The 115,343-nt window shown below is 65.0% G+C and carries 100 protein-coding genes, 1 tRNA gene and 4 pseudogenes (2 of these 105 only partly in view); 48 read left to right on the top strand and 57 right to left on the bottom strand.

Features of this window, described 5'->3' with window-relative positions:
- Nucleotides 1-815 (top strand): annotated as a pseudogene (locus tag ABZ942_RS35215) (formylglycine-generating enzyme family protein) (it extends 76 nt beyond the left edge of the window).
- A gap of 73 nt (nucleotides 816-888) precedes the next feature.
- Here ABZ942_RS35215 and ABZ942_RS35210 read toward each other — a convergent pair.
- On the bottom strand, nucleotides 889-1,812 hold the full coding sequence (locus ABZ942_RS35210; protein ID WP_357389790.1) for a CAP domain-containing protein: 924 nt from the start codon (nucleotides 1,810-1,812) through the stop codon (nucleotides 889-891).
- A gap of 279 nt (nucleotides 1,813-2,091) precedes the next feature.
- A complete protein-coding gene (locus tag ABZ942_RS35205; protein WP_357389788.1) occupies nucleotides 2,092-2,706 on the bottom strand; it encodes a TetR/AcrR family transcriptional regulator in 615 nt (204 codons plus the stop codon).
- A 116-nt stretch (nucleotides 2,707-2,822) separates the two neighbouring features.
- Between ABZ942_RS35205 and ABZ942_RS35200 the strand changes: the two genes are divergently transcribed.
- The gene (locus tag ABZ942_RS35200; RefSeq protein ID WP_357389786.1) at nucleotides 2,823-3,476 is read left to right on the top strand and encodes a peroxiredoxin-like family protein; all 654 of its coding nucleotides are present in this window, start codon (nucleotides 2,823-2,825) and stop codon (nucleotides 3,474-3,476) included.
- A gap of 196 nt (nucleotides 3,477-3,672) precedes the next feature.
- Here ABZ942_RS35200 and ABZ942_RS35195 read toward each other — a convergent pair whose 3' ends face one another.
- From ABZ942_RS35195 to ABZ942_RS35160, 8 genes are all read right to left on the bottom strand, one after another.
- The gene (locus ABZ942_RS35195) at nucleotides 3,673-5,418 is read right to left on the bottom strand and encodes a CocE/NonD family hydrolase (protein ID WP_357389784.1); all 1,746 of its coding nucleotides are present in this window, start codon (nucleotides 5,416-5,418) and stop codon (nucleotides 3,673-3,675) included.
- The gene (locus ABZ942_RS35190; RefSeq protein ID WP_357389782.1) at nucleotides 5,415-6,701 is read right to left on the bottom strand and encodes an MFS transporter; all 1,287 of its coding nucleotides are present in this window, start codon (nucleotides 6,699-6,701) and stop codon (nucleotides 5,415-5,417) included. Before ABZ942_RS35190 ends, ABZ942_RS35195 begins: the two co-directional genes overlap by 4 nt.
- A 71-nt stretch (nucleotides 6,702-6,772) precedes the next feature.
- Nucleotides 6,773-7,762, bottom strand: coding sequence for a biotin-dependent carboxyltransferase family protein (locus ABZ942_RS35185; protein WP_357389780.1), 990 nt, complete (start codon nucleotides 7,760-7,762; stop codon nucleotides 6,773-6,775).
- Complete coding sequence (locus ABZ942_RS35180) at nucleotides 7,756-8,655, bottom strand: carboxyltransferase domain-containing protein (RefSeq protein ID WP_357389778.1); 900 nt, start codon at nucleotides 8,653-8,655, stop codon at nucleotides 7,756-7,758. The genes ABZ942_RS35185 and ABZ942_RS35180 overlap by 7 nt, the downstream gene beginning before the upstream one ends.
- Entirely contained in the window at nucleotides 8,652-9,422 is a 771-nt protein-coding gene (locus ABZ942_RS35175; protein WP_357389776.1) for a 5-oxoprolinase subunit PxpA, read from the bottom strand. The genes ABZ942_RS35180 and ABZ942_RS35175 overlap by 4 nt, the downstream gene beginning before the upstream one ends.
- Before the next feature lie 42 nt (nucleotides 9,423-9,464).
- A complete protein-coding gene (locus tag ABZ942_RS35170; RefSeq protein ID WP_357389774.1) occupies nucleotides 9,465-10,823 on the bottom strand; it encodes an aspartate aminotransferase family protein in 1,359 nt (452 codons plus the stop codon).
- Between the two features lie 8 nt (nucleotides 10,824-10,831).
- Nucleotides 10,832-11,953, bottom strand: a complete 1,122-nt coding sequence (locus ABZ942_RS35165; RefSeq protein WP_357389772.1) for a phosphotransferase — start codon at nucleotides 11,951-11,953, stop codon at nucleotides 10,832-10,834.
- Nucleotides 11,954-11,993: 40 nt separating this feature from the next.
- The gene (locus ABZ942_RS35160) at nucleotides 11,994-12,752 is read right to left on the bottom strand and encodes a glucose 1-dehydrogenase (RefSeq protein ID WP_357389771.1); all 759 of its coding nucleotides are present in this window, start codon (nucleotides 12,750-12,752) and stop codon (nucleotides 11,994-11,996) included.
- Nucleotides 12,753-13,006: 254 nt separating this feature from the next.
- On the opposite strand from ABZ942_RS35160, the pseudogene ABZ942_RS35155 reads away from it, so the two are divergent.
- Nucleotides 13,007-13,213 (top strand): annotated as a pseudogene (locus tag ABZ942_RS35155) (acetyl-coenzyme A synthetase N-terminal domain-containing protein); the annotation flags it as partial.
- Between the two features lie 163 nt (nucleotides 13,214-13,376).
- Nucleotides 13,377-13,454: pseudogene (locus ABZ942_RS35150) on the top strand (hypothetical protein); the annotation flags it as partial.
- 150 nt (nucleotides 13,455-13,604) lie between these two features.
- Here ABZ942_RS35150 and ABZ942_RS35145 read toward each other — a convergent pair.
- The gene (locus ABZ942_RS35145; protein ID WP_357389769.1) at nucleotides 13,605-14,198 is read right to left on the bottom strand and encodes a TetR-like C-terminal domain-containing protein; all 594 of its coding nucleotides are present in this window, start codon (nucleotides 14,196-14,198) and stop codon (nucleotides 13,605-13,607) included.
- 457 nt (nucleotides 14,199-14,655) lie between these two features.
- Nucleotides 14,656-14,907 carry a hypothetical protein gene (locus ABZ942_RS35140; RefSeq protein ID WP_357389767.1) on the bottom strand — a complete coding sequence of 84 codons (252 nt, stop codon included), beginning with the start codon at nucleotides 14,905-14,907 and terminating at the stop codon, nucleotides 14,656-14,658.
- 1,387 nt (nucleotides 14,908-16,294) lie between these two features.
- Here ABZ942_RS35140 and ABZ942_RS35135 point away from each other — a divergent pair.
- Entirely contained in the window at nucleotides 16,295-17,482 is a 1,188-nt protein-coding gene (locus ABZ942_RS35135) for a hypothetical protein (protein ID WP_357389765.1), read from the top strand.
- A 498-nt stretch (nucleotides 17,483-17,980) separates the two neighbouring features.
- Here the strand turns inward: ABZ942_RS35135 and ABZ942_RS35130 are convergent, their stop codons facing one another.
- The 5 genes from ABZ942_RS35130 to ABZ942_RS35110 form a co-directional block, all read right to left on the bottom strand.
- Nucleotides 17,981-19,267, bottom strand: coding sequence for a HEPN domain-containing protein (locus tag ABZ942_RS35130; RefSeq protein WP_357389763.1), 1,287 nt, complete (start codon nucleotides 19,265-19,267; stop codon nucleotides 17,981-17,983).
- A 548-nt stretch (nucleotides 19,268-19,815) separates the two neighbouring features.
- Nucleotides 19,816-21,078, bottom strand: coding sequence for a hypothetical protein (locus tag ABZ942_RS35125; RefSeq protein ID WP_357389761.1), 1,263 nt, complete (start codon nucleotides 21,076-21,078; stop codon nucleotides 19,816-19,818).
- The gene (locus ABZ942_RS35120) at nucleotides 21,075-22,403 is read right to left on the bottom strand and encodes a hypothetical protein (protein WP_357389758.1); all 1,329 of its coding nucleotides are present in this window, start codon (nucleotides 22,401-22,403) and stop codon (nucleotides 21,075-21,077) included. The genes ABZ942_RS35125 and ABZ942_RS35120 overlap by 4 nt, the downstream gene beginning before the upstream one ends.
- A 271-nt stretch (nucleotides 22,404-22,674) precedes the next feature.
- Nucleotides 22,675-23,373 carry a M28 family peptidase gene (locus ABZ942_RS35115; RefSeq protein WP_357389756.1) on the bottom strand — a complete coding sequence of 233 codons (699 nt, stop codon included), beginning with the start codon at nucleotides 23,371-23,373 and terminating at the stop codon, nucleotides 22,675-22,677.
- Nucleotides 23,370-23,678, bottom strand: coding sequence for a hypothetical protein (locus tag ABZ942_RS35110; protein ID WP_357389754.1), 309 nt, complete (start codon nucleotides 23,676-23,678; stop codon nucleotides 23,370-23,372). Before ABZ942_RS35110 ends, ABZ942_RS35115 begins: the two co-directional genes overlap by 4 nt.
- A 513-nt stretch (nucleotides 23,679-24,191) precedes the next feature.
- Between ABZ942_RS35110 and mobF the strand changes: the two genes are divergently transcribed.
- Entirely contained in the window at nucleotides 24,192-28,580 is a 4,389-nt protein-coding gene (gene mobF, locus ABZ942_RS35105; RefSeq protein ID WP_357389752.1) for a MobF family relaxase, read from the top strand.
- 278 nt (nucleotides 28,581-28,858) lie between these two features.
- Here the strand turns inward: mobF and ABZ942_RS35100 are convergent, their stop codons facing one another.
- From ABZ942_RS35100 to ABZ942_RS35085, 4 genes are all read right to left on the bottom strand, one after another.
- Nucleotides 28,859-29,167 (bottom strand): hypothetical protein, encoded by a 309-nt coding sequence (locus ABZ942_RS35100; protein WP_357389750.1) that lies wholly within the window; start codon nucleotides 29,165-29,167, stop codon nucleotides 28,859-28,861.
- 111 nt (nucleotides 29,168-29,278) lie between these two features.
- A complete protein-coding gene (locus ABZ942_RS35095) occupies nucleotides 29,279-29,719 on the bottom strand; it encodes an NUDIX domain-containing protein (RefSeq protein ID WP_357389748.1) in 441 nt (146 codons plus the stop codon).
- A 6-nt stretch (nucleotides 29,720-29,725) separates the two neighbouring features.
- A complete protein-coding gene (locus tag ABZ942_RS35090) occupies nucleotides 29,726-30,979 on the bottom strand; it encodes a DegT/DnrJ/EryC1/StrS family aminotransferase (RefSeq protein ID WP_357389746.1) in 1,254 nt (417 codons plus the stop codon).
- Nucleotides 30,976-32,196, bottom strand: a complete 1,221-nt coding sequence (locus tag ABZ942_RS35085) for a Gfo/Idh/MocA family oxidoreductase (protein WP_357389744.1) — start codon at nucleotides 32,194-32,196, stop codon at nucleotides 30,976-30,978. Before ABZ942_RS35085 ends, ABZ942_RS35090 begins: the two co-directional genes overlap by 4 nt.
- Nucleotides 32,197-32,553: 357 nt before the next feature.
- On the opposite strand from ABZ942_RS35085, the gene ABZ942_RS35080 reads away from it, so the two are divergent.
- On the top strand, nucleotides 32,554-33,558 hold the full coding sequence (locus ABZ942_RS35080) for an XRE family transcriptional regulator (RefSeq protein ID WP_357389742.1): 1,005 nt from the start codon (nucleotides 32,554-32,556) through the stop codon (nucleotides 33,556-33,558).
- Nucleotides 33,555-34,448 carry an aminoglycoside phosphotransferase family protein gene (locus tag ABZ942_RS35075; RefSeq protein ID WP_357389740.1) on the top strand — a complete coding sequence of 298 codons (894 nt, stop codon included), beginning with the start codon at nucleotides 33,555-33,557 and terminating at the stop codon, nucleotides 34,446-34,448. Before ABZ942_RS35080 ends, ABZ942_RS35075 begins: the two co-directional genes overlap by 4 nt.
- A 612-nt stretch (nucleotides 34,449-35,060) precedes the next feature.
- Here the strand turns inward: ABZ942_RS35075 and ABZ942_RS35070 are convergent.
- Complete coding sequence (locus ABZ942_RS35070; protein WP_357389738.1) at nucleotides 35,061-35,762, bottom strand: hypothetical protein; 702 nt, start codon at nucleotides 35,760-35,762, stop codon at nucleotides 35,061-35,063.
- A gap of 1,057 nt (nucleotides 35,763-36,819) precedes the next feature.
- Between ABZ942_RS35070 and ABZ942_RS35065 the strand changes: the two genes are divergently transcribed.
- Nucleotides 36,820-37,938 carry a hypothetical protein gene (locus tag ABZ942_RS35065; RefSeq protein WP_357389736.1) on the top strand — a complete coding sequence of 373 codons (1,119 nt, stop codon included), beginning with the start codon at nucleotides 36,820-36,822 and terminating at the stop codon, nucleotides 37,936-37,938.
- 539 nt (nucleotides 37,939-38,477) lie between these two features.
- Here the strand turns inward: ABZ942_RS35065 and ABZ942_RS35060 are convergent.
- Nucleotides 38,478-38,705, bottom strand: coding sequence for a hypothetical protein (locus ABZ942_RS35060; RefSeq protein WP_357389734.1), 228 nt, complete (start codon nucleotides 38,703-38,705; stop codon nucleotides 38,478-38,480).
- A 30-nt stretch (nucleotides 38,706-38,735) separates the two neighbouring features.
- Between ABZ942_RS35060 and ABZ942_RS35055 the strand changes: the two genes are divergently transcribed.
- Both ABZ942_RS35055 and ABZ942_RS35050 read left to right on the top strand, forming a co-directional pair.
- Nucleotides 38,736-40,670 carry a hypothetical protein gene (locus ABZ942_RS35055; RefSeq protein ID WP_357389732.1) on the top strand — a complete coding sequence of 645 codons (1,935 nt, stop codon included), beginning with the start codon at nucleotides 38,736-38,738 and terminating at the stop codon, nucleotides 40,668-40,670.
- A gap of 1,092 nt (nucleotides 40,671-41,762) precedes the next feature.
- Nucleotides 41,763-43,502, top strand: a complete 1,740-nt coding sequence (locus tag ABZ942_RS35050) for a recombinase family protein (RefSeq protein ID WP_357389730.1) — start codon at nucleotides 41,763-41,765, stop codon at nucleotides 43,500-43,502.
- Here the strand turns inward: ABZ942_RS35050 and ABZ942_RS35045 are convergent.
- Nucleotides 43,481-43,568, bottom strand: a tRNA-Leu gene (locus ABZ942_RS35045). The two genes, ABZ942_RS35050 and ABZ942_RS35045, sit on opposite strands and share 22 nt — an antisense overlap.
- 696 nt (nucleotides 43,569-44,264) lie before the next feature.
- Here ABZ942_RS35045 and ABZ942_RS35040 point away from each other — a divergent pair.
- Entirely contained in the window at nucleotides 44,265-46,616 is a 2,352-nt protein-coding gene (locus ABZ942_RS35040; RefSeq protein ID WP_357389728.1) for a heavy metal translocating P-type ATPase, read from the top strand.
- A gap of 103 nt (nucleotides 46,617-46,719) precedes the next feature.
- Here ABZ942_RS35040 and ABZ942_RS35035 read toward each other — a convergent pair whose 3' ends face one another.
- The gene (locus tag ABZ942_RS35035) at nucleotides 46,720-47,472 is read right to left on the bottom strand and encodes a carboxymuconolactone decarboxylase family protein (protein ID WP_357389726.1); all 753 of its coding nucleotides are present in this window, start codon (nucleotides 47,470-47,472) and stop codon (nucleotides 46,720-46,722) included.
- Between the two features lie 118 nt (nucleotides 47,473-47,590).
- On the opposite strand from ABZ942_RS35035, the gene ABZ942_RS35030 reads away from it, so the two are divergent.
- Nucleotides 47,591-48,145 carry a TetR family transcriptional regulator gene (locus tag ABZ942_RS35030; RefSeq protein ID WP_357389724.1) on the top strand — a complete coding sequence of 185 codons (555 nt, stop codon included), beginning with the start codon at nucleotides 47,591-47,593 and terminating at the stop codon, nucleotides 48,143-48,145.
- Here the strand turns inward: ABZ942_RS35030 and ABZ942_RS35025 are convergent, their stop codons facing one another.
- Nucleotides 48,146-48,604 (bottom strand): OsmC family protein, encoded by a 459-nt coding sequence (locus ABZ942_RS35025; RefSeq protein ID WP_357389722.1) that lies wholly within the window; start codon nucleotides 48,602-48,604, stop codon nucleotides 48,146-48,148.
- A 266-nt stretch (nucleotides 48,605-48,870) separates the two neighbouring features.
- Between ABZ942_RS35025 and ABZ942_RS35020 the strand changes: the two genes are divergently transcribed.
- From ABZ942_RS35020 to ABZ942_RS35005, 4 genes are all read left to right on the top strand, one after another.
- Nucleotides 48,871-49,170 carry a metalloregulator ArsR/SmtB family transcription factor gene (locus tag ABZ942_RS35020; protein ID WP_357389892.1) on the top strand — a complete coding sequence of 100 codons (300 nt, stop codon included), beginning with the start codon at nucleotides 48,871-48,873 and terminating at the stop codon, nucleotides 49,168-49,170.
- Between the two features lie 88 nt (nucleotides 49,171-49,258).
- The gene (locus ABZ942_RS35015; RefSeq protein ID WP_357389720.1) at nucleotides 49,259-51,091 is read left to right on the top strand and encodes a phosphoenolpyruvate carboxykinase (GTP); all 1,833 of its coding nucleotides are present in this window, start codon (nucleotides 49,259-49,261) and stop codon (nucleotides 51,089-51,091) included.
- 2 nt (nucleotides 51,092-51,093) lie between these two features.
- The gene (locus ABZ942_RS35010) at nucleotides 51,094-52,749 is read left to right on the top strand and encodes a SulP family inorganic anion transporter (protein ID WP_357389718.1); all 1,656 of its coding nucleotides are present in this window, start codon (nucleotides 51,094-51,096) and stop codon (nucleotides 52,747-52,749) included.
- On the top strand, nucleotides 52,746-53,126 hold the full coding sequence (locus tag ABZ942_RS35005; protein WP_357389716.1) for a DUF5313 family protein: 381 nt from the start codon (nucleotides 52,746-52,748) through the stop codon (nucleotides 53,124-53,126). Before ABZ942_RS35010 ends, ABZ942_RS35005 begins: the two co-directional genes overlap by 4 nt.
- Nucleotides 53,127-53,213: 87 nt before the next feature.
- Here the strand turns inward: ABZ942_RS35005 and ABZ942_RS35000 are convergent, their stop codons facing one another.
- On the bottom strand, nucleotides 53,214-54,083 hold the full coding sequence (locus tag ABZ942_RS35000; RefSeq protein ID WP_357389714.1) for an NAD(P)-binding domain-containing protein: 870 nt from the start codon (nucleotides 54,081-54,083) through the stop codon (nucleotides 53,214-53,216).
- A 146-nt stretch (nucleotides 54,084-54,229) separates the two neighbouring features.
- Between ABZ942_RS35000 and ABZ942_RS34995 the strand changes: the two genes are divergently transcribed.
- From ABZ942_RS34995 to ABZ942_RS34975, 5 genes are all read left to right on the top strand, one after another.
- Complete coding sequence (locus ABZ942_RS34995) at nucleotides 54,230-54,589, top strand: helix-turn-helix domain-containing protein (protein ID WP_357389713.1); 360 nt, start codon at nucleotides 54,230-54,232, stop codon at nucleotides 54,587-54,589.
- Between the two features lie 780 nt (nucleotides 54,590-55,369).
- Entirely contained in the window at nucleotides 55,370-56,647 is a 1,278-nt protein-coding gene (locus ABZ942_RS34990) for an extracellular solute-binding protein (protein WP_357389711.1), read from the top strand.
- A gap of 6 nt (nucleotides 56,648-56,653) precedes the next feature.
- Nucleotides 56,654-57,607 carry a sugar ABC transporter permease gene (locus tag ABZ942_RS34985; protein WP_357389709.1) on the top strand — a complete coding sequence of 318 codons (954 nt, stop codon included), beginning with the start codon at nucleotides 56,654-56,656 and terminating at the stop codon, nucleotides 57,605-57,607.
- Nucleotides 57,598-58,467: a carbohydrate ABC transporter permease gene (locus ABZ942_RS34980; RefSeq protein WP_357389707.1), complete on the top strand. Its 870-nt coding sequence runs from the start codon at nucleotides 57,598-57,600 to the stop codon at nucleotides 58,465-58,467. Before ABZ942_RS34985 ends, ABZ942_RS34980 begins: the two co-directional genes overlap by 10 nt.
- A 40-nt stretch (nucleotides 58,468-58,507) precedes the next feature.
- Nucleotides 58,508-59,884: a beta-N-acetylhexosaminidase gene (locus tag ABZ942_RS34975; protein ID WP_357389705.1), complete on the top strand. Its 1,377-nt coding sequence runs from the start codon at nucleotides 58,508-58,510 to the stop codon at nucleotides 59,882-59,884.
- A 1-nt stretch (nucleotide 59,885) separates the two neighbouring features.
- Here the strand turns inward: ABZ942_RS34975 and ABZ942_RS34970 are convergent, their stop codons facing one another.
- The 4 genes and pseudogenes from ABZ942_RS34970 to ABZ942_RS34955 all read right to left on the bottom strand — a co-directional run bounded on the left by ABZ942_RS34970 (nucleotide 59,886) and on the right by ABZ942_RS34955 (nucleotide 63,222).
- Nucleotides 59,886-60,776 carry an aminoglycoside phosphotransferase family protein gene (locus tag ABZ942_RS34970; protein ID WP_357389703.1) on the bottom strand — a complete coding sequence of 297 codons (891 nt, stop codon included), beginning with the start codon at nucleotides 60,774-60,776 and terminating at the stop codon, nucleotides 59,886-59,888.
- Nucleotides 60,777-60,784: 8 nt separating this feature from the next.
- Nucleotides 60,785-61,264 (bottom strand): annotated as a pseudogene (locus tag ABZ942_RS34965) (GrpB family protein); the annotation flags it as partial.
- Between the two features lie 238 nt (nucleotides 61,265-61,502).
- Nucleotides 61,503-62,159, bottom strand: a complete 657-nt coding sequence (locus tag ABZ942_RS34960; protein ID WP_357389701.1) for a DUF4360 domain-containing protein — start codon at nucleotides 62,157-62,159, stop codon at nucleotides 61,503-61,505.
- Between the two features lie 181 nt (nucleotides 62,160-62,340).
- A complete protein-coding gene (locus ABZ942_RS34955) occupies nucleotides 62,341-63,222 on the bottom strand; it encodes a phosphotransferase (RefSeq protein ID WP_357389699.1) in 882 nt (293 codons plus the stop codon).
- A 107-nt stretch (nucleotides 63,223-63,329) separates the two neighbouring features.
- Between ABZ942_RS34955 and ABZ942_RS34950 the strand changes: the two genes are divergently transcribed.
- The 3 genes from ABZ942_RS34950 (at nucleotide 63,330) to ABZ942_RS34940 (ending at nucleotide 66,259) form a co-directional block, all read left to right on the top strand.
- On the top strand, nucleotides 63,330-63,608 hold the full coding sequence (locus ABZ942_RS34950; protein WP_357389697.1) for a hypothetical protein: 279 nt from the start codon (nucleotides 63,330-63,332) through the stop codon (nucleotides 63,606-63,608).
- Entirely contained in the window at nucleotides 63,608-63,940 is a 333-nt protein-coding gene (locus ABZ942_RS34945) for a hypothetical protein (RefSeq protein ID WP_357389695.1), read from the top strand. Before ABZ942_RS34950 ends, ABZ942_RS34945 begins: the two co-directional genes overlap by 1 nt.
- Before the next feature lie 1,287 nt (nucleotides 63,941-65,227).
- Complete coding sequence (locus tag ABZ942_RS34940) at nucleotides 65,228-66,259, top strand: alpha/beta fold hydrolase (protein ID WP_357389693.1); 1,032 nt, start codon at nucleotides 65,228-65,230, stop codon at nucleotides 66,257-66,259.
- 3 nt (nucleotides 66,260-66,262) lie between these two features.
- On the opposite strand, the gene ABZ942_RS34935 is transcribed toward ABZ942_RS34940, so the two are convergent.
- A complete protein-coding gene (locus ABZ942_RS34935) occupies nucleotides 66,263-67,081 on the bottom strand; it encodes an alpha/beta hydrolase (RefSeq protein ID WP_357389691.1) in 819 nt (272 codons plus the stop codon).
- A gap of 138 nt (nucleotides 67,082-67,219) precedes the next feature.
- On the opposite strand from ABZ942_RS34935, the gene ABZ942_RS34930 reads away from it, so the two are divergent.
- From ABZ942_RS34930 to ABZ942_RS34900, 7 genes are all read left to right on the top strand, one after another.
- A complete protein-coding gene (locus ABZ942_RS34930) occupies nucleotides 67,220-68,149 on the top strand; it encodes a hypothetical protein (protein ID WP_357389689.1) in 930 nt (309 codons plus the stop codon).
- A gap of 302 nt (nucleotides 68,150-68,451) precedes the next feature.
- The gene (locus ABZ942_RS34925) at nucleotides 68,452-70,770 is read left to right on the top strand and encodes a GH92 family glycosyl hydrolase (RefSeq protein ID WP_357389687.1); all 2,319 of its coding nucleotides are present in this window, start codon (nucleotides 68,452-68,454) and stop codon (nucleotides 70,768-70,770) included.
- 133 nt (nucleotides 70,771-70,903) lie between these two features.
- Nucleotides 70,904-72,250, top strand: coding sequence for a M14 family zinc carboxypeptidase (locus tag ABZ942_RS34920; protein WP_357389685.1), 1,347 nt, complete (start codon nucleotides 70,904-70,906; stop codon nucleotides 72,248-72,250).
- Nucleotides 72,251-72,442: 192 nt separating this feature from the next.
- The gene (locus ABZ942_RS34915) at nucleotides 72,443-73,087 is read left to right on the top strand and encodes a class I SAM-dependent methyltransferase (protein WP_357389683.1); all 645 of its coding nucleotides are present in this window, start codon (nucleotides 72,443-72,445) and stop codon (nucleotides 73,085-73,087) included.
- 187 nt (nucleotides 73,088-73,274) lie between these two features.
- The gene (locus tag ABZ942_RS34910) at nucleotides 73,275-73,886 is read left to right on the top strand and encodes an HAD family acid phosphatase (protein ID WP_357389681.1); all 612 of its coding nucleotides are present in this window, start codon (nucleotides 73,275-73,277) and stop codon (nucleotides 73,884-73,886) included.
- A 117-nt stretch (nucleotides 73,887-74,003) separates the two neighbouring features.
- Nucleotides 74,004-74,201: a hypothetical protein gene (locus tag ABZ942_RS34905; protein ID WP_357389679.1), complete on the top strand. Its 198-nt coding sequence runs from the start codon at nucleotides 74,004-74,006 to the stop codon at nucleotides 74,199-74,201.
- 79 nt (nucleotides 74,202-74,280) lie between these two features.
- On the top strand, nucleotides 74,281-74,727 hold the full coding sequence (locus ABZ942_RS34900) for a nuclear transport factor 2 family protein (protein WP_357389677.1): 447 nt from the start codon (nucleotides 74,281-74,283) through the stop codon (nucleotides 74,725-74,727).
- A gap of 5 nt (nucleotides 74,728-74,732) precedes the next feature.
- Here ABZ942_RS34900 and ABZ942_RS34895 read toward each other — a convergent pair whose 3' ends face one another.
- From ABZ942_RS34895 to ABZ942_RS34875, 5 genes are all read right to left on the bottom strand, one after another.
- Nucleotides 74,733-75,608 (bottom strand): lysophospholipid acyltransferase family protein, encoded by an 876-nt coding sequence (locus ABZ942_RS34895; protein WP_357389675.1) that lies wholly within the window; start codon nucleotides 75,606-75,608, stop codon nucleotides 74,733-74,735.
- Between the two features lie 63 nt (nucleotides 75,609-75,671).
- On the bottom strand, nucleotides 75,672-76,484 hold the full coding sequence (locus ABZ942_RS34890) for a hypothetical protein (RefSeq protein WP_357389673.1): 813 nt from the start codon (nucleotides 76,482-76,484) through the stop codon (nucleotides 75,672-75,674).
- On the bottom strand, nucleotides 76,481-77,071 hold the full coding sequence (locus ABZ942_RS34885) for a hypothetical protein (RefSeq protein ID WP_357389671.1): 591 nt from the start codon (nucleotides 77,069-77,071) through the stop codon (nucleotides 76,481-76,483). Before ABZ942_RS34885 ends, ABZ942_RS34890 begins: the two co-directional genes overlap by 4 nt.
- A gap of 1,072 nt (nucleotides 77,072-78,143) precedes the next feature.
- Complete coding sequence (locus tag ABZ942_RS34880) at nucleotides 78,144-78,332, bottom strand: ferredoxin (RefSeq protein WP_357389669.1); 189 nt, start codon at nucleotides 78,330-78,332, stop codon at nucleotides 78,144-78,146.
- Entirely contained in the window at nucleotides 78,329-79,798 is a 1,470-nt protein-coding gene (locus ABZ942_RS34875; protein ID WP_357389667.1) for a cytochrome P450, read from the bottom strand. The genes ABZ942_RS34880 and ABZ942_RS34875 overlap by 4 nt, the downstream gene beginning before the upstream one ends.
- 103 nt (nucleotides 79,799-79,901) lie before the next feature.
- Between ABZ942_RS34875 and ABZ942_RS34870 the strand changes: the two genes are divergently transcribed.
- A complete protein-coding gene (locus ABZ942_RS34870; RefSeq protein ID WP_357389665.1) occupies nucleotides 79,902-80,564 on the top strand; it encodes a TetR family transcriptional regulator in 663 nt (220 codons plus the stop codon).
- Nucleotides 80,565-80,591: 27 nt separating this feature from the next.
- Here the strand turns inward: ABZ942_RS34870 and ABZ942_RS34865 are convergent, their stop codons facing one another.
- A complete protein-coding gene (locus ABZ942_RS34865) occupies nucleotides 80,592-81,236 on the bottom strand; it encodes an alpha/beta hydrolase (protein ID WP_357389890.1) in 645 nt (214 codons plus the stop codon).
- Between the two features lie 267 nt (nucleotides 81,237-81,503).
- On the opposite strand from ABZ942_RS34865, the gene ABZ942_RS34860 reads away from it, so the two are divergent.
- Entirely contained in the window at nucleotides 81,504-82,619 is a 1,116-nt protein-coding gene (locus ABZ942_RS34860) for a hypothetical protein (protein WP_357389664.1), read from the top strand.
- 80 nt (nucleotides 82,620-82,699) lie between these two features.
- Here ABZ942_RS34860 and ABZ942_RS34855 read toward each other — a convergent pair whose 3' ends face one another.
- From ABZ942_RS34855 to ABZ942_RS34845, 3 genes are all read right to left on the bottom strand, one after another.
- A complete protein-coding gene (locus tag ABZ942_RS34855) occupies nucleotides 82,700-84,241 on the bottom strand; it encodes an FAD-dependent monooxygenase (protein ID WP_357389662.1) in 1,542 nt (513 codons plus the stop codon).
- A gap of 100 nt (nucleotides 84,242-84,341) precedes the next feature.
- On the bottom strand, nucleotides 84,342-84,536 hold the full coding sequence (locus ABZ942_RS34850; RefSeq protein ID WP_040735295.1) for a general stress protein: 195 nt from the start codon (nucleotides 84,534-84,536) through the stop codon (nucleotides 84,342-84,344).
- Nucleotides 84,537-84,636: 100 nt separating this feature from the next.
- Complete coding sequence (locus tag ABZ942_RS34845; protein ID WP_357389659.1) at nucleotides 84,637-85,905, bottom strand: glycosyltransferase 87 family protein; 1,269 nt, start codon at nucleotides 85,903-85,905, stop codon at nucleotides 84,637-84,639.
- Nucleotides 85,906-86,053: 148 nt separating this feature from the next.
- Between ABZ942_RS34845 and ABZ942_RS34840 the strand changes: the two genes are divergently transcribed.
- Nucleotides 86,054-86,446, top strand: coding sequence for an ankyrin repeat domain-containing protein (locus ABZ942_RS34840; protein ID WP_357389657.1), 393 nt, complete (start codon nucleotides 86,054-86,056; stop codon nucleotides 86,444-86,446).
- A gap of 100 nt (nucleotides 86,447-86,546) precedes the next feature.
- Here ABZ942_RS34840 and ABZ942_RS34835 read toward each other — a convergent pair whose 3' ends face one another.
- Nucleotides 86,547-87,917, bottom strand: coding sequence for an FAD-dependent oxidoreductase (locus ABZ942_RS34835; protein WP_357389655.1), 1,371 nt, complete (start codon nucleotides 87,915-87,917; stop codon nucleotides 86,547-86,549).
- Between the two features lie 158 nt (nucleotides 87,918-88,075).
- On the opposite strand from ABZ942_RS34835, the gene ABZ942_RS34830 reads away from it, so the two are divergent.
- From ABZ942_RS34830 to ABZ942_RS34820, 3 genes are all read left to right on the top strand, one after another.
- On the top strand, nucleotides 88,076-89,632 hold the full coding sequence (locus ABZ942_RS34830; protein WP_357389653.1) for an amino acid permease: 1,557 nt from the start codon (nucleotides 88,076-88,078) through the stop codon (nucleotides 89,630-89,632).
- Nucleotides 89,633-89,809: 177 nt separating this feature from the next.
- On the top strand, nucleotides 89,810-90,505 hold the full coding sequence (locus ABZ942_RS34825; protein ID WP_357389651.1) for a hypothetical protein: 696 nt from the start codon (nucleotides 89,810-89,812) through the stop codon (nucleotides 90,503-90,505).
- A gap of 58 nt (nucleotides 90,506-90,563) precedes the next feature.
- Entirely contained in the window at nucleotides 90,564-90,935 is a 372-nt protein-coding gene (locus tag ABZ942_RS34820; protein ID WP_357389649.1) for a hypothetical protein, read from the top strand.
- Between the two features lie 7 nt (nucleotides 90,936-90,942).
- Here ABZ942_RS34820 and ABZ942_RS34815 read toward each other — a convergent pair whose 3' ends face one another.
- On the bottom strand, nucleotides 90,943-91,431 hold the full coding sequence (locus tag ABZ942_RS34815; protein ID WP_357389647.1) for a carboxymuconolactone decarboxylase family protein: 489 nt from the start codon (nucleotides 91,429-91,431) through the stop codon (nucleotides 90,943-90,945).
- Complete coding sequence (locus ABZ942_RS34810) at nucleotides 91,428-92,507, bottom strand: dihydrodipicolinate reductase (protein ID WP_357389645.1); 1,080 nt, start codon at nucleotides 92,505-92,507, stop codon at nucleotides 91,428-91,430. Before ABZ942_RS34810 ends, ABZ942_RS34815 begins: the two co-directional genes overlap by 4 nt.
- A 258-nt stretch (nucleotides 92,508-92,765) precedes the next feature.
- On the opposite strand from ABZ942_RS34810, the gene ABZ942_RS34805 reads away from it, so the two are divergent.
- The 5 genes from ABZ942_RS34805 to ABZ942_RS34785 all read left to right on the top strand — a co-directional run bounded on the left by ABZ942_RS34805 (nucleotide 92,766) and on the right by ABZ942_RS34785 (nucleotide 98,287).
- Complete coding sequence (locus ABZ942_RS34805; protein ID WP_357389643.1) at nucleotides 92,766-93,086, top strand: nuclear transport factor 2 family protein; 321 nt, start codon at nucleotides 92,766-92,768, stop codon at nucleotides 93,084-93,086.
- Nucleotides 93,087-93,320: 234 nt separating this feature from the next.
- Nucleotides 93,321-93,650 (top strand): hypothetical protein, encoded by a 330-nt coding sequence (locus tag ABZ942_RS34800; protein ID WP_357389641.1) that lies wholly within the window; start codon nucleotides 93,321-93,323, stop codon nucleotides 93,648-93,650.
- 37 nt (nucleotides 93,651-93,687) lie between these two features.
- Entirely contained in the window at nucleotides 93,688-94,161 is a 474-nt protein-coding gene (locus ABZ942_RS34795) for a DUF2867 domain-containing protein (protein ID WP_357389888.1), read from the top strand.
- Between the two features lie 98 nt (nucleotides 94,162-94,259).
- On the top strand, nucleotides 94,260-96,500 hold the full coding sequence (locus ABZ942_RS34790; protein ID WP_357389639.1) for a serine/threonine-protein kinase: 2,241 nt from the start codon (nucleotides 94,260-94,262) through the stop codon (nucleotides 96,498-96,500).
- A 236-nt stretch (nucleotides 96,501-96,736) separates the two neighbouring features.
- On the top strand, nucleotides 96,737-98,287 hold the full coding sequence (locus ABZ942_RS34785) for a hypothetical protein (protein WP_357389637.1): 1,551 nt from the start codon (nucleotides 96,737-96,739) through the stop codon (nucleotides 98,285-98,287).
- Here ABZ942_RS34785 and ABZ942_RS34780 read toward each other — a convergent pair.
- Entirely contained in the window at nucleotides 98,272-98,838 is a 567-nt protein-coding gene (locus ABZ942_RS34780; RefSeq protein WP_357389635.1) for an NADAR family protein, read from the bottom strand. The genes ABZ942_RS34785 and ABZ942_RS34780 overlap by 16 nt on opposite strands.
- Nucleotides 98,839-98,924: 86 nt before the next feature.
- Here ABZ942_RS34780 and ABZ942_RS34775 point away from each other — a divergent pair, with 86 nt between their 5' ends.
- The 3 genes from ABZ942_RS34775 (at nucleotide 98,925) to ABZ942_RS34765 (ending at nucleotide 101,963) form a co-directional block, all read left to right on the top strand.
- Entirely contained in the window at nucleotides 98,925-99,656 is a 732-nt protein-coding gene (locus ABZ942_RS34775; protein ID WP_357389633.1) for a tyrosine-protein phosphatase, read from the top strand.
- 283 nt (nucleotides 99,657-99,939) lie between these two features.
- Nucleotides 99,940-100,800 (top strand): 23S ribosomal RNA methyltransferase Erm, encoded by an 861-nt coding sequence (gene erm, locus ABZ942_RS34770; RefSeq protein WP_357389631.1) that lies wholly within the window; start codon nucleotides 99,940-99,942, stop codon nucleotides 100,798-100,800.
- Nucleotides 100,797-101,963, top strand: a complete 1,167-nt coding sequence (locus ABZ942_RS34765; RefSeq protein ID WP_357389629.1) for a lactate 2-monooxygenase — start codon at nucleotides 100,797-100,799, stop codon at nucleotides 101,961-101,963. Before erm ends, ABZ942_RS34765 begins: the two co-directional genes overlap by 4 nt.
- A 27-nt stretch (nucleotides 101,964-101,990) precedes the next feature.
- Here the strand turns inward: ABZ942_RS34765 and ABZ942_RS34760 are convergent, their stop codons facing one another.
- The 12 genes from ABZ942_RS34760 to ABZ942_RS34705 all read right to left on the bottom strand — a co-directional run bounded on the left by ABZ942_RS34760 (nucleotide 101,991) and on the right by ABZ942_RS34705 (nucleotide 113,454).
- Nucleotides 101,991-103,973: an AMP-binding protein gene (locus ABZ942_RS34760; protein ID WP_357389627.1), complete on the bottom strand. Its 1,983-nt coding sequence runs from the start codon at nucleotides 103,971-103,973 to the stop codon at nucleotides 101,991-101,993.
- A 623-nt stretch (nucleotides 103,974-104,596) separates the two neighbouring features.
- Nucleotides 104,597-105,502, bottom strand: coding sequence for an ectoine hydroxylase (gene thpD / locus ABZ942_RS34755; protein WP_357389625.1), 906 nt, complete (start codon nucleotides 105,500-105,502; stop codon nucleotides 104,597-104,599).
- Between the two features lie 8 nt (nucleotides 105,503-105,510).
- Nucleotides 105,511-105,909 carry an ectoine synthase gene (locus tag ABZ942_RS34750; RefSeq protein WP_150404705.1) on the bottom strand — a complete coding sequence of 133 codons (399 nt, stop codon included), beginning with the start codon at nucleotides 105,907-105,909 and terminating at the stop codon, nucleotides 105,511-105,513.
- A complete protein-coding gene (gene ectB / locus ABZ942_RS34745; protein ID WP_357389623.1) occupies nucleotides 105,906-107,183 on the bottom strand; it encodes a diaminobutyrate--2-oxoglutarate transaminase in 1,278 nt (425 codons plus the stop codon). Before ectB ends, ABZ942_RS34750 begins: the two co-directional genes overlap by 4 nt.
- On the bottom strand, nucleotides 107,180-107,782 hold the full coding sequence (gene ectA / locus ABZ942_RS34740) for a diaminobutyrate acetyltransferase (protein WP_357389621.1): 603 nt from the start codon (nucleotides 107,780-107,782) through the stop codon (nucleotides 107,180-107,182). Before ectA ends, ectB begins: the two co-directional genes overlap by 4 nt.
- A 79-nt stretch (nucleotides 107,783-107,861) precedes the next feature.
- A complete protein-coding gene (locus ABZ942_RS34735; protein WP_357389619.1) occupies nucleotides 107,862-108,941 on the bottom strand; it encodes a HAMP domain-containing sensor histidine kinase in 1,080 nt (359 codons plus the stop codon).
- Nucleotides 108,928-109,638: a response regulator transcription factor gene (locus ABZ942_RS34730; protein ID WP_357389617.1), complete on the bottom strand. Its 711-nt coding sequence runs from the start codon at nucleotides 109,636-109,638 to the stop codon at nucleotides 108,928-108,930. The genes ABZ942_RS34735 and ABZ942_RS34730 overlap by 14 nt, the downstream gene beginning before the upstream one ends.
- A 355-nt stretch (nucleotides 109,639-109,993) precedes the next feature.
- Nucleotides 109,994-110,323: a hypothetical protein gene (locus ABZ942_RS34725; RefSeq protein ID WP_357389615.1), complete on the bottom strand. Its 330-nt coding sequence runs from the start codon at nucleotides 110,321-110,323 to the stop codon at nucleotides 109,994-109,996.
- 569 nt (nucleotides 110,324-110,892) lie between these two features.
- On the bottom strand, nucleotides 110,893-111,678 hold the full coding sequence (locus tag ABZ942_RS34720; RefSeq protein ID WP_357389613.1) for an RNA polymerase sigma factor SigF: 786 nt from the start codon (nucleotides 111,676-111,678) through the stop codon (nucleotides 110,893-110,895).
- Nucleotides 111,668-112,099: an anti-sigma factor gene (locus ABZ942_RS34715; RefSeq protein ID WP_357389611.1), complete on the bottom strand. Its 432-nt coding sequence runs from the start codon at nucleotides 112,097-112,099 to the stop codon at nucleotides 111,668-111,670. The genes ABZ942_RS34720 and ABZ942_RS34715 overlap by 11 nt, the downstream gene beginning before the upstream one ends.
- A 174-nt stretch (nucleotides 112,100-112,273) precedes the next feature.
- Nucleotides 112,274-112,948, bottom strand: a complete 675-nt coding sequence (locus ABZ942_RS34710) for a PAS and ANTAR domain-containing protein (protein WP_357389886.1) — start codon at nucleotides 112,946-112,948, stop codon at nucleotides 112,274-112,276.
- 98 nt (nucleotides 112,949-113,046) lie between these two features.
- On the bottom strand, nucleotides 113,047-113,454 hold the full coding sequence (locus tag ABZ942_RS34705) for an STAS domain-containing protein (protein WP_357389609.1): 408 nt from the start codon (nucleotides 113,452-113,454) through the stop codon (nucleotides 113,047-113,049).
- A 328-nt stretch (nucleotides 113,455-113,782) separates the two neighbouring features.
- On the opposite strand from ABZ942_RS34705, the gene ABZ942_RS34700 reads away from it, so the two are divergent.
- Nucleotides 113,783-114,028 carry a DUF6480 family protein gene (locus ABZ942_RS34700; protein WP_357389884.1) on the top strand — a complete coding sequence of 82 codons (246 nt, stop codon included), beginning with the start codon at nucleotides 113,783-113,785 and terminating at the stop codon, nucleotides 114,026-114,028.
- A gap of 161 nt (nucleotides 114,029-114,189) precedes the next feature.
- Nucleotides 114,190-115,343, top strand: partial view of a glycosyltransferase gene (locus ABZ942_RS34695; RefSeq protein WP_357389607.1) — the 5' portion only. The gene runs 67 nt beyond the window's last position; only the first 1,154 of its 1,221 coding nucleotides appear in the window; its start codon is at nucleotides 114,190-114,192; the stop codon falls past the right edge of the window.

Below are 115,343 nucleotides of genomic sequence, written 5' to 3'. Positions count from 1 at the left end.
ACGGATTCCACGCCGACGGCGAAACACCGGTGCACGCCGTAGAACTCTCGCCGTTCGCGATCGACACGACCACCGTCACCAATGCCGCCTTCGCGACATTCGTCGAACAGACCGGGTACGAAACCGATGCGGAAAAGTTCGGGCACTCCGCCGTCTTCCACCTCGTGCTGGCAGCCGACGAGGCAGACCTCATCCGCCCCACCACTCGTACGCCGTGGTGGATAACGGTGCAGGGCGCGAACTGGCGGCACCCACAGGGACGGCATTCCAGCATCGAGGACCGCGGCGATCACCCAGTCGTGCAGGTCTCCTGGCACGACGCGATCGCCTACTGCGATTAGGCAGGCCGCCGCCTCCCGACCGAAGCGGAGTGGGAGTTCGCCGCGCGCGGCGGCCTGCCCGGGGCCCGCTATCCGTGGGGTGACGAAGCCCCGGATGCCGACGGCCGGTGGCGCGCGAACATCTGGCCGGGCACCTTCCCAACCACCATGCAGGAGAACCAATTCCGCACCACCGCACCGGTGCGCACCTACCAGCCCAACGGGTACGGACTCTGGCAAACAGCCGGAAACGTCTGGGAATGGTGCGCCGACCACTTCTCCCCCAACACCTACACCCACGACGCCCGAACAGGCCACGTACGCGATCCCCAAGGCCCCGCAACCGGACATTCGCGAGTCCTGCGCGGCGGCTCATACCTCTGCCACGACAGCTACTGCACCAGATACCGCACCGCCGCCCGATCCTCCAACACCCCGGATTCCACCATGGGCAACGCGGGCTTCCGCACCGCCGCCACCTATGCGCCCGGGTAATTCGGCGGAACCGCGAACGCGGCTCGACCTCGTCGGCAACCAGCGTTTCGAAGTGCGGTGCGGTACGCGGTGATCAGCGTGCACCGAACATCTGAGTCCACCACGGTCCCGTGTCGAGCAACGAATTTCCGCGCCCGGTAGTGCCTTTCAGCGCACCGACGCCCACCGATGTCCAGGAGCATTTGAGCAGTTCCTCCCGGTGACCCGAGCTGCTCATCCAGCCCTGCATGGCCTCCCTGGGGTTACTCGCCCCCAGCGCGATGATCTCCGAAACCTCGCCCCGATAGCCTTGCGCCTTCGCCCGGTGCTCCGGGTAGGGGTGGGCAGGGTCGGGGCTGATGTGGTCGAAGTACCTTCGGTCTCGCATTTCCTGGTTGTGCAGGCGCGCGGCCCGGGTCAACCGCTCATCCAGTCGTAGTGGCCGACAACCCTTCTTGCTTCGCTCGGCATTGGTGAGATCGAGGATCTGCTGCTCCCACGCCGTCGCACCCTCGCCCGGTTTCGTCGGCTCCTCGGGTCTCGTCGGATCCTCGGGTCTCGTCGGATCCTCGGGTCTCGTCGGCTCTTCTGGTTTCGCCGGCTCGGGGTCGCCGCCCGAACAGTCGGGCGCCGCCGGTTCGTCGGTTCCGGTATCGACGAAGGCGTCGCTGATCCACCGACCGCTGTCGAGCTTGTCCCACACGTCGGTGGCAGCCCATGCGCCCTTGACGCGGTCGCCACGAGTCGTGCACACGATCGTCACCCGATTGCCGTGCCGAATCCGGCCGACCTTCGGACTCCGCAAGCTCGGACCGGACCGCACATTGACCGGCCAGCGGCCGTTCGGCGACTCGACGGTGCCCGTCACCGGCTCGTCCGGCTCAGCCTCGGCCGGTCCGGCCAGCGCTCCCCCGGTGACGACAGCAACCACGCATACCGCACCGAACGCGGCCCGCGACCGCCGACCAGTGCGCTCCCGCAACGCATTCCACATCTTCAACCCGATATTCATCGACATCGCCGCTCCTGCTGGACATTTGGCGATTCGATGGCGGTGACTACGATTCTCACAACTCTCCGTATTCGCTCTGATCCAGTTCCGATCAACGGTGAAGCCACCTTGATCCACATGCTGATCAGTACCGAAGCGTAGAGGCCGATAACGCGGCTGCCGAGTTACATTAGGTCGCGGTAATTCGAGTCAAGGTCAGCCTGAAACCGACACCGCGATCCAGCAGCCGGACATGCTCGACCGCGTGGATGTTGCTGACAATCAACACAATTCATGGCGGAATGGTCACCGCAGCGGCAGTCTGTTGCTTGCGATGAGAGCTAGAGCGCCGTCGAGAGCGCGACGGAGAGCCTGGGGGTCCCGGCGAGCCTGGGTGAGCATCAGGCCGCCTTGGAGGCTGGCCAGGGTCGAGGCGGCAAGCCAGCCGACATCGGCGTCGGGCCGTAGCTCGCCGGCATCGACCATGGCGGCCAATCCGGCGTGGATGGCGGCCTCCCAACGGTCGAAGCCGGACGCCAGTACCGCACGGATGCTGTCGTCACGTTCGCCGAGCTGACCGACGAGATTCGCGATCGGACAGCCACCTTCGCCACCTCGCTGCTGCTGGAGCTCGACCAGCGCATCGGCCCACCGCACCAATCCCGCCCAGGTTCCGAGCCCGGCGAACAGCTCGTCCTGGGCGCCGAGCACCGCATCGTTGGTGGCTTCGGCGACCGCGCGCAGCAGGTCGGCCTTGTCGTCGAAATAGTGGTAGAGCTGGCTGCGCGAGGCACCCGAGCGCGCGCCCACCTCGTCCAGGCTGGCCCCGAGGGCACCGTGCTCGGCCACCACCTCGCGCGCGGCGGAGACGATGCGTTCCTGGGTCCGGCGTCCCCTTTCGGTGGTCGGCTCTGCTCGCATGGACACAGTATCCCCCGAACTGGACTTGACAGTCCAGTAGTGCGTAGTCGACACTACCGCTGGACTGAGTAGTCCAGTTCGTGCCAGTACTCGACAAGACGTCCAAGGAAGCGCCCATGCCTACCATCAGTCAACAATCCGACGAGCTCAAAGCCGCAGCGGCACAAAGCCTTCCGGCCGAGGTGATCGATGCGTTCGATCGCAGCGTCCAAGGCTTTCGCGAACAAGGCATCCCAGCGGAGACGATCCGGCCCGGAGACAAACTGGAGTCCTTCACCCTCGACGACGCCACCGGCACACCGGTCGACCTCGACCAGATCCTCGCGACCGGTCCGGCGGTGCTCGTCTTCTACCGCGGCGGCTGGTGCCCCTACTGCAACCTGACACTGCGCACTTACCAGCGTGAACTGTTGCCCCGACTCGGCGAATTCGGCGCCCGCTTGGTGGCGATCAGCCCGCAATCCCCCGATCAGTCGCTGTCCACCGCGGAAAAGGCGGAGCTCGATTTCACCGTGCTGTCCGATCCCGGCAGCCGGCTGGCCCACCGGCTCGGCATCGCTTTCCAGCAGACCGACGAAGTGCTCGCCGCGCAGCGCACCCTGGGCCTGCACCTGGACCGAGTCAACGCCGAAGCCTCGGTCCACCTCCCCCGCCCCACCGTTCTGATCGTCGACCAGAACCACATTGTCCGCTTCGTCGACGTCCACCCCGACTACACCACCCGCACTGAAGTCGCCGACATCGTGACCGCCCTGGACAACCTGCGCTGACCGCACCCGCGACCAACGGGCCGCTGCTACCGGGTTTACGAACGATCCGCTTTCGTCCCGCCAAGGATCCGGCGGCAGTGCGAGGGCGATCCGACCAGCCGGGGAGGGCACGAACACGATACGTGCTTGTGCCCCATCGGATTCGGCGCCGGGGAACCGTTCACCACTCCCCCGGTACCGATTCCGCCCCGTCCGACTACGAGCGGGGAATGCAGGGCAGCAGGACATACGGCCGCTGGTCGGCCGCTCCGGTCAGTGTCGTCTGCCCGTCGAAGACCGGCTTGTCGCGGTCACCCGGCAGTTCGTGCCAGTACGCACCGCTGCCGAGCAGTTCGCGACCATAGGCAGACTCTTGTTTGCCGGGCAGGCCGTGGGTGTAGTCCTGACCACGCACCGACACTCCGATCTGGTACCCGGCCGGCGCGACGATCGAGAACGGCCAGATTTCGACATCGGCTTCGTATACGGTCCCTGGATTCACCGGCGCCGCTTCGGTATGCGTGTGCCACGGACGATACGGCAGCGAACGGTCCGCATCGAGGGTCCGCTGCGACAAGCGCAGCCATCCCTGTGCGAGGGGCCCGTGCGGTTCGAATGCCGTGGGGAACAAGACCTCGGTCCCGTCGGGATCGAACAAGTGCATGGTGACGAACAGATCCGCATCGGCTGTCGTCGACGAGACGAACAACTTCAGCGCGGCCGGTCCGGTGAGCTCCAGTTCCTCCTCGAGGACCGGCAGTTTGAACATGGCCCCTGCCGAGCGCGCCTCGAACGTCACGCGCTGATCCGTCGAGGGGACGGTGCGGGTGATCGACCCGGAGTCGATATCGAGGTAGCAACGAGTCCACTCGGTCCTGGCCAGCGGCCACTCGTTCTCCGCGCGGACGAAGAAGTCCTCCGGGGTACGCACCTTGAGCTGGACCGGGGGCTTGGTGTCCCAGCCGTTGTCCTCGCCCTTGAGGAAATGGTCGAAGAACTGCCGCTGCAGGTCGAGTCCGTAATTCGTGTAGAACTCAGTCCAGTGCTCCAACCCGTGCACTTCCAGCCACTTCTGTTCGGAGCCGACTCGGGTGAATGCCTCGAAGTTTCCACGTGAATGCAGCCCCATCCCGCCCCAGTTCGACGCGGACAAGACCGGAACGGTGATCTTCTCCAGTACCGCGGAACGATCCTGGTAATAACTGTTGACCGTCGGGTTGTCCCGAAGGACGTCACCGATGGCGATCGCGTTCTCCGCGAGCTCTGCTTCCGTTCGGATCGGCAGCCCGGAGACGCGGCGTCCGGTGTGCGGGTTGACTTCGGCGTCGGCGCGGCCGTGCTGCACACTCGTGACCTGATACGGCATCCAGCTGGGCAGGAATTCGGACGCGATGCCACCGTGATGGGTGTATTCGCGGTAGTAGTCGGAGGCGCCCTCCCACGGGCAGATCGCGGCCAGATGCGGTGGCGCGAGTTCGGCGACCTGCCACTGATTGCTGGCCAGGTAGGAGATGCCGAGCAGGCCGATCTTCCCGGTGCTCCACGGCTGCGCGGCCGCCCACTCGATGCAGTCGTAGAGGTCCTGCGTTTCCTGCGGCGAGAAGAAGTCGATGGCGCCTTCGCTGGCACCGGCGCCGCGGGTGTCGATTCGCACGCAGGCATAGCCTGCGGGGACCCATCGTTCGGGGTCTGGATATTCCCATACCTGGTAAGCGTTGGTGGAATGCTCGGCGACCTCTGGATGCTCGTCGAGCAGGCTCTTCAGCTGGCTGGTAAAGCCCACCGCGAACGGCAGTCCCTTGCCGTACGGGCTTGCGGCGAGCAGCACGGGGTGCGCTTCGTCGTCGTCCGGACGGAAGATGTCCGCGGCCAGGGTGATGCCGTCGCCCATCGTGATGCGCACGTCCCAATCGACGCGCATGCCGTCGCGCAGCTCACTCTTCGGTGCGTAATGTTCTGTCATGACAAACCTTTCTGTGAATACACAACAGGTGCCCGGCCCATTGCCGCCATAGCGGCCAAGCCGATGACGGGAACTACCGTCAGTTGGATTATTCCGGCGGTCTGCCAGCCGAAACTGGCCCGCATATGGGCGAAGAAGTATCCGGACGCGGCGGCGGGAATGTACATCGCGGCGACGAACAGCCCGCTCACCCGTCCGAGATATTCGACATCCACCGAACGTTGCATCAGCGCACTGGTATTCGTGTAAACGATGCCCGTGAAGAAAATACCGAGGAGCAATGAGAGAACCATTTGCACCGGGAGCGGAGTGACGAAGCCGAAGATGGCGCCGCCCAATATCATGATGCCGAGAAAACCGGCCACATTGAGCAGGCGCTGATCGACGCGGTCCGCGACAGCGCCGCCGACGAGCGCGCCCAGTGCGCCGATGCCGAACATGCTGGCCGCCCAGCCGGCCTGCGCAGCCGTGAACCCGTGCGCCTCACGGAGATACGTCGGGTACAGGCCGAGGTATCCGTAGATGGTGAAACCACCGGCCGCGGCACCGATTGCGGCACACACCACCCGGCGATTCAGGAACCGCACGGCGGCAACGGTTTTCGTCGGCGCGGCACTCGTTGACTGCTTGCGTCCGACCTCGGTAACGGACTGCGGTACCAGCAGCAGAACCAGGACAATGATGACCACGCCGATTCCGCCGAAGACGATCAATGGTGTCCGCCAGTCGCCGGTCGCGGACAGGAGGGCACCGCCGAGCAGTGGCCCGGTGAAGGCGCCCAGGCCGAATGCCGCGTTGATCGAACCGATCGCGAACCCGCGGTGGCGGCTGAAGTAGGCGCCGACCGCGGCGAAGAGCGCGGCATTCTGCATGCCTTCGCCGACACCGGAAAGTACGCGCCACAGGGTCATGTCGGCGATACCGATGGCCGCCGCCTGGAGAGCGCAGCTGACCGAGAAGATGACCAGACTGCCGAGGATGATCCTTTTGCGGCCGAATCGGTCCGCGAGATATCCGGCCGGAATGCCGGCCAGGCCCATGCCGAGGGTGAAGATGGTCGCGATAACGCCGGCCTGACCGCCGGTGAGACCGTAGGTCGCCTTGATGTCCGGGAGCAGGATCGCGAAGACCTGCCGGTCCATCGCGTTGATGAAGTAGGACAGATCCAGGATGAGGAGGAGAAAGAGCACGCGGCCGCTCAGTGTGGCCGGAATCGGTTGGCCGGCCTGTGGTCCGGTAGGCGCCCGCATGGCCGAGGCCTCGGCGCGGTCGAAGGGTGACATAGGAAACTCCTGAAGCAAAGTGATCATGGGTAGTGCTGGTGCTTTTCCGAGTGACCGACCGGTCGTCGGATTCAGAAAAGCGTCAATAATTTGATGCCGAATTCCACTTCCCGTAATCTTTGTTCTCGGAGTTTTCTGGCTGCCATTGCGTCGCTCAGTGAAATCTGCACGAACCGAATGGCGTCGGGGGCCTTCATCTGTGCGATGAGGTCGAGATCGCAAGTGATGACGGTGCCGATGGTGGCATAGCCTCCCCCGGTCACCGTGTCGCGGAGCAGGCAGATCGGTTCTTCTCCGTTGGGAACTTGGATCGATCCCATGGGATATCCGAGATCCACCACGTTGCTCGGATTGTCGCCCGCGCCGAACGGGGGTTCGCGCGCGATGAAGGTCAGCGCCGGACCGCTCAATCGGTAGCCGGTGCGGTCCGATACCGGAGACACGGTGTACGTCGACGAAAAGAATCTGTCGACGCTGTCCTGGTCGAACCGGTAGTGGCACAGACCGGCCACCACGCGAATCCGATAAGTGTCGGCGAGCGGCGGACGTAGGCGTTTCTCGACGGTACTGCCCGGACTCGGACAGTCACGCGACTCCGCAGGACCGATCGGGAGCTCGTCGCCGACCCGGATCGGCGAACCACGCAGGCCGCCGATCGCCGAGCTGACATAGGTCGATCGGCTGCCGAGGAACGGCGGTGTGTCGATTCCGCCCCGGACCGCGATATACGCACGGCACCCGGCGCGAAGGGTCCCCACAGTCAGGGTCCGGCCTGCCGCGATGTGCAGGGTCGTCCAGCTGTCGTGGCGCACGTCGTCGATCCAGATCGGTACGTCACCGCCGGCCACGGCGAGATAGGCAGGCGAATCGAATCGCAGTTTCGGACCGACCATCGTCACTTCGAGCGTGGCCGCCGAAGGGTGGTTGCCGACAAGCAGATTGGCGCAGCGATGGGAGAATTGGTCGAGCGCGCCGGACGGGGGTAGGCCCATGGCGTAATAGCCGTCCCGGCCCAAATCCTGGACCAGGGTATGTGCGCCTGCATACTCGACGGTCACCATCGGAGTGCTCCCGTCAGCTCCTCGACATACCCGACGGGATCATCGAGGAATCGCGACAGTACGAAGGTGACCGGGTGCCGGTTGTATCGGTATGTTCCCTTTTTCGACGAGGCCCGCATATCTCGGTACTCATCGCCGTCGATCGAGCGGAACATGATCAGGCTCGAGGCCGTCGTGAGCACCTTCGAATCCTCGAATCCGGGGATGGTCTGGTCGAGGTCGACGACGGGCACCGGTGACCGGCCCAACAGCTGATACCCGCCTACTCCGCTGGTCGGATAGACAACGGTGAACGCGCCTCCGTGTGCCACTGCGCGCGCGGGAGTCTCCGTTCGTGGGCGCAGATACTTCGGTGCCTGGATCTGCTTGTTCCTCGGCACCAGCTGCATACTCTCGGTATTTCCCGGTTTGAAGCACGGGAACGTGACGATGAACGGCGCCGACGAATGCGCGGCGATGAGTTCGTCGACCGACGACAAGTTGTTCACCCGCGCGGTGTACTGGATATCGGTCTCGGTCGATGATTGATGCCGGTCGCGAAATTTCATACACGTCTCGGCCGTCCACGGGTCGTCGTACCACACGGGTATCTCGACGATGTCGGTGTCGAGGGTCACGGCATATGAGTCGGCGAACTGCCTGTGCAGCCCGTCGAGGATGCGGATCAGGTGGCGCGGGTCGAGAATGTCCGGGTCGAGCCGAATCATGTAGCTGGCGTTCGCCGGTGCGATGTCGAGGATTCCGGCCAGCTCGATCCGGGTGAGCCCGGCGGTGATCGCCTGTATGCGCAATGCTTCCGCGAGATCCATCGCCTCGCCGAATTCGACGAAGACGAACTCGTCGCCGCCGAAACTCACGCGCGACTCGTCACACAGGAACTGGTAGGGCGTCATTGCTGGTGCGCCTTCAGGAACGGCGAGCGGACTCGAACGCCTGCCTCGGTCAACCGGCTGCGAACCGTTGCGGCAATGTCGACCGCGTTCGGCCGATCGCCGTGCACGCAGATCGACTCGACAGGCATGGCGATCGTCGTCCCGGCCGTGGTCCGCACGGAACCGAAGGCCAGCTCGACCGCGCGCGCGGCCACCGTTTCGGGATCTTTCCACTGCGGCCGCGGCTCGACGATGTTGATGCCGTCCGCGTCGAAGTCCAGGTCCGCGGCGTTCTCCGGGATAGCGGGCAACCCCTCGTGCCGGACCGCGGCGAAAGCTGCGGTCGGTGCGAACATCAGCGGAATCCCGGGCCGGATGGTCTGCAACTGCGCCGCGATAGCGACGGCGAGTTCGGGCGAGCGGCAGATCCGGCCCATCAGCGCACCGTGCGGCTTGACATGGGTCAGCTCGACGCCCTCGGTGGCTGCGATGCTGTACAGCGCACCGACCTGGTACGCGATGTAGTCGATGACGTCGGAGTCGGTGTCGGGAAGTGCGCGACGGCCGAATCCGAGCAGGTCTGGATAGCCAGGGTGGGCGCCGACCGCGATACCGGCATCGCGCGCCTGAACGACGGCGGTCCGCATCGTAGCGGGATCACCGGCGTGATACCCGCAGGCGATGTTGGTGGTCGTGACGAACTCGAACAACCTGGCGTCGTCGCCGAGCGACCATCGTCCGAAACTTTCACCGGCGTCGGCGTTGATGTCGATTACTCGCGCACTCATCTGCTTACCTTCTTACTGGACCTGAACCCCGCGTCGCGGATTTCATTGCGGCAGGAGCCGCTGGAATGACCTGGACAATGTTTCGAGCAAGCGGTCCGCGTCCGTCCGGTGGAAAACGAGCGGTGGCCTGATCTTCAGGACGTTGGCCGCCGGCCCCGATGCGGAGATCAGCACGAAATTCCGGCGCATGTCGTCGACGATTGCCTTCGCCAGCACACCGTCGGGTCGTCCGGATTCGGGATCGACGAGGTCGATTCCGAGGAACATCCCGGCGCCGCGCACCTCGAACACCTCGGGCCGGGCCGCGGTGACCCGGCGCAACTCATCGAGCAGGTAGGTACCGACGAGGTGCGCGTTGTCGATCAGGTGCTCGTCTCGAATAACCTCGTAAACGGCGCGAGCGGCGGCTATCGGAACGGTGCTACCGCCGAAGGTGTTGAAATAGCGGACGTTCTCACCGAAGGCTCTGCCGATATCGTTTCTCAGCACAGTGGCCGCGACCGGAATACCGTTTCCCATCGGTTTTCCCATGGTGACGAGGTCAGGGACGACCTGATGCCGCTGGAACCCCCACCAGGCGTCGCCGGTGCGACCGAAACCGGATTGAACCTCGTCCGCGATGTAGACCCCGCCGGCGCGATGGACTTCCTCGGCAAGAGCGCCGAGCACCGTCGTCGGGTGGGCGAACACCCCGTCGGAGGAGAAGATGCTGTCGGCGATGAACGCACAGAGTCCGAAGCCATGCCGGTTCAAGTCGGCGATCGCGGCGCGGATCTGTCCCCGCATGAACTCGGCGAAGTCGGGAGAACCATGGCGGGAACTGTCCGGCGCGGCGATGACTCGAACATGAGGTCCGAGGGGGGAGGTCTTGCCCAGGGACGGGGAGAAGGATGCGACCGCCTCGGTGACACCGTGATACGCGTTCGCGGTCACGATGATTCCCGCATTGCCGGTATGCGCCTGGGCAATTCGAATCGCGAGGTCGTTCGCCTCGGATCCGGTGCAGGTGTAGGTCACCCGGTTCAGCTCGTCGGGAAACGTCGACAGCAGGTCTTCGGAGTAGTCGAGGATCTGGTCCTGTAGGTACCGCGTATTCGTGTTGAGGATGCCGAGTTGTCGCGAGACAGCGTAGGTCACGGCGGGGTGACAGTGTCCGATCGAAGCGACGTTGTTGTAGGCATCGAGGTACTGGTTGCCTTCGTCGTCATACAAATGGACACCCTGGCCGCGGACGACGTCTACCGGGTCGGTGTAGAACAGTTGATACCCGGGTCCGAGCAAGCCTTTTCGGCGTTCGATCCGAGCGCGGTTGTGCGGCGGCTGGCGTTGGAGGTCGTCGTCCGAGAAGCCGTTCACCATCTCTGGCTTCCGCGGCCGGGTCACGGCGGCTGGCAATTCCATGGCGTGCCTTATTCTCTCGATGCGGAATCGTTGATCGAATGGATGCGATCGACCACCGGCGACCATTCGATCCCGATGGCGCGCAACGCAATCCAGTCGTGCGCGGCGTGGGATAGCACGTAGTCGGCGCGGGCCGGGTCGTGCTGCGCGCGCCATTGCGCGATCAATGCGCGTTGCAGGCTTCGGGCCGCGACCGCGATCGGCAGCAACGCGAGTTCATCGCCGTCGACGGCGCGAGCGGTGAGATACCCGGTCAGCAAGTCGAGTCCGCGGCGCCATGGGTCGTCGGCGGCGGCATCGAGTTGATTCGACACCGCGATGGCAATATCGAAGATCTCGGCGGTGCGACCGCTATCGCCGAAATCGATGATCCCGGAGACGTATTCCGGACGACGGCTGTCGACGAGTACGTTGTGCGCGCTGAAGTCTCCGTGCACCACCTGGTGCCGCAGTCGCGGGACCCGATCCTGCAGGAATTCGGCGTAAGCGTCGAAGATCCGCGTGCCCAACCTGCGGTTGTCGGCATCGGCGACATCGTCGAGCAGCGGCCGGAGGGTGGGGAAATACCGTAGATCCCACACCAGAGTCCGGTCTTGCCGAGGATGAGCGAATCCGGCCAGCGCCCTGGTCATTGCCGCTTGCGCACGGCCGACCGCGACGAGTTGTGCTGTGGTCGAGCGGTTTTCGCTCAGCGCGGATCCGGGTAGGAACTTCATCACCCGCAGTACGCGCGCGGCGGGGGCGTCGGCGCGCGCCAGATCGTACTCATATCTTCCGTCGTCTCCGGGCCGGACCGTGGGGATCGGCAAGGCCGGGGCCACCTCGGCGAGATGGCGCAGCACAGCGGTCTGCAGGTTCACCACATCCGGCGCTTCCTGCGCGCCACTGACCTTGACCAGAAGTCGCTCCTGGTTTCCATCCAGGACGAACGTGTCGTCCTTCTCGGTCGGAATCCGGGTGAGCGCGCCGATGAGCCCGAAGTACTCGCGCAGCGCCGTGCGAACGGTCTGTTCATTCAGTGGCGGCGTGCTGACGCTGAGCCCGCTGGCCGCCATGAGGGTGTCGAACGGGGGCAGCGCCGATGTTTCATCAGGTGCCGTCAGAGCGTGAATCCGGTTGGTGTTCAACATGTTCACTCCTGAGGAAGGCTGGATCGGTTCCGCTGGACGGCTAGGACGCGACCCAGCCGCCGTCGATCAGCAGGCTCGAGCCGTGGATGTACGCGGCCGCAGGCGAGGCCAGGAAGGCGACGGCGGGCGCGATATCGCCGACTTCGCCGACGCGACCTGCCGGTGTCGAGTCGAGCATCGTTTTCTCGTACTCCTCGTCGGCGAGGAGATGGGCGTTGATGCTGGTCCGCACATTGCCGGGCGCTACCGCATTCACCCGGACTCCCCTCGGCGCGAACTCCGCGGACAGAGACTTCACCAGAAGTTCGACCGCGCCCTTGGTGGCGCAGTAGGCGGTCGAGTTGGGGAATCCGACGTAGCCGCAGATCGACGAAACGAAAATGACCGCGCTTCCGTCGGGCAGGTGTTCGGCGACGGCCCGGGTGAGGCGGAACGGGGCCCGCACATTGACCGCCCATTGAGTATCGAGTTCGGAATCTGGCGTCTCGACGAAGGGTGTCGGCAGAAAGACGCCGGCCGCATGAACCAAGATGTCGATCGATCCGAAGCGAGCGAGTGCCTTGGCGACGATCTGCTCCGGAGCCTCATCCGCGGTGAGTTCGACGCTCAGTCGGTCTGTTTGCGCGCCGGTGTCCGCGAGTTCGGCACGGACGGCATCCAGGCGCTGTTCGTCGCGGCCGACCAGGAGAACCGAGGCGCCCCACTGGCTGAGTTCGCGCGCGATTTCCGCGCCGATGCCCGAACTGGCGCCGGTGACCACCGCGACCTTGCCCGCGAGTGACGTGTTTGTCGGGGACATTATGAATCCTCTTCTGTGCGCCGGTAGCTACGAAAACCTCTGCAGGCGTTGATGATCCGATCGACTAATGGTGTCGGGACGAGGCGGGAGCAGACCAGCGGCCGAGCGCCGCCTGATGGGCTGTCGCAGACCCGCCTCGGATCCTTAATGTAATGATTACTGCATTAACAGCAGTATGGCCCGCGCCGCTCACTAATGCAAGAATTCTTGCAAAACTCGGCTCGGCGGACGGACACTGTGGTGCGTGGCACGCACCCTTCACCGACGTGCTCGACTGGTCTGACACTCCGGTCGCGAAGTGGTTCGTCAACGGACAGCTCAACATCGCCTACAACTGCGTCGACCGCCACGTCCTGGCCGGCCACGGCGACCGCGTCGCCATCCACTTCGAAGGCGAACCGGGCGACACCCGCGACCTGACCTACCGCGACCTGCTCGCCGAAATCAGCAAGGCCGCCAACACTTTCGCCGGCCTCGGACTCGCCACCGGGTCGCGATCTACCTGCCGATGACCGCGAAACCAACTGGTCCCGCTACGCCGAGCAGGGCTGGTACTTCGCCGGCGACGGAGCCGAGTACGACGAGGACGGGGCCGTGTAGGTGCTCGGCTGGGTCGACGACGTCATGAATGTCTCCGTGCACCGCATCTCCCCCGCCGAGGTCGAATCGGCCCTCGCCGAACATCCCGATGTCGCCGAGGCCGCGGTGGGCGGCGCGGCGGACGAGACCACCGGCAGCGCATCGTCGCGTTCGTCATCCTGCGGCAAAGGCGTCGAACAGACCGTCGACATGTCGACGCTGGTCGACCCGACGCGATCCGGGAAAGTAATTCCCACGGCGAGAAGGGTGTGGTCAGCTGCCCTCGGTGAACGCGCGGTCGACCAAAGCCTCGAGCTCGAGGCCGGCGGGAGCGTACCCGAAGATCGCGCGGAGGTAGATCGGCGCGAGAACGATGTCGAAGATCCGCTCCACAGTGGGCGGGTTTCCGCCTTTCTCGGCTCGGTGATGGTCGATCGCCTGCTGGATCTGCGCCATCCGTCTGCCGAGGTAGGCGGCCGCATCGACCGCGGGATCGGCTTCGCCCTCGATGAACAGGGGGGATCGGGCCATGGCCAAGGCGCGATAGAAAGCGAAACCCTCCCGCGTCTGCACCTGTTTCGCGACCGCATTCGCCCAGTCCAGCAGATCGCGCCGCAGATCTCCCGAGTCGGGAAACGGCGACTCCTCGATGAGTTGCGTGACCGCGACATCCAGTACGAGCGACTCGATCGTGCCCCAACGACGATAGAGGGTGACTTCATGAATGCCGGACCGCTCGGAAACCTCCCGGATGGACAGGGCGTCGCGGCCTTCACTGAACAGTGACCGTACAGCGTCGTGCACCTTCTGGCGGGTCTTCGCGGTGCGTCCCCCGGGACGAGCCCGACCGGTCTGTGGCTGGGTCATATTCGAAGGCTAGACTAGATCTGCAAGTTTAGCTGCATTAAGCTGGGACGTGCGCGGCGCGACCGGAAGTCGTCACGGTTTACGCGAGTCCGGCCATGGCCACATCGGACCAATCAGCTCACCGAAGCGTCCGGCGCGATAAAGCGCCCCTTCCATGCCGATGACGGCGGCCACGTCTTCGGAGTGCGCAACCGGAGACAGAAGGCTGGAATGCAGTTCGATGGATGGAATCATTTGGCGGCGATTACCCTTCTCGTAGAGTCCAAATCGCCTACTGATACGAGAAGAGTCGAAATCCCTTACATTGCAATGGATTTCGACTCTTTCGGTGTCCGGAGGGGGACACATGCGCTAAACACACGAATTGACCTGCGGAAATGAGGATCACTGCCACAGATCGATGTGAGTGGACACCGGTGACCGTGGGGCGACTGCATGTGCAACCGTGTCGGCCCTGTCACCACCTGGTGCCATCCGTAGTTGTTTCCGCTAGACGTGCGCCATCTTGCTGAGTGGTGTCAAGCCTTCGCCGGTTGAAGGTCCAATAGTGCAGGACCGCCCGCGCGTCTTCGCGCCGCTTGCGGTCGGGATGGAACAGGGCGATGAAGGTGGCAAGGCCGGCGTAAAGCGCCCTGAGCATGATGATCGCGGTTAGGCTCCATGCTGCCGGGCGCGCAGCCACATCGGCGATGTTCGACCAGGCGGACACTAGTGCCGCCTTTCGCGCAGTTTTATGGTCGATCTGAGTCGATATCGCGGGGGAGCTCCGTATCGAAGATCCAGTGTCGACGACCGTAGCTTAATTCTCACTCCGCCAACCATTTTCACCGCGCGTGCCCCGTCCACGCCGATTTGCTGGTCGGTCAAACAGGCGATTACGTCCTCTGGATGTGGGTTTCGATTCCAACGGAGATGCCAGTGCGGTCCCGATCCCCAGAGTGACCGATATTCGCGCTGCTGCGTGGCGTGCCCGTGGGGTCTGGGCCGGTCGAGCCTGTCCCAATTCCACATCCCTAGATCCCACGCTCCATCGGGAGAATGGACATCGAGACGACTGACGAGTGCACCGAGGAGAATCTCTATGTCAGGACTCATGGTCGGAACACGACGTAATGCGGCGTTCTCCTCGTCTGACATCGGGATATCGGTAGTTGGCCAGCTACGCGTGTGCAACTGCGCCGCGCCTTGTTGAGATGACACTGGTCCAAAATCGGAGTGCTCCGTCATCACGACTCTCGCACTGGTCGGGAGGTGGCGCAGGTGAAAGGTTCCCCGTGTGCCGGACTCAACTCGGAGCCCTGGCATGCCCAGGTGAAGGTAGTTGCGACTGGCGATCAGCCGGCCGAGAGCATTATCGACGACTCCAGGAAGGATGAATACGATCGTGTCGAATCGCGGCGAAACGGTCATGCTGTACAAGAGGAAGGACGAGGCGTCATATACGTCGTTGGGTGTAGGTCCCGACGATGACGAGTTGAATAGGTTCAGCGCGAGCAGTGCTCTGAATTTCGACTGAGCGTCAGAGCACTGGTCGAGGCCGTGGGTACCGCCGCGGCCGATCCCTGCGCTTGCAGAGGTCTTATCTTCGCCGGTGTGTTTCCGACGAGTGTCACGGGCATGGCGCCGAGGCGACGAAGGCATGCGTGATCCATTCGTGCGTCTCCGGACCGCTTTGGGTCACGCACCTTTGCAGGTGGCTAACTTGTCGATGAGTTGCAAGATGAGTGCCCCACACCCTTGCCGCCATCCGGCACGTCTCCGGGAACCTGCCAGGCGACCTGCAGCCTCTTGCGGTGGCCGCGACTGTCGCAGGCTACCAAAGCGACTCGCTCTTTGTCACCATGAACCGGCACAGACTTGTGACCGGCTGCGGTTTCGGACCACTGCCGATCGGGGTCGTGGCTGGCGGGGTCGTACGCATCCTCTTGCTGACGAGCGTAGGTAGCCCAGCTGAGGGCGGAGACGGGCGTCGTCTACCAGTTCACACACTCTGCTAGCGCGAATTCGATGGGTAACTTTCGGCGGACCCCGCATTCGTACGACTCGAACGCGATCTCTCGGATTCCGCTGAGAGGCTGCAGTGAGACAATAGCTAGGTGAACAAGGCCCAGCTACAAACCGCCAGCTACGGTATCCGGCTACTAACCGGACACTTACGTCAAGATGGAGAATCCCTCGACATGGCCATAGCGAGCCGCGACTTCGAGGCCGCTGTCTCGATGGTCAGTCCGTTGGTCAGTGTTTCGATCATCCTAGTGCGGCAGCTCAAATCAGCTCTGGGGAGCGATGTCTCGGACGCGCTACGAAGCGCACACGCATCTGCAATGCCGAAGGATGATGCTTGTTGGGCCGCTGCAGTTCACTTGATCGAAGAAGCCGTAGCCGGCGATGCGCCATCCGTAGTCGAACAATATCCAATCGGCGTTGGGATCGGGGCTCAAGACATTGCGCGCGGAGCCGCTAGTGCACTCGCCCAGCTGCGCGGAGAGCATCCGAATGCTGTCGTTGCGCAGCTTCGGAAGCAACTCCGCGAGCAAGTAGAGGCAGTTCAACTAGCGGACAAGGAAAGCGTCGAAGCGAAGATGGAGGAATATGCGAGCGATCCTGTGATGCGAGCAAGTCGGATCGAAGCGGCCTCGGCGCTCGTCGTAGCGATCAATGAATCAGCAGTTGCCCTTCATGACCGTGCAATCGATCTGAACGCGCGTGAAAAGACGGACGCGCGTGACAGCTATGAAGGGGTTTGCCGGGTCGCTGTCACGGCTGCAGCCCTCGGGGCTGGTGTTATTCAGCTGATTGAGGCCAACAATCACTATCCTGCGTATGCGTTAGTTCGCCAAATTGTCGAAACGGAGTTCGTTCTCTGGAAGTTTCAGCGCGAGCCAATACTTGCGGCATCTTGGCTGAACTCGGACCGAGATGCTCGCGAACAGAGTTGGAAGCCGTCACGGATCTATCGGGATGGAGACAACGAATACCGGCAAAAGGACTACGCGGGTCATTGCGAGATGGGTGGCCATCCGACGCCAACCGGAACCCTGGTAGCTGCAGGAGAACGAAGTAGCATCGCAGAAGCGAGCGTCTTGGGGGATCTAATACTTCATCTGCGCGAATCGTGGATTCACATCCTGGTCGCAGCAGACGCATTGGACCTCAATGTTTCCGAATCCGCTCCGTCGGTTGGCGGCGAACTTAGGGCTAAAGTAGAAAACGAACTCAATTCCTGGAGCCGAGTGGACAAATATGGATTCAGTACATCATACTTTTCCGACCCTATTGACTGATACCGACCCGCAGGATCACGGTGGTGATGTGGGGCGATGCCAGCTCATTCGGTTATTCCCGACTGCGGTTAAGGTCGACTCCGCGCCCGGTAGACACGAAGTCGTTGCGATCCCGCCAGCGAAGATTCGTTCACGGTGGTCACCGAGAAATCGAGGACGTCTTGGCGTCAATCGCGGGCTGAATCTGATTAGCCGACCTCGAAGGTGTCAAGCACTACCACACCGTAATCGGATCCGTTGTACCTCAGGAACGCGACGACCGGTCCCAGGATAGTTAGGGTCCCTAAAACAGGGCCGCGAGGTGTTGCAAATCCGCGACCATGCTTCTCGGCCTCCAAGGAGATCGACCTGGTTGCGCTTGAGTTCATCACAAGCCCGGGAGCGCCGAGGGGTCGACAGTCGAAACCACGATCCCAACCGTGTCGGCCAGGTTGCCGAACTTTTGTGCGCGCTCAGACTTGGGCCGCCGAGCGTGTTTTAGTTGCGGCCTGTAGAAAGTCAGATGAGATGCGTGGTCCCGATTCGCGCCGCCCGGACTAAGGCCCCTGAAGTCACCGCGTCCACCTGAACTTTGTCAGGCAGGCCGAGTTCGGCCATCAGCACGAGGATCAACACGGCGAGCGTTGGTTGGTGAAGTGCGAACCACACGTCTTCAGGCACTTTGCGGTCTGACGGTTCGAGGCCATGAGCGAGGGCATTACGGGCTTTCGTAACATAGTCGGCCCACTTGGTCACGTCCGGGATAACCCGCTCGACGGCGCGACTTGAAGGGATTCTGGCGAGTGCTTCGCATCGCTTACGATAAGTAAGATGCGCCGGGTAAAGCCCTCGATGCAATGCCTCAAGCGCCCCGCAAACACCGAGCAGTTTCGTTTCGTGAAATATGCTCGTTTCGCGCTGGAGGCCAATGATGGATTGAATGCCATATACCGCGTTTGTGTTGAGGGCGTGCCAGGCCGGCAATAGCGTGGCTAGGTTTACATCGGCCAGATCGAATGTGATGTTCTGTCGCGTCCGAGCATCCAGAGGCTCGTCCGCGGCGACAGGCTGTGCACCCCACCAGTCGTACCAATCGGGCTCAGGGGTTGCGCTGGCGTCGAACGAGATTCGCCGAATCTCTGCGGGTCGATGCATGGCGAGAGTTACCAGATCGGACAGCTGTCGCGCTGCGGTGACGTGCTGCTGTGACGAGATCGGCTGGGCGCTATCAAGGCGTAGGTAGGTCTTGAACGTTGCGCGAATGCGCATTTCCGCGGTCTGGAACTCAGGTGCTGGACTAAATGAAGCCTCGGGCATTGTCGTCACATCGATGCCACCGAACTGGCCTGACCGCCTGTCGTTGAGCGTGACGGTAAACGCGTAGTCTGTGGAGCCGTCGGGCTTCGGGCTCTGTTCGGTAGCCGAGTGGTCAATGTCTCGGGATATGAATGTTAGATAGTCGATCTCAACCACCGATCGAGGAAACTTTGGTTCGTCGTCGTCGTTGATGTGCGAGTCTCCGATGAGTGCACCGAAGTTGACCTCGAATACCTGGCTCGCGTACTGGCTGCCGCCCCGCATAGAGACCTTGGATTCGGTGGGGTAAACGGTAAGTAGCGATATTTTGTGTCCGCCGGACTCTCCGTGGATAGTAAACGGCCCGTCTTCTGTGTGGAAGTCGATGAGCCGCTCATGCAGTTCGAGGCGTGGTTTGGGTGCCTCGCCGAGTATCAGCATTCCCGAGGCGATCTGGTCCGGGGCTGTAGGCAGCCACCACTTGCCGTGTAGGACCTGGCGTGCAGTCATCGTTACTGTTACCTCGCTCTCTCGACGAGAAGTGCATGTCCACTACATCGCTGCGATACGAAGATCGATACAGGACCACAGTGACCGGAAGAGGTGCCCGGCTAACGTTAGGCATCGACTACTTGTACATCTGCAGTTGCTGAGCCGGAGCGTGTGGTGCTTTATTGCAGAGGAAGACCTTCCGGCGCTGACTCAAAGACGGGAACGAGCTCGATGCCGCGCGCAATGCACTGCCCGTCTACGTCTCGCGGTGAACAGGGGCTCATCGCTCGACAGGGCCACCGGGTCGGTGAAAGCGCTCGGTGTTGCACGTAGAGTCGCCGAGCTTTCATCGAAGGTGGGCTGCTTGAACGAACTGCTCCATCGTGCGGCGCACCTTGATCAAATCCTCGTCTGAATCCAATCCAACACGGTCTTGGCGACCGCTTCAACTGCGGTTTCCCCAAGCGGCACGTATCTCCACTTTGTCCTCGATAAGCCGGGCCTCGACCATTCCCATTGATCCAGCACGGCGCTACGCATCACATGACCGGCGCAGGTGCATGGAGTCAACTGGCTTCGGGGCGGTCCCAGAGGTCCGCGATGGCGACTGCTTCGGGCAAGGTCCAAGTCGCCGCTTCATCAGCGAGCAGCTCTTCCCACGATGGTGCTCCGGCTTCCGCGCGGGCCGCGGCGTCGGAGCGGACTTTCAGTGCGAGCATGCCGACCCGCATGAGAACAGGAATGTTGAGGTGTCGCGCGGCGACTGCGGTTTCACCAACAATCGCCGCTGCAGTGGTCTGCGACAAGCTGACCGCTCCGGCTGCGGCGTGCGCGGCGAGCAGCATCTCCGTGCGTTTGGCCGCCGCGGGAGTCGCCAGCGATGGACTGCCCGTGGAACGGTACGCGCCGAGGTGCGTGTGCGTTCGGATGATGACCTCGGTCGCGAGCATCCCTAGGCCCGGCGTCAATATTCCGGAGCGAAGATTCAGCCCGTCGCCGGAGTTCGTCCCGGCGTAGGCGTCGTTGGCAAACTTCCGCAAGTCAGGGTTCGGCATATCGCAGAGAAGTGTCCAACCCGGCAGTGGCAAGTTCATCTTGGTGACAAAATCTGCTGCCCAGTGTTTCAACAGAAGCGCGACTGCGAGATGCCACTCGGGCGCTTGCGCGAACGGCAGACCGGAGCGAGTTGTCGCAACTGTTTCGAACATTCGCTGTCCGTCTTGCCACCAGGTTCCTTCGAAGGTTCCCGTACGGATCTGATCGAGGGCGCTGAAGAACCGGCCGATGTCATGGCCGGCCGACCGAACACGATGTGCCGGACCGCCGAATTTCGGGCCGGTGTAATCGATGGGAAGTCGGGCGGTCTCCTTCTCCCACCGGCGCAGCAGATCGGTCTTTTTCAACAAGGACAGACCGCCGAGTACGGCAGCGTCTACCTGGCTGTCGTAGAGGTTTCCGAGTGCGCCCATGAGTCCTGAGACACCCACGACGACCAGGTCGCCACGTTCCCACACAAACCTTTGAGCCGCCCGCCACTCATCGAGTTGCCGTAGCGCGATCGGGTCGAGGACGTCGGCAATGTCGGACTCGCCCCATCCCTCGACTTCGCGACGCTGTTGGTGGTGGGCCGTAAGGTCGGAATAGGTGAGGCCAGTCGAGGTGCTCACGATGTACTGTGTCGCCGCGTGGTCGATCGGCGTGTCCGAAAGCGCTGATGCGGCAATCATCTCGATGTCTTTGAGATCGCGCGTGAGTGCGTCCAGGTTGCCGACGTAGTCCTCATCCATCGGAGAGATCCTGTCGCTGGAGTTGCCGTCAGTGGTGCTCACGCTGCTTCCTCGAGATCGTCAGCGAGGACAGAGACCCCCTGGGCAAGGGTCTCAACCGTCTTCTTCTCGCCCTCGACTTCCTCGAGTTCGGCTAGCAAGGCCTGGAGTTCAGCATTCTCGGGTCCGGTGACCCGCTCCTTGAGCCGGTCAGCGACGCTCCGGATGCGGGTAACGCGGTCTTCGGCCAGCTGGCGTTGATCCCGCTCTACGTTCAACTCGGCCTGCTTCGTCTCCAATTGTGCGCGAAGGATTTCGATTCGCTCAGCGAGAGTCACGACCGTCTTGCCTAGGTTTGTCACGCGCTCGCGGAGACTGACAATGACGGCCTTTGCTGCCTCTTCGTTGCCGTCGACATCGCGCAGCACGAGCTGGGTCACGACGTGGAGTCGGATGGCGTCGGCTGCGATGCGAGCTGCCGTGAACCCGGCAGCCTTTCCGGCGAGCGTGGCTGCCCCGACCCCCGCGGCACCGCTGAAGCCGGTGATGAGCGCCGCACCACCGGCCATGCCGAGGCCACCAGCAGCGATGGAACCGCCGCCGATCGCGGCCAAGCCCGCCGAAGTAGCCACCGCGCCCGAATAGCCGAGGACAAGCGTTCCGTACGCTCCAGCAATTGCTGGAGCGGCGAGACCGCCGGTCAGGACGCCGAGTCCGAGGCCGGCACCGGCGAGGAGTGCGTATTTGGTCCAGTTGCTTGCCTTCGAAAGCTTCTTGATCGCGTCCTTGTATGCGGTTTCCACAGCAGGGAGGTCTTCAGGATGGAGTTGATCCATCGACCGATGGGCGGCGGTGAGAGCATCGGCACGGACAGCCTTCTCCCACTTGCCCTCCACCCACGGCTCGAACCCATACAGGTCGATCAGCAGAAGTAGAGCCCGTGACCGTCTCGCCACAACCGAAGAGATCTGTGGCCCAGCGGATTCGAGTGCTTCGAGATTCGGAGACTCACCGTCCGCAGCGATCTGGCGAACGACTTCTGCAACAGCGGGCGACCAGTCGTCCTGGTTGCGTTGCACGATGGCCGCAACGGCGTTGTCGCGAAAGGAGTTACGGGTCTCGCGCTTGGACGGAAGGTGCTTGCCTTTCGATGCGGCGATGTCGCGCTGCATCATCTGGTACTGCCACGCCGTGAGGATGAAGTCCTCATCGGGAGAGAGCACGAGCTTCTTCTGTACCTGCACCGCGTCCATCCGCGTGACATTAGCGATATTGCCCGACAACCACTGGCGGATCTGAACGAACCCGGCAACGAAATCAAGCCCGCCGCAGTCGAAGCCATGCTCGCCGGCGCTGGCACCCGACCGCGATACGCAGGACCGGTGCATCGCCCGGCTCCGTGCGATCCGACGCGCTGCTCTTGCCGTCCGCCGTCTGTCACTCCCGCAGCAGAAACCGGATCGAGATCCCCCTCTAGCCCCACTACCACACACTTGCAAGCCACACCAATCATCGACACCCTCAAACCTTCCGCACTTCATGTCCGTTCCGGGTTTGTTGGCGCGTGGGATGGGCACCGAGGTGCGGTGCGCCAATTTGAATTGGATGGTTCCGTCCAGGTTTAGTTGGCGGACAGCCCCGGCCCGGTCGGCCCCACGCTCAGCCCAGGAACGCGTCGCCCGTCGCCCCGAGGCGTGCCGTGGCCGTCGCCACCGTCGCCAGCCGACCGTAGTCCAGCGTCTCCGGCACGTCCGACGCCCGGTGGTAGTGCGCGTTGCGGAAGTTGGCTGTGCCCGTGAGCATCAGCGCCGGGATCCGCCGGTTCCAGTAGGCCGCGTGGTCGCTGCGGCCCAGGTGGCCCAGGGCCGGGACGGCGAGGCCGATCGCCGCGCCCAGCGGTCCGTCCGGGCGGGGGTCGCGCAGCAGGACGGCCGGGAGCGCGGGGGCGGCCCGCGCCGCCGCTGCACGCCAGAGTTCCGCAGCGCGCTGCGAGGAGCGCCGGTGCACCACCAGTGTGAAGGCGCCGCGGTGCCCGGCCTCCCGTACCTGTGCGACCGCCGGGCCGAAGGCCAGCCCCGCGCCCTTCGGCAGCCGCTGAGTCCCCGGCGCGTCGGCGAAGTAGCCGACGGACTCCAGGCAGACCATGCCCGCGACGGGCCGTGAGCGGGTCGGCCTACGGGCCGCCGCGCGGGCCCCGACCAGGCCGACCTCCTCATGGTCGAAGACCATCAGGGTCACCGCAGGCCGCTCGGGGCGGGCCGCGAGCAGCCGGGCCACCTCCAGAACGACCGCAACGCCCGAGGCGTTGTCGTCGGCGCCCGGCGAGCCGTAAACCGTGTCCAGATGGGCACCGATCACCACGGTCGGCCCGGGGGCGGTGCCCGCAGTTCCGCGCGCAGGTTCACGCCGGTCAGACGCGGGTGAACGCGGACCTTCAGGGGCAGGGCCCGGTACCCGTGCCGGTCCGTGCAGCCGACCGCCCAGCGGGCGGCGAACGGCTCGCGCTGCACCTGCCAGCCGGCGCTGGCCAGTTCGCTCGCCACGTACTTTTCTGCCAGAACCATCGCCTCCGGCGCGTGCCGGCGGCTGCGCGGCCCGGCGGCAAGCACCTGGACGTCGTGCCGCAACCGGGCGGGGTCGGCGGGTCCTACGTCCTCAGCCATGTCCGCAGTGTAGGCACGGCGACCGCCGCGCCCGTGTCAGCCCGTGCTGGGCCCGGCCCTACACTCGGTGGCGGCCCAGGCCTCCCCGTACATATCGGCCGGCTCCAGACATATCGGCCAGCTCCAGCGAGTCCCAGCGCGCCGTATACCGAGACCGAGCCACCGACCGGGCGGTTGAAGGCGAACTTCGCTAGCCGTAACGGCGCGTCGCGCTCGGGGCGCGCCAACGCACGCCCGTCAGCGAGCGACGGGACCCACCCGTAACCCCACGTGCCAACTAAAACCAGACAACGCCACCTAGGTGCCAACTAAAACTGGACTGCGCCAACTACATCTGGACACGTCACCACCAAGGCTTCTCACCTCACCCACCCGACTTAACACACTCCAGCAAGCAGACCTCTTGCACCAAGGATAACGATTCGATAACTACCAGGGGTTTTGGTGGATTTGATACTAATGAGATGGGTCCGACGCCTGGACTAATTCGACGCCGAGGTGCTTGCTGGAGGTATGACCGCGACGATTCATAAAGTCGTGGCAGGCAATGGGTATCAATATTATCTCCGCAATGTCGCCGCGAACGATGTCACTTCCCGAGGCCGCTCCAGCCTCGCCGACTACTACTCCGCACAAGGCGAGACACCGGGCCGCTGGCACGGCTCCGGGTTGGCCGGCCTGGACATCCATCCTGGTGAAGAGGTCACCGAGGAACAGATGAAGTCCCTGTTCGGACTGGGCCGCCATCCGAACGCCGAGGCGATCGAAGACCGCGTCTACAACGAGCAGATGGAACTCGGCGCCAAGCACAAGGACGCTACCCGAGCCGCCGACAAAGCGACCCGTTTGGGTCATCCATTCCCGCTCTATGCCGATGTTTCCGAGTTCCGGAAACGGTGCGCCAAGGCGTTAGAGCAACATAATATCGCGCACGATCTACCTCCTGTCGATGCTATTTCCGATGCGGATCGGGCGCAGATCCGCACCGATGTCGCGTCGGAAATGTTCACCGAAACCTACGGCCGGGCACCGGTTGATGCGCGTGAACTGTCGGGGTGGGTGGCCAAGAACTCGCGCCCGCACACCACCGCGGTCGCCGGTTTCGACATCACCTTCTCACCGGTCAAGTCAGTCTCGGCGCTGTGGGCGGTGGCACCACGGGCGGTGTCCGAGCAGATCGAGGCCGCACACCACGCGGCCATCTCCGACGCATTGCGCTGGCTCGAGCAGCATGCGGTCTTCACCCGGTTGGGTCGCCACGGGGTCCGGCAGGTCGACGTCGAAGGGATCGTCGCGGCCGTCTTTTCTCACCGCGACAGCCGCGCAGGTGACCCGGACCTGCACACCCACGTGCTGATCGCCAACCGCGTACGCACCCTGGACGGCAAGTGGCGCACCCTCCACGGAACCCAGATCTACCGCGCGATGGTGACGGTCTCGGAGATCTACAACACTCGCCTCGAACATCACCTCGAACGAACCGTCGGCGTCGAGTTCACCGAACGCCCCGGCCAAGACCCCGCCAAACGCCCGATTCGGGAAATCGTCGGCATCCCAGCACCGTTGATCACCGCCTGGTCGCGTCGCGACACCGCGATCACCAGCCGCCTCGGCGAGCTGACCGCGCAGTTCCAAACTCTCCACGGACGCGAACCAACACCAGGAGAAGTGTTCGATCTCGCCGAGCGTGCCACCCTCGAAACCCGCCCCGCCAAACACCTCCCGCACTCCCTTGCCGAGCAGCGAAATACCTGGCGCGCTGAAGCCGAGCGACTGCTCGGAGGTCGAAAGGCGTTGGCACGCATGGTCCATGCGACGTTGAATCCGCTCCGTGTGTCTCGCCCGCAGATCACCGAGCACTGGATCACCCGCGCCGCCGAGCACGTCATCGACGTCGTATCCGTACACCGCACCACCTGGACGACCACCAATCTGCGCGCCGAAATCGAACGCCAACTCCGCGGTCACGTCGCCGGCGAAGTCTGGGAACACGTCGCCGAAGCGGTACTCGCCGAGACCATCTCCCCCACCCACGCCATCGCCCAACAGGATCCGGATCTGACCGACGAGCCCGAACTCCGCGCTGTACCGATCGTGTTGCAGCGCCGCGACGGCACTAGCGTCTACACCTCACCGGACCGCCAGCTCTACACCTCGACGCGCATCCTGTCGGTCGAGCAGCAGCTGATCGATCTCTCGATCCAGCCCGGCGCCCGCCAACTCCCCGCACAAACCATCGCCGCCGCCGTCGCCAACTACAACGCCACACACCCGGATCAGCCACTCAACGCCGGACAAGTCAGCGTGATCGAAGGCTTCGCCACCTCGAATCTGCGCGTCCGCACCACCAACGCACCCGCCGGTTCCGGCAAGACCACCGCGATGTCAGTACTGGCCAACGCGTGGACGGCCAGCGGCGGCCAAGTCCTCGGCCTCGCCCCGACCGCAGCCGCAGCGGCGGTACTCGGCGAGTCGATCAACCAGCGAGTCGAGACCGTCGACAAGGTCCTCGACGTCCTGCACCGGCACACACCCGCACCGAACAACCCCTATCTCGACCGCGAGTATCCACCGACGTTGCCGCAATGGGTCCTCGATATCAACCCGGACACGTTGGTGATCGTCGACGAGCACACCAAAATCGGGAACCGCAAACGCCTTCGCCTGCTCCGATATCTGGCCGATCGCGGCGCGACAATCCGCTGTATCGGCGACCCGCACCAGCTCGCATCGATCGAAGCCGGCGGCGCCGACATCGACATGAACGCTGCTCCCGACGCCACACTGACCCTGACCCACGTCGTCCGGTTCGCCTCCAGCGCCGAAGCGACCGCGAGTCTGCAGCTGCGCGAAGGAGATCCGACCGCACTGGGCTGGTATCTGGACAACGGCCGCATTCACAGCGGGCACGAAGGCGCGGTCCACGATGACGCGTTCATCGCGTGGACCGCGGATCATCTCGCGGGCCGCGACACAATCATGTTGGCCTCCACTCATGACGTGGTAACCGAACTCAACGCGCGCGCACGCGCCGATCGCCTCGCTCGCATTGGTGCCCCGGTGGGCGCGCAATCGGTGCTCTGCGACGGCTTAGCGGCCTCGGTCGGTGACACCATCCGCACCCGCCGCAACAATCCGCGACTGCGTTTAGGCGCAAACGACTGGGTCCGCAACGGCTACACCTGGACCGTCACCGCCGTCCACAACGACGGCAGCCTCACCGCCACCCACCACACACCCGGCCGAAAACCAGGCCACAGTGTGCGACTGCCCGCCGACTATGTAAGCGAACATGTGCGCCTCGGGTACGCGACAACGATCGATTCCGCGCAAGGAATCACCGCCGAAACCTGCCACGTCGCACTCACCGGAACTGAATCACTGCAACAGCTTTACGTCGCACTCACCCGCGGAATCTACGCCAACCACGTCTACGTCCCGACCGCCTTAAACGGTTCAGAAGGCTCGTTCTGGTCCGAACCCGCAGCGAATCCACGCACCGCCGTCGAGGTCCTGCTGCGAGTCTTCGGCCGCGATGGTGCACAAAAGTCGGCGCACTCGATGCTGCGTGACGCGCTCAATCCGCACCAGCGCATCGGCCGCGCGCTCGATATCTACCTCGATTCGATCGGCATCGCCGCCGAAAACGCCCTCGGTCCCGAAGGTCTCGAGCGCCTCGACGCTGACGCCGAGACGATGCTCGCGCACCTCACCGACTGCCCCGCCTACCCCATCCTGCGCCAACACCTAGCGGTGATCGCGCTCTCAGGACGCGACCCGATCACCGAGTTGCGCGCCGCGATCGACGCACGCGAACTCGACACCGCCGACGATGTTGCCGCCGTCCTGGACTGGCGCCTGGACCCAACCGGCACCCACTCCACCGGCCACGGACCACTCCCCTGGGCCGCCGGAATCCCCGACGGCCTGGACGCCGAACATGACACCACCCAGCTCGCCGCCCGCGCCCGCATCGTCACCGACCTCGCCAACCAGATCCGCGCCGACGCCGCGGCGTGGACACCAGCGACGGCTCCGCCGTGGGCGCGCGCTTTCCCCGGCACGGATCGACAACTCGTACAAGAACTCGCAGTCTGGCGAGCTTCGCTGCACGTAGACGACCGAGATCAACGGCCCACCGGACCACCACGGCACACCGTTCTCGAACGAGAACACCAGCGGCTCCTCGAATCCCACATCAGTGATGTCCTCGGTGACCCACGCCTGCCGGCCAACACGTGGGCACCTGTCGTGCAACAGATCGCACCACGGGTCGTCACCGACCCGTGGTGGCCGAGCATCGCCGCCAAGATCGAGACCGCTCACCTCGCCGGAATCGACATCCAAACCCGACTCGCCAACGCCGCCGACACCCGCCCACTACCCGATGAGATGCCTGCCGCCGCACTGTGGTCCCGGCTTGAGATTGACCACTCAGCCCTGGACATACTCAACGGCGAGCACACCAGTGATTCTCTATCTGAGCCGCACGACACCACGGTCACGCCAGCCGATCGGGTCGCGAAGAATCCGCTGATCGTGCTCCCCGACGCTCAACTCCGACAACAGATTACAGACCTCGAACTGCGTATCGCCTTCGCGGACACCGACGAAATCCTTTACGGCCCAGCTCCCGAACTTCAGGACAACGACGATTCCGTCCACACCAGCGCAGTACGAAGTGGGTTCGCTCCCTCCGCCGGCACCTCAGTGCTCGTCGCCGACTACCAGCGGCAGATCGATGAACTACGCACGGAGCAACAGCGACGCGCCACTCTCTCCGAGGCGCAGCAAGCCATAGAGCAACAGTTGCAGCGTGGTTTGAGCACCGACGAAGACAACGAGTTCGACGTCGACGACGATCTGATCACGCGACAACCCGACATCGACCTAGAACTTTGACGCAACAGGACGGGCACGACCAGCTTCATCGGTGCGGGTTTCTGACCATCGTGACCTGCTCAGGTGGGAATTCAGAGCGATCGTCGACCACCCGAGTACCGATCCAGGGACACCTCCCCGGAATCCACCCATCATGAGCACTGATCTTTCCATCGACCAACCGAACCAAGCCCGAACAGAACCGCGACGGGCAGGCAACCGAAACCAGGGCTTGCGATGCCGGATCGAATGCTCCGACCCCGCAATGCGACAACTTGATCCATGGACCACACGCGCAATCAGACTTCGACATCAGGCACACCCTCTGCTCGTTCGTCGAGAACCATCCGACCGTTGTCGACCAACGTATTGCGGGCACGTCGGCGCACCCGGCATCGGTCCACAGAGCATTCGAGGTGCACCTGCATCGCCTTATGCGCCTGCGCAGTGGTCATCGGACCCGGATCCGCACCGCACGACCACACCGGCGCATGTAGGTAGTCGACGACGGGCAGTTCGCTGGTCGGGCAACCAACGTCACGAGCGAAGCGTCTTTCGCGTTCGAGCCGCTCCCTGATCCGATCAACCGTGAGCTTGCTGTCAGGCATTTCTCTCATCCCTTTCGTGCGGGATCCGGCGACGGCCTCGGCCTGGGCGCGCCCAGCAGGGTTGACGCTCCTGCCGAGACGGGCCGCCGCCGGCGCATCCCGCATTTGCAATCAGACGGCCCGATGCCTATGCAGTACTTCTTTCACTGCGTCGGTGACTGGTGGCTCTTCAGCCAAGCTGGTCCAGGTGTAGGCGTCGTGTTCGGTGAGCTCGACCGGTTCGGGATCAACTACGTCGACGGTGAAGTTGAACTGCCGGCTCTTCTTGCCACTCCCGGATTGATAGTCGAACTCGCCCAGGTACTTTCGGACTCCCGCGATGTCGAGTCCGGTTTCCTCTTTCACCTCACGGACGAGGGCTTGATCGAGCGTTTCGCCTGGATCGACCTTGCCGCTGGGCAGCTCCCAGATACCGCCCATGAAATCGTCGGCTGGTCGTTGCAGCAGCAAGACTTTGCCGTCGTGCGCAACGACCGCGCCGACGACGAGCTGTTGTACCTGGTCGCGTTCGGCATCGCTGGTCAGAGTCTCCAGCAGCGTGGTTTCGATCATCAATCCTTATCCCTTCAACTCGGTGTGGTGTTCGGCGACTTTGCGGATGGCTTCGATGTAGCAGTCCACGATCCACAGATCTTGTTCCTCGTGCCAGACCGGCAGTTTGAGTGTCGCGTGGTGGATCTCCTCCGCCCGCGGGTAGTCGCCCGCCGCGTAGGCCAGTTTCCCTGTGAATGCCGGGAACAGCGGTCCTGGCTCCTGAAACAGCGGTAGCTGGTTCAGCGGACACGTGGAACCTGGACGATCGATCTCGGCACACCCTTCGGCCAGCAGCGCCTCATGGAAACGTTCGACCGGCAAATCATTGAAGGAGTCAGCGTCGTACTGCATTGTCAGCCCATACCAGGACGACTGAACGCCTAGTTCGGCCCGCGGAATCGTCACGCCTGGCAACTCGTCGAGCTCGTCGGCGATGTATGCAGCGATACGCTGACGACCATCGAGGTACTCGCCCAGACGCGAAAGTTGTTCCAGCGCAACCGCAGCGGCCAGCGGATGGATGCGATGCTTGAGGCCCATGCCGGTGACGGCATACCGGTACAGTTCGCTGTCAGAAGGGATCTCGCTACGGCAGCGCTTGTTATATTGCCCGTGGAGCAGGACTCGGTGATACACCTCGTCGTCATCGGTCAGCACGAAGCCACCTTCGCCCGCGGACAAAGGCTTGGGTCCGTTCATGCTGAACGCAGCAGCACGCCCGAACGTACCGACCTTCCTGCCGGCGACGCTCGCCCCATGAGCGTGAGACGCGTCCTCGAACAGTTGCAGACTATAGGTATCGGCGAGCTGTTTCAGGCTCTGGATTTGAGCGGGCATGCCCCACATGTGCGTGACCACAATGGCTTTGGTTCGGTCGGTGATCCGTCGCGGTACGTCGTGCGGATCGAGATTGCCCCTGGCGTCGCAGTCGGCCAACACCGGTGTCGCACCGAGGTGCAGCAGCGGGGTTGCCGTGGCGAAGAAGGTGTAGGCGGGCACGATGACCTCGTCACCCGGCCCGATCCCGCACGCGGCGTACATCGAGTACAGGGCGGCCGTGCCGGAGCTGGTGAGGACGGCATAACGTACGCCGAAGTAGCGCTGTAATGCATCTTCCAGCTCGGCGATCACGCTGGAGCGGTTGTAGATGGAGAAGCCATCCCATAGTTGATAGAGCACCGCGCCAGCGGTGGCCTCCGTCAGCGGCGGCCACAAAAAGTGCGGAGCCGCTTTACTAATGACCGGTGTGCCGCCGAGAAGAGCCAATGAAGATGTCACAGCAACTCCTGTGGGTTGATGGAAGTGCGGGTACGCGCGGCCTCGTAGCAGGCCGCGACGAAAGCCATGTGGGCCAGGTTGTCGGCAGGACTGCTGAGGTTCGGTCGAGTGCCATCGATGACGCGGTGGAAGTAGTCGATCTGGCAGGCCGCGGCCGATGGCCAGGCTTGCTCGCGCCGTAGTGATTCGATGACCTCACCGCCGTTGGTCAGCCGGCGAATGCACCCGCGTTCCAGATGGACGATGCCGTCGGAGCCGATCAGCCGGATCTCCTCGGCTTTGGGACCGACGAAACGCGATAGCAGCAGCGATCCGTATAGGCCTGTGTCGTAGGAGAAGTGAACGAGCGCAGTGTCTTCGGCGTCATAGTTACGATCCGGCCGAGCACTGATCGATAGGTCAGCGGTGATGCTGTCCGGTAGACCGAAATACCAGAGAAGCAGGTCGATCAGGTGGTAGCCCATATCGATCACGCAGCCACCTCCGGCCTTGGCCGTGACGCCACGCCAGCCATCGGAAGGGTCTTCAACGTGCACGGTGTAGCGAGCGTCTACCAGGAACGGTGTACCGATCTGGTCTGCGAGCTGGGTAAAGCTGCTGTAGATCGGGTTGAAGCGGCGCTGCAGCGTGACCATCAGCTGGATGCCGGACTGTTCACACAGGTCGGCAAGTTCGACGGCCTCGACCAAACCCGTAGCGAACGGCTTCTCCTTCAGGACGTGAACCCCATGTTCCGCGGCGGCTTCGATCACACTTCGCCCGACATCGTGCGGAACGCAAACGATGACGAAGTCGAGCCGCTCAGCGTTCAACATCTCCCGGAAATCGGTGTAGCCCGACACCTGGTACCGCTGCTTCTGTTCGACAACGATCCCCGGATTCTCATCACAGACGGCGACAAGCTCAGCGGTACTGGACGCGAGCAACCCTGGCAGATGATCATCCACCGCCTGGTGACCGAGACCAACGACACCAGCTCGAAGCATCGATCGGCCTTGGGTGGCGAGTCTGCTTGTGCGCCAGGATGGTTCGATCGTCGGCGCGCTGACGCAGGGCGCTAGTGAACTGCCGATAGTGCCCCGAAGTGATTCGCACGATCTCATGGGATCCCCCAGATTGGTGAGTCGGTGCTCGTGATGGTCAGCTTCTAGATTCGTCGTCAACGAGGTCCAGCAAGAGGGCAAGTTACGGGGCAGAACACCGTCCGTCCGCTCCATACGAGTGCCGCTGGATAAACTGAGCTGACCGGTTACTCGGCAAGGGGGCACATGCCACCGAACGTGCATCTACAACGGCGACGCGAGGCGACACCGTCAAGGGTTGAGCCTCGGCGAGCGATGTGCCGTGCCGAACTGGCGGAAGCGGTCAACAGCTACCTGTGGCGCACTCACCGGCAGCGCTGCGATCTAGACGCCCGCACTATCGCTCGCTACGAGCGCGGCGTGGTCCGATGGCCGAACGAGCGATACCGCGAGGCATTCCGCGCCGTTCTCAGCGCAACCGATAGCGAACTCGGGTTCATCCCCTCCCGTCAGCGACGGGAAGACACCCAATCTCCTGATGGAACGCTTGCGGTGAATCTGTTCAGCCCGTTCGATCCGGGCGTCATCCCTGCCACCTATCTCGGATCGAGCACAACGGACGACAAGCCGGTCAGCCGTGTGGGCTGGACGGATGTGGACCAAGTGCAGACCGCCACGCGGGAGGCTGCTCAGGCCGAGAATCTGCATGGTGGTGGCTCAGCCAGCCTCACCGCAGGCGCACAGGTCACCCGGTTCGTCCGGCTGCTCGACGGGCATTCCGCACCGGCCACTCGGCGTGCGCTGCTCGAAGCAATCGGGAACCTGAGCAGCGTCGCCGGTTACGCCGCCTTCGACATCGGCGACTACCCGGTGGCCGAGCGCAGGTTCCGACTAGCGCTGTGGTGTGCCGACAACGCCGGCTCCTGGGAATTACGCGCGAGCACGTTGGCGGATATGGCGCGAAAAATGGCCTACATCGGCAACACCGACGGTGCGCTGTCATTGATCGAACTCGCCCAGGTCCGGTCAGACCGACTGTCCGCCACCGCCCGCGCGATGCTCAGCGCACTGCGCGCCCAGTTCCTTGCCGCAACGGGACGAACACAAGAGGCTCTCACCGAAGTCGCCAGGTCTGACGAGCATTTCGCCAACCGCACACCCGCCACCGATGCTCCCTGGCTGTGCTACTACGACACTGCCGAACACCTCGGCAGCACCGGGAAGGCATTGATGCCCGTCGCGAAAGCACGGCAGCGAATCGACCTGGCAGCACCAAGGATCCGTGAAGCCGTCGCGCTCCAAGGAACCCAGTATCCGCGGTCGCGAACCTTCTCGCTTACTCGATTAGCCACGCTGACAATGCAATTGGATGATCCGAGAGAAGCCGCTGTCATCGGCCTGCAAGCTACCCAGCAAGCCACCGCCTTTCGCTCACAGCGCATCCAGAACGAACTCCGCACGCTGGCGGCAGCAGCAGCACCTCGGCGCCGGATGACGGAAGTCGCGGAACTGCGGTACGCCATTGCCAGCAGCGCACCAACAGGTTCGGATCAATGAGTTCGCCACGCTCGCACACCTCGGCAGACGAGGTGTTGGCCAAAGCTGCCGAAGTCAGCGGCGTCGATCTGCGTGGTGCCGAAGTAATTCGAGACGGATCACATGCGATCTACCGGTTGGCCGATAACATCGTCGCCCGGATCGGACAACCAGGCAGCATCGATGACGCCAAACGTGAATTGCGAGTCTCCCAGTGGCTCAACGATTCCGGGATACCGACGGTCGAGGCCGAAACCTCACTGACGCAACCGGTCGTCGTCGACGACCGCCCCGTCACATGGTGGCGTTTGATCCCTGACCACCGTCCGTCGACGCCAGGCGAGCTGGGCGCAATGCTGCGAGCGCTGCACGAGTTGCCACCCCCAACCGAATTCGAACTCCCCGCCTACGACCCCTTCACCGGGCTCGAGGAACGCATCGACACCGCAGACATGCTCGACCGGGACGATCGAACGTGGCTGCTCCAGCACTACGCCCGACTACGCGCCCAGTACTATTCTTTGCCAAACACCCTTTCTCCCTGCGTGATTCACGGCGATGCCTGGCAAGGCAACCTGGTAGTGCCACCCTCGGGCATCCCGACAGTGCTCGACCTCGACAAGATGTCGATCGGCCGGCGCGAATGGGACCTCACCCAACTAGGTGTGGACTATACCGATTTCAGCCGCGTGCCCTACGACGACTATCAGTCTTTCGTCACCGCGTACGGCGGCGATGACGTCACCGAGTGGCCAGGATTCCGAATCCTCGCCGACATCCAAGAGCTGCGGTGGGTCGCGTTCGCCGTTGCCCAATCAGCGGGCAACGGCAATGCAGCTCGACAAGCCAAGCACCGGATCGCGTGCCTACGCGGGCAGGTTCCGCGGCCGTGGCAATGGGAGGCGTTGTAGCGAAGGGCCGCCGCGTGGGCACGCAGGCCGGGAAGTTCACGCCCAGCTTGTGAACGGGGACCGCATGCTGCACAAGCTATTGGACGCCAATCCCTTCGAAGTTTCCGCCTAAATTGTTGACCTGGACGGCGGGATAATCGGGAAAGTCTGCTGGGTGAGGGGTGCGCGTGATCCTAGTCCTCATACCACCCCAAGACCATTTGCAGAAATTGATCCATGATTGAGCGCCTACCGGCCAGATTGCCCGGATGCTGCCGACCAAAGATTGGACCGGGTTCGCTCATCACTGCGGAAAGTTGCCCCGGTCACAACAAGGTTATCGATCGCGCAGTCCAATTCCCCTCTGGTTCGACTGAGGTAGTCGAGCTCCCCGCATCTTCCGCCAAACAATCGCGGCGACAGCGGTGATTCTACCACCCAGCCCTGCAGTGGTGGCTGACGCGGAGGCTAGTTCCAGCGCAGCCATTACGCTCATCAGGACGATCACGACGCAACTGGACAAAGTCAGCATCAAAGCCTTGGCCCGACGCGTGCGATCGTCACATCCCAACACCTTGTCGACCAACTCCGAAAGACCGAGTTCATTCTCTGGCTGGCGACTTTGACGCTTGGTCATGCTTCGACTCGCGTATCCGGCGAACCGTCTGTCCCGGCAGACGTCGTTAGCTTCGCATACCCTCCTAGTCCCCGAAAGACAAGCGCTGGCTGCCCCCAAGAGCGTTCTGAAGTTGGGACGCCAGTGTCTACTACACGGTCGAAGGCCGAATCTGTGTCCGGATCGGGCCGGGTGCCGAGACGGAATCGTTCATCGACCATCCCGAAAATCGGATCCCGGAGCTTTTCAATGATCGCTGGCACCGGCGGACCGTCAAAGACCTCAATATGTAGAAGACTCGCACCGTTTCCCGTCCATGTGTCGAAGCCAAATGCACCAGATATCAATCCAATGCGGCGCAGAAACGCGCTGCCCAGCGACACGGGGCCACACACCCATCGTTGGTGGTCGAGCCCCTCTCGCTCGCCAGCACTCATTTCAGGCGAGTGTCGCAGCAGTGGGTCGATGAAAGCGTATTCGGTGTCGCGGTCACCTTCGATCGTTCCCCAGATCTGGTTCCATCGCTTTATGCCGATTCCCCTAAGCACCGCTACGGCATCGGTCAGCCTGCTGTTGTCGCTGAGAAGGCGAACCACCGTGTGCCGCCTCCCTGGACAGAACCGAATACCCGGCACACCGCTTCCGCTGTCGCTGGGCTCAAGTGGCGGCAGCAGAGCACGGACGAAATTCAGGGCGGCATAGTCGGTCAGGTCGATCATCAGTGCGTCGGATCGAGGACTAACGGACCGGACAGCACGGAAGTCGGGATATGAATCGCCCCATCCTCGAAAGCTTTCTCTCACGGCCAGCAGCAGAGACGTGTCCAAAATCTCTTGGTCGTGTGAGTGAGCCGGCGGGATCATCCGACAGCGTTGAGATGTCTCGCTGCTATGCACATACGGTATTAGACCTCGCACTTCACTCCGGCATTCGCCAGTAAACAAGCGGCGGGTCTGGATTAGTTCGTCAAGGCGGCTACCCACAGCTGCGTCCTCTCAACCACCGCCCGGCTCGGCGATAAGAACGAAAGACTATGGAAGTACATGACATTCATACATGCCGCCTCAGCGACGATTCGCGGGAGCCCAGTCGGCTCAGCAGTGGCATCTGTCGTTCATCTGGCCGGGGAACGACGCCATCGTTGCCTCCGCGAAGGCGCCTCTAATCATAGCACCTGATTTCGTGTCCGCAACTGCGATCTCCAAAACCTTTGAGCCACAGCCATTTCTAACCAAACCAGAACATGCTGGCCAGCGGCGCAGGGAGCCGTCGCTCGCGCCGCCGAAACGCTAGGCGACGAGCGCAATGCCTCTGAACCCCGAGACCAGTCCGGCGGCCTCAGGGGACGGCTGCCCGCCATTTTCCAGCATCCCAAGACGCTGATGCATCTGCCGACCAGTTGGCCGGTCAATCGCCAAAGCGCCAAGAACTGCATCTTCACCATCCGGTGCCACTTACGGTTGTCTGGGACCCAAGCGGGAGATCGCTGAATCGTCTCGACGCGTACAGGGCGACAAGCGCGATACGAATCGGGCTCAAGCCGAAGGCGACACGCCGTCGAGACGATCGTTGCCTTATCGCCCCGGAATCGGCAGTATTGCACTCGGCCGGATGGCGGCCACTCCCGGCAACCGCGCCGCCCTGTAGCGATTGTCATCTTCGGGATAGAGAAGCTATAGCTTCACCACCTCCCCGGTCGGTCAACTCTGCGCCGCGGCGCTACAACCCACACGGTACGGGCATTTCGGGCGGCGATGACCGGGAACGGTTGCTGGGATGGCTGCTGGTGGACGTGTTGCTCACTTGATTCGAACCCGCCGTCTTTACACCGGCGAACCCTATGGTGCACTGAAGGCCGGCACTATATTCGACAACTCCACACCGATCCCCTCCGCGGCTACGTCTGCGCAGGCACTGTTGGAGTCCAAGATCTTCAGCATCTTCGGAGACTACGGTGAGTGGCTGGCGCACCCTCTCGGCATCGCCCGCGTCCGGATAATGGGGATGGAGGGCGGATTGGCTATCTGGCTCGATAGCCATGCTGAACTGCACCCCATATGCCGTGAACCAGGAGTCTGGCGACCCGGCAAGATCTATCGCTTCAGCCAAACGCTGGCCGGGATGCTCCTCCCCCATGCCCATCGCGACGAGGAAATGACCGGCATTCCGCAACTGCGCATCGTCTCCGTTCGCGGGCGCAACTTGACGGTCTCACTGGTCGGCACCAGTAGCCGGTTAACTCTGTGCGGCGTCCCCGGTACCCGATGGGTGGACGACATCGAGGAATTTCGCAGTTCGCAAGGCGACTCGACAGAGACCCCCATCTGGCTGACACCTGCACTGACCTCGGCAGAGAAGGAATTCGAGGATATGTTCCCGCGGGTGACGGCGAACTCTAGACAACTGGCTTGGCTAGGGAGCGGCCTTCTGAGGCGCGTGGCCCTATTTCACACAACGAGCAGCGCGTACCGGACGAGGTTCTGGATCAACCCCGACAGGCGGACCGGGGGCGAGTGGGTCTTCGAGCTGACCACGCGACAAGATGTCGCTGTCGACCACGACGGTTTCCTGGCGCGTTTGCTCGACCCAGTTTGGGGATTGCCGCTCCGCATCCACCGGGAGTTCTGCATGTGTGACGTTGATGCCTCGTGGGGACGGGAATGCACCTACGATCTCATGCACGTCGGAGGCGAACGCGGAGTACTGCAGCTTCGATTCGTACACGCGCGCCGGTACCAGGGCGGCCAGGAACGCCAAGACTTCGCGGCTATCGGTTCCGACGAAGGCTGGCTCGACAGAGTACTTCCCGAGCCACCAGGAATCGACGCCTACGAGACCGACGAGCTGCGCGAACGTAGGCGGAAATCCCTAGTTCGCAAAATACACGCCGACTAAGCGAAAACTGCGGGGAGCGAGACAGAGTCGCCAACAATTGGATCTCATTGCTCCTCGGAGACGGAGCCGGCGGGCCATCCCGGTTAGTGGGCCGCCCTGGCGACCTGCCAGGCACAGCCCACTGGCCGTATATGCGGGCGACCGATCGTGGATCGAGTCATTACCCATAGCAGTTGAAGTACTCGCGATCATGGATGCGGAAATCTTCTAGGGAATCGCTGGTGCGCCGAACAGGTCACGGACCCGAGGGCGCCTCTGTAGAGAAACGGTCGGTTGTTGTCGGTGTTGCATGGTCTCATCTGTGAATGGCTTCCAGAACTCGGCGGCGCACCTTGCGCCAGGAACGTGCTCGTAAGAACGCACGACGGACCGGTGTGCTCGATCACCATACCCACACTCTGCTGGCAGGGATGAGAAACGTAGCCCAGCTGTGGTCTGACCTGGCGCGTTCGGGCGACCCGCGCGAGACCGCCGAGCGGATGCTGACCCAGGCTGTTGACGATCTCGCAGCAGAACTTCGGCAATACCCACTTTTCCAGTTATGCGAGGTGGTCCGCCTGGCGTGCCTGCCGTGGAACATCGCAGGACTGATACAACCGGACACCGACGACAGTGTCGCGCTGGCTGAATTGCTCGTCATGCTGGCCGCCACAACAGATCCTGACCAGACCCCGAATCCTGAGGTCGACCAACGCAATCTGTTCAGCGATGCCAAGCGATGGAAAGACCAGGCCAGGCGGGTCGTCGATCTCGCGTTCCTGGAACATCTCGCGACGTTGATCGACTCCGCCACCTCGGTGCCGCTGGACAAGATCGCCCTCTCGATGCGCGGCAACGAAGTGTGGATCCGTAATTCGTCCTACCCCGACATGCTCGAAGCGACTGTCTCAGCGCTGTTCGATCCACCGCAGATTCGCGAAAGGTTGCGCCGCAGCATCGGATTCACGGCCGCCGAAGCCCTTGCTGTACTCAGCACCTGCCACGAGTTGCAAGTTCAGGGATGGAATGCCCGCTTGGAAGCCAACGCTGCGGTCGCCGAGGAAATCCTCGCGGAGAGGGCCGATCCCACCGAACTCGACGGCGCCGATCCCAAGCTCGAGCGTTTCCGCCGGACCTGGCTGGACGCTTGGCAAGGCCGCGGGCACACGGTGTCTGTGCATCCCACAGCGATCGCGGCCAGTACTGGACTAGACGTCGAGACCATCTTGGCGGTAGCTCAACATTTTCGCCTGAACCTCGACGGCCGTACTCCCCACCAGCTGGTCCTCGCCTTCTCAGGCGGGGACAATCCGCTTCGCACCAACCCGCTGCTGGTGTCCGCCGACGGCGAATTGATGCTGGTCCACAGCTCGTTCATTCAGTCCGCAATACGGGAGAATCTCGAACAGCACCTCAAGTCGGATCCATCGGCGTGGGACGAATACCAGCAACATCGGGGCCGGCTACTTGAACACCTCGCCGCTGATGCCTTCCAGACTCTGTTGCCCGGCGCGCAGGTGTACGCCTCGTTCGAATACTTCGTCCCCGACAACGATGGGCAAGCCGCAGGCGAGCCATCGGACTACACCAAGAAGGTCGAGGGTGACCTGCTGTTCCTTCTCGACGATGTGGCGGTGATCGTCGAAGCCAAAGCCGTAGCGGTCAATCCGCGCTCACGGGCAGGGGATACTCGCAGGCTGCGTCGTGACCTGATAAAGATCATCAAAGATGCGGCCGATCAAGCTTCACGACTGGCCGAGCGGATCGAGTGCGACACCGGAATCCGTCTACACAAAGACGGATGGCTTGATTTGTCCCACATCCGGGAAATCCATATGGTCGCCCTGAGCCTGGAGGATCTGGCCGGTATCAGTACCGCCACCGCAGACCTGCTCAGCGCAGGTCTGCTCGATGCCACCCGGATCCCGTGGACCGTATCGATCCACGACCTGCAGCTGATCAGCGAACTCATCGACACACCTGCCGAGTTTCTGCTCTACCTCCGAAGGAGGACCGATCCCGAGACCACGATGGTCTATATGGCCCCAGACGAACTCGACCTTTTTCTGTACTTCTACGAAAAAGGTCTCTACGTCGAACCCGACCCCCAACAGACGCAACTCGAGCTTCCCTTCATGAAACCCACCACCGGCGCGACGCGCCGCCGTCGGGCGTTGCGGCGCAGCTTCATCACCAGCCGCACCGACCCGCTGGACCGGTGGCACTACTCTCGGCACGACCCTCACAGCCCTGCGGCCCCCAAACCGGTACTCAACAATTCCCCGATCGCGCACTTCGTTGCGAGCCTGCACGACCGCGGCGACTACGGGTGGCTCAGTGTCGGAGCGACGTTGCTGTCAGGATCCACCAAAAGCCAGGACTACCAGTCGCGGATAGCCAAACAGCTGCTCGACCAACCCGATCCGCTCGGGCGTGAACGAAGCATGACTGTTCCGATCGGATCGACCAAGAAGAACGCGTGGGTGATGGTGTGGATGACACGGCCGCGGTCTCGCAGTCTCGAACAGGCCACCAACCATCTGACCAGTTACTTGCGGGTCAAGAAATATCAGTGGGGGTTGAACCGCGGTGTCGGATTCCTCTTCGATCAACACGACCGCGCGCTGTCTGCTGTCGTCTACAACGGGGACCGTCTCTCACCCGATCCGGAGTTGGACGAACAGGTCACACAACTCTATCCCGCCGATTATCTACCGTCGCGACCACCGCCGAAGGCCAAGCGCCGCAGGTGATGTAGGCAAAGAGGGGCGACCAGCCTCACGATCGATGGAGCACCGATCATTCTCGGCTGCGGGAGGTACGTCATATACGGCTCGCGTCGTGCTCACGTTGAACGTTATGGACACAAGCGCGAACCACGCGCCCACCTGCCTTAGCCTGCAGAGACTGGCGGCTGCACGGAACACGGAGCCGCTCTTGGTCCTGTACGGCGGAATCCGCCGGACACGGACGCTAGATCGCCGCCCCGATACAGGCTTCCTCACCCCGACACGATCGGATCTGTTGGACCACGCTTCCAATCAAACCTATCGCTGCCGCGACGGGGTCACGGACATCCGGTGGGGACGCCGTGGGTCTCGACAAATTCGCCTCAGGCCCAAAGGGTCATACCGCAGGGCGTGCCTTCAGCTGTGGCGCGAACGCTGAAGATCAGGTTTCATGGTAAGGGGAGAATCAGGCGGACGGTAAGGAGCTGTCCTCCATGTCTCTGCACGAAAACCGCCGCCTCCAGTCAGCGAACGCTCAGGCGAATCACAATGTCCCCGACAGTCAGTGCGGACCAGACCAGCCCGTTCTCAGCCGGGACTAGGTATGATGCGCCGCGATTGCTCGAGCCGTGACAGTTTCGATCAGGGCAGGCGTCGAAAGATTGACGTGGTCTGTCCAGATGAGCCGCCCGCGCTGAATCCGGCGGCGGCCAAGGCACTCCTACGACTCATCCTGCGCTCCGTGGACGAAGATCATGGCGCCGTAGAAGATACCGAACTCGATGGGTCGAACGCGTCGTCTGAGATCGATAGAACGGGCAATCCGACTTCCACGGACGCTCCCAATCCGGGTGTCCGCCAGCGATCGACGGATTCCCGACGGCCTTCTCGTCCACCAACTCGTGTGATCGAGAACGTCGAGAAATTACCGCAGTCAGGTAGTCGACGATCTCGTCGACGACGGACTACACCGGCCAACCGTGCGGACTCCTAGGGTGCGAACCTGCGTCCCGTCGCGATGCCACATCTGTGCGTCGCGGCGGCCGTCTGTGATCGCGAATGATGTCCGGGAGCATCATGGGATACGCGCGCCAACAGACTGTCAAGGAGGAAGCGATGCCGAGCGAGACCAACGAATGGGCAGTGCTCGATGGGCTCCTTGGCATCGAAGTCACCGACCCGGAATCCGATGGGAGTCAGCGGCTCGCGTTCTACGGTCGTTGCTCGACCGAGGACAACCAGGACCCTGAAACCTCGTACGGATGGCAGTCCGGCAATGCGCAGAAGTTTGCCCCGGGCTCAATCGTCGCTTCGTACTTCGATGTTGGGCAGTCGCGATCGGTGCCGTGGCATCGCCGGACGCAGGCGGCGAAGCTGCTCGCCGACCTCAAGAATCCCAATCGAGGGTGGACTGCGATTGTCGTCGGTGAAGGCACACGCTGCTGGTTCGGCAATCAGTTCAGTCTGGTTGCGCCACGGATCCAAGCTCATGGCGTCGATATCTGGGTACCGGAACTGGGCGGCAAGTACAACGCGAAGAACGCCACCCACAACATGATGATGAGCATGCTCGGTGGGCTCAGCGAGTCGGAACGCCAGCACGTTCAGCAACGCACACGCGCCAGCATGGACGCCCAGGTGCTCAACGAGGGACGCCATCAAGGCGGACGCGCTCCCTACGGATATGTCGTGGTCGACGGGCCGCCGCACCCCAACCCGCACCGCGCAGCAGACGGACTGAAGCTGCGCATCCTCTCCATCGATGTCGCCGCGGCGCCGGTGGTCCAGCGGATCTTCCGCGAATACATCGGTGGACGTGGCGATAAGGCGATCGCGGAAGGACTCAATCGCGACCAGATACCGTGCCCTTCAGCCCATCGCCCCGAGCAGAACCGGCACCGTTCCGGCGACGGCTGGCAGGCTCCAACAGTCGCTGCGATCCTGCAGAACCCGCGATACACCGGCTACGCGGTGTTCGGGCGATGGACCAAGCGAGAAGAACTGATCGACCCCGATGACGTCGCAGCCGGCTACGCGATCCGGTTCGTGCGAGCAACCGCCGACCGCATCATCCGCTCACGACGCCCAGCACATCCGCAAATCATCTCCGTCGAGGGATTCACCGAGGCACACCTGATCCGCCGAGGCCGCGCCGGCATCACCAACCGAGACCGCGCCAAACTCGAGCGGACCAGAACGCTGATCCCGCGCCCGTATCTGCTGCGCGGGCACATCCGCTGCGACGCCTGCAACCGCAAGATGCAAGCCGAACTAATCGGCCAAAACGTCTATTACCGTTGCCGTGCAAGAACTCTCGCGCCCGGCAGCGAGGCACTGACCAATCACCCGAAAACAGTCAACCTACGAGAATCAATACTCGTAGACCCACTGAACGGTTGGCTCGCAACCCTTTTCGATCGCGAGCATCGAAACCAGACCATCGCGACCCTCCTGGAGGCCCAGGAAACCGACGACACAGATGCCGTTCGCGCACTGCTGCGTCGCCGAATTACCGACGCGGACACGAAGTTACAGCGCCACTTGGCTGCCATCGAAGCAGGCGTCGATCCAGCCGCTTTCGTGACTTCGATGAACGCAGCACAGGCCGACAAGGCCGCAGCGCGGGCCGAACTCGATGCGATACCGAAGCCGATTCGACTGACCGAAACCAAGATGAACAAGCTGATCGAATCAGCAGGAGACATCCGAGCCGTACTGACAGCTGGAGCTCCAGAAGATAAGCAACTTCTCTACGAAGCCCTGAACATCCAGGTCCGGTACCAGCACCGACAACAGCTCGCTGTTGTCAGTGCCAGCCTCCCTGGGTTTAGCACTGGTGTCCGGAGGGGGACTTGAACCCCCACGCCCGTTAAAGGGCACTAGCACCTCAAGCTAGCGCGTCTGCCATTCCGCCACCCGGACCGGTGGTGCTCAGCAAGATTATAGGATCTCGCGGCGTGGACCAAATCGCGGGTTGACCACGTGTTTTGCGAAGGGGTTCGGTCTGCGGGCACGGCACGGAGGGCTACGCGGCTGACCTGATTGGTTCGCGCGCTTGGCGAGACCGTCGGCCTCATTCTCGTGATGTACCAAGCGCTGAAGTCTGCCGCCCTTCCTGGAATCACTACCGGCAGCAGTGGAGCCGTTCGTGCTCGAGGTCGACAACGTTTCGACGCGGCGAACCGCTGACGGAATCCGGCGGCTGGGTGATCCGCAACGACGAGAATGCGGGTCTTGCCGCGGCGATCAACCAGGGTTCCGCGGCGACATGCCGAATGGATCTTGGTCGCCAACCCGGATACGAGGCTTGCGCCCGATAGCTGGGCTGGTCGAGACAGCGATGACCGGCGACAGAATCGGCATGATCGGCCCGGCTCGACGGAACCCCCTACCCGACCGATCGCCGGCTCCCCTCACTAGCGGTCGGGATCCACGCGCACCCTGCTCGGTGGGATCTGGCCGGGCAGCCCCGCCACACGAGACCAATCCTGTCCAACGCGACGGTCGCCTAGAAGGGCCAAGGACCTCAGTTCGTGGGACCGCCGTCTCTGGCGCGGTTGTCTTCAGTCGACTGCACTGAGGCTGGGCCGAGAATCGCCCGGGTGGAAGGAGCACGCGATGGGCCAGGACAGCACGGACGCCCGGCGATGGAAGCAGCGGCTGGGTGCCCTGCTACAGCCTTGTCTGGTGGTGATCGCTGGTGCCGGGCTGACGATCGGTGCGCTGTTGTGGGCGTGCGGATTCCGCGATGCCGCTGATGGGTTGTGGATTGCGGTGACGGCGACGGCGATTGTGCCGGCGCTGTGGTGGATGATCGCCACGTTGTTGAAAGGGCGGGCCGGGGTCGATTTGATCGCGGTGCTGTCGTTGGCGGGGACACTGCTGGTCGGCGAGTATCTTGCGGGGGCGTTGATCGCGGTCATGCTGGCCGGTGGCCGGGCCCTCGACGCTGCCGCCGAACGGCGCGCCACACAGGATCTGCGCGCTCTGCTCGAACATGCGCCACGCTCAGCGCGTCGCCGGATCGGCGACGAGGTGGCGGTGGTTCCGGTCGACCAGGTCGCCGTCGGTGACCTGCTCGTGGTCGCCGCGGGCGAAGTCGTACCCGTGGACGGGGAGATCCTGAATACCGTTGCGGTGCTGGATGAGTCAGTTCTGACCGGGGAGCCGCTGCAGGTCGAGCGGGTCGCGGGTGATCCGGTGCGCAGCGGTGTGGTCAACGCCGGCGAGACCTTCGAGATACGTGCGGGTGCGACGGCGGCGGCGAGCACATACGCCGGAATCGTGCGGCTGGCCGAACAAGCCGGTGCCGAGAACGCGCCGGTGGTGCGGCTGGCCGATCGGTATGCGGCGTGGTTCCTGCCACTCGCGCTGACGGTCGCCGGCGCGGCCTACGCGTGGAGCGGATCGGCGACGCGAGCGGTCGCGGTCCTGGTGGTGGCGACGCCGTGTCCATTGCTGTTGGCCGCTCCCGTGGCGATCGTGTCGGGACTGTCGCGGTCCGCCCGCCTCGGTGTTGTGGTGCGTGGCGGCGGTGCGCTGGAAACCCTCGGGCGGGCAACAACATTGGTGATGGACAAGACGGGAACCCTCACTGCGGGTCGTCCTAAAGTCATCGACGTGATCACCGCGCCAGGACTCGACGCGCGCGAGATGCTGCGGCTGGCCGCATCGGTCGACCAGGTTTCACCGCACGTGCTGGCCGAAGCGATCGTCGCCGAGGCGATGGCTCGCGGTCTCGGGCTGACGGCTCCGAGCGAGGTGGTCGAGCAGGCCGGGCGTGGGATCTCCGGGACCGTCGAGGCGCATCGCGTCGACGTCGGCAAGCTCCCCGACGCGATCACCGGCCTCGACTGGGCTCGTGCGGTCGTCAACCGGGCGAGCCCGGACTCGGCTGCCATCGCGTGGGTCAGCGTGGACGGCAACGCTGCGGCGGCGATTTTGCTGCGAGATCCGTTGCGGCGCGACGCCTCTCGCACTATTCGCCGGCTGCGGCAGGCCGGGTTGACGCGGTTGGTCATGCTCACCGGAGACCGGTCCGAACCCGCGCGCGAGGTCGCCACCGCGCTGGGCCTCGACGAGGTGTACGCGGGACAGAGTCCCGCCGACAAGGTGGACGCCGTGCGCCGTGAGCGCGCACACGCGGTGACTGTGATGGTCGGCGACGGAGTCAACGACGCGCCTGCGCTGGCCGCGGCTACGGTCGGCGTCGCGATGGGCGCGCGTGGGTCGGCGGCTTCCGCGGAAGCCGCCGATGTCGTCCTCACCGCGGATCGCCTCGACCGGCTCGCCGATACGATGGACACCGCCCGCTGGTCTCGGCGGATCGCGGTGCAGAGCGCGGTTGCCGGGATGAGCCTGTCGTTGCTGGCAATGATCGTCGCCGCCGTCGGTTGGCTTCCGCCGGCGGGCGGCGCGCTGCTACAAGAGGGCATCGACGTGGCGGTGATCTTGAATGCGTTGCGCGCGTTACGCGGCAATCCCACATCACGCACCGAACTCGCACCCAGCACCGCCGCCCTGCTGCGCCGCTTCGCCGGCGAACACGACACGCTACGCGACACCCTCACCATGCTGCGGGCCGCCGCAGACCGGCTCGCGGACCGCGATGACGAGCAGTCCGCACTGTCGGCGGTCGAAGACGCGTACCGGTTCCTCATCGACAAAGTGCTACCGCATGAGCAAGCGGAGGAATCCGAACTGTATCCCGCACTTGCGATTCCGCTCGGCAGTCCGGATGCCACCGCCACCATGAGCCGCACTCACGCCGAAATCCAGCAGTTGACCTCCCGCATCGGTATCCACCTTCGTTTGGCGCGGACTGCTGGTCGCGTCGGCTCAGACCAGATCGACGATCTGCTGGCCTGCCTGTACGGGCTCCACGCACTGTTGCAACTACACTTCTTGCAGGAAGAGGAGAACTACTTCACCCTCACCGACGCCCCCGAACACGCCACGACGCCAACCTGATTCGACACCCCGGCGCGCGCCCGGCCACCGCACAGTCGTCGCCGACCTGCTGCGGCCGCCGAGCGCGAACAGCCGGATCGGCGCGACCCACGCCGCGCGGATCTCAGGATTCCGGGTAGGTAACCAGCGCAACCGCGGGTGCGGAGACGATCTGTATCTCGTCGCTCCCCGGCACCTTGACGTGGAGGAATCCCCCTTCGATCGTCACCGAGACGTCGTCGATCGTACGAACCGGCCGACCGTCTCTCGCGAGCAGCGAATAGCCTTCGACCAGGACGACTTTGCTTGCCTGGCGCCATCGTGTGGTCATCGCACCGCCTTTCGCGGGTGGTACCGGCGGGAAGTCGAGTTCCGGCTCGGCGACATGGTTGAAGTAGTTCGACAAGGTGTTGAGCGCGACGTGGCCGACGATCTCGGTCAACTCGGCGTCGCTGACGCCGTGCCGGCGGGCCGAGTCGATCGCGGCATCGGCGACGCGACCATGCGACCGGATGACCTCGCGCGCGAAGTGCAACACGGCGTTCGCGTGCGGATCGTCCGCCCTTGCGTCGCGGGTGGCTGCGATGGCTTCGTCGGTGAAACCCATGCGGCTCGCCCGCATGGTGTGTGCGGAAACGCAGTAGTTGCAACTGTTTTCGCTGGCCACGAGCAGCGCCAGCTGTTCGCGAACCCGGGCGGTGAGTTTTCCTCGGGTCAGTGCGTCGCGCATGGTGAGGTAGCCGCGCAGGGTCGCGGCGCTGTTCGCCATTCCGGCATAGAGGTTCGGGACCCGACCGAGCTGACGCTGTACCTCGGTGAGTAGTTCCGCCTGCTCGGTGTCGGCGGTTTCGGTGGACACAAGTGGTAGCCGGGACATCATGACTCCATACTCTTCCGCGATGGTACCGATCGGTGCCGAAATCAAACAGTACCGATCGGTGCCGAAATGTCAACCCAAACGGCACCGATCAGTTCCGAAATGATAGGGTGGCCAGATGGCAACACGCGCTAAACAGCGCCTTCTCGCGACTGCGGAGGAGCTCTTCTACGCCGAGGGCATCCGGGCCGTCGGGGTCGATCGACTACTCCAGGAATCCGGCGTAGGGCGCGCGTCGTTCTATCGCCACTTCACCGGCAAGGACGAACTGGTCGTCGCAGTGCTCGAGGATCGCGATCGCCGCTGGCTGGAATGGCTGAAAGAATCCGTCGAGGCGAAAGCGGACACGGCCGCCGACCGGCCGCTCGCCGTCTTCGACGCACTGGCGGAACGATTCTCCAGCAAGGACTTTCGTGGTTGCGCGTTCATCAACACGATGGTCGAGGTGGCCGATCCGACCTCCGCGGCGCACCGGGTCGCGGATCAGCACAAGCGTCACGTCATCGACTACCTGACCGAAATCCTCACCACCGCAGGACGATCCGATGCGCGGGAACTGGCTTCAGCCTTTGCCCTACTGGTAGACGGCGCCATCGTGACGTCCGTGCGCGAGGCGACTCCGGCCGCAGCGGAGCGGGCCCGGGAGATCGCGCGGCAGCTGCTCGACCGGTAATCACGGCGCGGCGACCTCGCCCTCCACGGTGCCATGAACGTTGCAGACCGCGGCCAGCGTGTTGTAGACGGTGCCATAGTTGCGCAGGTTGCGATGGAGTAAGTCGATGCGCCGTTGCGGTTCGTCGGTCTCGAGCCGAACCGAATAGCTGATCTCGGTGAACATGGGCGGGGTGTCCTGGCGATGAGCCGTCACTTCGACGTCCGCCCGCCGGTAGCGGAACATCAGAAGCTCTTCCGACCGCGCCAAGTTCTTCAACAAGCAGGCCGCGAACGCCGCGGCCAGCAATTCGGCGGGGCCCGGCAGCCCTGACGGGGTGGCGCCCCACGCGGCGTCGATCGGAATCGAATGCGCGCCCACCTGGATGCAGGCGTCCCCGGCGGAAGTGCGTTGTGCCTGAACGGAATAGACGGTCGGCGCGCCGGACTGGGCGTTGTTGTGCGAGATGTCGGTGCTCATTCTCGAATCCTTCGCTGCGGTCGCTGTCTCCGCGAGGGCCGCAAGTCCTGTGGAGGGTGACCATTCGTCCCGACGAGGAGATGGCGATGCGTACGACGTCCAACCTCCGCTGCCGTACTTGCACGAAATTGCAATGACGACGGCAGTCCGCGGGATGTCCGGGTCGGGCTGTTCATGCTGCTTGCTAAACTAAGCAATCAAGGGACCGGTCGGGTGCCGACGGAGAGGTGTAGCAGGTGCCAGGGTTGAGTAGGCCGCTGTACCAGATGAAGGCCGATTTCTTCAAGACGCTCGGGCACCCCGTACGGATACGGGTGCTGGAGCTGCTGAGTGAGCGCGAGCACGCCGTGTCGGAGATGCTCGGCGAGATCGGCGTGGAGTCGGCGAACTTGTCGCAGCAGCTCGCGATCCTGCGCCGCGCCGGTCTGGTGCGCGCCCGCCGCGAGGGCTTGTCGGTGACCTATGAGCTGACCTCTCCGGAGGTGGCCCAGTTGCTGGCTACTGCTCGAGCCATTCTCACCGGTGTCGTCGCCGGGCAGGTGGAAGCGCTGGAACAGCCCGCCTGAGTCCGAGCGCTCAGCAGGGGTGTATGACTGTCATCTATATGCAGTTTTTCTAAAATAGACATCTAGTAGTTCACGAAGGAGAATTGACGTGACCGACCAATCCATCGCCATCCAGACTCCCTCGGCGCCGACGGACCACGAGGGCGTGCTGGCCTGGGTGGCCGAGGTCGCCGAGTTGACGGCACCGGATCGGATAGTGTTCTGCGACGGATCCCGGGCGGAGTGGGACCGATTGACTACCGCGTTGGTGCGCAAGGGCGCGTTGGTGCGATTGGCCGGCAAGCCGAACTCGTTCTGGTGCGTGTCGGACCCCGACGACGTCGCGCGGGTGGAAGACCGTACCTTCATCTGCTCCGAGGATCGCAACGATGCCGGGCCGACGAACAACTGGGTCGATCCGGTCGATATGCGCACCGTGATGACCGAGCACTACCGCGGGGCAATGGTCGGTCGCACCATGTTCGTCATCGCATACTGCATGGGGCCGCTGGATGCCGATGACCCGAAATACGGTGTGCAGATTACCGATTCGGCCTACGTCGCGGTGTCGATGCAGATCATGACCCGGTCCGGCACCCAGGTGTGGAAGAAGTTCTCCGAAGGCATCGAATTCGTGAAATGTCTGCATTCGGTCGGCGCCCCGCTCGGCGAGGGACAACTCGACGTGGCTTGGCCGTGCGACAAGACCAAGTACATCGCTCACTTCCCGGACACCCGCACCATCTGGAGCTACGGCTCCGGCTATGGCGGCAACGCGCTACTGGGCAAGAAGTGCTTCGCCCTGCGGATCGCCTCGGTTCTCGGTCGCGACGAGGGCTGGCTCGCCGAGCACATGCTGATCCTGAAATTGACCTCCCCCCAAGGCAAGACGCACTACATCGCGGCGGCCTTCCCATCCTCCTGCGGCAAAACCAATCTGGCCATGCTCGAACCGGCATTGCCGGGCTGGAAAGCCGAGACGATCGGTGACGACATCGCCTGGCTGCGCTTCGGCGCGGACGGTCGCTTGTATGCGGTGAACCCGGAGGCCGGGTTCTTCGGGGTCGCGCCCGGCACGGGCACCGAGACCAATCCGAACGCGATCGCCGCGATCGATCTCGGCAATTCGATCTTCACCAACACCGCGCTGACCGATGACGGCGACGTGTGGTGGGAGGGACTGACCGAGGAGAAGCCGGATCATCTGATCGATTGGCACGGTATGGACTGGACGCCGAAGTCGGAAATCCCTGCGGCGCACCCGAACTCGCGATACTGCACGCCGATCGAGCAGTGCCCGTCGGTCGCCCCGGAATGGAACGACCCCACCGGGGTGCCGATCTCCGCGATCTTCTTCGGGGGTCGCCGCGCCACGACCATCCCGTTGGTGGCGGAGTCGTTCGGTTGGGAACACGGAGTGTTCACCGCGTCGGTGTTGTCGTCGGAGACCACCGCCGCCGCGGCCGGGCGGGTCGGGGTGGTGCGTCGCGACCCGATGGCGATGCTGCCGTTCCTCGGCTACCACGTCGGCGACTATTTCGCGCACTGGCTGAAGCTCGGCGCGGCCGCCGATCCGGCAAAGTTGCCGAAGATCTTCCAGGTCAACTGGTTCCGCCGCAGCGCCGACGGCAAGTTCCTGTGGCCGGGCTTCGGTGACAACGTGCGCGTGCTGAAGTGGGCGCTGGAACGTCTGGATCGCACCGCCGACGCGGTCGAGACACCGATCGGGTACGTGCCGACCATCGACGCCCTGGACCGGTCCGGCCTGTCCGGCGGATACCGCGAGTTGGTTGCCGACGCGTTGGCCGTGAACAACGCGGAATGGGTGACCGAGACCGCCGCAATCGACGAGTGGTACGCCACAATCGGCGGCAACCGCTTGCCCGAGGCGCTCCGGGTACAGCTCGCCGCGCTCAAGACCCGGCTCGCAGTGGCAGGCTGATTGTGCGCGCGCTGCTGCCGAGTTGGTCGGACTGGGCGCACGGGGTCCGCGCCCCGGGCGCGGACCTGCTGTCGGGCTTGATGGTCGCCTTGGTGGCGCTACCGTTGGCGTTGGGTTTCGGCATCTCCTCCGGCCTGGGCGCGGCGGCCGGATTGGCCACCGCCGTCGTCGCGGGCGCGGTCGCCGCGGTCTTCGGTGGCTCTCGCTTCCAGGTCTCGGGGCCGACGGGGGCGATGACCGTGGTGCTCGCCCCGATCTTTCACCAGCATGGCGCGAGTGCGGTGCTGACTGTGGGGCTGCTGGCCGGCCTGGTGCTGGTGGCACTCGCGGTCGCCAGGGTCGGGCGAGCAGTGCGCTTCATGCCCGCGCCGGTGATCGAGGGGTTCACTGCGGGTATCGCGGTTGTTATTGCGCTGCAACAGTTTCCGTCAGCCCTCGGCATCGCGCATGCCGAGGGGGAGAAAGTGTGGCAGTCAGCCTTCGACGCTGTGCGCCAATACATTTCGGCGGCCAGTCCGGTGCCCCTGGTGACCGCATCGGTGGTTGCCGCGATCGTCCTGGCCGGTGGCCGATTACTGCCGAAGTTGCCGTTCGCGCTGATCGCCGTGGCCGGGGCGACCGTGGCAGCACGGCTGTTCCATCTCGACCTCATCCCGATTGGCGCCATTCCCTCCGGATTGCAGGTTCCCACACTGGGATTCGTGCGGTTCGGGCAGTTGGGCTCGTTGATCGCGCCGGCGCTTGCGGTGGCCGCGCTGGCTGCCCTGGAATCACTGCTGTCGGCAACGGCCGCCGACGCGATGGCCGTCGGCACCCGCCACGATCCCGACCGGGAACTGCTCGGGCAAGGCCTGGCCAATATCGCCGCTCCCCTGTTCGGTGGCGTACCCGCCACCGGTGCGATCGCTCGCACTGCGGTCAACGTGCGCTCCGGTGCGCGGTCCCGGCTCGCGGCCCTCACCCACGCGGTGGTGCTGGCGGCCATTGTCTGCCTGGCCGCGCCGCTGGTTGCCGACATCCCCTTGGCGGCATTGGCGGGCGTTTTGCTGGCCACTACGGCACGTATGGTCGAGACGGCTTCGCTGGCCGCGATCGCGCGGGCGTCGAAGGGCGATGCCGCCATCATGGCCGTCACTTTCGGCGTGACCGTCGCGCTGGATCTGGTGACCGCAGTGGCGGTCGGCGTCGGGTTCGCCGTACTACTCGCACTACGTTCAGTGGCGAAAGAGGCTCGGCTGCGGCAAATTCCGCTCGAGCTCCCGGTCGATGACTCCGACCATCTTGACGAAGAACATGAACTACTGCACGACCACATCGTCGCCTACCGCATCGAAGGGCCGTTGTTCTTCGCCGCAGCGCACCGGTTCCTGCTGGAGCTGGCCGAGGTATCGGACGTGCACGTGGTGATCCTGCGCATGTCCCGCATCACCGCACTGGACACCACCGGCGCGCTGGTGCTCGCGGACGCTATCGGCAAACTCGAACATCGGCATATCACGGTGCTGATGTCCGGGTTGCGCGAGCATCATCGCCGTCGGCTGGCCGCGATCGGCGCATTGCCGACGGGTGGCGACGAGCGAATCTTCGAGCACACACCGGAGGCGATCGCCTATGCCCGGGGGTATTTGCCGAGCACTGCCGGACGGGCACACGAATGAGCAATCGGACGAAACCGACTCCGGCGCAACGAATTCGCTACATCTGCGGCGGAACATTGCCGCCGTCCATGGCGCAGTGGGTGATCGACGACTTGACCGGTCCCGGATCGGCTCGCCGGTACCTGCTGCGGATTCTCGTACCGGTGATCGCGCCGTTGTGCCTGTTCCTACTCATTCCCGGGCCATCGTGGATCGGGCCGGCGATGATGGCCCTGCTGTATTTGCCGCTGATCTACTTCACTGCGGCACTGATGCACGTCTACCGGCGCCATCGCCTGACCGCACACGGACTCGATGCGACGCTGGCCGATGCCCGTAATCGGGCGCGGTCGGCCGCTGAACGTGCAGCATATGAACGCCGCCATGGCCGGGGCTGAACGCCTGGTTGTGCGCCCGGCCAGGCGGGGTCGGCACTCGCTCGCGCCGGAAACCGTTGTGCGGCACCGGCGCGAGCCGGTGGTAGGTCAGACCAATTCCTCGACGGTTCGAGCGAACTCCTGGGCACCGTGACCATCGGCGACCTGGCGGTCGATAAGGTTCTTGATCGGGGCGACGAAGTCGACGGTGACCCCGGCGTCGCGGGTGGCGCGGTTGATGGCGTCGAGGGCGGCTTTGTGGAAGGCGAGGGATTGGATGGGTTGGCTGTAGTCGCCGCTATCGATGATCTGGCCGTAGGCGGGGAGCATCTGCGCCATGGCGGTGACCCACGGCGTGGCACGCTCGGCGAAGGCGCCGGCCGAGACGCCTACCGAGCGCATCATGGCCGCGCCGTGCATGAAGCCACTGAACATGGCGTACATGTTGGCGAGCAGCGCGAAGTCGTAGGTTGCGGCGAGTCCGGCGTCGTCGCCGAAATACTCTGCTGCCGCGAGCAATTCGAGGGTGGCGCGGTGTGCTTCGAACACCGCGCCCGAACCGCTGTACAGGATGGACGCGCCGGGCTGCCCGATCATCGACGGAACCGCCATGATGCCGCCGTCGAGGTAGTCGATGCCGTGCCGGGCCGCCCAGGTGGCGAGTTCGCGGGCCTCATCGGGGGCGGTGCTGGTCAGGTTGATGACCTGTCTGCCGGATAGTTCGCCGGCGACCGGGTCGAGGATGGCGTGCACGGAGGTGTGGTCGAACAGGACGACGATGATCGGTCCGCCCGCCTGGACGGCGTCGACGACCGACAAAGCACCGACGGCTCCGGCGACGACGAGGTCCGCGTCCTTGCCTGGCGTGCGGTTCCATACTGTCGTGGGGTGGCCACCCTTCAACAGGGTCGCGGCCAGTGCCTGGCCCATCGCGCCGAGTCCGAGGACAGTCACGGGGGTGTTCGTTGTTTCCGCCATTGCGGGGTCAACTCCTTGGAAAGTTCGTGAACGGGGTGGTCAGCGCGCTGAAACCAAGGTTGCTCGTTGCTCCCGAAAGCGACAAGTACCTACTATTTGGTCCGGTACTTACTAATTAGTGTGTGAGCAGGTAGCGAGGTCGGGCGATGGGCGAAAAGAGATCCGGACCATATTTCTGCGGCATCGACGCGGCGATGGATGTGGTCGGCGGAAAGTGGAAGGCGCTGATTCTGTGGGAGCTGGAGGCGCATGGCATCCGCCGGTTCGGGGAGCTCCGCCGCGGCCTGCCGGGCGTCTCGGAGAAGATGCTGATCCAGCAGCTACGTGAGCTGGAGGAGGACGGGATCGTGGCGCGCGAGGTCTATCGCGAGGTGCCGCCGCGTGTCGAATACCAGCTCACCGAATTGGGCGCCGCGCTCAATCGCGCGCTGGAGCCGCTCGGCGCTTGGGGTCGGGACCGGATCGATCGGATCGGCGCGGACCGCGTCCACCCGATTACCGCCTGACGCTTATTCGCGACCTGGCGCGGGCTGATCGATTGGCGCAGAAGGCCTTCCGCCGACGGTAGTGGTGGGCGGCGTCGAGATGAAGGGCAACGTCCGCACCTGCTGATTGGTCGCGGGCATCGGGGGCTCGTTCGTGGGCATCAGGAACAGAGCGAGGACCACGAGCAGTAAGGCTGCCAACCCGCCGAGGATCGGTCGGCAGTAAACGCGCACATGGAATGATCGGCGCCCGTGTTCGATTCGTTACCTCGAACGGCAGCACACCTGCCAACCAGTGCATCGGCGACGTCGGTCGGACCTGGATCAACTCAGGTTTCGGATCGCCACTCCCCTTCTGACACAAGCGGATTCGAATGTCGCGCTGATGTCGGGGTGGGCTTTCCGATGTTCGGCTCCAGAAACAACTCGTCGTCGGCCACGGGTACCCGCCGCGGCTCAGCGAGGGGGAACTAGTGCTGTTGGCCCTCGCGATATCCCAGCACCAGTTCCCCGTGATCATTCGCCCAGATCCGGAACTGTCGCGCGGCCCGACCAGCTGTGGCGCGCGGCCCCCAGCCGCCGTTGCCGCGGCAGACTGCACGTCCAATCCGCCCGAGAAGTCCGCCCATGACCTCACACACCCTCCTGCGACCCGCATCACATTTGCCTATTGAATGTGACCCCCGCTTGATGCTAAACATTGTGGCACGCAACGCAATACACGTTGCATTATATGCAACGAGCAATGAATGGGAACCGAAAATCTTGATGCTGCACCGTGAATTCCGGCCAGGCGGGGCCGTGCGACGCGCACTGACACTCGGAGCCGCACTGTTCCTGCTCGCCGGGTGCGCGCCGGTGCAGTCCGGTCCGGCCGGATCGGGTGCCGATGAGAAGACCGGCACCGTCCGGGTCTGGCTTTTCGACGAGGCGACGCGCGCACCGAAGGAAGCAGTGATCAACGAGGCGATCGCGGAGTTCGAGGCGACCCGGCCGAATGTCGACGTCGACGTGCAGTGGGTGCCGGTCGCCGGACGAGCGGAGAAGTTCGCAGGCGCTTTCAACGATCCGGCCAGCGCCCCTGATCTCGCCGAGTTCGGCAATACCGACCTCGCCGGCTACGCCGTCACCGGCGCGTTCGCCGACCTGGGCGCCGATCTCGCGTCCTGGCCGGAGGGTAAGGACATCGATCCGTCGGTCCTGGAAACCGCGAAGTCCGGCGGCAAGATCTACGGGCTGCCCTGGTACACGGGCATCCGCGCGCTGTACTACCGCACCGACGTCTTCACCGAACTCGGTCTCCGGCCGCCGGCCACCCTGGCCGAACTCACCGACACCGCCCGCCGCATTCGCGCGAAAAAGCCTGACCTGTACGGGATTTCGGTCGGCGGCAAATACACCTACGCGATGCTGCCGTACCTCTGGGCGCACGGCGGCGAGATAGCCGAGAACGACGGCACGATGTGGAACGCCACGGTCAACTCCGACCGGGCCAAGGCGGGGATCACCCGCTACGCCGAGCTGATCCACGACGACATCTGCCCACCCGCGCAGTGCGCCGACTTCACTGGAACCCAGAGCGTGCAGGCCTTCGCGGGTGGCAAGGCCGCGATGACCATCGGTGGCGACTTCAGCCGCAAGGCCATGGATCAGGGTGCGTCCAAGGACAAATACGCGGTGATCCCGCTGCCCGGCACCGAAACAGGCTCGGTCGCACCGGCCTTCGCCGGCGGCAATCTGCTCGGCGTCTTCCGCGCCGGCCAGCATCGCGGCCTCGCCGTCGACTTCGTCGAATTGCTCGGCAGCGCAAAGTATCAGGAGAAGATGTACCAGGCGATGGGGAACCTGCCGACGCTGACCAGTGTGCAGCACAAGCTCGCCGCGAACGACCCGTTCCTCGCCCCGTTCGTCCAATCGCTCAAAGCCGGTACGAGGTTCGTGCCGAGCACACCGGCCTGGTCGAAGATCGACAGCCAGAACCTGCTGCCGACCGCGGTGCAGCAGATCGCCACCGGAGCCAAGGATCCCTCGGCGGCGTTGAACGCGGCGGCCGCCGCGATGAACAAGGCATTCAGGTAGGCGCACATGGCAATTCAAGAACTGTCGAGAACAACTCCGCGCGTCTCGCCGAAACCTCGTCGCCTGAGCCGGGACACGGTCACCGCGTGGTGCTACCTCGCTCCGGCGGGCATCCTGCTCGCCGCCGTGCTGATCTATCCGATCTATCAGATCGTAGTGATCTCGTTCTATGACTACGGCCAGGCGCAAGCCACCGGTGCCGCGCCGTTGGAGTTCATCGGCCTCGGCAACTACCGAGAGCTCTTGTCGGACAGCCAGTTCTGGATCGTGCTCGCCAACACCTTCGTGTTCGGCGCGGTCTGTGTGATCGGCGGTCTGGTGGTCGGCACAGCGCTGGCGGTTCTCGCGACACGGGTTCGCGCGGTACCGCGAATGCTGCTGTTCCTCGCCGCGCTCGGTGCGTGGGCGACTCCCGCGATGGCCGGGTCGTATGTCTGGCTGTTCCTGTTCGACGCCGATTTCGGCATCGCCAACGAGGCGCTGTCCGGCCTCGGACTCCGTTCGATGGACGGGCACTCGTGGACCTTCGGCACGCTCAGCGCGTTCGGAGTGGTTGCCGCCGAGGTGATCTGGTGCTCGTTCCCGTTCGTCATGGTGACCATGTACGCGGGCATCAAGGCGATCCCCGAGGAGGTGCTGGAGGCCGCGGCACTGGACGGGGCATCGACGTGGCGCTCGGCCCGCTCGGTGATCCTGCCGATGCTCCGGCCGCTGCTGCTGATCGCGACGATCCAGTCGATCATCTGGGATTTCAAGATATTCACCCAGATCTACGTGATGACCAATGGCGGCGGTGTCGCCGGGCGCAACCTGGTGCTCAATGTCTACGCCTACCAAAAGGCCTTCGCCGGGCAGGAATACGGGCTCGGCTCCGCGATCGGAGTCCTGATGACGCTGTTGCTGTTGTCGATCACCGGGCTCTACGTCCGGTCCCAGCGCAGGAGCACGCCATGGCAGTGAAACCCCTGCTGCGCACGCCGCGTAAGCCCGGACGCCTTGTCGCCGAAGCGGTTACCGTGGTGATCGCCGGATTCGTCGCCTTCCCGTTGTACTGGATGGTGCTCTCGGCGCTCAAGCCGCCGGGCGAGATCCAGTCGGCCGATCCGAAACCGTGGACCTTGGCGCCCAGCCTGGACAGTTTCACCCGGGTGCTCTCGATGGACGGTTTCGGCCGGTTCTTCCTCAACAGCTTGCTCATCGCCGTTGTGGTCGTGGTCTTTTCGCTGCTGTTGTCGTTCCTGTCCGCGGTGGCGCTCACCCGCTTCCGGTTCCGTGGCCGAACCGTGCTGCTGGTGATGATCCTGGTGGCGCAGATGGTTCCCGTTGAGGCGCTGACGATTCCGCTGTTCTTCCTGATGCGCTCGATCGGCGGCACCGTGCCGGCGTTGGGGCTCAACGAGCTCGGCTCGATCATGCTGGTGGATCTGGTGTTCAGCCTGCCGCTGGCCATCTGGCTGCTGCGCGGGTTCGTCGCGGCGGTGCCGGTCGAGTTGGAGGAGGCGGCGAAACTCGATGGGGCGAGCCGTCTTCGGTTCGCGTGGCAGATCCTGCTGCCGCTGGTGGCGCCCGGGCTGGTGTCGGTCAGCGTGCTGTCGTTCATCCACGCATGGAACGACTTCCTGTTCGCGAAGACGTTCATCATCTCCAAGACCGAGAATCAGACGCTGCCGCAGGCGATCCTGGTGTTCTTCAAACCGGAGGACACCGACTGGGGCGCGGTGATGGCGGCCTCGACCTTGATGACCATTCCGGCGCTCGTGCTGTTCGTGCTCGTGCAGCGCAAGCTCGTCTCCGGCCTCGGCGGCGCGGTGAAAGGCTGACATGCCAGGTTTCGAAACACTCCTCCCCCGACCTGTCTCGGTGACCCCACGGTCCGGAGTTTGCGCATGGCCCACGGAAGTCGACACACATATCGACTCGGACCTGCCACCCGAGGGATACCGGCTGGAGATCACCCCCGCAGGTATCACGCTCACTGCCGCGGATCAGGCCGGGCGGACCCACGCCCAGCAGACGCTGCGCCAGCTCGCCGGACCGGATGCGTTCCGCGCCGCGGCGATCGGCACACGGGAACTCACCATCCCGTGCGGTGTCATCGAAGACCATCCGCGATTCCGTTGGCGCGGTTGCCTACTCGACGTGGCACGCAACTTCCGCACCAAAGCGGAGGTACTGCGGTTCATCGATCTCCTGTCAGCGCACAAACTCAACGTGCTGCACCTGCACCTGACCGACGACCAGGGCTGGCGCATCGAGGTCCCCGCCTTCCCGAAGCTGACCGAAATCTCCTCGTGGCGAACGGGATCGATGGTCGGTCGCCATGACGGCCCAGAACGCGACGGCCGCCCACACGGCGGCTTCTACACCACCGACGACCTCCGCGAGATCGTCGCGTACGCGGCCGAGCGATCTATCACCGTGGTGCCGGAGATCGATGTACCCGGCCATGCCCGCGCCGCAATCGCCGCCTACCCCGAGCTCGGCCCCGAACCCGAAAGCCCTTGGGAGGTATGGACGTCCTGGGGCGTCAGCACCTCACTACTCAAACCCACACCGGACACGCTCGACTTCCTCCGCCAAGTCTTCGACCACGTGCTGACCATATTCCCGTCACCGGTCATCGGCGTCGGCGGCGACGAGGTTCCCGGCGCGACACCAGCGCACGGCCGCCTGGTCGCCGACCTGGCAACATATCTGGCCACCCAGGGCCGCCGAGCCTTCGGGTGGGACGAGGTCCTCGACACCGATGCCCTACCGCCCATGGTGATCGGCGCATGGCGCGATCAGGCCGCCGCCACCCGTGCGGCAACGGCAGGTCACGACGTCGTGCTGTGCCCAGAGGATCACTTCTACTTGGACCACCGTCAATCCGACCACCCCGACGAACCGATCCCGGTCGGCTACCTACGCACCCTCGAAGACGTGTACCGCTACCAGCCCACCCTCGACGACCCACACGTCATCGGCATCCAAGCCCAATTGTGGAGCGAACACTTCGATTCCGTGCGCCGAGTCGACTACGCCGCCTTCCCCCGCCTATGCGCGGTCGCCGAACTCGCCTGGAGCCCACCAACTCACGACTACACCGAGTTCCTCCCCCGCCTACGCGACCACCATCTCCCCCGCCTGGACGCACTGGGCGTCGAATACCGCCCCCTCGACGGCCCGCACCCCTGGCAAACCCGCCCCGATGTCCCCGCAACCGCCCATCGCCCGAACCAACTGCCGGTGGGCTGATCTAGCAGTCCGCCAGCACACGCTCGAGCGCCACCCGGCCCGCACGTCCCCAGGTCGGCTGGCCACCGGGCAGCCCCCGGTCCCACGCCTGGCCGATACTGATGAGCGAAGCCGCGTGCAATACGGCCCACCCTCGCGCTCGCCGGACCATTGCCGTGTCCCCGATCGCGTAGGTGTCGAAGAACCGCGCGGCACCGCCGGAGGGCAACAATAGCCACGCGGCCGCAAGATCGTTTGCCGGATCGCCGGCACAGAGTTCGCCGAAGTCGATAACGCCCGCGAGCGTCCCGCCCGAGACGACGACGTTCGCCGGATGCAGGTCACCATGCAACCACACCGGCGGCCCGGCCCACGCGGGAGCGGAAATGGCTGCCTCCCATACACGTTGGACGTCGGCGACGATGCCGCCCGGAACAAAAGCTTGCAACTTCGAACCGGCATCGTGCGCGAATGTCTCGAGCGCAACGCCGCGGCCCGGATTGGCCGGGGCCTCGTCGGGCGCCTCCTGATGGAGCGCTCTGAGGAAGCCCGCCAAAGCATCAGCAGCGTGCTCGACGCGGCTGATCGCCACGCGGTCGGCCGGCTCGCCGGGAACCCAGCGCGCAATCGTCCATGGCCGCGGGAAACTTGGCGACGCTTCGCCGAACCGAAGGGGCGTCGGGACCGGCAGCGGAAGGCGCTCGGCCAGCGTGGGCAGCCACCGCCGCTCCTTGGCCAACAACCCAGGGGCGCGGGGCGTGCGTGGCATCCGGACCCCCAATTCCGCACCGAGACGCCACATTTGGTTGTCCCAACCGGCAGCAACGCGCTGCAGGCCCAGTCCGGAAAGGTCGGGGTGCTGCTCACTCAGGAGCGATCGCACCAGGGCTTCATCGATCTCGACATCGTCCACGTTCGCCCTCAATCCCCTGGCATCCGGCCGATGGACTGTGCCCACGCCTCCGCCCGCGCGGTGATCTCGATGATCAACGGCCCCTTGGCATCTGCGTAGGCGTTCATATCGGACCAGTCGCGCTGCGCAAGTCGCTGTTTCAACTGCCCGTAGGCCGCGCGGTCTCGCGCGTCGTGCCGAAGCCAATCGCGAAACAGTAGATGGCGGCGTTCCCACTCGCTGCCGACAGTGCAGATGTGTAGGTGCACATCACGTTCCGGGGTTCGCACCATCCGATGCCCCGGCTCACGCACCCGAAGTCGATAACCGGCAGCGAGCAGCGGTTCGAGGAACGCGTCCTCATCCTCGACATCGGGCACACTGAGGTCGATATCGATGATCGGCTTGGCCGCAAGCCCCGGCACCGAAGTCGAGCCGATGTGGTCGATCCGGCGCGCGGCGGCGCCGAGCGCGGCGGCGATCCTGCCGCGCTCCTCGGCGAAGCGGTTCGGCCAGCGGGGCGGTAGTCGACGAGGCGGATCTCCGGCTTCTCGATGCCGCCGATCAGCTCCATCCGATCATGCATACCGCCATCCTCGCGCGTCGACCGTGCACCATGCCACTCGAACAGACTGCGACGACCGCTATCCGAAGGTACTGCGGATAGCGGTCGAATTCGCGTCGGTGTGGTGACCGCCTACCGATCACCGTGCCGATTCGGGAAATGTCGCTGTCAGGCGTATTTCACTAAGGGCACTGCTTCCAGGCGAAGTGGTAGGTGGTGGTGATGCTTCCGTCGGTGGAATCCATCGTGATGAAGCTGGTGGTCGTCTTCGGATCCGATGTGCCGGCGTCGACGCGCAGCTGGGTATTGATATTGAAATTGCGGAATTCGCCGCACGGCTGGTAGACGATCGCGCCGACCTCGGTGGAGTCGGTATTCTGCCAATCATCACCGAAAGGCCCCTTGAGGGTATGGTCGACATAGTCGGTCGGCGAATTGCCCTGGAAGTAGTACCTGGCCCTTTCCAAGGAGGTCGCACCCTTCGCCAACGATGCGAAGCCACGGTAATCCGCCGAGGCGATGCCGTAGGTGAAGCCCTGCGGGACATGCACTTTCAGGTTGATCTGGCAGTTCATCCGGAAATCGGTCGGACCGGCTCCGACACCCACCTTGGCGGTGTACTGACTGTAGGTGACCGTGAAGGCCTCGTTGTCGGGCGAGACGGCTACGGCCGCGGTTCCGGCCGGACAACCGGTGCCATTGACGCTCGCGACGTCGATGACAATCTTGTCCGGCGGTATGGGGCCGTTCCAATCGGGCAGCGCGGACGCCTGCGAACCGGCCATCGGAATAGCAAGCGCGAATACGGCAGCGCCGAGAGTGACTGATTTCTTGTACATGGGATGCCTCACAACGGGCGGGGATCGGACAGGTCTCACTGTAAGACGTCTATACCCACCCGAAGCTCCCCAACAGAAGTGGGGAAAACCCGGAAATTACTCGGCCCCTACATAATTGGCGGTCGGTTTCCCGGACGTCCGCTTAACCGTTGAATGTTGGAGTTTTATAGTGTCTGCCGATTCAGGGCCGGAGGAGGCGGAACGTGTCCATCCGCTGTCGATGGTACTCGAGATCGTCCTCGTCGTGCTGGACGCCGCGGCCGACGGCGATGCCGAAATACACTGCCTCCCTGCGCAATCGATGGCGCATCAGCTGGGCGAGCGCAACATCGTCGAGCTGCCCCGCCGTGCCGCCCGCAGCATGGTAGTCGTCGACGAATCGGCGCGCGACGGCCAGATCACTCCCCAGTACATCGGCGAATTCCAATGCGGCGGAAGCTAGTTCGAGTTCCGGCGGTCCGATCAACGCCTCGTCCCAGTCGAGCACGGCGATGACATGCCCATCGCGGGCCAAAAGGTTGCCCTCGTAATAGTCACCGTGTAACGGCTGCGCACGAGCAGTCCTGCCGAACTCGGCAAGCCAACGATCCAACTCGGGATCGGGTAACTCAGCGGACGGCGCACCGTCGAGCCCGATCTCCAGGAACGACCGCTTGGGCCGCGCCGCCGGCCGATAGTCGGCCAGGGCTCGGTGCACCCGCGCCAGCAGCCCGGCCGCCTCGGTCACCTGCACCGGATCCTCGCCGCTGGCCCACTGCCCCTCGATCAGCGGCCACACGGTAATCGGACGGCCCGCCACCACCTCGACCGTCGACCCATTCGCCCGCGGCAACGGTGCCACCGCCTCGCGCACACCGCGAGCAGCCGCAACCGCAATACCGTTGCACCACTCGACCTCGACGGGGTCGCGATCCACCGCCCCGATCCGCACCACGACCTCGCCGACGCGGTACGCAGCGGACTCCTCACCGCCGTACAACCGCTCACCGTCACCCTTGTATCCCCACTCGGCCGCCACAGCAGCGCGAATATCCTCGGTCAGCGGGACGTCGACATAGATCACGCATCCACTTCTACCAGCGCGGCCTACTCGGCCGCCGCCGCCCCGAGCTGGACGCGCGCTGACCCACCTCTAGCCACCAGGCGTAATACGCGCGTATTATGGCTGGTGTGGGTTTCGAGTGGCCTGATTGGGCGTTGGACATGCTCATCGGGATCTCTCCGAACGAGGTGATGCAGGTGCTGACCAAGCAGCGACGATGGCCACGGCGTGGCCGGGGCACTGCGGGCATGGAGATGCTGACGATCTGGGGCCGGACGGCCGCGGGTCGGCCGTTGATCGTCGGCCTGCGCCAGGCCGAACCCTGGCAATGGCAGATCGTCGCCGCCCGACCGATGAGCCCGGAGCAGGTAACCGAGTTCGAAAAGTGGGAACAGGAGAACCAGTGATGGGCGACAACAACTTCCCCGCCACCCCCCAGGGGGTGGACGAGTTGATGGACAGCCTCGTCTTCGACGACGCACCGGTGCGCGAGGCCGACGTGCCGCCGCCGATGGCGCCCGGCGAGGACATCATGGTGGTGCGATCCCTGCGCATACCCCTCGACATGGACCAATCCATCAAGGCCGAAGCCCAGGCCCGCGGCATCACCATGAGCGAACTCATCCGCGACTGGCTCGCCGTCGAGCTCGCGGCCCTAGCCGACGACCAACCCATCTCCCGCGCCGATGCCTTGCGGGCGCTCGCCGGGGTACGCCCGATTCACCACCGCGCCAGCTGAATTCTCTACCCGACGGCATACCCTTGCCCCCGCGCTAGCGGCAGAATCTACACTCCCACTCAAGACTTGCCTTGGAATAGGGCCCGAGTGCCAGTGCAGATCCCGAGTGCCAGTGCAGATCCCCACCGACCGCAGACATCAAACGCCGCCCAGCGCCCACCTCCGCCAAGCTCAACGAGACGCCGCCGCCCCCGCCGCGCACGAATTGCCCGCCGCGTTCGAGATTGCCTGCTGCGCTCAAAATTGCCCGCCGCGCCCAATTTCGCTCCCCGCGAACGAGATTGCTAGCAATACCGCACGCGGCTGCACAATTCACGCGCGGCGCCCCCCGTCCGACCACTCGAAGGCACGCCCACTGACAACGTCGCTCTTGTCCAAAGCGCCTGGGACGCAAGCACGGCCAGACAACCACGCTGAAACCGCCTTGCCCTATGCCCAAAGCGCTTGGAACGCAACCACAGCCAGATGACCACCTCCGGAACGCGACATCGCGCGCCTGACCGTTAACTAAAGCCGGGTACGGCAGGCGACGCGCCCAGCACTGCTTCACAGGAAAACGTGGACAGGTCTTCAGCTCACTGGACTGTCCACCTCTGGAGTCCTAAGCAGCACTTGCCCGGATAGGTCCACCTTCACAGGGTCTCTGGGTGTACTGGTTCGAGGTGGTGTGCTGAGAGATTCTCCGGTGGTGCGCTGTTCCAGGGGTTTTCGACTGGTTCATCGGATGACCGGAGTAGTGCTGGGCGCGCCAGGTGGGGTCCCCGACCTTAGTTATCGGTCAGGTGCGCGATGTCACGTTCCGGAGGTGGTCACCTGGCTGTGGTGCTGTTCTCGAGCGCTTTCGAAGCAGCGAGTCTGTCGCGCGGACATTTTCGGGACCGCAGAGTGTCCGATGTGCACCCTTTGTTCTGGCCGAGCATCCTTTCGGTAAACCGCTCACCCGGTGTAGCGGGTGAGCGGGTCACAGAAACGGTGCTCAGTTTCCGCAGAGGGGGCTGGACAGAGGGCGGGGTCGCAGTTCTGGGCAATGGTTTGCGTTCGACAGTGCTGAACTGGTGAAACGTTGTGTGAACTGTGGGTGAGGACCGAGTCGACGGCGGGTGGTGATTCGCACGTCGACCGGCTGTGCGTTCTCCGGGGTCGGCAGCGATGACCTCGGCGTGAAAGTGGTCACGGCTAATTCCTAGCGAATTGCCTCTACTCTTCCCTCAACTGGTCGTACGACCAGTTTCTATTCCAGCTCCACACGTCTGTGCTCGAAGCACACCTCTTCCTAGGAATCAGCAAATGAGAAGCATCCTCCGTTCGTCGCGCACGATCGCGGCGATCATGGCAGCCGCGATTGTCGGATTAGGGCTCAATGCCGCGGTGGCCGTTGGGGATCCGGGTCCGGTCTCGGAAACGCACTCCGCCGACACCGTCGGGTACGGCCCGGTGCTGACCGACGAGGCCGCGGCCTTCGCCTATGGACTCGTCAATCCGGACGTCGCACCGCAGGGGTCGAACAACTGGGCGTGTAAGCCCGATGACGCCCACCCGCGACCGGTCGTCCTGGTGCACGGGACCTGGGCCAGCGCCTTCGGCGCCTACTCCTACATGTCCCCGCAACTCGCCAAGGCGGGCTACTGCGTCTTCACCTTCAACTACGGCCGCGCCAACGTCGCGGGCGCCGGGCTCAACCTGCCCACGATCGGCGCCACCGGCTACATCGAGGATTCCGCGAAGCAACTCGCCGTCTTCGTCGATCGGGTGCTCGCCGCCACCGGCACGGGACAGGTCGACATGATCGGGCACTCGCAGGGCGGCGTAGTGGCACGCCAGTACCTGAAGTTCGAGGGCGGCGCGAACGCCGACGATCCGGCGGCGAACAAGGTGAAAAAGCTCATCACCTACGGCGCGACCAACCACGGCACCACGCTCAGCGGCCTGGGCAGCCTGCTCGGTGTCTTCAAAGACACGATGGGACTTGACCTTTCGACCCCGACCGAGGCCCTCATCGGCCACGCGGGCATCCAGCAACTCATCGGATCGCCGGTGCTCACCAAGCTCAACGAGGGCGGCGACACGATGTCCGGCGTCGAGTACACCATCGTCGCCGACCGCTACGACGAGGTGTCCAGCCCGTTCACCCGCACCTACCTCACCGCGGGCCCGGGCGCGACGGTCGACGACGTGCTCCTGCAGGACGGCTGCGTGCAAGACATCTCCGACCACAACTCGATGCTCTACTCGCCCCGCGCGGTCTCCCTCGCGCTGCGCGCGCTCAACCCGGCCACCCACCCCGCGCCGGTCTGCTCGATGAATCCGTGGCTGCTCTGAGCCTCAGGCAACCCGGCCGAGCCAGTTTCTGATCTCGTCGGTCAACGGAATCGGGGCGTCGTAATGCATCAGATGTCCCGATTCCGCGACCAACCGGAGCGTCGCGCCCGGGATGAGATCGGTCAGTTTGTGTCCTAGGGCGGCGGGGATCCACGTGTCCTCGCTGCCCCACAGCACTCGGACCGGGAGGGCGATCTCGCCGAGTCGCCGCTCGTTCTCCTGTAGAAAACGTTCGTCGTAGTCGGCGATCTGGTGATAGAAAGCCAGCTGCCCGTCCTCCCCTGTCCACGGGGCAACCAACGCTTCGAGGTCGTCCGCGCGCAGACCGCGATGACTCGCGCCCTGGACGTAGGCCCGCACGATCGCGGCGTGGATGTAGGCGGGAAGTTGTCCGAGCAGATCAGGATTCTCCTGTACGAACCGGAAGAACGGTGACCCGCTCGGCGGGATCGCCACCACGTCGATGAGCATCAGTGACCGATACGGCACGCCCTCGACCAGATGCGTACGCAACGACACCGCGCCACCGAAGTCGTGCGCGATGACGTGCGGGCGGTCGAGCTGCCAGTGGTCGAGCAACGCGGCGAATGCCGAGGCCTGGCTGCCGAAATCGACCGCATCCTCAGGCCGCTTCGATGATCGGCCGTATCCGGGCATGTCCCATACATAAACGGTGAAGTCGCCGCTCAAAGCCTCGGCAAAGGGGTACCACAGCACCGATGAGAACGGGGTGCCGTGGCAGAGCACTACGGCAGGTCCGTGCCCGACGCTCCCCCACGCGATCCGCCGACCCTGCCATTCGAAACGTTCCGAGAGGTCCATACGTCAGCGCTACCCGGATCATCGCCACGAAAAACGGCAGTAGCAGCCCCCATTTCTGGCGGGATCTTCACTAGGGTTGGGTGGCGCACCTGGGTCGTGGACGTCCTTACGGTGCAACGATATCCGGAGGGGGTCCCGATGAATGTGCTGGTTTTGGGAGGGTACGGGGCGGTCGGCGGGCATGCGGTGCGACTGCTGCGGGCGGACGGGCTGTCGGCGCTGGCCGCTGGGCGGGACCCGGCGCGGGCGGATGTGGTGCTCGATCTGTCCGATGTCGACAGTTTCGCGGCCGCGTTGGATGGTGTTGCCGCCGTGGTCAATTGCGCGGGTACCGAGGATATCCGGCTGGCCGAGGTGTGTGCCGGGCGCGGGATTCCGTTCCTCGATATCTCCGCGACCAGTGAATACGTGCACAGCCTGGAGAGTGTCACCGGGCCGGTGGTGCTCGGAGTGGGGTTGGCACCGGGTCTGACGACGCTGCTCGCCGCAGACGCTTTGTCCAGCCATCGAAGCCCGGTCGATATCGTGATCGGACTCGGATCCGGCGAGCACCACGGCGCCGCCGCGACCGCGTGGACCTACGGCCTGCTCGGCAAACACTTTCTCGATCCCGACGGCACTCCCATCCGCAACTTCACCAGGCCGCAGCGTTTCGACGTGCCGAGGGAGTCCGGATACAAACCGGCCGCGGCCCTGCGCGCCGATTTCGCCGACCAGCACCGGCTCACTCGCGAATTCGGTGTCCCGGTCCGCAGTTATCTGCGTTTGGACACGCGTCTCGCCACGCTCGGACTCGGCATGCTCACCAGAGTTCCCGCGCTTCAGTCGCTGGCACCGAAACGGATGCCGGGCAGTGATAAGTGGGTGGTCCTCGCGCGCTCGTCGAACGAGTCGTCGCTCTGGGCGGCCGGTCGCGGTCAGTCGCTGGCGACCGCCGTCGTGGCCGCCGCGGCCGTGCGGGCGGCGGTGCTGCGCCAGCCCACCGCGCCCACGTGGATCCACGAAATCCTCAGAATCGAGGACCTGCGGGACACCTTGCGCGACAACGAGATCACTCTCGGCGGCTGATTTGGATGCGGTACTGACCGCAAACAGCAAGAGCCCCGCATCCGCAACCGCCCTCCTCGTCACCGAGCGACCGGCCGCGGCGACGGCAATGCACGTTCAGCGTGCAGAACCAGCCTCGCGATCTCGAAACCCCGGAGCTCGGTTGACGGCCCACGCGGGCCAAGCGACCGGCACGCACCTCTGTCGATGCGAAACCACAAATGCGCTGATCAGCGGCGTGTCGGAGGCTCGACGCACCCGGCGTACTGCCAGGATGGGGCACGCACCGGAGCAACGTTGTCTGACGCTCGTCGAGGAGAGGTATGTCGCGTCGCCGGCTTGTCGGCATCGTTGTTCCATTGTTGCTTCCCTTGATTCCCGTTGTGGCGCACGCTGAGACCGTGGCCGATTCCAGTAGGTATGTGAATCCGTTCGTCGGGACGCAGGACGGTGGGCCCGATTTCGGGCACGGCGGCGGGGCGGGGATGACGTTCCCCGGCGCGGTGACGCCGTTCGGGATGATGCAGTGGAGCCCGGATACGGTGCGCACCGCGGGCGGTGGTTACAAGTACGAGGACAACCGGCTGTACGGGTTCTCGATGACGCACATCTCCGGCCCTGGTTGCACTGGCGCACAAGACTTTCCGGTGCTGCCGGTGTCCGGGATCATCGGCCGGTCACCGGCCGTCGACGGCGCGGGATACCTGCAGACCTTCGATCACGCGAACGAGCAGGCCAACCCGGGCTACTACCGCGTCACCACCGACTCCGGCGTGCAGACCGAGCTGACCGCGTCGACCAGGGCGGGCGTCGCCCGCTTCACCTTCCCGCAGGACAAGCCGGGCACGCTGCTGCTCGACGTCACCGGCTCGGTGAACGGGGTCGACGACGCCGAGATCACCATCGACGGCAACACCGTGTCCGGTTGGGCGCTGACCGGCGGGTTCTGTGGCGCGCGCACCCGATATCGCGTCTACTTCCACGCGAGTTTCGACCGTCCGATCACGGCGTCGGGCACCTGGAAGGACAACGTCATCAAGCCGGGCTCGACCACCGCCCGCGGCGCGGCACCGACGCGCCGCACGAATTCCGGCGACATCGCGAGCAACGGCCTCGGCACCGGCGCCTTCCTGCAATTCGACTCGGCGCAGCCGGTGCAGATGCGCACCGGCCTGTCCTACGTCAGCCTCGACGGCGCGCGCCGCAACCTCGCCGCCGAGATCGGCACGAAGGACTTCGACACCGTCCGGGTGGACGCACGGGATGCGTGGCGGCGCAGGTTCGATCAGGTGCAGGTGACCGGCGGCGATCAGGATCGGTTGCGCACCTTCTATTCCGCGCTCTACCACGTGTTCCTGCAGCCGTACATCTTCGACGATGTCGACGGCAATTACACCGGCTTCGACGGCAAGACCCACCAGGTGCGGCCCGCAGCCCCCGGACAACCCGCACACCACTATTACGCAACCTTCTCCGGCTGGGATATCTACCGCAGCGAGGCCCAGCTGCTCGCGTGGCTGGCACCCGATGTGGCCTCCGACATCGCCCAGTCGATGTTCGACAACGCGCACGTGCTCGGCGACGTGTGGGATCGCTGGTCGCATCAGAACACCATCACCGGGGTGATGAACGGCGACCCGTACCACTCGGTCGTCGCCACCGCGTACGCGTTCGGGGCCGACGACTTCGACGCCGAGGGCGCGCTCGATTCGATGGTCGCGGGCGCCGAACGCGTTGGGGAGAAGGCCGGTTACACCGAGCGGCCGAACAACGACGAATACCAGCGGCTCGGCTGGGTGCCCGGCCAGGTGTCCGACACGCTCGAGTACAACATCGCCGATTTCGGCATCTCCCAGCTGGCCGACCGGCTCGGCAACCGCACGGTCAGCGACAAGTTCCTGCGCAGCGCACACGGCTGGCAGCACCTGTACAACCCACTCACCGGCTGGCTGCAACCCCGCTCCGCCGAGGGCTTCTTCGGGCCGCTGTTCGACCCGGCGGGCACCGACGGATACGTGGAAGGCAATGGCGCGCAATACCATTGGATGACCTTCCAGGATGTCCGCGGCCTCTTCGACCTGATGGGCGGCCGGGCCAAGGCGGCCGGGCGGCTGGACACCTTCTTCACCCAGTTGAACGCGGGCCCGCACGCGCCGTTCGCCTATCTCGGCAACGAGCCGACGCTGCAGACTCCCTGGCTGTACGCGTGGGCGGGGCTGCCCTACCGCACGCAGGACGTAGTCCGCCGCGCCCGCACCGAACTATTCGGCCCGACACCGAACGGGCTGGTCGGCAACGACGATCTCGGCACCATGTCGGCCTGGTACGTCTGGGCCTCGCTCGGGCTCTATCCCGTAATCCCCGGCCGCGCTGAACTTTTCGTGCACACTCCGGCGTTCTCGACAGTGGAGATCCGGCGCTCGTCCGGCGAACAGTTCACCATCAGTGCGCCCGAGGTCGACGATGCCGCCCCCTACATTCGCACCTTGCAGGTGAACGGTGAGAACACCACCAAGGCGTGGTTGCCCGAATCCTTCGCCCTGTCCGGCGGTCGCCTCGACTTCACCCTGGGCACCGAACCCGGTCCGGAGTTCGGCACCGCCGAAGCCGACGCGCCACCTTCCTTCGGTGTCCCCCGCTAACCGGTGATTGGTTCGATCATCGGATGTTAGGAGGCATACCGATCCGGCGTAATGCGTTCTGCTGAACGAAAACTGGCCCGTAGGCTACGCGACGCGTCCACTATGGAAGAGGGCGCGGAGGATGAAGGTTTCGGTGGTTGACGATGTGAGCAAGATCGTCGGTGTCGTCGAGCGGATCGACTCGTTTCCCACGGTGGATGAATTGAGCGAGTTCGTCGACAAATTGGCCGACGCGGTGCCGGATAGGCTGACGGTCGCCGAAATCGGCAAGTCACGCGGGGGTGATCCGATTCGCGAGGTGCGGGTCGGGTCGGGGACACGGCAGGTGGTCGTGATCGGGAATCCGCATCCGAACGAGCCCATCGGGATGGCGACGATCCGGCACCTGCTCGGCAGGCTGACCGCAGACGACGCGCAAACCTTGGGCGCCACCTGGCATTTCGTGCTGTGCCTCGATCCCGACGGCACGCGGCTCAACGAAGGCTGGTTCGCCGAGGCGCGCACCAGAACCGGCGTCGCGCGCGGTTTCTACCGTCCGCCCGCGGCCGAGCAGCCGGAGTGGTGTTTCCCGACTCGTTGGCGCGGAAACGATGTCGGCACGCCGCTGCCGGAAACGCGGGCGCTGATGGGTTTGATCGATCGGACCCGTCCCGCGCTGATCGTGTCGTTGCACAACGCCGATTTCGGCGGCGGATTCTTCTACACCACCGGCGGCGATCGCGGCTACTGGACCGGACTCACCGACCAGCTGACCGCCTCGGACGTGCCGATCTATGACGGCGAACCCGACGTCCCGGGCGCCAGAACCTGGGCGCCAGGGGTTTTCGAGCTTCCGACGTTCCAACACATCGCCGAAACGCTGGCCGCCGAAGGTGTCGAACCGCTGGCGATGATGTCCGGCGCCGGCATCCGCGACTACGCGGCCGCCTACGGAACTGCCCTGCTGGTTTGTGAATTGCCGTTATGGGTCGATACACGCGTCACCGACGACACCCCAAGCGATCACTCCCTCGCGAGCGTCCTGTGTTCTACCGCAACCGCTTACGAGGAAATCGCCGACATCGTCCTCGGCGTTCTCGACCGGCTGTCCGAACGACTGACCGGCCGAAGCCCCTTCGAACGCGCACTCACCGACACCGTCCGAGCCCTCCGCGGAAACGCCACCGCCAAACGCTCCGCCACCGAATCCCGCATCGCGACGCTCGGCGAAATCTTCATCGAAAACTACGTCTGGGTCGGCGTAGCCCGCCTCCGCGCCGGCGGCATGCTCCTGCGCCTACTGGACGAGGCGGGCCGGCACGACCCCACCACCGAAATAGCCACCGAGCGAACTCATTTCGCCGCCATTTTCGAAAAATGGTGCACCGACATAGAAACCAACGCCCCCGGCCACCCCATCCCGATCCACCGCCTGGTAACCATCCAATCCTCGGCAATCGTCACCGCCGCCACCCGCCTCCACACCAACCTCCCTCTCTGAACCTGACAGCAAACCCCTTGACGGAATGGGAATCTCGTCTCGACGATGAGACCACTGAGGCTTTGGAGGCAATCGCTGGGTAGCTGGAACCAATGCGACGGATTCCATCATCTGATCGAATCTGATGACGGAATCGGCCAGAAGCAGCTTGCTGACTCGTGACGACGTATCTGGTCGAGTGAAGCTCGGATCATGATTCTCGACTTCGATGACTTCTATACGACCACTGCGGTGCCCTGGGATATCGGCGAGCCGCAGCCTGCTGTTGTCGCGCTGGAGCGGGCGGGGCGGATGTTCGGCGCGGTGCTGGATGTTGGCTGCGGCCTTGGAGATAACGCGATCTACCTGGCTCAGCGGGGCTATCGGGTGACCGCGATCGATGCCGCTGCGCCCGCTGTTGAGGTGGCGCGGCGGCGGGCAGTGGCGCGCGTGGTGGACGTTGACTTCACTGTTGCCGATGCCACCAGGCTCGATGGGTTCGGTGGGCGGTTCGACTCCGTGTTGGACAGCGCGCTCTATCACTGTCTGACCGACGAGCAGCGTACGCAGTATGTCGCCGCCCTGCATCGGGCCACGAAACCGGACGCATTGTTGAGCATGTTGTGCTTCTCCGACAAGACAATTGGCGGACTACCCGCCCCACTTCCCGTGTCGCAGCAGAATATTCGCGACACGCTGACCGCCGGCGGGTGGGCCGTCACCGACCTGACCGCAGGTGAGCAGCTCGCGGCGGCCGAGCCCTGCCGCGAGTTCTTGGCGCAGTACCCGAATGCGGTGGCCGATGCCCAAGGGCGAATCCCCATGCCGGTCTGGGTCGTTCGGGCACGTCGGGTGTAAACGCCCAGCATGCGCGCCCCGGCCGAACAGCCGGGGCGCGCAATCACCATCTGGGGAGCACCGGTAGCCGAGCCCCCTGCCAGCGCATTCACGACTCGTTCACCTGCGCACCGCGCGCGGGCAAGGGCGCGGCCATAGTCTGCCGTCGTCCATGACAACGATCGACAAGCAGGGAAAGGTTTTCCGAGTGCAGTCGAGAATCGCACGACTCGTCCTGACCGCTGTCGCCATGCTGATGGCGGTGAGCGTCCTTGGCGCCGGCACCGCCGCCGCCGCGCGCACCGACGGTATGCGGAGCTACCAAGGCATCGATCCGGAACAGTGGCTCCGGGATGTCGACACCGCGCTGGCCACCGCCGCCGCCGATTTGCGCGGCCGAGTCGCCGCAGGCGGCAAGCTGGCCATCGTCTTCGACATCGACGACACCACCCTCGCCACCGATTTCGCGATCGATCGCGACAACATTCCAGCGGTCGACGGTACGTTGAAACTGGCCGCGCAGGCCGATCAGAGTGGCGTCGAGGTTTTCTACATCACCAACCGCAACTACGCGTCGACCAACTCCCCGTCCAAAACGCGAATCGCGTTGGAGCGGGCTGGATTACCCGTGCATACCATCTACCATCGCACGCCCGGCGACTCCCGCGGCAAGCAGGAGCTGAAGACGGCCTACCGCGCCCAGATCGAGGACGACGGGTACACGATCATCCAGAACGTCGGCAACAACTGGACCGACCTCAACGGTGGGCACGCCGAACGCACCTACAAGCTCCCCGACTACGACGGCAAGCTTCAGTAGTCGACGACCTGCGTGGGACATCGCGCGCAGCGAGGTCCCACGCATCGAACGACCCGCTGACGTGGCAATTCAACAGTCACGGTTTCGTAACGGTGCCGATTGGGTATTGAGAGAGGTATGACATCGACGGAACACCGACCCGCCCGGATCGCCGGCGTGGAGCCGGGGACCGCGGTGCTGGCATTCGCTACGTGCCTTGCCTTTTCGATCGGCATTGCCGCTCTGACGCAGTCTGCTACCACCACGGTCCTCGCGTTCGCCAGCATCGCGGCCGGACTCGCACTTGTACTGACCATCTTGCCGCACAAGGCATAAACCCCTTCTCGTCTCCGCTGCCGCTGCGACACTGAGGTCCGGATTTTGATTCTCGGACCGGCGCATTTCGGAGGCAAGCATGCTGTCCCTACAGGAGATCTCGGACCGCCTGGAGATCCAGGACCTGATGGTCCGGTATTCCCACGCGGTCGACACCGGCCAGTGGGACCAGTTGGACGACATCTTCACCGATGACGCGCACATCGACTACACCGCGATGGGCGGGTCGGCCGGCGACGTGGCGGCGACGAAGAAATTCCTCGCCGCCATGTTGCCGAACTTCCCGGCGTTCCAACACTTGATCAGCAATTCCTCGATCACGGTCGACGGCGACACCGCCACCGGACGGACCATGTGTCACAACCCGATGATGCTGTCGGGCGGCGACGGGCCGTCGAGTCTCATGCTGTGCGGGCTTTGGTACTTGGATACGTTTGCCCGCGTCGACGGCCAGTGGCGCATCGCGCGGCGGGTCGAGGAGAAGAGTTACATGTTCGTCGCGCAGGCCCTGCCCGGCACGAGCTGAATCGGTCAGCCGACGATCGGCAGCCCACGCTCGTCCGCGAGGCCGCTCAGCGCCTGCTGCATGACGTCGGTGACGTGCTCGTAAGCCGCTTCCAGAGCCAGCTCCGGCCCGAGTTCGGCCCGTAGATCGATCGGTTCGAGGAACTCGACGGTGACCTTGCTCGGCAACGGAATGTGCCCGGCGAGATCGCCGACATTGAGGCCCCATGGCAGGGCGATCGAGATGGGAAAAACCTTCAGCCGCAACATCTGATCCAGCCGCAGCAGCCGGGCCAGCCGGTCGCCGCGCGACAGCATCAGCGCGGTCTGCTGGGCGCCCATGTTCACCATCGGCACGATGGGAACGTTTTCGTCCCAGGCCAATCGGAGAAAACCGGTCCGGCCCGCGAAGTCGATCTCGTCTTCCTTCCAGGTCGGCCGATGCACCTCCCAGTCACCGCCGGGATACACGAGCACCACCGCTCCGTCGCGGAGCACCCGCCGCGCGCTGTCCGGGTCCGCACCGACCGTGCCGAAGCGGCGCAACAACATACCGATGACCGGATAGGCCATCACCATGTCGTGCGCCAGCTGATAGAACGGGCGGTGTGGACCGAACCGGCGCACGAAGGCCAGCGTCGCGACCATCACCTCCGGTGAGACGTTGCCCCCGGAATGATTGCCGACCAACAGGACCGGGCCCTCGGCCGGGATCCGGTCGAGACCACGAACCTCCGCGCGGAAATACAGCCGCGCGAACAACCAGCCGGGCCCCACTGTGTCGATGATGAATTCGGGATCCCGCTCGGCCGGATCGGCCGCGGGGACCCGCGCGTTCACCTGCTTGGACACCCAGTCGGCCGCCCGGTCGATCCGGTCGGTCGGCAATCGAAACCAGTTCATGGACAACGCCTTTCGCTCGGCAATCGAAACCAGTTCATGGACAACGCCTTTCGCTGAAACCGCTTACGACTCGATCGACAACAGCCGCCGGAAGAAGCCCCGATAACCGCGCAGCGCCTGACGCAGTTCCTCAGTGTCCCCGTCCTGGGCGCCGGAGGTGCGTTCCTCGAGTACCCGCTTGCGCTCCGCGATGGCGGTGGTCAGTTTGTAGACGACGTCGGTGACGATCTGATCTGCCTGGGTGACCGCGTCCCGAGGGTTGTCGACGAAGGTGCCCTGTACCTCACGCCACTGGGTGCGGAGTTGGTCGAGGTCGGTGTCGGCGAACAGTGGTGCGCCGACGTCGTCGAGCGAAGTTTGTTGCCGCTCAGCGCCATTGCCCGAGGTGGTCGATTGGTCCGGTGTCGCTGCCGGAGTGACCTGATCCGCTTCGGGCTCGGTGGTCACGTGATCTGCTTCGGGCTCAGCGGTCGCGGTCGGTTGCGCGTCGTAGTCGTAGTCAGCGGTCGCTGTTTCCGCGGGCTGCGCTTCGTAGTCCGCCGTGGTCGCCGATCCGTCGCCCGCGTTCGCCGTCGTCGCCCGCTCCTGCGCACCGTACTCCGTCGCGGTCGCGTCCTCCGCGCCGTATTCCGTCGTGCTCACATTTTCCGGTTCAACATCCAAATCCGCGCTGGCACGGGCGGATTCGCCGTCGTCCACTGTCGTGTAGTCATCGGCATGATCAGCGTGTCCGGCTTCTGATTCGCTTGCGACGCGCGCATTTTCGGCTTCGTCGCGATTCCCCTGCCAAGACGTAGAACTCGCATCCTGTTCGCTCAGCGGAACATCCTCGGTGGACTTGTCGGAATGCACGGTGCGCTCGTATTCGGTACTCATGACAGTGCTTTCTTGTCGTGCTCGGACTTCTTGTCGGCTGTCTTCTTGTCGTCGCCCGCACCATTGAGCAAGTCCTGGAACAGGTCCCGGTAGTGCACGATGGCGGTGCGCCGGTCCTCGGTGGACACCTCGGTGCCGGTCGCCCTGGTCGCGATCTCGTGGGCGGCGCGATAGTGGCCGAGTGGCGCCGCATGCTCCACGGACAGGTCGGCGACCTGCTGGTCGAAATTCTCGGTGGGATAACCGCGTTGGCCCATCACCGTCGTCAGCAACCGGTCGGCGGCCTGCAGTGCCTCGGCCGGATCGTCGATGAACCGCTCCTGCACCTCGACCCACTCCGCGGTGTAGAGCTGCTTCTGCTCCGGTGTCAGCGCGCGCAGTTCCAGTTCGGCGTGCCGCTTCTCCCGTTCGGCCAGTTCACGTTCGGCCGCCCGGCGGTCGTCGTGTTCCTCGACCGTCCGGTCGTATTCCGGCCCGAACTTGCTGCGCAACCGCTGCCTGCACACCATGGGCCATACCAATAAGGCCGCGACCAACGCCGCGACGACGACCAGAACGATCACAATGATCAACACTCCAGACGACACCTGTACCTCCTTGCCGAGCCTGTCGTATTCGGACAGGGAATGCCTCGCCGCCAAGGTTCCAAACTCTTGATCTCGCCCGGATATCACCGACTGGGATTCCGCCCCGCCCAGACCTTTCCGCGATCCACCGGCAACACACCCACCCCCACCGACCACCCCGAATCAAACCCGACCGCGCGGTACCCCAGCGGCAACTGAATCGCCGCAAACGACCAACAGTACGGACACACCGCGGCGCACCCCCTCGCTCGGCGCGCACGAAATTGCCAGCACCCTCACACGCAGCGGCACAATTCATACGCGGCAGCACAACTCACCGGCCGCACACCTCCCCGCCCGCCGCACACCTCCCCGCCCGCCGCACACCTCCCCGCCCGCCGCACACCTCCCCGCCCGCCGCACACCTCCCCGCCCGCCGCGCACCTCCCCGTCCGCTGCGCGCGAAATTGCTAGCATTTTCGCGCGCAGCAGCACAACCCGCGCGCAGCAGCAGCTCGTGCGCCGCGGCATCGGCCGCCCGCTCAGGGTGCGCGCCCCCTCGCCCGCCCGCCGCGCACGAAATTGCCAGCAATTTCACCGGCGGCGGCCTAACTCACGCGCGGGGGGCATCGGCCGCCCGCTCGGGGTGCGTGCTACCTGGCCCCGTGCCCGCTCGCCGCGCACCATCTCGCCCGCAGCGCACGAAACTGCCAGCAATTTCGTGCGCAGCAGCACAACCCGCGCGCAACAGCAGCTCGCGCGCTGCGGCATCGGCCGCCCACTCAGGGTGCGCGCTACCTGGCCCCGTGCCCGCTCGCCGCGCACCATCTCGCGCGCAGCGCACGAAATTGCTAGCAATTTCGTGCGCGACAGCACAACCCGCGCGCGACAGCACAACTCGCGCGCAGCAGCAGCTCGTGCGCTGCGGTATCGGCCGCCCGCCCGGGGTGCGTGCCTACCTGGCCCCGTGCCCGCTCGCCGCGCACCATCTCGCGCGCAGCGCACGAAATTGCTAGCAATTTCGTACGCAGCAGCACAACCCGCGCGCGACAGCACAACTCGCGCGCAGCGTTGTTGGCCGAGCGTTCGGGGCTCAGGTCAGGCGCAGGGCCTCGACTGGGCAGCTGTCTACGGTGAGTTGGAGGAGGTCGCGTTCGCTTTCGTCGATGGTGTCGGCGAGGGGCTCGACGATTCCGTCGTCGGCGACGCGGAACAGGTTGGGGGCCAGGGCTTCACACATGCCGTGGCCTTCGCAGCGGGTGCGGTCGGCGGTGATCTTCATGAGGGGAGGCGTTCCAGGCGCAGGGGTAGGCCGTCGGCGGGCATGGGGCCGGTGCCCGCGACTAGTGGGACCTCGTAGTTCGGGCGCACGGACCACCTGTATTGCAACAACATCTGGTGCAGTACGGCTTTGACGGTCATGCCGCCGAAGTACAGGCCGATGCATTTGTGGGCGCCGCCGCCGAAAGGGGCCCAGGCGTGCCGGTGGGATTTGTCTTCGCGGCGGTCGGCGGCGAATCGCTCGGGGTCGAAGACGTCGGGATTGTGCCAGTAGTCCTCGGTGCGCATCATCGGGTATGCGCCGACCATGACGAGCGTGCCCTGCGGCAGGTAGTAGCCGAGAATGTCGGTGTCGCGGGTGGTTTCGCGAATCTGCTGGGCCACCGGCGAATACATGCGCAGCACCTCTTTGAACGCCAGGTCCAGGCTGGGCAGCCGGTCGAGGTCGCCGTAGTCGAGGGCGGGCTTGCCGAGTGCGCGGGATTCCGCGCGCAGGCGGTCCTGCCAGTCGGGGTGGCGGGCGAGTTCGTAGGCGAGCATCGATGCGGCGATGGTGCTGGTGTCGTGCGCGGCCATCATCACGAAGATCATGTGCTCGATCACCTCCTCGTCCGAGAAGGCGTGTCCCTCATCGGTTTCGGCGTGGCAGAGCACACTGAACAGGTCGGTGCCGTCGCCCGCGCGCTTGGCTGGCAGTTCGCGGCGGAAGTAGTCGCCGAGGACGCGTCGCCCGCGGATGCCGCGCGACCACGCACCACCGGGCACATTGCTGCGGATGAGCGCGGTCGCGCCGTGCACGGCGTCCTCGAAAGCCCGTGCCAGCAACACACTTTCGGGCCCCAGCTCGGCACCGGCGAACACCTCGGTGGCCTGCGCGAGCAGGATCTGCTTGATCGCGTCGAAGACCGGGAAATGCTCGCTCGGCTGCCATCCGGCGACACCCCTGGTGATCCGCGGGGTGGTCAGATCCAAGTAGCCGACCAGGCGAGGTCGAGTGAAGGCCTGCTGCATGATCCGACGATGGAACATGTGCTCGTCGAAATCCCGGAGCAGCAACCCACCGCGAAAGAACGGGCCGATCACGAACTCCCAGCCGCGTTGCGCGGAGAAGACCTTGTCGCGATCCATCAGCACGGCCTCGATGGCAGCGGGACTACCCACGCCGACCGTCCGGCGACCGAGCACGCCCATCCAGTTCACCGGGCCATAGCGTTGAAAGCGCTTGCGCGCCAGTTCGATCGGGTCACTCAGCGCGTGCAGCGTGTAGCCGATGCCCGGCGCGCCGAAATCGCCGGGTACCGGCCGCAATCCGCTGCCCGGCGGCGGATCCGCCAGCGGCCGCGCCGCGGACGGGTACTGATCGGCGACGCGAGCACCCAGCGTTTGCGCGCTTTTCGCGACTCGCGCACGTAAGCGACGGACATCCCCGTGGACATCGGTGACTTTCGGGGGAACCAGAAGACTCATGACGGCCGTCCCTTCGCGACGCTGCGATCCCCTCGACCATAGCGGAAACAAACGTTTCCGTAAACGTTTGTTTCCCAACTTCTCCTATGGAAGGCTTGCTCGGGTGACCCGAGCATTCAGCGGCACCTACCGCGGCACATCGACCGCCGAGCGCAAAGAGGATCGGCGCAGGCGGCTACTGGACACCGCCCTCGATATCGTCGGTACCCAGGGCCTGTCCGCGTTGACCGTGCGCGGCCTCTGCGAACAGGCCAAGGTCGGACCCCGCTTCTTCTACGAGGCGTTCCCCGATCTGGACGCGCTCGCCTCGGAGCTACTGCTGGAGATCCAGGACTCCGCCCTCGACACCGCGCGCGCGGCCGTCGCGGGCACCGACGGCGCACCCTCGGACAAGATCCGCGCCGGTGTCGCCGCCCTCATCATCGAACTCACCGACGACCCACGCCGGGCCCAAGTCGTCTTCGCCCAGGCGTACGGCAGCGAGGTCCTGATGCGCAGCCGCTTCGACGGCATGCGCCGGGTCGCCGACGTCATCATCGAACAAACCCGCCTGGTACTCGACCTCCCCGCCGGCCAGGACACCGCCGTCGCGGCGACCTCGCAATTGATTACCGGTGGCGCCGCGGAATTGGTCCTGGTCTGGCTCGACGGCGGCCTGGACGTCGACCGCGACGGCCTCATCGATCTACTCGCCGAGTTCACCATCTCGATGGTCGGCCGCCTCCCCGATGTCGCCCAGCGCTTGTCGGCGGGTCCAGGGCGCTGACCTGGAATCTGTTGCGTCACTGCAAAACTAGGAGCAGACCACCGCGCTCGGCGCGAAGAATGCCGCCAGCTCACGCAACATCTGCTCCGGCTGCTCCTCGGGAATGTAATGACCACTCCCCTTGATCTCGACAACCCGGATATCGGTGCCCTTGTCCGACGACATCTGTTCGCGCAGAGCCGGATACGCCTCCTCGCCCGCCAACGTCAGAATCGGCAGGGTCACCGGCTCATAGGTGGCGAGGTCCGCGATGTCCTGGCGCATCGTCTGATACCAGCCATTGCCCGCGCGGATCGCATCCGGGGAATCGTAGGCCTGCGCGTAAATGGCCCGAGCCGCCTCGTCGCCGGAAGACTGATCGATCAGCATGTGCCCGTACAGCCAATCGATCACCAGCCGAAAGCGATCGGCCAGTAGCAGTTCCGGCAACTCACGCAGTTGATTCAGAGCGAACCACCAGGGATAGCCGCCGCGCCCGTGCGCGAGCGCGGCCACCTGCTCATCACTGCCGGGCAACATCGGAATCGCCTGCCAGGCCGCGTCGGGAACGCCCATATCGATGGTGACGAGCCGCCGTACCGATTCGGGGAAGTTGGCGGCGAGGTGATAGCCCAGCGATGCGCCGATGTCGTGCCCGACGACGAACGCCGACCGGCACCCGAGGTGCTGGATCTATTCGTGGATGTCGCGCGCCATCGTCTTCTTGTCGTAGCCGGACTCGGGTTTGGCCGAGCCGCCATGCCGCGCAGGTCGACGTCTGCTGGCCGAACAGGCCGACGATCCCTTACGCTTGGCTCATGAACACGCGCACGCGATTTCTGCGCCCCGGGCCGTCAGTCGGCCGCGGGGTCTGCTGCGTGCGTCCGATCACGTAGTTCCTGTGGCCGTCGCCGGTTCGGGGGTTTCACCGAATCCGACCGGCTACCAAAGGAATTACTCATGCCTACCTATCTCACTCCGCTGGACCTGGCACGCGCGCTGACCGTGCGCGACCTGAGCGACCCCACGCAGGGTTCGCACTCCATGCAGACAATGCTCGACCGAACAGTCGACGCACTAGTTCGTGCCTGGGCGTCAAAGGTGCGCGTAGTGCGCAACTCGCCTCTCGTCGCCGTCGTCGACAACTACGACAAGCTCGGCTACGACCCGGCCGACGTCACCCGCGACGCGCGCTACACCCGATACGTCAGCCCGACCACCATGTTGCGCAGCCACACCAGCGCCGACATCCCCGAAACCCTGCGGCATTACGCCGAAGTGACCACCGACGTCGACGACCTCATCGTGGCGCCGGGCCTGGTCTACCGCAGGGACGTCGTCGATCGAATCCACGTGGGCGAACCACATCAGGTCGATCTCTGGCGGCTGCGGTCGCGCCCGGACACCGGCGACGATGACGTGCGGGACATGGTCGCCCACCTTGTCGAGGCCGTGCTTCCCGGCGCCGAATGGCGCACGACGCCGGCCCGGCACCCCTACACCGCCCTCGGCCGGCAAGTCGACGTGCGGCTCGGCGGCGACTGGCTCGAACTCGCCGAATGCGGTCTCATCGCCGAGCACGTCCTCGCAGGCGCCGGGCTCGATCCTGCCCGCTGGTCCGGCACCGCACTCGGTATGGGACTGGACCGGGCTCTGATGCTACGCAAGGGAATTCCCGATATCCGCTACCTCCGATCCGAGCACCCGCGCATCGCCGACCAGCTGCTGGATCTGTCACCGTGGCGGCCGGTCTCCATGCTGCCGCCGATCCGCCGCGACCTGTCGGTGGTGATCGCCGACGACACCGATGACGAAACCCTCGGCGACACTGTGCGAAAGGTGCTGCGCGATCGGGTCGATGACATCGAGTCGGTGCTCGTCACGGCACGGACGCCTTGGGCCGAACTCTCCGAAAAGGCCAGGGACCGACTCGGTATCGTGCCGGGACAAACGAATGCCGTTGTGCGACTGATCCTGCGGCCGCTGACGCGCACCCTCACCGATGCGGAAGCCAACGCACTCCGCAACCAGGTGTATCTCGCAATCCACCTCGGCCCCCGGTTGGAGCTGGCATGAACGGCCACTGCCCGCCAGCTTGACACGTACTGGACGGAGACCGGAAGCCTTCTGAGACAACGGGATTCCGGTCTCCGACACTATGCCGCGGAGCCGAACCAACGGGTCAACGCCGCTTCCAGTCCGTCCCGACCACCCGAGTCGGCGGCCCACGCCACGAACCCGTCGGGACGAACCAGCATCGCCGTCAGTTCACCATGGTGCACCGTCTTGGCCGTGACCACCCGCACCCGGGACGACCACGGTGCCGCCACCGCACGCAGTTCGGCCGAATCGGCCAGATCGAAAAGCACTGCCCCGCCGTCGATGAAGTGCGTACCGAGCCGCGTTCCGTCCGACAGCTCGAGGTCCGGCACGGGCGCGCCGACCCGTTCATGCCCGCCGCCGAGGTCGTAGCGGTGCAGCACGCCGGAGATCTTCCGGAACATGTAGGTCGCGGCCTCGCGGGTGGCCAGCAATTCGGTCATCACCGCGCGAAGTTCCCTGCTGCGCTTGTCGGTTCGCATCAGCGCGACCTGTGCCCGGGTCCAGTCCAGCACCCACGCGCCGATCGGATGCCGTTCGCTGGTGTAGGTGTCGAGCAGGTCCTGCTGTGCCCGGCCGTGCACCACTTCGGCGAGCTTCCAGCCGAGATTCACCGCGTCGCTGACGCCGAGGTTGAGTCCCTGCCCGCCGAACGGCGAATGCACATGTGCCGCATCGCCCGCCAGTAGTACTCGGCCCCTGCGGTATTCGGTGACCTGCCGGGTGTTGTCGGTGAACCGGGTGGCCGAGTGCACAGCGGTGATCTCCACGGGGACACCGGATACGGCGCGCAGGCTCGCCTGCAGGTCCGTGGCGGTGATCGGCGCATTGCGGTCGGTGGGCGGTCCGTCCAGCTCCACGGTGAGAATGCGGCCCATCGTCGGGTTGTAGACGTACATGCCGGTGTCGGTCGATGTCCAACCGGGCGTGAGTCCTTCGGCCCCGGTCATCTCGACGATGGCTTGATGGCCGGTCAGTTCCGGGTCGAGGCCGGGAAAGTCGAAACCGGACAACTTGCGCACGATGCTGCGCCCGCCGTCGCAACCGACCAGCCAGCCTGCGCGAACGGTGTTGTCGCCCAGCCGGATTGTGACGCCGTCGCCGTCCTCGATGAAGTCGGTGAGCTCGATGCCACGCCACACGGTGACGCCCAACTCGCCCGCGCGTCGCCCGAGGATGGCCTCGATGTCCTGCTGCGGCACGAAGAACACCTCGGCAGCCGGACCCATGTCGGCGAAGGCGGGATCGTCGAAGTCGACCACGCCGATGTCGAGCATGAGGCCCGCGAAGTGCCCGGCGAACGGCGGCTTCGGCCGCTCGGCAGCGGTCGGCTCGGTAGCGGTCGACGCGGTGTGCACCATCGGCAATCCCATCCGCTCCCGCGCCCGCACCTGACCGGCGAGCAAGTCCGGCAGCAACCCCCGCCGGTAAAGAGCTTGCGCCGTCGGCACATTGATCCCGGCGGCCTTGAGCGTCGGATCGATCTCGTCGAGCCGCTCGACCACCAACACGTCCACCCCGGCGAGCCGCAATTCGCAGGCCAACATCAGCCCGACTGGTCCGGCCCCGGCCACCACCACATCGCATGTCGCGTTCATGAATCCGATTGTGTCGCCCGCCGATTGCGGCACTCTTGCACCGCGCTTGCACGCAGCGACGCTGGGCGAGACCGCGGCTTCGCCCAGCGTCGGTTTCGATTTATCGGTTCAGGTGGCTGCGTTCGCCGCCGAGGCGCTTGGCCGCGGTCGGCTGTGCCGCCGCGCCCTTCTTGCCTGCCTCGCTGGCGCGCTTGGGGTCGTTGTCGAAGCTACCGCTACTCGCCTTGCCACCCAGGCTGGCGATCTTGCGCTGCTGCTCCGCGTCCATGGCGGCAAAGCCACGTCGGGCGGCCATGAATCCCTCCTTGCCTCGAGTATTTCTGTCGGCGACGGCAGGTGCCGTCACTGACGGCCCTACCCGGGGATCCCGGCAGCAAACACCAAGGGGGTCAGGATCAGTGCTGCGGCACCAGTGCGGGGGCTGGTTCCGACGCTCGCGTGGACCGGCGACCGGAGAAGAAGTACAACGCGACTAGCAGCACGCTGAACCACACATAGGTGTTGCCGACGATGTGTTGCCATGGCGTCCACTGGGTTTCGCGGTGCTCGCCGTCGGGCAGCCAGTTCTGCGGGCCGTACACGAAAACCGCCGTGATGACGGCGATGGTGATCCACCAGCCGATGGCCTGACGGCGCGGCAGCCGGGTCGCATAGCCGATCGCGCCCGCCAGCGCCGGGGCGATCCACACCCAGTGGTGTGACCAGGAAATCGGCGAAAGCAGCAGCGTGAAGACCGCGTTGATGGCCAGCGCGAGCGGCGGGAAGTCGACCGCCCGCCGCATGGCCGCGACCACGAGGACCAGCAGCGCGGCGCCGAGGATCAGCCACAGGATGGTGGACGCCGGCTTGGGCACCTGCAACCGGGACAGCACCGCCTGGATCGACTGGTTCGTGTGGAACGCCGACCCGCTCAAACCGGAGACATTGCCCATGCCGCCGAACCAGTACTTCGTGGACTCATGCGGCAGCACGGCGAAACCGAGCAGCGTCGCCGCCGCACCGGTCGCCGCGGCCGTCGCCGCCGACTTGTAGTCGCGGCGCACCAGGAAATACAGCACGAACGCCGCCGGAGTCAGCTTGATGGCCGCGGCGACTCCGATCAGCATGCCGCGCCGCCAGCGCGGTTTGATCGCGAGGCAGTCGGCCACCACCAACGCCATCAGCAGCAGATTCACCTGACCGAAGTCGAGCGTCGAGTGCACCGGCTCCAGCAGCAGGGCCAGCGGCGTCGCACACGCGGTGGCCACCAGGACCAGCCTGCGCTGATCCTCGCCGGGCCACACCCGCCGGGCGACCAGGTACATGGTGAGCGCGAGCGCGGCCACCGAGGACACGAAGAAGGTGAACGCGGCCGCGTGCCAGGGCAGCAGCGCGAACGGGCTCAGCGCCAGCGCGGCGAACGGCGGATAGATGAACGGCAGCCCCGCGCCGATGGTGGTCTGCGGCAACTGTCCGTACATGTCGTGGCCGTGCCGTAGCGCGTCCACACCGAGGCGATATACCTGTAGGTCGATGAACCCACCGGTGATCTTGTGGAACGGCCAGGTCGGCAGCAGCAGACAGAACGCGGCGAACGCGATACAGAGGACCGGTGCCAGCCACCCAACGACGCCGAGTCGACGGTTCTTGGCTTCCGGCTCAACGCGGGTGGTCACACTACTCATCCGCGGCGACTATACCGACCTATGTCGTCCGGTACACCAGGTGGGAGGGACATTCGGTGGCCTGCCGGGTGATCCTTCGCAAAACGGATGGCACGGCCGACCGCCTGGCCGTCGCAAACCCAGGCAACATGGTGGTAGGAATGGGCGAATGAGCGCTGACCTGGATCCGGAACTCATCGAGCTCGCCACCAAAGTCTTCGACTTCGCGCGACAAGGGGATGCCGCCTCGCTGGCCACCTATGTCGATGCCGGAGTGCCCGCCGATCTGACCAACGATTCGGGCGACACCCTACTCATGCTGGCCGCCTACCACGGCCACGCTGACGCCGTAGCAGCACTACTGGATCGCGACGCGGACCCGAACCGAGCCAACGACAAGGGGCAAACCCCATTGGCCGGTGCGGTTTTCAAGGGCGAGAACGAGATCGCGCGACTGCTCATCGAGTCAGGCGCCGACCCGGACGGTGGCACCCCGTCCGCCCGCGAGGCCGCGGTGATGTTCGGCAAGGCCGACCTGCTGGAGCTGATGGCCGACTACTGAAGTCGCGCAGGAATTTCGCCGCGCGTCCGCCTGGTTTCGCGGAGTACGAGGCCGAGACCTCGCGGGTGATCGCGGTGCACCGCGCCGCCGCCTGAGCGCGCTACCCGCGTTCGCGCACCGCGGTGACGGCTTTGCGGGCGGCCACCAGGATGGGGTCCCAGACCGGAGAGAACGGTGGCGCGTAGCCGAGGTCGAGGGCGGTCATCTGTTCGACCGTCATCCGCGCGGTGAGTGCGACGGCCGCGATATCGACGCGCTTGCCCGCGCCCTCGCGGCCCACGATCTGCACGCCGAGCAGGCGGCCGGTGCGACGCTCGGCGAGCATCTTCACCGTCATCGCCGCGGCATCGGGGTAATAGCCTGCGCGGCTGGTGGATTCGATGGTGACGGCGACGAATTGCAGGCCCACCGCGCGAGCGTCCTTCTCTCGCAAGCCGGTTCGCGCAACCTCGAGGTCGCAGACCTTGCTGACCGCGGTGCCGACGACGCCGGGGAAGGTCGCGTAGCCACCACCGACACCGGCGCCGATGATCTGGCCGTGCTTGTTGGCGTGCGTGCCGAGGGCGATGTGGCGTTCCCGTTCGGACACCAGATCCAGCACCTCGACGCAATCGCCACCCGCCCAGATGTTTTCGTGGCCGCGCACCCGCATGGCCAGGTCGGTGAGCAGCCCGCCGTACTCCCCCAGCGGCAGACCGGCCGCGCGGGCCAGTTCGGTGTTCGGGCGCACGCCGATGCCGAGCACCACCACGTCCGCCGGATATTCGACGCCGTCGGCGACCACCGCACGGACGAGCCCCTGGTCGTCGATACGGATCTCGGTCACCTCGGCATTGCCGACCACCTTGATACCCAAGCCGCACATGGCATCTCGCACCAGCGCGCCCATGTCCGGATCCATCGTCGACATCGGCTCGGGACCGCGGTGCACCATCGTCACGTCGTAGCCGCGCTGAATCAGCGCCTCCGCCATCTCGACACCGATGTAACCGGCGCCGACCACCACCGCGCGCTTGCCCTCGGTGCGCTCGAGGGTCTCGATCAGCGCCTGCCCGTCGTCGAGGGTCTGCACGCCGTGCACGCCCGGCGCGTCGATGCCCGGCAACGGCGGACGGATCGGGCGCGCGCCCGTGGCGATGACGAGTTTGTCGTAGTCCGTCCATGATTCGGCACCGGACTCGAGGTCACGGGCACGCACCCGGCCGCCCGCGACATCGATCTCGGTCACCTCGGTGCGCATGCGCAGGTCGATGTCGCGGGAGCGATGCTCCTCGGGCGTCCGGGCGATCAGCGCGTCCCGCTCGAGCACATCACCGCCCACCCAGTACGGGATGCCACACGCGGAGAACGACGTGAACCGGCCCCGCTCGAAGACCACGATCTCCAGCTCGCTCGCGCTCTTCAGCCTGCGTGCCTGCGAGGCCGCCGACATTCCGGCCGCGTCACCACCGATGACCACCAGTCGCTCCATACCGCCCACGCTACGGCGGACCGGCCATAGCCGGACGGAGGGGGTCGCCGCGATTTGCTGCGGTATTCCTGGTTGCCGTGCGGTTGACCCGGGTTTACTTCAGACTGATCTTCTGGCAAACGCTGTGTGAGGGCAGCGTTTACACCCGGGAGCTGTATATGAGTGACAACCCGTCCCCGTCCGACGACGAACGTCGGCTCGCCGAACTCGGCTACAAACAAGAATTGGCCCGATCCTGGTCCGGATTCTCGAACTTCGCCATCAGTTTCACCATCGTCTCCATCCTGACCGGCGGATTGGCCAGTTACGGAATCGGTTTGGCCAATGGCGGCCCGATCACCATGGCCTGGGGCTGGCCGCTCGTCTCGATCATGGTGTTGTTCATCGGCATGGCGATGGCGGAATTGGCGTCGGCCTACCCCACCTCCGGCGGCCTGTACTGGTGGGCCGCGCAGCTCGGCGGGCCGGTCTGGGGTTGGTTCACCGGATGGTTCAACCTGATCGGCCAGATCGCGGTGACCGCGGCCATCGATTACGGGGCCGCGATCTTCACGACCGTGGTCTTGAATGTGATCGGCATCGATATCGGCACCGACCGGACCGCGATCTTCCTGGTTTTCGTGGTGATCCTGGTGCTGCACGCGGTGCTGAACGCGATCGGGCCGCATCTGTCCGCGGTGATCAACAATATTTCCGCGTGGTGGCACGTCGGTGGTGTGGCGATCTTCGTGCTGGTGCTCGCGTTCGGCGCGAACCATCATCAGAGCGTCGAGTTCGTGTTCACCAAAACCGTCGACAACGCCGGGGTCGGGTTCGGTGGCGTGGCCTTCAGCTTCCTGCTCGGCCTGCTGCACGCGCAGTACACGTTCACCGGGTACGACGCGTCCGCGCACATGTCCGAGGAAACCCACGACGCCTCGCGGATGGCGGCCAAGGGCATCATCAACACCATCGTGGTGTCGGCGATCGCCGGATATCTGCTCATCATGGCGGTGACCTTCGCGATCCCGAATCTCGATGACGCGCTGGATCCGGCGAAGAACAGCGGCTATCCGGTGATCTACATCCTGGAGAATTCGCTCAATTCGTTCTGGTCCGGGCTGCTGCTGATCATCGCCGCGATCGCGCAGCTGTTCTGCGGGTACGCCTCGGTCACCTCGGCCTCGCGCATGCTGTTCGCGTTCGCGCGGGACGGCGCGGTGCCGGGATCGGCGCTCTGGTCGAAACTTTCGGCCAAGCGGGTGCCGGTCAACGCGGTGCTGTTCATCTCGGTGTTCGCATTCGTGCTGTTGATTCCGTCGATGCTGGTGCCCGCCGAGAACGCGCCGACCGCCTACGCGGCCGCCACGTCGGTGGCGACCATCGGTCTCTACATCGCCTACGGGATACCGATTCTGCTGCGGCAGCTGCACGGGAGCCGATTCCGTACCGGCCCTTGGCAACTCGGCCGTTGGTATCGGCCGATCGGGGTGGTCGCGCTGATCTGGATCGTGTTGATCAGCTTCCTGTTCATCCTGCCCACCGACGACCGCGGGTATCCGTGGAACGACGAGTTCACCTGGAACACGGTCAATTACGCGCCGATCGCGTTGGTCGGGGTGGTCGGGGCGATCGGCATCTGGTGGCTGGTTTCGGCTCGCACCTGGTTCACCGGGCCGAAGCGCACGGTCGAGGAGGCGCCGGACGCCGGTGACGAGACGGCGGTCAACGCCTGAGCGACTCAGCTTTATCACGCCGGTGATCCCCGGCGCGGTCGCGGCCCGGTATCGCTGGGACGATGCGGCGCGCCCACCTCGACTGCTATGCCGCACTGACCCGCGCCACGGTGTGACCTGTCCGAGAATTGGCAACTGGTTCGCGGTTTGTCGGTGCCGGTCGCTAGGTTCGTCATCATGGAAAGGATCGACCTGGAAGACAATCCGGCCATCGGCCGGATTATGTTTCCGGGAAACCCGTGGCCGTCCGGACATGCGATCGAGGAGTTCGCGTGGACCGGCCGGATCGACGAGAACGGCAATTTATGGTTCGACCTGCACCTGCGGTCGGCGAAGTATGTTGCCGGCGGAGCACCGGAAAGTGCCGTGGCGGCCGAGGATTGGTCGTCGCCGGAGGTGTGGCAGAACTACGGGAGTTGCACGTTGTCGTCCACCTACTGGGGCGAGGACGACGGCACCGGATTTCTCGCCGCCACGCCCGGTAATCCATTTCATCTGAAAACGTTGACGCCACAACGATTGACGGCCGATCCGCTCCCGCTCATCGAACTCGATCAACTCGAATATCTCGCCTTCAACATCTACCTGCTCGGCCACGATTCGGTGGCCGACCAGGAGGTGGTTTTCACCCGCCGCCCGGACGGCAGGCACGACATCGCCTGGCGCGGACGCATCGCGCTGACCTATGTCGATGAGAATGACTTTCGGCATCGATTCGAGGCCCGAATCGCCGCGGCCCTCGAATACATCCGCTACCCGGCCAGCCTTTCGCTCGAAGAAGCACACGACCATCTCCAGGCCGTGGTCGACGCGCCCGAGTTATTCGAGACCGGACTGGTCGACGGCCAACCCGCCTGGGTGCCGAAACAGTAATGCACGGAAAGTGGTTGTCCCAACCTATATTTCGGGCGACCGCGCTACCGTTGGATAGATGAATTACGAGTTCGTGGTGCTGCCGATGGGGGCCGTCGACTCACCCGCCGAGGTCCTGGCCTACGTCCGGACCCAGGACGGACAACCCGTTGACGAGCAGTTGCGCCGCTTCGTCGTGGCCGGGCTGCAGCTGTGGAACAGCCGGGTGCCCGCGGCCTACCGGCATGCGCTCCTCCATGTCGAGGCCGCGGGCAGTTCGGTCCGGGTAACGGCGGCCGATCGCGCGGATCGACGCAGGCATCGCGGGTCCGCGGTCGATAATGCGGCGACAGCGGTTCGCGGACTGATCGAGGGATTGATATCCGGTTCGGAATATCAGCTCTACGACGCCGCGAACAACACGCTGTGGCCGCCCAGGCGAATCGAATAATCGTTTGTTATGCGGCCGAATGCCCCGGCAGCACACAGGCGGTGTCGAGGCCGAGGACGCGATTGAGCCGGCCGAAGGCCAGCCAGGAACCGATGCTCATGCTGAGTTCCACGACTTCGACCTGCGAGTACTCGGCGAGCATGCGGGTCAAGAACTCGTCATCGATGCCGTGATGGTCCAGGGCGTAGCGCTCGGCGTATTCGGCCGCGAGCCTGGTGCGTTCGTCGAACGCCTCGGTCAGCCGCCAGTCGGTGACGGCATCGGCGAACTCCGGCTCCACCTTTTTGCCGTCGCGTTCGGTGCGCCAGTCCTGGCAGAAGATGCAGCCGTTGATTTGCGCGATGCGCAGCCGGGCGGCCTCGAATTCGCGCAGACCGAGGGTGCTGTGCGAATACACCGACATCGAGAACTGGGCGGCCGCAACGCCGATGCCGGGCACCATTTCGCCCCAGACGTAACCGATCGGGTCCTTGCCCTCGGGGATATCGATGATCATGAGTGTTTCCTTCCGAGTTTGCCGACTGCCGGACGCAGTGGAATATCGAGTGCGTCATAGAGTCCGGGTTCGGCGTCGGCGAGCCAATCGATGGCGCTCACCAAACGTCCTACGGCAGTGGCGTTTCCACCCGCGGCGCGGTTGCCGTTCTCGTCCGACGCCTCGATGGTGACCTCGATGCGCGGGCGGCCCTCGATGATCACCCGGTGCGCCCCGTCGCCATCGGCGGGTGCGGGCCAGTCCGGCGCGCAGGACGCGTGAATGCGGGTGACGTGTTCGATGATGATGCGCGGCTCGCCCTCGACGATGCCCTGCACCTCGAACCGCACCGCGCCCTGCGTGCCCGCCGCGAACTCCCCCATCGATGGGGTGATGATCGTGGTTTCGAGTTGCCTGCGTTCGAGGGTCTCGCGGATCTCGTCGAGTTCGACGCCGAGCGCTCGCGCCATCAGTCGAATCTGGCCGCCCCACACCATCGTCGGCACGGTCGGCGCGAGCATGGGTGGTTGGTAGTCCATCGGCTGGCCCATGCCGACGAGGTAGCGGACCGAGTCAGGCTGGTCGTAGGTGGCGTAGTCGAAGATCTCCTGGCAGCGGATCACATCGACGGTGCCGCCGAGGCCGCTGAGCAAGAGCGGCAGCACGTCGTTGCCCCAGCCCGGGTCGACGCCGGAGACGAACAGGGAACCGCCGCCCTCCGCGATCGCGGCCAGCACCGGATCGCGAATCTCCGCGGGTGCGTTGCGTGGGTCGTAGAGCGCGTACAGCGCGGGCGTGACGACGATCGCGCCCGCGCGCAGGGCACGAACGATATCGGCGAGTGCGTCGTCAGGGCGGATATCGCCGGAGGCCGCGTAGACGATCGCGCGCGGATGCGTCGCGAGCACCGCGTCGATGTCGTCGGTGGCCGCGACGCCGACCTGGTAGTCGAGACCGCTCAACTCTCCCGCGTCGCGCCCGACCTTGTCCGGATTGTGCACGAGCACACTCGTGAGCTGCAGCGCCGGATGTGCCTCGACGGCTCGCATGGCCGCCCGGCCGACATTGCCGGTGCCCCACACCGTCGTGGAGATCATGCGGGGAGCGTAGCAAGCGCTTGGTCGGTTTCACGGGGTTATCGCAAAGCCGGGGTTCAGTGGCGCCCATCGGAGGCAGCGGGTACGCTAACTACATCTCGGGCCCGCGTGATTGATCCGCGACCGAAATTCTCCCCAGAATCCTCCCGAAGTTATCTGTAACCGTCGGTTACACATAAATCCCGCAGTCGCGATCGGTAGCCAGACGGTTACCAGTTTCGGCGACCGTGCCGCAGCTACCAGTGGGAGACTGGGTTCATGATTCCCACGGATCAGCTGACCGACCCTGCCGTGCGCGCCTTCGTGACCGCCGTCAACAGCAACGACCCCAGCGCATTCCGCGGCACCCTCACCCCGGACGCCACGATGTCCGACGACGGCAGCGACGAGGACCTAGACCAGTGGGCCGAGAAGGAAATCTTTTCCGCCAACGGCCACATGGAAATCGAGAGCGAAGCCGACGACGGACATTCGCTGATCGCCAACTTCCACAACGACACCTGGGGCGATATGCGCACCAAGTGGCGCTTCACCGTGGACGGCGGCCAGGTCGCACGCTTCGACACCGGACAGGCTTGACCAGACCGCTCGTCACCGAAATCAACTGTTCCGCAACACATCACAGCCGCCAGCCGGATGCCCGACTCGCCCGTACATCACCCTTCCCGCATGAGGGTTCCCCAGTCGAGGGTTCCAGTACCCGAAACCGGTGCTCTCCGTGGCGAGAGCGAGTTAGGTTTAGGAGGCTCGGGATGAGCTACAGGGTGGTGACATGCGCAACAGGTCGACTTTCAACTGCGAGGAGGGGTGGTGATGACAGATAATCCGACTGCACTCGGATATCTGCGGCGCGATATCTCGGGCCCGCAGCAAACGTGGGACGAAACCCAGATCCGAAGCCTCGCAAAGCGACTCGGCTACGATCTGACCAAAACCATAATCTTCGACGCGGACACCGAATACCGGCTGGAGCAACTGGAGACCGCCGTCCAGCTCAACCAGGCCGAAGCAGTGATAACTCCGACGCTCGAGCACCTCGAGGGCACCGCGGATCCGCTCGTCAAAGCGTGCGACATCATTACCGTGCGGCCCGAAAACACTTACGCCCGTTGGGCCTTTCCCAAAGCTCAGGCCGACGGATAAATCACCGAGCGCTGTCCTGCGGGTTCCCGAGTAGGAGATCCGCTGCGCGGAAGGCAGCTTCCGTTGTGCGTCAGGTTGTTGTGACGAACTCATCCCCGCTGCCTACCGGATACTTTTCGCAATCCGCTGGAAGCTCGGGGCGCTGTTCGGCTGGGACAAGCCGGGCACCGGCATCAACACCCGCGTGCAATCGCTGCGCGACCGGCTACCCGCGGATCTTCGCGACGCACCACCCGGCCCGGACTTCCAGTCCGTGCCTTTCCATTCCGTCTTCCTGACCGGCAACGAATGGGCCGCCGAGATCGCCAACAGGACCGTGCACGCCGTGATGCACATCGGCTGGGTTCCCGACGAAACCGGCGGCTACCGCGGCCAAATGGCCGTGTTGGTCAAGCCGAACGGCCTGTTCGGCAAGCTCTACCTGGCCGCCATCCTGCCGTTGCGCTACCTCCTGGTCTACCCGGCCCTGCTGCGCACGATGGCACACGCCTGGCAGGCCCAGCCCGCCTAGCCTCGGCGAACGGGACGCCTGCTCGGCCCTCGGCGCAGCCGGGATATTTCCCGGGCGAACGTCCGGTTTCCGGATGGCGGCGGGGCTACGATGCGCAGATGGCGCACCCTGCCCCGGCGGTTTCGGGGGCGACGGTCGCATCGGATCGTTCGCCCGAGGGGGCGCGCGGGGGTGGCGTCGCCGAGGTGGTCGAGCGGTTCGCCGAGGCGTGGCGGGTTGGTGACGAGCCGCCGGAGCTGCTGGCTTTTCTGCCGGACTCCCCCGCTATTCGGCGGGTGTCGTTGATCGAGTTGATCAAGGTCGATTTGGCTCATCGGTGGGGACGCGGCGCTGCGCCGAAGCGGCTCGCGGAGTATGTGGCGGAGCTGCCGGAGTTGCGGACCTGGCCGTTGCCGCCGGATCTCATCTACGAAGAATTCCACGTTCGGCGGCGGGCGGGTAGCTCGGTGCAGGTCACGGAGTACACCGCGGCGTATCCCGAACAGGCCGAGCAACTTTCGGAGATGCTGGCGACCGACGACTATCACAGCACGATGATGTCGGCCGCCGAGCCGGTGCACCTCGACGACATCGACGTCGGGCAGAAGATCGATGACTTCGATCTGATGACCGGACTCGGGCGCGGTGCGTTCGCGCGAGTGTTCCTGGCCCGGCAACGATCGATGCAGCGGCTGGTCGCGGTGAAGATCTCCCGCGACAAGGGCTCCGAGCCGCAGACGTTGGCGCAACTGGACCACGACTACATCGTTCGGGTCTTCGACCAGCGGGTGCTGGCGAGTCGCAAGTTGCGGCTGCTGTACATGCAGTACGTGCCGGGCGGGACGCTGTTCACCGTGCTCGAACGGGTCCGGGTGACACCACCGGAAGCAAGCGACGGCGCATTGCTGCTGGACGTCATCGACACGGTGCTGACCGACAAGGGCGAGATCAGGCCGAGCGAATCACCGCTGCGCGCGGAACTGGCCGACCTCTCGTGGCCGGAAACCATTGCCTGGCTCGGCCGGCGGCTGGCCGAAGCGCTGGACTACGCGGGCAATGTCGGTGTGCTGCACCGCGATATCAAACCGGCGAACGTCTTGCTCACCGCGGACGGCATTCCCAAGCTCGCCGATTTCAACATCAGCTTCAGCGGCAATGTTTCGGGCGACAGCCCGGTCGCCTACTTCGGCGGCTCGCTGGCCTACATGTCACCCGAGCAGCTGGCCGCGGTGCATCCGGATCGACCGGGCACGGCCGCGGATCTCGACACCCGCAGCGACCTCTACGCAATCGCGGTGGTGCTGTGGGAATTGCTCACCGGCCGAAAGCCTTTCGACGACGACTCGGTGACCGGCGGTGACCGCACGGCACTGGACGGCATGCTAGAGCGCCGCTCCGGCAGTCCGAAAGCCCTGCCGTACCAGGACCTTCCGGCCGACTGCCCGGCGGCGCTGGAGCGCGCGCTCGACCCGGAACCCGACAACCGCTGGCCGCGCGGCGCGGACATGGCCCAGCAGCTGGAGGTCTGCCTCGACGCCAGGGCCCGCGACCTGGTCGACCCGCCGCCGACCAGTTGGCGGCTGCGGGCGCGGCAACTCATGCATCCGATCATGGCGCTGGCCATCGCGGTGCCGAACGCGCTGGCGATCTGGTACAGCTACAACCACAATCGGACCCTGATCATCAGCAAGCTCGACGCACAAGCCCAGCACCGGTTCGACCAGATCGCCGTGACCACCTACGGGCTGTGCTTCCTGATCGGCTTCATCGTCACCAACATCCTGCTCGCGAATCTATGGTCGATTTCCCGAGGACTGCGCCACGGAAAGTCTTACGACGCGCCCACTCTCGCCCGCGCGCGCAGCGACACCCTGCAGCTCGGGAAGCGAAATGTGCTGACCTGCTTCGCGCTGTGGGTCATCGCGGGCGTGGTGGTGCCGGTGTCGGTGCACGTCTCCGGCAACCACCTCACGTCGGCGTCGTACGTGCACTTCTTCATCACGCAGATCGTGTGCGGTGCCATCGCCATGGCGTATCCGTACTTCCTGGTCAACTTCTACGCGGTCCGCTCGCTGTACCCGATGTTCCTCCGGCACAGCGGACTCGGTGCGCCGGACGCGCGCCGATTGCAGCAGCTCGATCGCCGCAGCACCTATTTCCTGGCCATCGCCGCCGCCGTCCCGCTGCTCGGTGTCGCGGGCGCGACGTTCATTCCGCCCGCGGATATTCCGGCGGTTATCGTGGCGCTGCGGGTGCTGTGCGCGGGTAGCGCGCTCGCGTTCGTCGGCGTGTATTGGCTGTTCCGCATGTTGGAGAAGGATCTGGCCGCGCTGGAACGCATAGTCGCCCGTTCGGTTTGATCAGCCACCTGCTTTGTCTGGCACCGACGCGCCAACCCGTCAATTCGGACAAAACAGCGATATCGCCACTGGCCGAACAATTTGTGGGCCGCGCACCGGGCACCGGGGAAGAACACCGCCCACACGTTAAGAGGGCCGTCGGATTGGTGCGCCTTTCCCGGCTTCGGCAGGTACGGTATATCCCGCCGCAACAGCGCAAGGACGGCACGACGCATTCGGCGGAAAGGCGGGCAGCGATGAACGAGCCCTATTCGTCATGGGCCGCTCGGAATTCGCCCGACGACCGGCCGCTTTCCGCCCGCTATCAGAGCGCGGAACCGATCGTTTTGCGTGGCAGCAAGGTCTATCCGATGTACACCGAGCAGGTCGGGCCCGAGCCGACCACGATCACGGTGACGCTGCTGTCCGCCGCGCCCCCGGCCGGGCTGCGCGGACTCGGCATGGGTTTGTCGGTGGTCGACGGGTATCTCGGCCTGAACGGCCGCCGGCTGAACGGCGTCGACGTGTGGTCCGATGCCCTCGTCGGCGGTATCAGCTTCGATATCATCGGCACCGGCCCCGGCACCCTGGTGACGCTGACACCGGTCTGGGTCGACGGTTTCGGCGAGCAGAAGTCCTGGGTCGGCAATTACGGCATCGTCGTCGAGGGCACACCGGACGGCCGAACCGTGCTGTGGTGCAGCATCGGCGAGGGGCCGGCCAATTTCGCCAACCTCGTCGTCGAAGTGCATTCCGCCCCGGCGAACCTACCGGCCGAACCGCACCCCGCCCCGGACGCCCAGCACACCCATCCGCTGCGCTCGATGCCCAACCTGCCGACGAATCCGAGCGGCGCCTACCCGTCGACCGCGCCGAACAACGTGCACCACCCGACCATGCAGTCGGCGCAGACCAATCCCGGCGGGCCGGGCCCGAGTGCCGCGTATTCCGGTGCACCGCAGCCCGCGCCCACCCCACTGCCCGCGCCGAACCCACCGCCGGTGCCGAACCCGCAGTCCGCGGCCAACTCACCGTCCGCGCCGAATCCGCCTGCAGCGCCGAACCCGCGGTCCGCGCCGAACCCGCCGTCCGCAGCGAACCCACAGTCGGCACTGAACCCACAGTCCGCATCACCTCCCCAGTCCGCACCGAACCCACGGTCGGCAGCGAACCCACAGTCCGGACCGAATCCACAAGCAGCGCCGACCCCCCAGTCCACGCCGAACTCGCCCTCGGCACCGAACTCACAGTCCGCACCGAATCCACAGTCCGCACCACATCCAATGGCCACGCCAAGCCCACAGCCCACGCCGAACACACGGCCCGCGCCGAATCCACAGTCCGCGACGACCCCAGATGACGGATCGCAACCCACTCGGACACCGCACCTCGGCTCCGACGCCAAATACGGCCCCGGCGTTCAGTCCGCACCCACCCGTCCCCTGCAGGCGAGGCCACGGGCCGAGGAAGAGCCCGCACAAGACACCAGCTATCGGACCGCCCTCTACGACCTCGGCGTCGCCATGTACGGCCGCGGCGAGGAAGACCAGGCCTGCGGACTGTGGGCGCAGGCCGCTGACGCGGGCCACCCCGGCGCCGCCTACGACCTCGGCGTCGTCCGCTTCCGCCGCGGCGACCTGGCCGACGCCGAACGCTGGTGGCGCACCGCGGCCGACCGCCGCGAGCCGCGCGCGATGGCCGGGCTCGCCGAACTCCTGGACCGCCAAGGCAATTACGCCGAGGCCCGCGTCTGGCGCGCGTGCGCCGACGAGGAGCGCGTCACGAACGCCGATCAGTCGGTCGGCTGACCGCCGCGTAGTTCCGCGCGAGCGTCCATCAACGCGAAACCCAATAGGTTCAGTCCAGGCCACTGCGCGGGATCCTCGGCCGCCGGACTGTCCGCCGCCAGCCCGATCCCCCAGATCCGGTCCACCGGACTGGCTTCCACCAGCACCCGATCGCCGGTACCGAGCAGATACTCCATCAACTCGGCGTGCTGCCCGAACTTCGCGACATTACCGCGCACCACGACGTCGTACCGGTGCTCACTCCACAGCTTGCCGTCGAAGCCATGCACTTCCCGCCCGAGCCGCTTCGCGTCCTTCGGCGTCCGCGCCGCCAGCACCCGCTCGGCATTCTCCGCATCCCCGAACAGCCGCGCCTTACCCCACATCATGTAGTGCTCGGCCGACGCGAACTCCACCCCGTCGACCACGAACGAAGCAGGCCACCACTGACTCAAGCAGCTGGCCCCGATCCGCCCACTCCGCTCCGGCTGATGCCCCCAGAACAGCAGATAGTCCACTTTCTCGCCCGCAGTTGTCACCCTGACCAGGTCGCCTACCGAACGCAGGTTCATGATCAAAGTGTGCCCTATGGTCCGCAGACTCTGCCGCCGAAATATCCGTGAGCGCCGTTGTGGGCGGCGGACATAGGGTTCGTGTGGTGAACAGACACGTCTACTTCGAGCGACTACACAACTTCCGCGATCTGGGCGGCTACCCGACCGAGGACGGACGCACAGTGCGATGGGGGCGGCTGTTTCGCTCCGACTCGCTCGGCAAACTGCGCGGCGAGGATGTGGCGCGCTTCCAGGACTTGGGCATCACGACCGTCATCGACCTGCGCTATCCCTGGGAGATCGAGGCGAGAGGCCGAGTCCCCCAGCATGACTCGCTCACATACCACAACCTCAGCATCGAACATCGCCCGTACGACCAGGCGGCGCTCGGTCCGGAAATCGAGATCGGGCCCTACCTCGCTGAGCGATTCGCGGAGGTCGCCACTGACGGCGTCGAGGAGATCCGCCGGGCCCTCGAGGTAATCGCCGAAGCCGACGGCCCCACGGTCTTCCACTGTGCGGCAGGCAAGGACCGTACCGGTCTGCTCGCCGCACTCGTGCTGACCTTGCTCGGCGTCTCGGAGGAGCAGATCATCGAGGACTTCGCGCTGACCGAGCTCGCCACCGAGCGTTTTGTCGCGGACTGGCATGCCGCGTATCCCGACAAGGTGCTGACCTGGCCCGGATACGGCCGGGCGCCCGCCGAGGTGATGCGGTTGTTCCTCGCCGCCCTGGCCGCCGAACACGGCTCGGTGCGCGGATATACGACCGAACTGCTTGGCGTCGACGACGACTTGATCGCCACGCTGCGCCGGAATCTGCTCGAATCCGCGTAGCCGGTCGGCCGGTTGAAAAACCGGTCGCGGGGTGTCGGGGCGGTGGGATATCTTGCGGGGCATGGGCAGTGTGGAGATGAACGGAGCGTGCGCGGCCGGCGTGTACTTCATCCGGCTGCGCGCGGAGGCCTGGGCTCTGCCAGTGCACCGCTGCGCTCCGGTGTCCCGACTGTTCTGATCGGGAGCTGCGCCGACGGTCGATGACCGTCGGGTTTGCTGTGCCTTGGCATGGGTCCGGGCGAATCACTTTCTCTGATTCGACCACTCCGTTCGGAGGACACCCATGTCCGACAATCGTTCGCTGCCGCGTGCCCGTGATACGCGTAAGCGTTTGTCCCAGAACTTTCTCACCGACGCCGGTGCCGCCCGGTTGATCGTGCGCTCGTCGGGCGTCACGGCCGAGGATCTCGTGCTCGAGATCGGGCCCGGCGACGGCATGCTGACCAGGCAGCTACTCGGCTCGGCGGGCCGGATACGCGCCTACGAGAAAGACGCCCATTACGCCGACCGCCTGCACCGGCGGTATCTCGGCGACGACCGAATACGGCTGTACCACAAGGATTTCCGAGCGGTGCGCGAACCACAGGAGCCGTTCGCAGTGGTGGCGAACGTACCGTTCGCCGTCACGACCGACCTGGTGCGCTGGTGCCTGGCAGCCCGGCACCTCACCTCGGCCACCCTGCTCACCCAATACGAGTTCGCGCGTAAGCATTCCGGCGACTACGGCCGGTGGACCAAGCTCACCGTTACCCATTGGCCCACTGTCACAATGGAATTGGGTGCGCGCATCGGACGGCACAGCTTTCACCCCGTGCCGAGCGTCGACACCGCGATCCTGCACCTGCGCCGCCGACCTCGCCCGCTGCTGTCCGGTTCAGCGCTGGCCGACTACCCGAGAGTGGTCGAACTCGGCTTCCTGGGCGTCGGCGGGTCATTGGCGAGTTCGTTGCGCCGGCAGTTCCCGGCACGCACCGTGCGAGCGGCCTGCGTCGCTGCGGAAATCGCATCGGACGAACCAGTCGGACTGGTCGACCCGGACCGGTGGCTGACCCTCTACGAGGCCTTGCGTACCGACGCCAACTCACCACGCTACACAAATGTATCGGATACATTCATGTATCAAACGAGGAAGGGAGCGCCGTGACCGGCAACTTCGGTGACTACCAGTACGAGATCTACTTCCAGGGCCTCAGCGGCGTCCAGCCGAACCTGCCGATGACCTTCGCCGACCTGGAGGCGAGGGCGCAGGCCGCGCTGCCACCGGGCATCTGGTCCTACGTGGCGGGCGGCGCGGGCGACGAACTCACCCAGCGCACCAACGCCACGGCCTTCGAGAAACTCGGCCTCGTCCCCCGCATGCTGCGCGCCACCAAGGAGCGCGACCTCACGGTCGATCTGTTCGGCATGCGACTGCCGTCGCCGATCTTCATGGCCCCGGTCGGCGTGATCGGACTCTGCGCGCAGGACGGTCACGGCGACCTCGCGACCGCGAAGGCCGCGGCGCGCACCGGCGTCCCGATGGTGGCGTCCACCCTGACGGTCGACCCGCTCGAGGACGTGGCCGCCGAATTCGGCGACACCCCGGGCATGTTCCAGCTCTACACGCCGACCGACCGCGATCTGGCGCAGAGTCTGGTCAGCCGCGCCGAGACCGCCGGGTTCAAAGCCATTGTGGTGACACTGGATACGTGGGTTCCCGGCTGGCGCCCGCGCGACCTGAGCACCTCGAACTTCCCGCAGCTGCGCGGCCATTGCCTGGCGAACTACTTCAGTGACCCGGTATTCCGCGCGATGCTCGCCAAGAGTCCCGAGGAAGACCCGAAAACCGCCATCCTGACCTGGATTTCGCAGTTCGGTAACCCGGTCACCTGGGACGACCTGTCCTGGCTTCGGTCGCTGACCGATCTTCCGTTGGTGCTCAAGGGAATCTGCCATCCCGACGACGCCCGCCGCGCCAAAGACGCCGGCGCGGACGGCATCTACTGTTCCAATCACGGCGGCAGGCAGGCCAACGGCGGCATCCCCGCGATCGAGCACCTGCCCGACGTCGTCGCGGCCGCCGACGGTCTGCCGGTGCTGTTCGACTCCGGAATCCGTTCCGGCGCAGACATTGTCAAGGCATTGGCCCTCGGCGCGACGGCCGTCGGCATCGGCCGCCCGTACTGCTATGGCCTGGCACTGGGTGGCGCCGACGGCATCGTGCACGTGTTGCGCACGCTGCTCGCCGAGGCGGACCTGCTGATGGCGGTCGACGGCTATCCGACGATCGCCGAGCTGACCCCGGAGACGATCCGCCGGTCGAACTGAGCCGGTCGGCCGAGCTGAGCCCCTGGCTCAGCTCGGCTGAATCAGCGTGCGCTTCAGGATCTTTCCGGTTGCGTTGCGCGGCAGTGCCTCCAGGAACGTCACGTCGCGCGGCACCGAGAACCGGCTGAGCCGATGGCGGATGTAGTTGCAGACCATGTCCCGATCGAGCCCGAATCCCTCCCGCGTCACCACGAACGCGGCCAGCCGCTGGCCGTACTCCTTGTCCGGCACACCCACCACCGCGACCTCGCTCACCTGCGGCAGGTGCGACAACGCCTCCTCCACCGGGCGCGGGAAGACGTTCTCGCCACCGGAGATGATCATCTCGTCGTCCCGGCCCGCCACGAACAACAACCCGTCGGCGTCGAGGTAGCCGAGATCGCCGGTGTCGAGCATGCCGCCCGACTCGGTGGGTGGTTTGGCGTCGGTGTAGCCGTCGAACAGCATGTGGTTCAGCACGAAGATACGGCCGGTGACACCGCGCGGCACCGGACGCAGATCCTTGTCCAGCACAGCGAGTTTCGTGCCGAGCGGCGGTCGGCCCGCCGTGGTCGGCGCCGCGCGCAGATCGGCCGGATCGGCGATGGTGGCCCAGGACACCTCGGTCGAGCCGTAGACGTTGTAGAGCACGTCGCCGAAGGTGTCCATGAACTTGAGCACCGTCGGACCGGCAAGGGGCGCACCGCAACTCGCCACCACCCGCAGGCTGGAGGTGTCGTAGCGATCCCGAATGTGCGCGGGCAGATCCAGGATTCGGTTCACCATCACCGGCACCACGATCAGCGAGGTGACGCGGTGCTCCTCGATCAGCCGCAGACAGTCCTCGGCGTCGAACCGTTCCGGCAGTACGACACTCGCGCGGATCGGCGTGCTGATCTGCAACGCCGCCAAGCCCCAGGTGTGGAACAGCGGCGCGGGGATGAGCATGGTCTCGTCCATCCGCAACGGAATACGCGACAGCAGTGCGGCGACGGTACCAAATCCCTTGGGCTGCGGGCGTTGTGCGCTCTTGGGCGTGCCGCTGGTGCCGGAGGTGAGCACGATCAGCCGTCCGGGATGCGCGGGCCGGGAGAACGTCGGCGCGTCGAGGGCGATCAGATCGTCGACGGTGTTGCGCTCGAAAACCGACTCGCGTCCCGTCGCGAAGCGCGGCACCCCGGACCCCACGTACTTGGTCAGCGCGTCGTACTCGTCGTCGAGGAAGACCGCGGATAGCCCGTGCCGGTCGGCGACGTCCTCGATCTGCCGAGCCGACAGCCCGGTGTTCATCAGCACGGTGTCCACGCCGAGTTTGCCGGTGGCGACCATGCATTCGACCATCGCCACCCGATTGCGCGAAAGTAGCCCTACTTTGTCGCGCGCGCCGATACCCAACAGCGTCAGCGCCGACGCGAGTTTGTGGGTGCGATCGTGCATTTGGCCGAATGTGTAAGCAGACACGTCGTCCACCACGGCCAAGCGATTCGGCGAATGCCCGGCGGCGGCCGCGTAACCACCGGCCAGGGTGAATCCCCACTTGGCCAGTCCACCCATCTGCTTGAGCGCGCGGTCGGGCCGGAAGGTGCGCACGACACCGGTCGAAACCATCTGTTTCAGCGTATCGACCTGCTGTTTCGTGCCCGACTCCTCGCCGTTGATCAGCACCGAGGTCGGCGCGCCGGTGATGGCGTCGACGATCCGGTCCAGCCCGGCCATGGTCCAGTCGATCACGTCGGCGTTGTCCTGCTCGGCGATCCACGGATGGATCCGCGCCGCGCCGAAGTAGGTGACGGTGACCCGGGTCTGTTCCTGCTCGCCACGTAGTCGGATCGCGGCGAAACTGCCCAGTCCAGGGCACTGTAGCTCGAAGGTCTCCAGCTCCTTGCCGACGACGAGCCGGAGTGCGGGCACGGTCAGCTCGATGCCGTTGTGCCGCGCCCGAATCAGGAGAACGGGGTGCGTGTCCGAGGTTTCCGCGCGATCACAATCTCCGATTCCGAGGAACATCCGGGTGTAGGTCTGTGGGTCCATGAAAAAGTCCCACAATGCTTTGCGTGCGGCTGCGAACTCCGCATCGATCGTGATGACGTCCGTTACCAACTGCGTGCATTTCTTCATGGGCCGACCGAGCGGTATGCGTCGGCATGGTTACGTAGTTGTACCCACCGGTAACAACTAGGTCAAGGGCTGCGCCCGTAGCCGATGATTTGCCACTCAATTGGTCAAACGCCCATTTTTGTGCGTGATGCGGGCAGCCGACAGCACTGTGCACAATTCGCGCGAAAACGCCGCCGGGCCAGCCCCGATCGGGTAATGGATCGAGAAGACCACGCGCACAGCGTCGGTCAGTAGCCGGATCGGCCCGCCGCCGCGATCAGGCGACTCCAGGCCGACGAGTGATCTTGTGGCGAACTACAACACCCTCGCGTTGTCCAGAATATTGCGCACGCCAGAAGAACTTTTGGCGGAAGAGCCGGAATTGAGGACCGATCGGGCCGTGTGGGGCGGCAACAGCGGATGGCCGACAGGATCGTACCGCCGATGCGCGCGCGCCGCGCGGCGAGCGGCCGCCGCCGATATCGGGCTTTCGCCGAGCAACCGAAAGCGCCCGCCGGTCCGGTAGGCAGACCAGGGGCGCGTTCGGTGCAGTGGGCTCAGGCCGACAGCGGCGTGAAGTCGCGACTGCCGATGTAGCCCGGCCGCGGCGCGGGCGCCGCGAACGGTTCCACCAGGGTGTTTTCCACGCTGTTGAACACCAGGAAGATGTTCGAGCGGGGGAACGGGGTGATGTTGTTCGACGAGCCGTGCATCAGGTTCGAGTCGAACAGCAGCGCCGATCCGGCCCGGCCGGTGAACTGGCTGATGCCGTAGGTATTCGCCAGCGTGGTGATGTCCTCCTGGGTCGGCACCCCGATTTCCTGCTCCTGCAACGACTCCCGATAGTGCTCGGCGGGCGTGCTGCCCAGACACGGCACGAACGTCCGGTGCGAGCCGGGCATCACCATCAGGCTGCCGTTGATCGGATAGTTGTCGGTCAGCGCGATGGACAGGCTGACCGCCCGCGGCGCGGGCATGCCGTCCTCGGCGTGCCAGGTCTCGAAATCCGAGTGCCAGTAGAAGCCGGTGCCGCGGAACCCGGGCATGTAGTTCACCCGGCTCTGATGCAGATAAACGTCGGAACCGAGGATCTGCCTGGCCAATCCGGCGACCCGGGCTTCCCGGGTCAGGTCGGCGATGGCCGCGCTGAGCCGGTGTACCTCGAAGACCGACCGCACCCGCTTGGACGACTTCTCCACGATCACCCGCTCGTCGTCGCGCAGCGACGGATCGCCTGCGAGACGGCCGATCTCGGCGCTGAAGTCGGCCACCTCGGTCGGCGTGAGCAGGTCGTCGACGCCGGCGAAACCGTCGGTGTCGAAGCTCGCCAGCGCCGGGGTCTCGACCCGGCCCCACACCGTCGGATCCTTGCGATCCAGATGTGTTCCGGGAGTACTGAGCCGGGTCGGGTAACGATCGACCGGGCCGGTCTCGGGTCGAGTTTCAGTGTGCAGCAAAACCATTACTACCTCTATCCGCCGATCGTCGCGGCGACCAATGGGTAAGCGCCGCTGCTGTCGTGGACCTCCTGCCCGGTGACCGGCGGATTGAACACGCACATCATCCGCATCTTGGTGCGGGCCTCCAGGCGGTGCCGTTCGTGTTCGTCCAACAAATACATCGAACCCGGCTCGAGCACGTAGGTGACGTTGTTGTCGAGATCGGTGAGGCTGCCCGTTCCCTCGATCAGCCAGACCGCCTCCACATGATAACGATAGTGGAATTCGTGCGTGGTGCCCGCGTCGATGGTCGTCTCGTGGAAGGAGAAGCCGACGCCGTCGCCGCCGAGGATGATGCGCTTGCTGCGCCAACCCTCCCCTGCCACATCGCGTTCGGTGCCGGTGATCTCTTCGGTGCTACGCACGATCATGCGATCGCCCCCATTCCACTGCAGACGGTGTCGATGGCGCCGGTGAGGATGCCGAGGCCGTGGTCGAGTTCTTGGTCGGTAATCGTCAACGGCGGCAACAACTTCACCACCTCGTCGGTGGAACCGGAGGTCTCCACCAGCAGGCCGCGTTCGAAGGCGACCTGGCAGACCTTGCTGGCCTGCGAGGCATCCTCGAACACGATGCCCTGCACCAGGCCGCGACCGCGGGTCGAGAGGCCGGGGATGTGCTCGGCGAGCCCGCCGAGCGTCTGCGCGACCCGGTCACCCTTGGCCAGCGTCGAGGCCTGCAGCGAACCGTCGGACCAGTAGTGCCGCAACGCGACATCCGCGGTGACGAACGCCGGGTTGTTGCCGCGGAAGGTGCCGTTGTGCTCACCGGGCGACCACTGGTCGAGTTCGGACTTGAACAGCACCAACGCCATCGGCAGGCCGTAGCCGCCGATCGACTTGGACAGCGTGACGATGTCCGGGGTGATGCCGGCCAGCTCGAACGAGAAGAACGGGCCGGTGCGGCCGCAGCCCATCTGCACATCGTCGACGATCAGCAGGATCTCGCGGGCCTCACACAGCCCGGCCAGATGCCGAAGCCATTCGGCGCGAGCGACATTCACGCCACCCTCACCCTGCACCGTCTCGACGATCACCGCGGCGGGCCGGTCGAAGCCCGACGACGTGTCGTCCAAAACCTTTTCCATCCACTGGAAGTCGGCGGTGGTGCCGTCGAAGTAGCCGTCGTAGGGCATGTGCGCCGCATGCACCAGCGGCACACCCGCGCCGGCCCGCTTGGCGGCGTTGCCGGTGACCGACAGCGCGCCGAGCGTCATGCCGTGGAAGGCGTTGGTGAAGCTGACGACGGTCTCGCGCCCGGTGATCTTGCGGGCCAGCTTGAGCGCGGCCTCGACGGCGTTGGCACCGGTCGGGCCGGGGAACTGGACCTTGTAGTCCAGGTTGCGCGGGGCAAAGATGGTGTCGCGCAACGTGACCAGCAGATTGCGCTTGGCCGAGGTCGACATGTCGAGCCCGTGCGTGATGCCGTCGCCCGCGATGTAGTCCAGCAGCGGCTGCTTGAGCACGTCGTTGTTGTGGCCGTAGTTCAGCGCGCCCGCGCCTGCGAAGAAATCGAGATAATCGTTGCCGTCCTCGTCCCGTAGCCAGCTGCCCTTGGCTTTGGTGAACACGGTCGGCCAATTGCGGCAGTAGCCGCGGACATTGGATTCCAGACTTTCGAAAATGCTCGTATCGGCGGTGATCATCGGTGGTCCTCCTGCGTTGTGCGAGCGGTCGGTGCGATGAGATAGAGGTCTTCTGGCGCGTGGCTGTCCGGGAAGACGCCGGCGTCGAACAAGGGGCGCTTGCTGATTCGGGCGCCGCGGCGCCGCGCCACCGAGCTGAACAGGGCGATCGAGGCGGCGTTGTCCGGCGAAATCGTGGTCTCCAGCGTGGAAACGCCTTGGGCGGCAACATTGTTCAGCAATGCGTGCAGCAACTGCGCGCCGATTCCCTTGCCCTTCTGGGCCCGGTCGACGGCTACCTGCCAGACGAAGACGGTGTCCGGCGCCTGCGGCCGGATGAAGCCGATCACGTAGCCGACCACGCGGCCCTGCACCTCGGCGACGACCGAGGTGGCCGCGAAGTCGCGACACCACAGCACGTAGGCGTAGCTCGAATTGGTGTCGAGCACGGCAGAGTCTTTCGCGATCTGCCACAGCCGGGCGCCGTCGCCGACGCGTGGCGCGCGCAGCACCACGGCGGGTCCGGCCGGGGTGCGGGTCGGGGTGGAGCCAAGTGCGGCTGCGGCCTGTTCGACGCGGGATCGTTCGATCTCCGCGGTGTTCAACGTTGGCAGTGGCATACAACTCCCTCGTCGGTAGTACTTATCCAGGCTTACGAACCAACTTTGAGGTGACCTGGTCGACTTCATTACGGTCGTGTTACGACTCGATTGCTTCGAGTCCGGGCAGGGTGACCACGAACCGGGCGCCGCCGCCCGGGCGATCGGTGCATTCGACCTGGCCACCGTGCTTCGCGACGGTCTCGGAGACCAGCGCGAGGCCGATGCCGGTACCCGTCGCGGAACGCCGTCCGCTGCGTGCTGTCGCGAAACGTTCGAAGATACGAACCCGGTCCAGCGCGGGCACGCCGGGGCCCGCGTCGTCCACCACGATCACCGCTTCGGCGCCCCGGCGGTCGGCGGTCACCGCGACGACACCGCCGCCGTGCAGATCGGCGTTGCGCAGCAGGTTGCCCACCGCGCGTTCCAGCTCGAGCTTGCGGCCGCGCACCACCACGTCGTCGGCGATGGTCAGCAGCTCCGGCGCATACCGTCGCTCGGCGAGGGTGTGGGTCAGCAGATCGCGCACCGACAGCGGTTCCATATCGCCGCGATGCATGCCCGCCTCGACCCGCGCCAAGGCCAGCAGGTCGTCGAGCAGCCGCCGCAGATGGTCCACCTCGACGGTGACCAGGCCGAGCGCGCGCTGGGACCGTTCCGGCAGATCCGCGCTGTGCCGGTTGAGCACATCGACGCTGGCCATCAAAGTGGTGAGCGGCGTACGCAATTCGTGACTGACGTCGCCGAACAGCCGATGCTCCCGCTCGATCCGGCGCTGCAGCGAGTCGACCATGCTGTTGAACGACTCCACCGTGGTCGTCAGATCCTGGTCCTCGGTGGCGGACAGGCGCAAATCCAGGTCACCCGAGGCGATCTCGGCCGCGGCGCCGGCCAGCTGATGCAGCGGCTTCAGCACGCGCCTGCTCGCCCACCAGCCGACCGCGGCACCGATCAGCGTCACCACCACGGCGCAGCCGATCAGTACATTGCGCAACAGATTCAGATTCGACTGCAGGTCGGTGCCGCCGGCCTGCGCGTGTTCCAGATAGCTGCGGCTGATGGTGAACACCGACACGACGAGCACCAGCGACATGAGCGCGGCGATCGCCGCGAACATGGCGGTCACCCGGCCGCGCAGACTCCAGCGTTTCGGATCGAACCAGCGCTCAGCGCTGGACATCGAGGCGATAGCCGAGCCCGCGCACGGTTACCACGATGCGTGGATCGGACGGATCCCGTTCGATCTTGGTGCGCAGCCTGCGCATGTGCACGTCGACGATCCGCTCGTCACCGAAAAACCCTTGGTCCCAAACGCGTTCGAGCAACACGGTGCGGCTGAGCACCCGGCCCGGCGCCTCGGCCAGCTCACACAGCAGCCGGAACTCGGTGAGCGTCAAGCGGATCTCCTCGTCACCGCGCCGGACCACACCGCCGTCCTGCGCGAGCACCAGCGGGGTGTCCGGGTGGGCGTCGAGCACCATCTCCTGCGGTGCGTCACGCTCGACGGCCGACCGGGCGCGGCGGCGCACCGCCCGCATCCGCGCGGTGATCTCCTTGATCTCGAACGGCTTCGTGACGAAGTCGTCGGCACCGGCTTCCAGCGCGGCCACCACGTCGTGGGTGTCGTCGCGGGCGCTGACCACAATGATCGGCACGTCGTGCTCGCGGCGGATCTCGCGGATGCAGTCGAAACCATCCATGCCACCGAGCATGAGATCGACGATCATCACATCGGGCACACCGTTGCTGCGCAGATGGGTGAGCGCGTCCTCGGCCTCTTCCGCCTCCTCGACGTCATAGCCTTCGTCCTCCATGGCGAGCCGCAGCGCACCACGGACCCTATCGTCGTCTTCAACGATCATCAGGTTCGCGCTCACGCCTCCACCTCGCTGGCGCTCGGTTCCGCCGTGACCGCGAAGGCGGCTGTGCCCTTTGTTCGCTCGCTACGCTCGCTCAAATACCTATCCTTCGCAGACGCGCAGAACACGTCGCCGGTACGGAACTTCGCATCCCCATACCGACGCGACATTCCGCTGTTCGAGCCACCTTGTTGCCGACCTTCCAAATACCCGGACAAACCGTTGGGTAAACGTCAACTGGACGCTCGATCAAGAGTCTGGCTCGTCACAACCACCCTCCACCTACCCACACCGTTACGCAACCGTTACGTGACTCCTGACACAGTGGAGCTACTTGCTGTTCATGCGTGTTGCCGCGAGCGTGTAGCGCGACTTAACGATCTTCGCGAGTCGGGCGTTCCAGCCGGTTGAAATTGCTCGGTGTCCCGTCCGCGCGCCGATCCTGGTAGCGAAAATGCAGGTGCCGCTCGTCGAAGGTGGCGAACCATTCGTCCCAATCCACCGGCCGCAGCACCGCGCCCCCGTAACCCGGAAAATCGAAGCGCAGCACCCGGAGTTGCCCGTCGTCCTCGATGCCCGGCATAGTCGCGGGGCGGGCACCACGCCGCTCCGCCCACTGCCGGATGATGTCGTGATTCTGGGTGACGCGCGTGCGCTCCACATTCGTGGCGCGGGTGCGCGCCATCCGTTCTGGTAACTGCATTTCTTGCGGGTATTTCGGCGACCTCGCGCTCCCCGATCCGGCGTACGGATTCCGGGTGCCTAGTCGGTGATCGTTCATAAACGAGCTCCTGAGCCATCGGCATCGTATGTCCGGCTCTCTTTCACGTACCCGACGTGAACTTCGCGCAAACCGGCTGCCGTCACTCGACCGCCGAATCAGACAAAAGCGGGCCGAAAAGTGCTGACCGCCAGTGCGTCTGTGAGGCGAGTCACCCGCAACGAGATAGCGAACGCGGCCGATTCAGTCGGGCGCTTGTGGGTAACTACCCCCCGAGGAGGAACACCAGATGACCAGTCCGATCTCTCCCGAACCGAGCCCGATCCCACCGCCGTATCCCAGCCCCGATCCGGTCCCGCCGGTGCCTGGTCCCGACCCGGCACCCGCTCCCCCGGATCCGGTTCCGCCGATTCCCGGCCCCGATCCGGCGCCGGCCCCGCCGAACCCCGGCGGGCCGAGCCCACTCCCGCCCGTCCCGGAACCGGGCGGGCCGTTCCCACCGGCACAACCAGTCCCACCCAATCCCCTGTGAATTCCGGCAATTCGGGAACTCAATCCCGTAAGGCCTGCTCGCGCAGCTGATTCAGGGTTCTCGACAGTATCCGCGAGACGTGCATCTGGGAGACCCCCAGCACGTCCGCGATCTGGGTCTGCGTCTTGTTCTCGAAGAACCGCATGATCAGCACCTGACGCTCGCGCTCGGGCAGCTCTTCGATCAGTGGACGAACGGCGAGGTAGTCCTCCACCAGATGGTAGGAGGGCTCCTCTGCCCCAAGGCTTTCCAGCAGCGGCAGTGGCGCGTTCTCCATGTCGTCGCCGGCCACCGCGTCGATGGACGAGGACTGGTAGGCATTGCCCGCGATCAGCGCCTGGGTGACCTCGACCAGGTCGACGTCCAATTCCGCGGCGATCTCCCGAGCGCGCGGCATCCGGCCGAGCCGCTGCGACAGCGCCTCCACCGTCGCGCCGATGCTGAGCTGAATCTCCTTGGTGCGCCGCGGTACTCGCACCGACCAGGTGTTGTCCCGGAAGTGCCTGCGCACCTCGCCCATGATGGTCGGCACCGCGAACGCCAGAAACGACGAGCCGCGGGTGACGTCGAATCGGTCCGTGGCCTGCACCAGACCGAGCCGGGCGACCTGCAGCAGATCGTCGAAATTCTCACCGCGCCCGGCGAATTTACGCGCGATGTGCTCGGCCAGCGGCAGACAGCGCCCGATCAGCTCCTCGCGCATCGGCTCGCGCCGCGGGTCGTCCGTGGGCAGCGCGGCGATCTTCTCGAAGAGTGGCTCGATATTGTCGTAGCTGTCGCCACGCGATCTCGATTCACCCGCCATCCGGAGCCCCTCGTATCCAACTGAAGTCGACGACAGTCGGATACCCGGAAACGACCCCGTCGAACGGGGCCTGCGCGGCGGCGATCGAATGGGTCAGCGTGCGCACGATATGCCAGCCGAATCCGGCCTGCCCCACCACCGATTCCGAGGTGGCCACCGAGGCGACATGGACGAACATCTGGCTGCTGTCGTAGGTGAATTCGCAATCGAGGCTGGAGCCGGGCACCGCGTCCAGGATCAGCGAGGTGGCGACCTCGTCCAGCGCGAGCCGAATGTCGGTGACCTCATCGAGCGCGAAATCGGCGATGAGGGCGACAGTCTCGGCGAGCGCGCGCAGCATCGTCAGCTGTTCCAGCTGCGCGGGGATTCGGACGCCGATTGTTGTTGTTTCCGTTGAGGATCGGGAAGTCCATTCCCCCATGCCCATCACCACCTTGCTCTCGCAGCCACACCCGGAGACGGTGTTACTCGTCGATCCGAGTTCTTCCGGGCCGCCCGCTGCCCGACACCGCGACAGGCCAGAACTCCGAGGCCGCAGCGCTCCTCATCCCTACCGTCGTACCCGCCGCGCTACACCCGAAACGTGCGCGCGAGTTCAGCCCGCGTCGATGCGCTGGTGCGCGGTCAGCAACAGGTGGTCGAACTGGGTGCGTAATCCCACGGTCGAGCCGGTCAGCGAGCCGAGGTCGGCGACGAGGCGCGAGGCCAGCGTGCGCAGCTTGATGTTGGTCTCCTGCGAGCGCCAGCTGAGCACCCGGAACGCCTGTTCCGAGCTCACGCCGTAGACCAGCATCACCGCCCCCTTGGCCTGCTCGATCACCGCGCGGGAGGCCCAGAGCTCGGGCAGCGCGTCGTCCAGGGCTTCCTGCCGGTGGTGCTCGAGGGTGTCGGTCACGTCGATGTAGTAGCCGGCGGTGCCCGCGACCTGCCCGTCGTGGTCGAACAGGTGGTCGGCGACGACGATGACGTGGTGGATGCCGCCCACGGTGTCGACGATCCGGTGCCTGCTGGAGAACGGCTCGCCCTCGTCGATGGACTTGGCCAATGCGTTCGCCACCTGGGCGCGATCGTCGGGGTGCTTGTGGGTCAGCAGCAGATCGGTAGTCGGCGTGACGGAGCCCGGTGCATAGCCGTGCATCGTGGCGACCTCGTCCGACCATTCCCAACGCTGATCGGCGAACCAGAAACGAAAGCTACCGACACTCTGCGGTGTCCCTAATCCGATCACCCGATCCAGCGCGAGAGAATCCTCGGGCTGGACCGGCCCCATTTCAGTCACAGCGCTAGTATCCGTCGTTGACCAGCGCCACGCAGCCAGATCGGAGCTCGCCACGCCGGAATCGGCGAGACGGATGAATCAGGTGCTCCTTACGCGTCCAGTGCCGCTTGCATCGACGGATAGTGGCTGAACAGCGGGCGCACGCCGGAGACCTCGAGCGACCGCTCGATCGCCTGCCGACCGGCCACGATGCGCACATCGGTGCCATCGCCCGCGGCTCGTTGTTTGACCGTGCCGAGCGCGTTGGCGGTGCGGAGACTCAGGAATCTCACCGCCCGCAGATCGATCACCACGGCGTGGCAGTTCGAGCGGACCGCCCGTTCCACCGTGGCAAAGAATTGCGGACTCGCGGCCGCATCCAATTCACCTTCGACGCGGACCACCACGCATTGCTGGCGATGGTCTACGCGTTGGGCCGAGGAGTGGCCGGCGTGCGGCCCCGAGCCGTTCCGGTGCACACCTTCGGCGTGCTCGAACACAGCGGAACTAGCGGACATACTGACCTCCCGTATAAGGGGGGAATTCCAGTCCAACGCGACAGATTCGGCCGATGAGTTGAGAACAAGGTGCGAACAACTGTGCGCAATGCGCGAATAGGTTGTCGCTACAGTCCCATCAACCGGATTTCGGCGGGTGTGGTGCGCCCTGCGTCGAACCGGGGTCGGCTGGGGTCTCAACCTCTCTACAGTGTTGCACGGTCCGCCGCCGATGTCACAAAGTCACCAACGACCCGCAGGTCTCCGCGCGTAACGCGGCCGGCCGAACCGCCGCCGGATTGCCGATCTCGCGATCGGGTACGCCTTGTCAATGCAGCCCGACTTGTCAATGCAGCCCGACCCGATCACGGCCATGGACCCCGACCCGCTGACCACCCCCGACCTGGAGCCGGGCGGCGGCGTACCGCCCGACTCGACGCCGCCAGAAACCGCGCAGACCTCCGGCCTGTCCGCACCGGAGCCGTCGACCAGTCACCATTTTCCCGGCACCGGCGTTGGCGCGATGATCGCAACGATGCTGCTCGTGGTCGTCTGCACCGCGGTCGCGGTCGGCATCATCGTGTCGATGATCTGAGGCCACGCTCGTATCCCGAAGCGGCGTCGGGGGTTTCGTTCTCGTGCGCACGGGAATAACTGGGACATATCCGCCTTCAACACATGTCACGCGATGCCTGGTCGCGGGCACCGTGCAGCGCCGCAGTGTGCCCGCCACCCGTGGTGAGAACGGAGCACATCGTGAAGATTGCCATGGTTTCCGAGCATGCCAGCCCGCTGACCGGGCTCGGCGCAACCACCGCGACCGGCCAGCACATCCATGTCGCGGAATTGGCCGCCGCCTATGTGCGGCGCGGACACGACGTCACCGTGTACACCCGTCGTGATGATCCGAAGCTGCCTGCCGAGATCGTCACCGACGCGGGCTACCGCGTGGTGCACGTGACCGCGGGTCCGGCCGAACCGCTGCCGCGCGACCAAAGTCTGCCGCACCTAGGCGATTTCGGCACTTTCCTGCAACGCCAGTGGGGCCTCGATACCCCCGACATCGTGCACGCGCACTTCTGGATGTCCGGCCTCGCCGCGGAATTGGCCGCACGCGCACACGGGATTCCGGTAGTGGTCACCTTCCACGCGCTCGGCACCGTGCGGCGCCGCCATCAGGGTCTGGCCGACACCAGTCCGCGCTCGCGCATCCGCTTCGAGCGGCTGATCGCCGGGCGCGCAGCACATGTCGTGGCGACCAGCTCGGATGAGCTGATGGAGCTGACCAGGATGGGCGTGCCCCGGTTCCGCATCTCGATCGTGCCGAGCGGGGTCGACCTGTCCGCCTTCACGCCGGAGGGCCCGGCCGCCGAGCGCAATCAGCGACACCGCATGCACCGCGTGCTCTCGGTCGGAAGACTGGTGCCGCGCAAGGGATTCGATGTCGCGATCAAGGCGCTGCAGGAGTTGCCCGATACCGAGCTGGTGATCGCGGGCGGGCCGGTCGGCGACGATGTCGAGGACGACAGCGAAGGCAGGCGGCTGCGCAGGCTGGCGATGGAATACGGTGTGCAGGACCGGCTTCGGATGCTCGGCCACGTCCGCCGCGCCGAATTGCCGCGCTGGTACCGCTCGGCCGATGTGGTGCTGTGCACCCCGTGGTACGAGCCGTTCGGCATGGTGCCGCTGGAGGCGATGGCGTGCCGGAAACCGGTGGTGGCCACCGCGGTCGGCGGCATGCTCGACACCATCGTCGACGGGGTCACCGGCAGGCTCGTCGCGCCGCCGGATCCGCTCGCCGTGGCCAGGGCGGTCCGCCAGTTGCTCGAGGACAAGACCCTGCGCGATACCTGGGGCGCGGCCGGATATCAACGCGCCGCGAGCCGCTACGCCTGGGATCAGGTCGCTCT

The sequence above is a fragment of the Nocardia sp. NPDC046473 genome, assembly GCF_040645995.1.
GTDB lineage: Bacteria > Actinomycetota > Actinomycetes > Mycobacteriales > Mycobacteriaceae > Nocardia.
The sequence above is the reverse complement of the archived record's forward strand: the minus strand, read 5'-3'. Positions and strand labels throughout refer to the sequence as shown.

What these genes read in the sequence shown, in the direction of transcription:
- ABZ942_RS34840 (WP_357389657.1), top strand. Translation starts at nt 86,054, where the DNA reads ATGAGCGCTGACCTGGATCCGGAACTCATCGAGCTCGCCACCAAAGTC.
- ABZ942_RS35065 (WP_357389736.1), top strand. Translation starts at nt 36,820, where the DNA reads ATGGCTGCTGGTGGACGTGTTGCTCACTTGATTCGAACCCGCCGTCTT.
- ABZ942_RS34845 (WP_357389659.1), bottom strand. Translation starts at nt 85,905, where the DNA reads ATGAGTAGTGTGACCACCCGCGTTGAGCCGGAAGCCAAGAACCGTCGA.
- ABZ942_RS34830 (WP_357389653.1), top strand. Translation starts at nt 88,076, where the DNA reads ATGAGTGACAACCCGTCCCCGTCCGACGACGAACGTCGGCTCGCCGAA.
- ABZ942_RS34710 (WP_357389886.1), bottom strand. Translation starts at nt 112,948, where the DNA reads ATGGGGCCGGTCCAGCCCGAGGATTCTCTCGCGCTGGATCGGGTGATC.
- thpD (WP_357389625.1), bottom strand. Translation starts at nt 105,502, where the DNA reads ATGGTTTTGCTGCACACTGAAACTCGACCCGAGACCGGCCCGGTCGAT.
- ABZ942_RS34875 (WP_357389667.1), bottom strand. Translation starts at nt 79,798, where the DNA reads ATGAGTCTTCTGGTTCCCCCGAAAGTCACCGATGTCCACGGGGATGTC.
- mobF (WP_357389752.1), top strand. Translation starts at nt 24,192, where the DNA reads ATGACCGCGACGATTCATAAAGTCGTGGCAGGCAATGGGTATCAATAT.
- ABZ942_RS35175 (WP_357389776.1), bottom strand. Translation starts at nt 9,422, where the DNA reads ATGAGTGCGCGAGTAATCGACATCAACGCCGACGCCGGTGAAAGTTTC.
- ABZ942_RS34785 (WP_357389637.1), top strand. Translation starts at nt 96,737, where the DNA reads ATGAACGAGCCCTATTCGTCATGGGCCGCTCGGAATTCGCCCGACGAC.
- ABZ942_RS35050 (WP_357389730.1), top strand. Translation starts at nt 41,763, where the DNA reads ATGCCGAGCGAGACCAACGAATGGGCAGTGCTCGATGGGCTCCTTGGC.
- ABZ942_RS34945 (WP_357389695.1), top strand. Translation starts at nt 63,608, where the DNA reads ATGGGCGACAACAACTTCCCCGCCACCCCCCAGGGGGTGGACGAGTTG.
- ABZ942_RS35040 (WP_357389728.1), top strand. Translation starts at nt 44,265, where the DNA reads ATGGGCCAGGACAGCACGGACGCCCGGCGATGGAAGCAGCGGCTGGGT.
- ABZ942_RS34725 (WP_357389615.1), bottom strand. Translation starts at nt 110,323, where the DNA reads ATGCAGTTACCAGAACGGATGGCGCGCACCCGCGCCACGAATGTGGAG.
- ABZ942_RS34905 (WP_357389679.1), top strand. Translation starts at nt 74,004, where the DNA reads ATGACATCGACGGAACACCGACCCGCCCGGATCGCCGGCGTGGAGCCG.
- ABZ942_RS35000 (WP_357389714.1), bottom strand. Translation starts at nt 54,083, where the DNA reads ATGGCGGAAACAACGAACACCCCCGTGACTGTCCTCGGACTCGGCGCG.
- ABZ942_RS34805 (WP_357389643.1), top strand. Translation starts at nt 92,766, where the DNA reads ATGATTCCCACGGATCAGCTGACCGACCCTGCCGTGCGCGCCTTCGTG.
- ABZ942_RS34925 (WP_357389687.1), top strand. Translation starts at nt 68,452, where the DNA reads ATGTCGCGTCGCCGGCTTGTCGGCATCGTTGTTCCATTGTTGCTTCCC.
- ABZ942_RS34995 (WP_357389713.1), top strand. Translation starts at nt 54,230, where the DNA reads ATGGGCGAAAAGAGATCCGGACCATATTTCTGCGGCATCGACGCGGCG.
- ABZ942_RS35180 (WP_357389778.1), bottom strand. Translation starts at nt 8,655, where the DNA reads ATGACGCCCTACCAGTTCCTGTGTGACGAGTCGCGCGTGAGTTTCGGC.
- ABZ942_RS35070 (WP_357389738.1), bottom strand. Translation starts at nt 35,762, where the DNA reads ATGATCGACCTGACCGACTATGCCGCCCTGAATTTCGTCCGTGCTCTG.
- ABZ942_RS34715 (WP_357389611.1), bottom strand. Translation starts at nt 112,099, where the DNA reads ATGGGGGAATGGACTTCCCGATCCTCAACGGAAACAACAACAATCGGC.
- ABZ942_RS35170 (WP_357389774.1), bottom strand. Translation starts at nt 10,823, where the DNA reads ATGGAATTGCCAGCCGCCGTGACCCGGCCGCGGAAGCCAGAGATGGTG.
- ABZ942_RS34985 (WP_357389709.1), top strand. Translation starts at nt 56,654, where the DNA reads ATGGCAATTCAAGAACTGTCGAGAACAACTCCGCGCGTCTCGCCGAAA.
- ABZ942_RS34835 (WP_357389655.1), bottom strand. Translation starts at nt 87,917, where the DNA reads ATGGAGCGACTGGTGGTCATCGGTGGTGACGCGGCCGGAATGTCGGCG.
- ABZ942_RS34980 (WP_357389707.1), top strand. Translation starts at nt 57,598, where the DNA reads ATGGCAGTGAAACCCCTGCTGCGCACGCCGCGTAAGCCCGGACGCCTT.
- ABZ942_RS35160 (WP_357389771.1), bottom strand. Translation starts at nt 12,752, where the DNA reads ATGTCCCCGACAAACACGTCACTCGCGGGCAAGGTCGCGGTGGTCACC.
- ABZ942_RS34860 (WP_357389664.1), top strand. Translation starts at nt 81,504, where the DNA reads ATGCCTACCTATCTCACTCCGCTGGACCTGGCACGCGCGCTGACCGTG.
- ABZ942_RS35200 (WP_357389786.1), top strand. Translation starts at nt 2,823, where the DNA reads ATGCCTACCATCAGTCAACAATCCGACGAGCTCAAAGCCGCAGCGGCA.
- ABZ942_RS35190 (WP_357389782.1), bottom strand. Translation starts at nt 6,701, where the DNA reads ATGTCACCCTTCGACCGCGCCGAGGCCTCGGCCATGCGGGCGCCTACC.
- ABZ942_RS35145 (WP_357389769.1), bottom strand. Translation starts at nt 14,198, where the DNA reads ATGACCCAGCCACAGACCGGTCGGGCTCGTCCCGGGGGACGCACCGCG.
- ABZ942_RS34780 (WP_357389635.1), bottom strand. Translation starts at nt 98,838, where the DNA reads ATGAACCTGCGTTCGGTAGGCGACCTGGTCAGGGTGACAACTGCGGGC.
- ABZ942_RS35210 (WP_357389790.1), bottom strand. Translation starts at nt 1,812, where the DNA reads ATGTCGATGAATATCGGGTTGAAGATGTGGAATGCGTTGCGGGAGCGC.
- ABZ942_RS34850 (WP_040735295.1), bottom strand. Translation starts at nt 84,536, where the DNA reads ATGGCCGCCCGACGTGGCTTTGCCGCCATGGACGCGGAGCAGCAGCGC.
- ABZ942_RS35025 (WP_357389722.1), bottom strand. Translation starts at nt 48,604, where the DNA reads ATGAGCACCGACATCTCGCACAACAACGCCCAGTCCGGCGCGCCGACC.
- ABZ942_RS34815 (WP_357389647.1), bottom strand. Translation starts at nt 91,431, where the DNA reads ATGATCATCGATATCCCCGAGGGCAAGGACCCGATCGGTTACGTCTGG.
- ABZ942_RS35110 (WP_357389754.1), bottom strand. Translation starts at nt 23,678, where the DNA reads ATGGCTGAGGACGTAGGACCCGCCGACCCCGCCCGGTTGCGGCACGAC.
- ABZ942_RS34890 (WP_357389673.1), bottom strand. Translation starts at nt 76,484, where the DNA reads ATGAGTACCGAATACGAGCGCACCGTGCATTCCGACAAGTCCACCGAG.
- ABZ942_RS35120 (WP_357389758.1), bottom strand. Translation starts at nt 22,403, where the DNA reads ATGCACCGGTCCTGCGTATCGCGGTCGGGTGCCAGCGCCGGCGAGCAT.
- ABZ942_RS34825 (WP_357389651.1), top strand. Translation starts at nt 89,810, where the DNA reads ATGGAAAGGATCGACCTGGAAGACAATCCGGCCATCGGCCGGATTATG.
- erm (WP_357389631.1), top strand. Translation starts at nt 99,940, where the DNA reads ATGTCCGACAATCGTTCGCTGCCGCGTGCCCGTGATACGCGTAAGCGT.
- ABZ942_RS35205 (WP_357389788.1), bottom strand. Translation starts at nt 2,706, where the DNA reads ATGCGAGCAGAGCCGACCACCGAAAGGGGACGCCGGACCCAGGAACGC.
- ABZ942_RS35035 (WP_357389726.1), bottom strand. Translation starts at nt 47,472, where the DNA reads ATGTCCCGGCTACCACTTGTGTCCACCGAAACCGCCGACACCGAGCAG.
- ABZ942_RS34855 (WP_357389662.1), bottom strand. Translation starts at nt 84,241, where the DNA reads ATGAACGCGACATGCGATGTGGTGGTGGCCGGGGCCGGACCAGTCGGG.
- ABZ942_RS34735 (WP_357389619.1), bottom strand. Translation starts at nt 108,941, where the DNA reads ATGTCCAGCGCTGAGCGCTGGTTCGATCCGAAACGCTGGAGTCTGCGC.
- ABZ942_RS35085 (WP_357389744.1), bottom strand. Translation starts at nt 32,196, where the DNA reads ATGGAGCGGACGGACGGTGTTCTGCCCCGTAACTTGCCCTCTTGCTGG.
- ABZ942_RS34820 (WP_357389649.1), top strand. Translation starts at nt 90,564, where the DNA reads ATGAATTACGAGTTCGTGGTGCTGCCGATGGGGGCCGTCGACTCACCC.
- ABZ942_RS35100 (WP_357389750.1), bottom strand. Translation starts at nt 29,167, where the DNA reads ATGCCTGACAGCAAGCTCACGGTTGATCGGATCAGGGAGCGGCTCGAA.
- ABZ942_RS35185 (WP_357389780.1), bottom strand. Translation starts at nt 7,762, where the DNA reads ATGGTGACCGTCGAGTATGCAGGCGCACATACCCTGGTCCAGGATTTG.
- ABZ942_RS34940 (WP_357389693.1), top strand. Translation starts at nt 65,228, where the DNA reads ATGAGAAGCATCCTCCGTTCGTCGCGCACGATCGCGGCGATCATGGCA.
- ABZ942_RS35165 (WP_357389772.1), bottom strand. Translation starts at nt 11,953, where the DNA reads ATGTTGAACACCAACCGGATTCACGCTCTGACGGCACCTGATGAAACA.
- ectA (WP_357389621.1), bottom strand. Translation starts at nt 107,782, where the DNA reads ATGCCACTGCCAACGTTGAACACCGCGGAGATCGAACGATCCCGCGTC.
- ABZ942_RS34705 (WP_357389609.1), bottom strand. Translation starts at nt 113,454, where the DNA reads ATGTCCGCTAGTTCCGCTGTGTTCGAGCACGCCGAAGGTGTGCACCGG.
- ABZ942_RS35195 (WP_357389784.1), bottom strand. Translation starts at nt 5,418, where the DNA reads ATGACAGAACATTACGCACCGAAGAGTGAGCTGCGCGACGGCATGCGC.
- ABZ942_RS35060 (WP_357389734.1), bottom strand. Translation starts at nt 38,705, where the DNA reads ATGTTCCAGGAACGCGAGATCGACGACCCGCCTGGCCTGGTCTTTCCA.
- ectB (WP_357389623.1), bottom strand. Translation starts at nt 107,183, where the DNA reads ATGATCACCGCCGATACGAGCATTTTCGAAAGTCTGGAATCCAATGTC.
- ABZ942_RS34960 (WP_357389701.1), bottom strand. Translation starts at nt 62,159, where the DNA reads ATGTACAAGAAATCAGTCACTCTCGGCGCTGCCGTATTCGCGCTTGCT.
- ABZ942_RS34720 (WP_357389613.1), bottom strand. Translation starts at nt 111,678, where the DNA reads ATGGCGGGTGAATCGAGATCGCGTGGCGACAGCTACGACAATATCGAG.
- ABZ942_RS35030 (WP_357389724.1), top strand. Translation starts at nt 47,591, where the DNA reads ATGGCAACACGCGCTAAACAGCGCCTTCTCGCGACTGCGGAGGAGCTC.
- ABZ942_RS34930 (WP_357389689.1), top strand. Translation starts at nt 67,220, where the DNA reads ATGAATGTGCTGGTTTTGGGAGGGTACGGGGCGGTCGGCGGGCATGCG.
- ABZ942_RS34900 (WP_357389677.1), top strand. Translation starts at nt 74,281, where the DNA reads ATGCTGTCCCTACAGGAGATCTCGGACCGCCTGGAGATCCAGGACCTG.
- ABZ942_RS34750 (WP_150404705.1), bottom strand. Translation starts at nt 105,909, where the DNA reads ATGATCGTGCGTAGCACCGAAGAGATCACCGGCACCGAACGCGATGTG.
- ABZ942_RS35005 (WP_357389716.1), top strand. Translation starts at nt 52,746, where the DNA reads ATGAGCAATCGGACGAAACCGACTCCGGCGCAACGAATTCGCTACATC.
- ABZ942_RS35020 (WP_357389892.1), top strand. Translation starts at nt 48,871, where the DNA reads ATGAAGGCCGATTTCTTCAAGACGCTCGGGCACCCCGTACGGATACGG.
- ABZ942_RS34790 (WP_357389639.1), top strand. Translation starts at nt 94,260, where the DNA reads ATGGCGCACCCTGCCCCGGCGGTTTCGGGGGCGACGGTCGCATCGGAT.
- ABZ942_RS34800 (WP_357389641.1), top strand. Translation starts at nt 93,321, where the DNA reads ATGACAGATAATCCGACTGCACTCGGATATCTGCGGCGCGATATCTCG.
- ABZ942_RS34810 (WP_357389645.1), bottom strand. Translation starts at nt 92,507, where the DNA reads ATGATCTCCACGACGGTGTGGGGCACCGGCAATGTCGGCCGGGCGGCC.
- ABZ942_RS34700 (WP_357389884.1), top strand. Translation starts at nt 113,783, where the DNA reads ATGCAGCCCGACCCGATCACGGCCATGGACCCCGACCCGCTGACCACC.
- ABZ942_RS35075 (WP_357389740.1), top strand. Translation starts at nt 33,555, where the DNA reads ATGAGTTCGCCACGCTCGCACACCTCGGCAGACGAGGTGTTGGCCAAA.
- ABZ942_RS34895 (WP_357389675.1), bottom strand. Translation starts at nt 75,608, where the DNA reads ATGAACTGGTTTCGATTGCCGACCGACCGGATCGACCGGGCGGCCGAC.
- ABZ942_RS34760 (WP_357389627.1), bottom strand. Translation starts at nt 103,973, where the DNA reads ATGGACCCACAGACCTACACCCGGATGTTCCTCGGAATCGGAGATTGT.
- ABZ942_RS34880 (WP_357389669.1), bottom strand. Translation starts at nt 78,332, where the DNA reads ATGAAGATCACCGCCGACCGCACCCGCTGCGAAGGCCACGGCATGTGT.
- ABZ942_RS35095 (WP_357389748.1), bottom strand. Translation starts at nt 29,719, where the DNA reads ATGATCGAAACCACGCTGCTGGAGACTCTGACCAGCGATGCCGAACGC.
- ABZ942_RS34935 (WP_357389691.1), bottom strand. Translation starts at nt 67,081, where the DNA reads ATGGACCTCTCGGAACGTTTCGAATGGCAGGGTCGGCGGATCGCGTGG.
- ABZ942_RS34915 (WP_357389683.1), top strand. Translation starts at nt 72,443, where the DNA reads ATGATTCTCGACTTCGATGACTTCTATACGACCACTGCGGTGCCCTGG.
- ABZ942_RS35130 (WP_357389763.1), bottom strand. Translation starts at nt 19,267, where the DNA reads ATGACTGCACGCCAGGTCCTACACGGCAAGTGGTGGCTGCCTACAGCC.